105 protein-coding genes, 1 other RNA gene and 1 pseudogene (2 of these 107 only partly in view) are annotated in these 115,343 nt (G+C 34.5%); 59 read left to right on the top strand and 48 right to left on the bottom strand.

What is annotated here, in order from left to right:
- A protein-coding gene (gene lon / locus PBT91_RS11080) for an endopeptidase La (RefSeq protein ID WP_270058531.1) crosses the window boundary here: on the top strand, window positions 1-492 show its 3' end. 1,959 nt of this gene lie to the left of the window's left edge; 492 of the gene's 2,451 nt are visible here — the last part of the coding sequence; the start codon falls outside the window, past its left edge; the stop codon is at window positions 490-492.
- A 117-nt stretch (window positions 493-609) separates the two neighbouring features.
- On the opposite strand, the gene PBT91_RS11075 is transcribed toward lon, so the two are convergent.
- Window positions 610-1,245, bottom strand: coding sequence for a hypothetical protein (locus PBT91_RS11075; protein WP_270058530.1), 636 nt, complete (start codon window positions 1,243-1,245; stop codon window positions 610-612).
- A 256-nt stretch (window positions 1,246-1,501) separates the two neighbouring features.
- On the opposite strand from PBT91_RS11075, the gene cmk reads away from it, so the two are divergent.
- The 3 genes from cmk to rpsA all read left to right on the top strand — a co-directional run bounded on the left by cmk (window position 1,502) and on the right by rpsA (window position 5,383).
- Window positions 1,502-2,194, top strand: a complete 693-nt coding sequence (gene cmk, locus PBT91_RS11070) for a (d)CMP kinase (protein WP_270058529.1) — start codon at window positions 1,502-1,504, stop codon at window positions 2,192-2,194.
- Between the two features lie 3 nt (window positions 2,195-2,197).
- Window positions 2,198-3,382 carry an MFS transporter gene (locus tag PBT91_RS11065; protein ID WP_270058528.1) on the top strand — a complete coding sequence of 395 codons (1,185 nt, stop codon included), beginning with the start codon at window positions 2,198-2,200 and terminating at the stop codon, window positions 3,380-3,382.
- Window positions 3,383-3,553: 171 nt separating this feature from the next.
- A complete protein-coding gene (gene rpsA, locus PBT91_RS11060; protein ID WP_270058527.1) occupies window positions 3,554-5,383 on the top strand; it encodes a 30S ribosomal protein S1 in 1,830 nt (609 codons plus the stop codon).
- Window positions 5,384-5,752: 369 nt separating this feature from the next.
- On the opposite strand, the gene PBT91_RS11055 is transcribed toward rpsA, so the two are convergent.
- The 8 genes from PBT91_RS11055 to PBT91_RS11020 form a co-directional block, all read right to left on the bottom strand.
- Entirely contained in the window at window positions 5,753-6,151 is a 399-nt protein-coding gene (locus PBT91_RS11055; RefSeq protein WP_270058526.1) for a response regulator, read from the bottom strand.
- 311 nt (window positions 6,152-6,462) lie between these two features.
- A complete protein-coding gene (locus tag PBT91_RS11050) occupies window positions 6,463-7,215 on the bottom strand; it encodes an NUDIX hydrolase (RefSeq protein ID WP_270058525.1) in 753 nt (250 codons plus the stop codon).
- 241 nt (window positions 7,216-7,456) lie between these two features.
- Window positions 7,457-8,998: a hypothetical protein gene (locus PBT91_RS11045; protein WP_270058524.1), complete on the bottom strand. Its 1,542-nt coding sequence runs from the start codon at window positions 8,996-8,998 to the stop codon at window positions 7,457-7,459.
- 15 nt (window positions 8,999-9,013) lie between these two features.
- Window positions 9,014-9,655: a hypothetical protein gene (locus PBT91_RS11040; RefSeq protein ID WP_270058523.1), complete on the bottom strand. Its 642-nt coding sequence runs from the start codon at window positions 9,653-9,655 to the stop codon at window positions 9,014-9,016.
- A gap of 293 nt (window positions 9,656-9,948) precedes the next feature.
- Entirely contained in the window at window positions 9,949-11,535 is a 1,587-nt protein-coding gene (locus PBT91_RS11035; RefSeq protein WP_270058522.1) for a hypothetical protein, read from the bottom strand.
- 9 nt (window positions 11,536-11,544) lie between these two features.
- Window positions 11,545-12,219 (bottom strand): hypothetical protein, encoded by a 675-nt coding sequence (locus tag PBT91_RS11030; RefSeq protein ID WP_270058521.1) that lies wholly within the window; start codon window positions 12,217-12,219, stop codon window positions 11,545-11,547.
- A 285-nt stretch (window positions 12,220-12,504) separates the two neighbouring features.
- A complete protein-coding gene (gene eutC / locus PBT91_RS11025; protein ID WP_270058520.1) occupies window positions 12,505-13,257 on the bottom strand; it encodes an ethanolamine ammonia-lyase subunit EutC in 753 nt (250 codons plus the stop codon).
- Complete coding sequence (locus PBT91_RS11020) at window positions 13,250-14,620, bottom strand: ethanolamine ammonia-lyase subunit EutB (RefSeq protein ID WP_270058519.1); 1,371 nt, start codon at window positions 14,618-14,620, stop codon at window positions 13,250-13,252. The genes eutC and PBT91_RS11020 overlap by 8 nt, the downstream gene beginning before the upstream one ends.
- Window positions 14,621-14,832: 212 nt before the next feature.
- Between PBT91_RS11020 and PBT91_RS11015 the strand changes: the two genes are divergently transcribed.
- The 6 genes from PBT91_RS11015 to PBT91_RS10990 all read left to right on the top strand — a co-directional run bounded on the left by PBT91_RS11015 (window position 14,833) and on the right by PBT91_RS10990 (window position 20,849).
- Complete coding sequence (locus tag PBT91_RS11015; protein WP_270058518.1) at window positions 14,833-16,344, top strand: transglycosylase SLT domain-containing protein; 1,512 nt, start codon at window positions 14,833-14,835, stop codon at window positions 16,342-16,344.
- 94 nt (window positions 16,345-16,438) lie between these two features.
- The gene (locus PBT91_RS11010; protein ID WP_270058517.1) at window positions 16,439-17,566 is read left to right on the top strand and encodes an aldo/keto reductase; all 1,128 of its coding nucleotides are present in this window, start codon (window positions 16,439-16,441) and stop codon (window positions 17,564-17,566) included.
- Window positions 17,566-18,672, top strand: coding sequence for an L-dopachrome tautomerase-related protein (locus PBT91_RS11005; RefSeq protein WP_270058516.1), 1,107 nt, complete (start codon window positions 17,566-17,568; stop codon window positions 18,670-18,672). Before PBT91_RS11010 ends, PBT91_RS11005 begins: the two co-directional genes overlap by 1 nt.
- A gap of 201 nt (window positions 18,673-18,873) precedes the next feature.
- A complete protein-coding gene (locus PBT91_RS11000) occupies window positions 18,874-19,290 on the top strand; it encodes an organic hydroperoxide resistance protein (protein WP_270058515.1) in 417 nt (138 codons plus the stop codon).
- Window positions 19,291-19,505: 215 nt separating this feature from the next.
- A complete protein-coding gene (locus tag PBT91_RS10995; protein WP_270058514.1) occupies window positions 19,506-19,946 on the top strand; it encodes a MarR family winged helix-turn-helix transcriptional regulator in 441 nt (146 codons plus the stop codon).
- 87 nt (window positions 19,947-20,033) lie between these two features.
- Window positions 20,034-20,849, top strand: coding sequence for a sugar phosphate isomerase/epimerase family protein (locus PBT91_RS10990; RefSeq protein WP_270058513.1), 816 nt, complete (start codon window positions 20,034-20,036; stop codon window positions 20,847-20,849).
- A 44-nt stretch (window positions 20,850-20,893) separates the two neighbouring features.
- On the opposite strand, the gene PBT91_RS10985 is transcribed toward PBT91_RS10990, so the two are convergent.
- The 3 genes from PBT91_RS10985 to PBT91_RS10975 form a co-directional block, all read right to left on the bottom strand.
- Complete coding sequence (locus PBT91_RS10985; RefSeq protein WP_270058512.1) at window positions 20,894-21,370, bottom strand: nucleoside deaminase; 477 nt, start codon at window positions 21,368-21,370, stop codon at window positions 20,894-20,896.
- Between the two features lie 77 nt (window positions 21,371-21,447).
- Entirely contained in the window at window positions 21,448-22,404 is a 957-nt protein-coding gene (locus tag PBT91_RS10980; RefSeq protein WP_270058511.1) for a bestrophin family protein, read from the bottom strand.
- An 88-nt stretch (window positions 22,405-22,492) separates the two neighbouring features.
- The gene (locus PBT91_RS10975) at window positions 22,493-22,903 is read right to left on the bottom strand and encodes a hypothetical protein (protein ID WP_270058510.1); all 411 of its coding nucleotides are present in this window, start codon (window positions 22,901-22,903) and stop codon (window positions 22,493-22,495) included.
- 308 nt (window positions 22,904-23,211) lie between these two features.
- Between PBT91_RS10975 and pyrR the strand changes: the two genes are divergently transcribed.
- From pyrR to PBT91_RS10935, 8 genes are all read left to right on the top strand, one after another.
- Window positions 23,212-23,751 carry a bifunctional pyr operon transcriptional regulator/uracil phosphoribosyltransferase PyrR gene (pyrR, locus tag PBT91_RS10970; protein WP_270058509.1) on the top strand — a complete coding sequence of 180 codons (540 nt, stop codon included), beginning with the start codon at window positions 23,212-23,214 and terminating at the stop codon, window positions 23,749-23,751.
- Between the two features lie 8 nt (window positions 23,752-23,759).
- Window positions 23,760-24,689 (top strand): aspartate carbamoyltransferase catalytic subunit, encoded by a 930-nt coding sequence (locus PBT91_RS10965; RefSeq protein ID WP_270058508.1) that lies wholly within the window; start codon window positions 23,760-23,762, stop codon window positions 24,687-24,689.
- Between the two features lie 43 nt (window positions 24,690-24,732).
- A complete protein-coding gene (locus PBT91_RS10960) occupies window positions 24,733-25,065 on the top strand; it encodes a ribonuclease Z (RefSeq protein ID WP_270058507.1) in 333 nt (110 codons plus the stop codon).
- A gap of 30 nt (window positions 25,066-25,095) precedes the next feature.
- Window positions 25,096-26,001, top strand: a complete 906-nt coding sequence (locus PBT91_RS10955; protein ID WP_270058506.1) for a ribonuclease Z — start codon at window positions 25,096-25,098, stop codon at window positions 25,999-26,001.
- A 201-nt stretch (window positions 26,002-26,202) separates the two neighbouring features.
- Window positions 26,203-26,847: a pyridoxamine 5'-phosphate oxidase gene (gene pdxH, locus PBT91_RS10950; RefSeq protein WP_270058505.1), complete on the top strand. Its 645-nt coding sequence runs from the start codon at window positions 26,203-26,205 to the stop codon at window positions 26,845-26,847.
- A 2-nt stretch (window positions 26,848-26,849) separates the two neighbouring features.
- On the top strand, window positions 26,850-27,350 hold the full coding sequence (locus PBT91_RS10945) for a SixA phosphatase family protein (protein WP_270058504.1): 501 nt from the start codon (window positions 26,850-26,852) through the stop codon (window positions 27,348-27,350).
- Between the two features lie 2 nt (window positions 27,351-27,352).
- Window positions 27,353-29,455, top strand: a complete 2,103-nt coding sequence (ppk1, locus tag PBT91_RS10940) for a polyphosphate kinase 1 (RefSeq protein ID WP_270058503.1) — start codon at window positions 27,353-27,355, stop codon at window positions 29,453-29,455.
- Window positions 29,452-30,339 carry a Ppx/GppA phosphatase family protein gene (locus tag PBT91_RS10935; RefSeq protein WP_270058502.1) on the top strand — a complete coding sequence of 296 codons (888 nt, stop codon included), beginning with the start codon at window positions 29,452-29,454 and terminating at the stop codon, window positions 30,337-30,339. Before ppk1 ends, PBT91_RS10935 begins: the two co-directional genes overlap by 4 nt.
- A 71-nt stretch (window positions 30,340-30,410) precedes the next feature.
- Here the strand turns inward: PBT91_RS10935 and PBT91_RS10930 are convergent, their stop codons facing one another.
- Together PBT91_RS10930 and PBT91_RS10925 are read right to left on the bottom strand one after the other, a co-directional pair.
- A complete protein-coding gene (locus PBT91_RS10930; protein ID WP_270058501.1) occupies window positions 30,411-30,992 on the bottom strand; it encodes a tRNA-(ms[2]io[6]A)-hydroxylase in 582 nt (193 codons plus the stop codon).
- Between the two features lie 2 nt (window positions 30,993-30,994).
- A complete protein-coding gene (locus PBT91_RS10925; RefSeq protein ID WP_270058500.1) occupies window positions 30,995-32,848 on the bottom strand; it encodes a DNA polymerase III subunit gamma/tau in 1,854 nt (617 codons plus the stop codon).
- 480 nt (window positions 32,849-33,328) lie between these two features.
- On the opposite strand from PBT91_RS10925, the gene rnpB reads away from it, so the two are divergent.
- Window positions 33,329-33,650: RNase P RNA component class A (gene rnpB, locus PBT91_RS10920), an RNA gene on the top strand.
- A gap of 110 nt (window positions 33,651-33,760) precedes the next feature.
- On the opposite strand, the pseudogene PBT91_RS10915 reads toward rnpB, so the two are convergent.
- The 4 genes and pseudogenes from PBT91_RS10915 to PBT91_RS10900 form a co-directional block, all read right to left on the bottom strand.
- Window positions 33,761-34,387 (bottom strand): annotated as a pseudogene (locus tag PBT91_RS10915) (glycoside hydrolase family 16 protein); the annotation flags it as partial.
- A gap of 82 nt (window positions 34,388-34,469) precedes the next feature.
- Window positions 34,470-35,021 carry an RsmD family RNA methyltransferase gene (locus PBT91_RS10910; RefSeq protein ID WP_270058499.1) on the bottom strand — a complete coding sequence of 184 codons (552 nt, stop codon included), beginning with the start codon at window positions 35,019-35,021 and terminating at the stop codon, window positions 34,470-34,472.
- Window positions 35,022-35,804, bottom strand: a complete 783-nt coding sequence (locus PBT91_RS10905; protein ID WP_270058498.1) for a DUF3822 family protein — start codon at window positions 35,802-35,804, stop codon at window positions 35,022-35,024.
- 16 nt (window positions 35,805-35,820) lie between these two features.
- A complete protein-coding gene (locus PBT91_RS10900) occupies window positions 35,821-36,471 on the bottom strand; it encodes a hypothetical protein (protein WP_270058497.1) in 651 nt (216 codons plus the stop codon).
- Window positions 36,472-36,591: 120 nt separating this feature from the next.
- Between PBT91_RS10900 and PBT91_RS10895 the strand changes: the two genes are divergently transcribed.
- Window positions 36,592-38,031 (top strand): ATP-dependent DNA helicase, encoded by a 1,440-nt coding sequence (locus tag PBT91_RS10895; RefSeq protein WP_270058496.1) that lies wholly within the window; start codon window positions 36,592-36,594, stop codon window positions 38,029-38,031.
- A gap of 65 nt (window positions 38,032-38,096) precedes the next feature.
- Complete coding sequence (kdsB, locus tag PBT91_RS10890) at window positions 38,097-38,852, top strand: 3-deoxy-manno-octulosonate cytidylyltransferase (protein WP_270058495.1); 756 nt, start codon at window positions 38,097-38,099, stop codon at window positions 38,850-38,852.
- A gap of 110 nt (window positions 38,853-38,962) precedes the next feature.
- On the opposite strand, the gene PBT91_RS10885 is transcribed toward kdsB, so the two are convergent.
- Genes PBT91_RS10885 through PBT91_RS10875 form a run of 3 tightly spaced genes read right to left on the bottom strand, consistent with a single transcriptional unit; the run spans window position 38,963 to window position 41,482 of the window.
- Window positions 38,963-40,276, bottom strand: a complete 1,314-nt coding sequence (locus PBT91_RS10885; protein WP_270058494.1) for a cryptochrome/photolyase family protein — start codon at window positions 40,274-40,276, stop codon at window positions 38,963-38,965.
- Window positions 40,276-40,974 (bottom strand): SDR family NAD(P)-dependent oxidoreductase, encoded by a 699-nt coding sequence (locus tag PBT91_RS10880; RefSeq protein WP_270058493.1) that lies wholly within the window; start codon window positions 40,972-40,974, stop codon window positions 40,276-40,278. The genes PBT91_RS10885 and PBT91_RS10880 overlap by 1 nt, the downstream gene beginning before the upstream one ends.
- A 1-nt stretch (window position 40,975) precedes the next feature.
- Complete coding sequence (locus PBT91_RS10875; RefSeq protein WP_270058492.1) at window positions 40,976-41,482, bottom strand: SRPBCC family protein; 507 nt, start codon at window positions 41,480-41,482, stop codon at window positions 40,976-40,978.
- Between the two features lie 168 nt (window positions 41,483-41,650).
- Here PBT91_RS10875 and PBT91_RS10870 point away from each other — a divergent pair, with 168 nt between their 5' ends.
- The gene (locus PBT91_RS10870; RefSeq protein WP_270058491.1) at window positions 41,651-42,496 is read left to right on the top strand and encodes a DUF2911 domain-containing protein; all 846 of its coding nucleotides are present in this window, start codon (window positions 41,651-41,653) and stop codon (window positions 42,494-42,496) included.
- A 77-nt stretch (window positions 42,497-42,573) separates the two neighbouring features.
- On the opposite strand, the gene PBT91_RS10865 is transcribed toward PBT91_RS10870, so the two are convergent.
- The 5 genes from PBT91_RS10865 to PBT91_RS10845 form a co-directional block, all read right to left on the bottom strand.
- Window positions 42,574-43,545 carry a Gfo/Idh/MocA family protein gene (locus PBT91_RS10865; RefSeq protein WP_270058490.1) on the bottom strand — a complete coding sequence of 324 codons (972 nt, stop codon included), beginning with the start codon at window positions 43,543-43,545 and terminating at the stop codon, window positions 42,574-42,576.
- Window positions 43,546-43,547: 2 nt separating this feature from the next.
- A complete protein-coding gene (locus PBT91_RS10860) occupies window positions 43,548-45,239 on the bottom strand; it encodes a sodium:solute symporter (RefSeq protein WP_270058489.1) in 1,692 nt (563 codons plus the stop codon).
- Window positions 45,240-45,350: 111 nt separating this feature from the next.
- Complete coding sequence (locus tag PBT91_RS10855) at window positions 45,351-47,843, bottom strand: PIG-L family deacetylase (protein ID WP_270058488.1); 2,493 nt, start codon at window positions 47,841-47,843, stop codon at window positions 45,351-45,353.
- Window positions 47,844-47,942: 99 nt separating this feature from the next.
- Window positions 47,943-48,482 (bottom strand): mechanosensitive ion channel domain-containing protein, encoded by a 540-nt coding sequence (locus PBT91_RS10850; RefSeq protein ID WP_270058487.1) that lies wholly within the window; start codon window positions 48,480-48,482, stop codon window positions 47,943-47,945.
- A 1-nt stretch (window position 48,483) separates the two neighbouring features.
- The gene (locus tag PBT91_RS10845) at window positions 48,484-49,047 is read right to left on the bottom strand and encodes a hypothetical protein (RefSeq protein ID WP_270058486.1); all 564 of its coding nucleotides are present in this window, start codon (window positions 49,045-49,047) and stop codon (window positions 48,484-48,486) included.
- Window positions 49,048-49,063: 16 nt separating this feature from the next.
- Between PBT91_RS10845 and PBT91_RS10840 the strand changes: the two genes are divergently transcribed.
- Entirely contained in the window at window positions 49,064-49,453 is a 390-nt protein-coding gene (locus PBT91_RS10840) for a hypothetical protein (protein ID WP_270058485.1), read from the top strand.
- Here PBT91_RS10840 and PBT91_RS10835 read toward each other — a convergent pair.
- From PBT91_RS10835 to PBT91_RS10820, 4 genes are read right to left on the bottom strand one after another with little or no spacing between them, the layout of a single operon-like run.
- A complete protein-coding gene (locus tag PBT91_RS10835; protein WP_270058484.1) occupies window positions 49,407-49,994 on the bottom strand; it encodes a Maf-like protein in 588 nt (195 codons plus the stop codon). The genes PBT91_RS10840 and PBT91_RS10835 overlap by 47 nt on opposite strands.
- Window positions 49,995-49,998: 4 nt before the next feature.
- Window positions 49,999-50,910, bottom strand: coding sequence for a geranylgeranylglycerol-phosphate geranylgeranyltransferase (locus PBT91_RS10830; RefSeq protein ID WP_270058483.1), 912 nt, complete (start codon window positions 50,908-50,910; stop codon window positions 49,999-50,001).
- Between the two features lie 22 nt (window positions 50,911-50,932).
- Window positions 50,933-51,445 carry a KdsC family phosphatase gene (locus tag PBT91_RS10825; RefSeq protein WP_270058482.1) on the bottom strand — a complete coding sequence of 171 codons (513 nt, stop codon included), beginning with the start codon at window positions 51,443-51,445 and terminating at the stop codon, window positions 50,933-50,935.
- Window positions 51,429-52,190, bottom strand: coding sequence for a Rossmann-like and DUF2520 domain-containing protein (locus PBT91_RS10820; RefSeq protein ID WP_270058481.1), 762 nt, complete (start codon window positions 52,188-52,190; stop codon window positions 51,429-51,431). Before PBT91_RS10820 ends, PBT91_RS10825 begins: the two co-directional genes overlap by 17 nt.
- A 128-nt stretch (window positions 52,191-52,318) precedes the next feature.
- On the opposite strand from PBT91_RS10820, the gene ccsA reads away from it, so the two are divergent.
- Window positions 52,319-55,513, top strand: a complete 3,195-nt coding sequence (ccsA, locus tag PBT91_RS10815) for a cytochrome c biogenesis protein (protein ID WP_270058480.1) — start codon at window positions 52,319-52,321, stop codon at window positions 55,511-55,513.
- A 165-nt stretch (window positions 55,514-55,678) separates the two neighbouring features.
- Here the strand turns inward: ccsA and fumC are convergent, their stop codons facing one another.
- On the bottom strand, window positions 55,679-57,076 hold the full coding sequence (gene fumC / locus PBT91_RS10810) for a class II fumarate hydratase (protein ID WP_270058479.1): 1,398 nt from the start codon (window positions 57,074-57,076) through the stop codon (window positions 55,679-55,681).
- Between the two features lie 187 nt (window positions 57,077-57,263).
- Between fumC and PBT91_RS10805 the strand changes: the two genes are divergently transcribed.
- A complete protein-coding gene (locus tag PBT91_RS10805) occupies window positions 57,264-57,443 on the top strand; it encodes a hypothetical protein (protein ID WP_270061455.1) in 180 nt (59 codons plus the stop codon).
- Window positions 57,444-57,504: 61 nt separating this feature from the next.
- Here PBT91_RS10805 and PBT91_RS10800 read toward each other — a convergent pair whose 3' ends face one another.
- From PBT91_RS10800 to PBT91_RS10770, 7 genes are all read right to left on the bottom strand, one after another.
- Entirely contained in the window at window positions 57,505-60,030 is a 2,526-nt protein-coding gene (locus tag PBT91_RS10800; RefSeq protein ID WP_270058478.1) for an outer membrane beta-barrel protein, read from the bottom strand.
- 121 nt (window positions 60,031-60,151) lie between these two features.
- On the bottom strand, window positions 60,152-60,526 hold the full coding sequence (locus tag PBT91_RS10795) for a hypothetical protein (protein ID WP_270058477.1): 375 nt from the start codon (window positions 60,524-60,526) through the stop codon (window positions 60,152-60,154).
- Window positions 60,527-60,553: 27 nt separating this feature from the next.
- Window positions 60,554-60,895 (bottom strand): arsenate reductase (glutaredoxin), encoded by a 342-nt coding sequence (gene arsC / locus PBT91_RS10790; protein WP_270058476.1) that lies wholly within the window; start codon window positions 60,893-60,895, stop codon window positions 60,554-60,556.
- Window positions 60,896-60,971: 76 nt separating this feature from the next.
- Window positions 60,972-62,069, bottom strand: coding sequence for a peptide chain release factor 2 (prfB, locus tag PBT91_RS10785; protein ID WP_270058475.1), 1,098 nt, complete (start codon window positions 62,067-62,069; stop codon window positions 60,972-60,974).
- A 63-nt stretch (window positions 62,070-62,132) separates the two neighbouring features.
- Window positions 62,133-62,996 (bottom strand): transglutaminase-like domain-containing protein, encoded by an 864-nt coding sequence (locus tag PBT91_RS10780; RefSeq protein ID WP_270058474.1) that lies wholly within the window; start codon window positions 62,994-62,996, stop codon window positions 62,133-62,135.
- Window positions 62,997-63,040: 44 nt separating this feature from the next.
- On the bottom strand, window positions 63,041-63,985 hold the full coding sequence (locus PBT91_RS10775; RefSeq protein ID WP_270058473.1) for an alpha-E domain-containing protein: 945 nt from the start codon (window positions 63,983-63,985) through the stop codon (window positions 63,041-63,043).
- 9 nt (window positions 63,986-63,994) lie between these two features.
- Window positions 63,995-65,461, bottom strand: coding sequence for a circularly permuted type 2 ATP-grasp protein (locus PBT91_RS10770; RefSeq protein WP_270058472.1), 1,467 nt, complete (start codon window positions 65,459-65,461; stop codon window positions 63,995-63,997).
- Window positions 65,462-65,660: 199 nt separating this feature from the next.
- Here PBT91_RS10770 and PBT91_RS10765 point away from each other — a divergent pair, with 199 nt between their 5' ends.
- The 3 genes from PBT91_RS10765 to PBT91_RS10755 all read left to right on the top strand — a co-directional run bounded on the left by PBT91_RS10765 (window position 65,661) and on the right by PBT91_RS10755 (window position 69,725).
- Window positions 65,661-68,060, top strand: a complete 2,400-nt coding sequence (locus PBT91_RS10765) for a zinc-dependent metalloprotease (RefSeq protein WP_270058471.1) — start codon at window positions 65,661-65,663, stop codon at window positions 68,058-68,060.
- A gap of 18 nt (window positions 68,061-68,078) precedes the next feature.
- Window positions 68,079-69,107: a threonine aldolase family protein gene (locus tag PBT91_RS10760; RefSeq protein ID WP_270058470.1), complete on the top strand. Its 1,029-nt coding sequence runs from the start codon at window positions 68,079-68,081 to the stop codon at window positions 69,105-69,107.
- Window positions 69,108-69,209: 102 nt separating this feature from the next.
- Complete coding sequence (locus tag PBT91_RS10755; RefSeq protein ID WP_270058469.1) at window positions 69,210-69,725, top strand: redoxin domain-containing protein; 516 nt, start codon at window positions 69,210-69,212, stop codon at window positions 69,723-69,725.
- 129 nt (window positions 69,726-69,854) lie between these two features.
- On the opposite strand, the gene PBT91_RS10750 is transcribed toward PBT91_RS10755, so the two are convergent.
- Window positions 69,855-70,181, bottom strand: a complete 327-nt coding sequence (locus tag PBT91_RS10750) for a YbaB/EbfC family nucleoid-associated protein (protein WP_228249827.1) — start codon at window positions 70,179-70,181, stop codon at window positions 69,855-69,857.
- 136 nt (window positions 70,182-70,317) lie between these two features.
- Here PBT91_RS10750 and PBT91_RS10745 point away from each other — a divergent pair, with 136 nt between their 5' ends.
- From PBT91_RS10745 to PBT91_RS10735, 3 genes are all read left to right on the top strand, one after another.
- Window positions 70,318-72,378 carry a S9 family peptidase gene (locus tag PBT91_RS10745; protein ID WP_270058468.1) on the top strand — a complete coding sequence of 687 codons (2,061 nt, stop codon included), beginning with the start codon at window positions 70,318-70,320 and terminating at the stop codon, window positions 72,376-72,378.
- Between the two features lie 89 nt (window positions 72,379-72,467).
- On the top strand, window positions 72,468-73,508 hold the full coding sequence (locus tag PBT91_RS10740; protein ID WP_270058467.1) for a PLP-dependent cysteine synthase family protein: 1,041 nt from the start codon (window positions 72,468-72,470) through the stop codon (window positions 73,506-73,508).
- A gap of 141 nt (window positions 73,509-73,649) precedes the next feature.
- Entirely contained in the window at window positions 73,650-74,915 is a 1,266-nt protein-coding gene (locus PBT91_RS10735; RefSeq protein WP_270058466.1) for an aminotransferase class I/II-fold pyridoxal phosphate-dependent enzyme, read from the top strand.
- 84 nt (window positions 74,916-74,999) lie between these two features.
- On the opposite strand, the gene PBT91_RS10730 is transcribed toward PBT91_RS10735, so the two are convergent.
- Complete coding sequence (locus PBT91_RS10730; RefSeq protein ID WP_270058465.1) at window positions 75,000-75,926, bottom strand: transporter; 927 nt, start codon at window positions 75,924-75,926, stop codon at window positions 75,000-75,002.
- Window positions 75,927-76,081: 155 nt separating this feature from the next.
- Here PBT91_RS10730 and PBT91_RS10725 point away from each other — a divergent pair, with 155 nt between their 5' ends.
- Genes PBT91_RS10725 through PBT91_RS10710 form a run of 4 tightly spaced genes read left to right on the top strand, consistent with a single transcriptional unit; the run spans window position 76,082 to window position 81,559 of the window.
- Entirely contained in the window at window positions 76,082-76,330 is a 249-nt protein-coding gene (locus tag PBT91_RS10725; RefSeq protein WP_270058464.1) for a DUF4834 family protein, read from the top strand.
- Window positions 76,331-76,384: 54 nt separating this feature from the next.
- Window positions 76,385-78,799, top strand: coding sequence for a hypothetical protein (locus tag PBT91_RS10720; RefSeq protein WP_270058463.1), 2,415 nt, complete (start codon window positions 76,385-76,387; stop codon window positions 78,797-78,799).
- Window positions 78,800-78,802: 3 nt separating this feature from the next.
- Window positions 78,803-80,095 (top strand): glycosyltransferase family 4 protein, encoded by a 1,293-nt coding sequence (locus tag PBT91_RS10715; RefSeq protein WP_270058462.1) that lies wholly within the window; start codon window positions 78,803-78,805, stop codon window positions 80,093-80,095.
- Window positions 80,096-80,098: 3 nt separating this feature from the next.
- Window positions 80,099-81,559 carry a lipopolysaccharide biosynthesis protein gene (locus PBT91_RS10710; RefSeq protein WP_270058461.1) on the top strand — a complete coding sequence of 487 codons (1,461 nt, stop codon included), beginning with the start codon at window positions 80,099-80,101 and terminating at the stop codon, window positions 81,557-81,559.
- Window positions 81,560-81,660: 101 nt separating this feature from the next.
- Here PBT91_RS10710 and PBT91_RS10705 read toward each other — a convergent pair whose 3' ends face one another.
- Entirely contained in the window at window positions 81,661-82,887 is a 1,227-nt protein-coding gene (locus tag PBT91_RS10705; protein ID WP_270058460.1) for a hypothetical protein, read from the bottom strand.
- Window positions 82,888-83,058: 171 nt separating this feature from the next.
- Window positions 83,059-85,848, bottom strand: coding sequence for an excinuclease ABC subunit UvrA (gene uvrA / locus PBT91_RS10700; protein WP_270058459.1), 2,790 nt, complete (start codon window positions 85,846-85,848; stop codon window positions 83,059-83,061).
- A 227-nt stretch (window positions 85,849-86,075) separates the two neighbouring features.
- Here uvrA and PBT91_RS10695 point away from each other — a divergent pair, with 227 nt between their 5' ends.
- The 3 genes from PBT91_RS10695 (at window position 86,076) to wrbA (ending at window position 87,596) form a co-directional block, all read left to right on the top strand.
- On the top strand, window positions 86,076-86,660 hold the full coding sequence (locus PBT91_RS10695) for an RNA polymerase sigma factor (protein WP_270058458.1): 585 nt from the start codon (window positions 86,076-86,078) through the stop codon (window positions 86,658-86,660).
- A 62-nt stretch (window positions 86,661-86,722) separates the two neighbouring features.
- Complete coding sequence (locus PBT91_RS10690; protein WP_270058457.1) at window positions 86,723-86,875, top strand: hypothetical protein; 153 nt, start codon at window positions 86,723-86,725, stop codon at window positions 86,873-86,875.
- A gap of 121 nt (window positions 86,876-86,996) precedes the next feature.
- The gene (gene wrbA / locus PBT91_RS10685) at window positions 86,997-87,596 is read left to right on the top strand and encodes an NAD(P)H:quinone oxidoreductase (protein ID WP_270058456.1); all 600 of its coding nucleotides are present in this window, start codon (window positions 86,997-86,999) and stop codon (window positions 87,594-87,596) included.
- 48 nt (window positions 87,597-87,644) lie between these two features.
- On the opposite strand, the gene PBT91_RS10680 is transcribed toward wrbA, so the two are convergent.
- Window positions 87,645-88,313, bottom strand: a complete 669-nt coding sequence (locus PBT91_RS10680) for an endonuclease III domain-containing protein (protein WP_270058455.1) — start codon at window positions 88,311-88,313, stop codon at window positions 87,645-87,647.
- Window positions 88,314-88,344: 31 nt separating this feature from the next.
- Between PBT91_RS10680 and bcp the strand changes: the two genes are divergently transcribed.
- Window positions 88,345-88,794: a thioredoxin-dependent thiol peroxidase gene (gene bcp / locus PBT91_RS10675; RefSeq protein WP_270058454.1), complete on the top strand. Its 450-nt coding sequence runs from the start codon at window positions 88,345-88,347 to the stop codon at window positions 88,792-88,794.
- A gap of 177 nt (window positions 88,795-88,971) precedes the next feature.
- Here the strand turns inward: bcp and PBT91_RS10670 are convergent, their stop codons facing one another.
- From PBT91_RS10670 to porX, 5 genes are all read right to left on the bottom strand, one after another.
- On the bottom strand, window positions 88,972-89,352 hold the full coding sequence (locus PBT91_RS10670) for a hypothetical protein (RefSeq protein WP_270058453.1): 381 nt from the start codon (window positions 89,350-89,352) through the stop codon (window positions 88,972-88,974).
- Window positions 89,353-89,380: 28 nt separating this feature from the next.
- Entirely contained in the window at window positions 89,381-90,580 is a 1,200-nt protein-coding gene (locus PBT91_RS10665) for an alanine dehydrogenase (RefSeq protein WP_270058452.1), read from the bottom strand.
- Between the two features lie 68 nt (window positions 90,581-90,648).
- Window positions 90,649-91,224: a hypothetical protein gene (locus PBT91_RS10660; RefSeq protein ID WP_270058451.1), complete on the bottom strand. Its 576-nt coding sequence runs from the start codon at window positions 91,222-91,224 to the stop codon at window positions 90,649-90,651.
- Window positions 91,225-91,599: 375 nt separating this feature from the next.
- Entirely contained in the window at window positions 91,600-92,004 is a 405-nt protein-coding gene (tsaE, locus tag PBT91_RS10655; protein ID WP_270058450.1) for a tRNA (adenosine(37)-N6)-threonylcarbamoyltransferase complex ATPase subunit type 1 TsaE, read from the bottom strand.
- Between the two features lie 97 nt (window positions 92,005-92,101).
- Window positions 92,102-93,652: a T9SS response regulator signal transducer PorX gene (porX, locus tag PBT91_RS10650; protein WP_270058449.1), complete on the bottom strand. Its 1,551-nt coding sequence runs from the start codon at window positions 93,650-93,652 to the stop codon at window positions 92,102-92,104.
- Between the two features lie 124 nt (window positions 93,653-93,776).
- Here porX and PBT91_RS10645 point away from each other — a divergent pair, with 124 nt between their 5' ends.
- The 20 genes from PBT91_RS10645 to hisB all read left to right on the top strand — a co-directional run.
- Window positions 93,777-95,006 (top strand): HD domain-containing protein, encoded by a 1,230-nt coding sequence (locus PBT91_RS10645; protein ID WP_270058448.1) that lies wholly within the window; start codon window positions 93,777-93,779, stop codon window positions 95,004-95,006.
- 24 nt (window positions 95,007-95,030) lie between these two features.
- Window positions 95,031-96,059, top strand: a complete 1,029-nt coding sequence (gene lpxD, locus PBT91_RS10640) for a UDP-3-O-(3-hydroxymyristoyl)glucosamine N-acyltransferase (protein ID WP_270058447.1) — start codon at window positions 95,031-95,033, stop codon at window positions 96,057-96,059.
- Window positions 96,052-97,452: a bifunctional UDP-3-O-[3-hydroxymyristoyl] N-acetylglucosamine deacetylase/3-hydroxyacyl-ACP dehydratase gene (locus PBT91_RS10635; RefSeq protein ID WP_270058446.1), complete on the top strand. Its 1,401-nt coding sequence runs from the start codon at window positions 96,052-96,054 to the stop codon at window positions 97,450-97,452. Before lpxD (PBT91_RS10640) ends, PBT91_RS10635 begins: the two co-directional genes overlap by 8 nt.
- A 6-nt stretch (window positions 97,453-97,458) precedes the next feature.
- Window positions 97,459-98,244, top strand: a complete 786-nt coding sequence (lpxA, locus tag PBT91_RS10630) for an acyl-ACP--UDP-N-acetylglucosamine O-acyltransferase (RefSeq protein ID WP_270058445.1) — start codon at window positions 97,459-97,461, stop codon at window positions 98,242-98,244.
- Between the two features lie 12 nt (window positions 98,245-98,256).
- Entirely contained in the window at window positions 98,257-98,823 is a 567-nt protein-coding gene (gene efp / locus PBT91_RS10625) for an elongation factor P (RefSeq protein WP_270058444.1), read from the top strand.
- A 68-nt stretch (window positions 98,824-98,891) separates the two neighbouring features.
- A complete protein-coding gene (gene lpxD, locus PBT91_RS10620) occupies window positions 98,892-99,827 on the top strand; it encodes a UDP-3-O-(3-hydroxymyristoyl)glucosamine N-acyltransferase (RefSeq protein WP_270058443.1) in 936 nt (311 codons plus the stop codon).
- Between the two features lie 4 nt (window positions 99,828-99,831).
- Window positions 99,832-100,203 (top strand): nuclear transport factor 2 family protein, encoded by a 372-nt coding sequence (locus PBT91_RS10615; RefSeq protein WP_270058442.1) that lies wholly within the window; start codon window positions 99,832-99,834, stop codon window positions 100,201-100,203.
- A 110-nt stretch (window positions 100,204-100,313) separates the two neighbouring features.
- Window positions 100,314-100,679 carry a BlaI/MecI/CopY family transcriptional regulator gene (locus PBT91_RS10610; RefSeq protein WP_270058441.1) on the top strand — a complete coding sequence of 122 codons (366 nt, stop codon included), beginning with the start codon at window positions 100,314-100,316 and terminating at the stop codon, window positions 100,677-100,679.
- A gap of 3 nt (window positions 100,680-100,682) precedes the next feature.
- Window positions 100,683-102,230 carry a M56 family metallopeptidase gene (locus PBT91_RS10605; RefSeq protein ID WP_270058440.1) on the top strand — a complete coding sequence of 516 codons (1,548 nt, stop codon included), beginning with the start codon at window positions 100,683-100,685 and terminating at the stop codon, window positions 102,228-102,230.
- Window positions 102,231-102,239: 9 nt separating this feature from the next.
- On the top strand, window positions 102,240-102,392 hold the full coding sequence (locus tag PBT91_RS10600; RefSeq protein WP_270058439.1) for a hypothetical protein: 153 nt from the start codon (window positions 102,240-102,242) through the stop codon (window positions 102,390-102,392).
- 184 nt (window positions 102,393-102,576) lie between these two features.
- Complete coding sequence (sucD, locus tag PBT91_RS10595; RefSeq protein WP_270058438.1) at window positions 102,577-103,452, top strand: succinate--CoA ligase subunit alpha; 876 nt, start codon at window positions 102,577-102,579, stop codon at window positions 103,450-103,452.
- 99 nt (window positions 103,453-103,551) lie between these two features.
- Window positions 103,552-106,515 carry a M16 family metallopeptidase gene (locus PBT91_RS10590; RefSeq protein ID WP_270058437.1) on the top strand — a complete coding sequence of 988 codons (2,964 nt, stop codon included), beginning with the start codon at window positions 103,552-103,554 and terminating at the stop codon, window positions 106,513-106,515.
- A 110-nt stretch (window positions 106,516-106,625) separates the two neighbouring features.
- Window positions 106,626-107,372: a 3-oxoacyl-[acyl-carrier-protein] reductase gene (gene fabG, locus PBT91_RS10585; protein ID WP_270058436.1), complete on the top strand. Its 747-nt coding sequence runs from the start codon at window positions 106,626-106,628 to the stop codon at window positions 107,370-107,372.
- Between the two features lie 88 nt (window positions 107,373-107,460).
- Window positions 107,461-109,494, top strand: a complete 2,034-nt coding sequence (locus PBT91_RS10580) for a VWA domain-containing protein (protein ID WP_270058435.1) — start codon at window positions 107,461-107,463, stop codon at window positions 109,492-109,494.
- Between the two features lie 10 nt (window positions 109,495-109,504).
- Window positions 109,505-110,320 carry a prohibitin family protein gene (locus tag PBT91_RS10575; protein ID WP_270058434.1) on the top strand — a complete coding sequence of 272 codons (816 nt, stop codon included), beginning with the start codon at window positions 109,505-109,507 and terminating at the stop codon, window positions 110,318-110,320.
- 250 nt (window positions 110,321-110,570) lie between these two features.
- The gene (gene hisG, locus PBT91_RS10570; protein ID WP_270058433.1) at window positions 110,571-111,434 is read left to right on the top strand and encodes an ATP phosphoribosyltransferase; all 864 of its coding nucleotides are present in this window, start codon (window positions 110,571-110,573) and stop codon (window positions 111,432-111,434) included.
- A 467-nt stretch (window positions 111,435-111,901) separates the two neighbouring features.
- Window positions 111,902-113,185: a histidinol dehydrogenase gene (gene hisD, locus PBT91_RS10565; protein ID WP_270058432.1), complete on the top strand. Its 1,284-nt coding sequence runs from the start codon at window positions 111,902-111,904 to the stop codon at window positions 113,183-113,185.
- 263 nt (window positions 113,186-113,448) lie between these two features.
- Window positions 113,449-113,562: a GIY-YIG nuclease family protein gene (locus PBT91_RS17610; protein ID WP_333474260.1), complete on the top strand. Its 114-nt coding sequence runs from the start codon at window positions 113,449-113,451 to the stop codon at window positions 113,560-113,562.
- Between the two features lie 385 nt (window positions 113,563-113,947).
- Entirely contained in the window at window positions 113,948-114,997 is a 1,050-nt protein-coding gene (gene hisC, locus PBT91_RS10555; protein WP_270058431.1) for a histidinol-phosphate transaminase, read from the top strand.
- A 5-nt stretch (window positions 114,998-115,002) separates the two neighbouring features.
- A protein-coding gene (gene hisB / locus PBT91_RS10550) for a bifunctional histidinol-phosphatase/imidazoleglycerol-phosphate dehydratase HisB (protein WP_270058430.1) crosses the window boundary here: on the top strand, window positions 115,003-115,343 show its beginning. It continues 799 nt past the right edge of the window; the window shows 341 of its 1,140 coding nt (coding positions 1-341); the start codon lies at window positions 115,003-115,005; its stop codon lies beyond the right edge, outside the window.

Raw genomic sequence — 115,343 nt, 5'->3', positions numbered from 1 at the left:
GGAAAAGGAAATTTAAATATTACCGGAAATCTTGGTAAAGTAATGAAAGAATCGGCTACCCTAGCTATGGAATACATTAAAGCTAATTCTGACGATTTGGGTATAGACGCTGGGATATTTGAAAAGTACAATGTACACATTCACGTGCCAGAAGGGGCAACGCCTAAAGATGGACCAAGTGCAGGGATTACTATGCTTACTTCTTTAGTTTCTTTATTTACGCAGAAAAAAGTAAAGAACAGTATCGCAATGACAGGAGAAATTACTTTACGAGGTAAAGTGCTTCCCGTTGGAGGAATTAAAGAAAAAATTCTTGCCGCTAAAAGGGCAAAAATTAAAGAACTTATTCTTTGTAAAGAAAATGAACGTGACATAAAGGAAATTAAAGATGAATATTTAAAAGGTCTTACTTTTCATTACGTTAATGATATGAGTGAGGTAATAGACATTGCTATCACGAACGAAAAAGTGAAAAATGCAAAGGAATTATAAGAGTAATTTATTTTAATTAATAAGGTAGATAAAAAAATCCGGCACAGTTTAATCATGCCGGATTTTTTGTAAATATAATAATCCTCAATCCTTGCAAGAAAACTTTAAATACGGTCTTTAGTTATCAGAAAATTCGATTTCAGCTTTCAATTCTTTAAATTGTGTAGATTTTATTCCTACAAGTCCATACACCGTTTTTCCAGCCGGTATCTCTTTATTGAACAATTCATATTTATCAAGTTCAGCTTTAAAACTATTATTAGCATTTTTAGCTTTAAAAAAGTTAAGTAACGAAATACCTGGGCCAATTAAAAGGCCTATTGGAATATTATTAGTTGTTTGCATGTTACCGTATTGATCGCTACGAGAAGTAGTAAATTTCGTGGGAGAAAGTAATAGATAAAGAAAATAGAAGCCAGATTTTTGTTTTAACATATCATAAGTTTGATTGGTAGTTGCAAAAACGACCGGAGATCCATCATTATAAGTAAGTCTTAAATCTTCACCAAAAAAATAACTTTTATCACTATTATTTAAAATTTTTAGAGCAACTAATTTTAATCCCTTATTTTTTTCTTTACTAGCATATTTTTTGGAAAGTAGTCGATACTGAAATTGCATAGCAATGTCTTTATCCTTATTCATAGAACCATACGGTAGACTTTCTGGTTCAATTTCAGAATAACGAGAAGCACAACTTCCTAAAACTAGAATAGATAAAATAGCTAAAATTTTGATGTTGATTGATTTCATTGTTTTATTTAAATTGAAATTTTTGTTAAAAAAATCTAAAAAAATATTTGTACACAAATAAAATTGTTAACATTTTTAAGATATTTTACTCAATTTCAGTCTAGGATAGTTTATTTTTTTTATTAAATATTTGTTTTTCAGTGCGATATGAGTAATAATTTATTCTCCTTATAAAAGATTGGAAAAATATTTTAGCATAGCGTATGAATTCTTTAATCAAATTTCAATTCTCTATTTTTGTAAAAACTTCAACTAAATGAGTAAAAAAATAACTATTGCCATTGATGGTTACTCTTCTACCGGGAAAAGCACTGTAGCAAAGCAATTAGCAAAAAAATTAGGGTATATTTATGTAGATACCGGCGCAATGTATCGCGCAGTGACCCTATATGCGATGCGTAAAATTATGGTAACCGATAATAAAGTTGATGAAGAAGCAATATTAAGACATCTTGCTTTTATCAGCGTGAAGTTTATTTATGACGAAGATCTAGGTTATGGTATAATTCATTTAAATAACGAGAATGTTGAAAAAGAAATTCGTTTAATGGAAGTTTCCAATAACGTGAGTAAAGTAGCGGCAATTCCCGAGGTGCGAAAAATGTTAGTAAAGCAGCAACATGAAATTGGTAAAGATGGTGGTGTGGTAATGGATGGTCGCGATATTGGTACGGTGGTATTCCCGGATGCCGAGTTGAAATTATTTATGACGGCTTCTGCTGAAAAAAGAGCCGAACGTAGATATGCAGAATTAAAAGAAAAAGGAGAAGACGTAAATTACGAGGATGTCCTAAAAAATGTTGAAGAGCGAGATCATCTAGACTCTACTAGGGAAACTTCGCCTTTGGTAAAAGCTGATGATGCAATAATTATTGATAACTCAAATCTTAGCAAAGAAGAACAGTTCGATAAAATACTTTCTCTGGTAAAAGAAAAAACTGAAGCCTAAGTAATGCCAGCAAATAGGGAAGAGGGTTTAAAAACATCAATTTTATATTTAATGTCTGCGGGAGCCGGTTTAGTGGTCGCAAATAATTATTATAATCAGCCATTATTAAGTTTAATGGCTAAAGATTTTCAAGTTTCAGAATCGGCGGTAAGTAATATTCCGCTTTTTACGCAATTAGGTTATGCCTTTGGGTTGTTGTTTATCATTCCGTTAGGAGATAAGTTTCCTAGAAAAAAAATGGTAATGATAGATTTTATATTTATCATCGCTAGTCTATTGGCGATGGCCTTAGCACAAAGTCTTCCTATTTTAATAATCTCAGGTTTTTTTGTTGGATTTTCATGCGTTGTTCCTCAAGTATTTGTCCCTATGGCCGCACAACTTGCAAAACCGGAAAAGCGAGGTAGTGCTATTGGTATAGTGATGAGTGGATTACTTATCGGGATATTGGGTAGCCGATTTATAAGTGGGTTTGTAGGAGAATACTTTGGATGGCGTTTAATGTATTTTATTGCCGCCGGGATTATGTTGGTTTTCTGGTTGTTACTAAAATTAAAATTACCAGAATTGCAGCCAGATTTTAAAGGAACCTATAAGGAGTTAATGCAATCCCTTTGGGGATATTTTAAATCCGAACCATCAGTAAGATTAGCAGCCGTAAGAGGAGGTTTAGGCTTTGCAGGTTTTAGTGCTTTTTGGACGACGCTTGTATTTTTAATGGAAGATAATTTTAACTACGGAAGTGGTATCGCAGGAGCCTTTGGAGTTTTAGGAATAGCCGGAGCTTTAGCGGCAAGTCTTATTGGCAAGTTAAGTGACCGAATGAATAAAAACCTGCTGATAACCATTGCAACTGCAATTATGATTTTTGCATGGGTTGTATTTGAGTTTTCGGGCCATTCTATATTCGGATTGGTTATAGGCGTTATTTTAGTAGATATGGGATTGCAATCGCTACATATTACAAATCAAAATATTATTTTTTCAAGAAATCCAGATGCTCGTAATAGGATTAACACTATCTACATGGTTGGTTACTTTATTGGTGGTGCACTGGGTACTACTACTGGAGCCTATGCTTGGGAACTTTTTCAATGGAGAGGTGTGGCTAGTTTAGGCCTGTTTTATGCTATTTTGATCTTAATATTTCACTTTGCTTTTAAAAAATCTATTTCAGAAGTAAATTGATTTACCTACTATTTGAAAATAGTAAAATTAGTTGTAGTTTTGCACTCCTTTTTGGCAGGAGTACGGAGAATCAGAAAGGCTTGAAAATCAAAATGTAAACATCTTCTGTGTTTTATTTTGCTTAAAATTTTCCGAAAGACGCAGAATACAAATTTAAATCAGCAAATTATTATGGCTGAAGAAATTAAAGATCAGGACGTTCAGGATGTAGCAGGAATGGCTACAGCATCTCAACCAGAGGTGACTGAGCAACAAGCTAATCCAGAAAAATTCCTTAAAGAATTCAACTGGCACAATTACGAAGAAGGAATCGATCCTATCGATGATTCTAAGTTGGAAGAATTCGAAAAATTAGTTGAAGAAAACTTCGTAGACACTCTTGATGATGAGGTTGTAAAAGGAAAAGTAATTAATATTACAGATCGTGATGCAATTATCGACATTAATGCTAAAAGTGAAGGTGTAATTTCTCTTAACGAGTTTCGTTACAACCCAGACCTTAAAGTTGGTGATGAGGTAGAAGTTTTAATCGACGTTAGAGAAGATGCTACAGGACAATTAGTGCTTTCTCACCGTAAAGCTCGTGTGATCATGGCATGGGATCGTGTGAATAAAGCGCACGACGAAAGTCTTATCGTTAACGGTTTTGTGAAGTGTCGTACTAAAGGTGGTATGATCGTAGATGTATTTGGTATTGAAGCTTTCTTACCAGGTTCTCAAATCGATGTGAAGCCAATTAGAGATTACGATGCTTATGTAGGTAAAACAATGGAATTTAAAGTTGTGAAAATCAACCACGAATTCAAAAACGTTGTGGTATCTCATAAAGCACTTATTGAAGCTGATATCGAAGAGCAGAAGAAAGAGATTATCGGTCAATTAGAAAAAGGTCAGGTATTAGAAGGTACTGTTAAGAATATTACTTCTTACGGTGTATTTGTTGATCTTGGAGGAGTTGACGGACTTGTTCACATTACAGATCTTAGCTGGTCTAGAATCAACCATCCAAACGAGATCGTTGAGCTAGATCAAAAACTTAACGTTGTAATCTTAGACTTTGATGAGGCTAAGACTAGAATCCAGTTAGGTCTTAAGCAATTACACAAACACCCATGGGAAGCTCTAGATGAGAATCTTAAAGTTGGTGATAAAGTAAAAGGTAAAGTAGTTGTAATCGCAGATTACGGTGCATTTATCGAAGTTGCTGAAGGTGTAGAAGGATTGATCCACGTTTCTGAAATGTCTTGGAGTACGCATTTGCGCTCAGCTCAGGATTTCGTAAATGTTGGTGACGAGGTTGAAGCACAAATTCTTACTTTAGATCGTGATGATCGCAAAATGTCTCTTGGAATTAAACAATTAACTCCAGACCCATGGACTGATATCACTTCTAAATATCCTGTTGGATCTAAGCATACAGGTGTAGTTCGTAACTTTACTAACTTTGGTGTATTCGTAGAATTAGAAGAAGGAATCGACGGACTTATCTATATCTCTGATCTTTCTTGGACTAAGAAGATTAAGCATCCATCAGAATTCTGTAATGTTGGAGACAAATTAGATGTTGTTGTATTAGAATTAGATGTTGAAGGGCGTAAATTAAGTTTAGGTCACAAACAAATCGAGAGTAACCCTTGGGATAAATACGAAACTGAATTTGCTGTAGGTACTACACATACTGCTGCAATTTCTGAAATCGTAGACAAAGGAGCTACTATCGAATTTAATGAAGATATCACTGCATTTGTTCCACAAAGACACCTAGAAAAAGAAGACGGAAGTAAACTTAAGAAAGGTGAAACTGCAGAATTCCAAATCATTGAATTCAACAAAGAGTTTAAACGTGTTGTAGCATCTCATGCTGCGATTCACAGAGAAGAAGAGCAAAAGATTGTTAAGCAAGCGGCTAAGAAAGCTGCTGCTCAAAACAACGACAAAACCACTATTGGTGATGTAAACGCAGATCTTCAAGCTCTTAAAGATAAAATGGAAGGAAAGTAATTTCCTGATTTTATAAAAACTAAAACCTCCTTGAAAAAGGAGGTTTTTTTATTTTATAACGATATTTATTTTTAGTCTTGATTGCTGGTGTTATATTAAACTTTTAGATCCAATGACATTGCTCCATCGGCTTGAGAAGGAGTAAATTATTATACAATTGAATTAAACTAGAAAGTTATGACTAAAAGCTTCTTTATTTGACTTTTTAATTGAATTTCTGAGGGGATGAATCTTACTTAAAGCAAAATTATTTCAATTTCATAATAGTGCTTTTAAAGTACTAATTTGATATTACCTATCAGTTTCAGAAAAATCTGTAGATTAGGATTTCACTCTTCCGCTTGCAAAAAGATTAAAATGTAATAAAACTTAAGCTTTATGATTTTTTAAAACTTTTTTTAGACTGTCGATAGTAACCGGTTTAACAATATAGTTATTAACGTGATCGTAAGATTTTGCTTTATTGATATCGCTTGGATCTACCGAAGAACTAACGATATAGATCGTGATAGCTTTTTCACTCTTTATTTGTATAAAATTTTCAAGAAATTCCCATCCATCCATTACAGGCATATTTAAATCTAAAAGAATAACGTCTGGTAGTTCTTTATCAGACGATATAAGAGCCCTATGATGGTTTAAGGCCTCCTCACCATTTCCAAAAACCAAAAAACCATTACAAAAATCGGCCAGTTCCATTATTTTTTTCGCGCTAAATACAAATATGGGATCGTCATCGATGATGCAGGCAAGATCAATTTTTTTCATGCTGTAAGTAGTTTTATTCTTTAATTCATTTTTTTATATCCAATCTATAAGTAAAGAAGGCAGAATCTAGAATAATTAATTTGGTATTTAATTAATTACTAGAAATTCAATCTAATTTAATGAATTATTATTTATTTCTAAGCTATCAGACAAAGTACACTCGTTCATGCAAAAAGAGCATACTTTTTAGCAACAATGCTACTCTATATTTGGTAGAATTTTTATATTCTCAATTTGTGAATTTTAATGAATATTTTATTTAAAACTGATATTTCTCAAAAAAGCTTGTTTATAAATATATAATGTTGCTTCTACCATGCCTCTTTAAAGCCATTTTCGAGCGCCTCATTATAAGTTTCAGTATTAAATGTATAAAGGTTAGGTGCTTTATGAGCTCCACCTTTTCTGGTTTCTTTTAGTTTATTTAAGATACCATATTTGGTCATTTTGCGATAAAAATTTCCTCTGTTTAGCGGCTTTTCTAAAATGATTTCGTACAATCTTTGTAGCTCTGGCATTGTAAACTTCTCTGGTAAAAGATTAAGACCAACAGGACGATAGTTTAAGCCTTTTCTAAGCTCCAAAAGTGCTGCATCGAAAATTTCTTGATGATCCATCATTAATTCGGGAAGTTCGCTAATGTTCTTCCATTCACAAGCTTCAGACAGGTAATCTACTCTAGGTTCTACCTTTGCAAAATTGGTTAGCGCATAATAGCCCACGGAAAGAAATCTTCGTTTATGCCATAAATTTTCGTCATATTCAGAAAAGAATTCTTTACTTCGGTTTAACTTACCAAATGTTTTAAATTGGTTAAGGTAAATTTCACTAACGCCTGTTCTTGATTCCAATATTCTATAGGCACCGTCTTCTAGATTTTCAGCTTTATGTAAGTATCCACCGGGCAGTAGCCAACCATCTTTTCCTTTTATTTTTGTTAGTAGTACTTTTAGTGAGGCCGTATCAAACCCAAAAACGACGCAATCGATGGAAATACTTGGTAAACTTTTTTCAATATTTGTTTCTGAATCCTTGTTTAGGATATCTAATAATTCCGATCTCATCTCCTTCTGTTTAGTTTCCAAAACTACATTATGATTTTAATTATTCAAACTATTATTTAGACTTCGGTGAATTATTGTAAATATATTTCATTTATTTCTATATAAAAATCCTATTTAATCATAAAATATTTGTGAAGGTCTATTCAAATTCGTCAGGTTTTATATTATTTTTGTAGGCATCGGATATAATTAAAAAAGGGAATGCAATGAGCATTCCCCTTTTTTATGAGTACGTGTTTGCTTAAAAATTAATCTCACTACATAACTCGCTATCTACATTAAATTGATAATCGTTAGAGTTGATGAATTCTTCGTAAGTATAAATCTGACCGTCAAATTCAATTTGAAATTCGTAAGTATTTCCTGCTTCCATTTCGTAAGATTTTAACACAAGATCTTTGATGATACCATTAATCCAAGTTGTATCTCCCAATTTTCTATACTTAATTGGGTAGCTAGCTATATTCAGAGTCACATCTTCACATGGAATATTAATCGTAATAGTTAGCAATTCGCTATCTGGTGTTGGCATTTCAATAGCAGGAGATTCCCCACAGGATATATTATCTACTGTAATTACATTGCCAGAGGTGTACAGCTTCAAAGAAATATTTTCACCTACTCCATTGTAAGGAATTTGATTTACTCCAGGAGCAAGATTTTGCTCAATAATCTTATAAATTCTTGTTTCGGTACTACCAGCAATTTCTAATTCTATTTTCGCCTGTATATTGGAATCTGTTGGATTATTAATTTCAAAAATATCAGAACAAACAGGTAACTCGGCAACTAATGAATAATCAGTTAAGTGATCTGTTTCGAAATTTGCATATAATTGATTACCTATTCCTGTAATGGTAACTTCTTTTTCATAAACCCACATTCCGTTTTCCAGTTCATAACTATATAATGCTAATTGATCGCCCGCTTTAACTTTAGTTGCTGTTTTAGGGTTATACAAATTTTTATCAATTTCCATTTTTACGTTTATAGATTCGCTAAAGTCTTTTACCTCTTCATCTCCTACGTACATATTAATAGAAGTGTAGCTCATTGGTAAAAATGATGTTCTTTCTGTAGTGCCATTTTTAGAAACAGTTTGATCTGTAAAACCACCAGGAAAAATTTTAACCAAATTTGTGGTATTAGCGTCTACGTCGATAACTTCCATACTAATAGAACTGCCAGATAATACTTTGCCACTTGTATTTAAAAACTTTGTTCCTGCCTTAACTTCAACAGATCCATTGGTTTGTTTGTTACTTTTATTTCCAAAATTCACAACTTTGCTCTCCTTAAGTTCACTTTCAGAAAGATCAGCCTTTTCTGATACGGAACTAACTCCATCTGATTCTTTAGTTTTATTAAGCAAAGAAACCGGAATTTGCACAGTCTTATTGTTTTCAGTAAAACTTACTTTTACTTTCGAAGATTGATAACCGGGAGCCGATGCTATAAAATCAAAAGTTTTAACTTCATTAGCCGATTGAGGTCTATCCATAGGATTAAGTATAAGAGTTATACTTCCTTTAGAGACCTTAAAGTTTCGCTCCCCGGCAGAATTGAGAATCGCTGTACCATAATCCGTCACAGGAGTTAATTTAATATTTTCAGGATAGCTACCGTCTTCCAAATCTTGGATTTCTACTTGCGCAGTATATTCTAAAAAGTTTACATCGAGTCCAAGTTTAAAATTGTCTGCAATTTCATTGGGGTTTTTCTCACAAGCTGTATGAATAATTACTACAGCCATCATCATCATTAATAATATTATTCTTTTCATGTGTAAGGGATTTAATTAGATTCTAATTGATAATCTTAAATTGAGGAATGGATACCATCTATAATCTTTAATATCTTCTTGAAGAGATTCAGCTTGGTTTGCAGTAGGAGCGAGCATTCCGGTAGCAGCAATTCCAACCTTTGGCTCGGGTAAATAAAAACTTCCTACTTCGAAAGCTATTCCAAATTTATTTTTTGGCACGGCTCTACCCATTCCTATACCAAGATATGGAGCAATACCGCTATAATCTAAAGAAAGTCTTAGGTCACCAATATCTTCTGGACCAATTATAATTTCACCATACTCGAAAGAGCCATCATATGTTGCTAGTGCCTTAGTCTCACCATCACTAAAATATGCGGCACCTCCTACGATTTTGAAGCTACTTTGTTTGAAAGGGAGATACTCTAAACTTAAGTCGAACTCTAGAAATCTTGAATCTGCAGTAACATTAAGGTTCGCATCATCTATTTCAATTTCTTGTACAAAATCTTTAATGCTTAAAATATTACCTCTCAGTCTGAGATTAAAATGTGGTGAGATATTCCTTGCTATTTCAAGTCCACCACCTAGTGTGGAACCATTTAGGGCAATAGCATATTTCTTACTATATTTTGAAGTTTCATTTTCTTGGCTTATTACGACACAAGAAATCAAAAGAAAACATAAAATTAGAAGGAAATTGAGGTGTAAACGGGGTAAAAAGTTTTTCATCATCATTTATCTACTTAATTACTATTAGGGGTCGTAATTTAAACTTATGTTAAAGTTACAAAGCAAAGATAGTTTATTATCTAAGAAAATAGCTTTTTATCGATAATATTCTCTTTTTGTGGCAATAAAAATTCTTTTATTGTTATTTAAACATGATTTTTGTAAGAAAAGTATTGTTAAATGAAAAAAAGTCTCCTAATAATTATAGAAGACTTTTAGTAAATTTATTAATTTGCCTATAGTGCAAATTCACAAATTTCATCGCTATTAATAGTAATATAATTTACACCAGAGGATACGGTGAATTCTGTTTCAATACGGTCCCCAAAATACGTCCTAAAATCATAAGTTTTGCCTGGAGTCATGTAGTAGGATTGAAATTTTCCGTTGCTCATATATCCATACCTCCACCAATAAGACCCCTTTTCTTTATAATAAAAGTAGTATGATGGTTTGAATTCAAAATTAGAGTCTGGACAACTCAAAGTGACATCTGCGGAAACGACTTCAGGAAAAGCGGAAGCAGGTAATGTTATGCTTATATCTTTGCTGCATGGATTGAATGGAGCAGTTTCAGCAATTAGTTCTCCTTTATTATACCATGATGATCCAGAATATATTTTAAATTTACAAGTGGCTATAGGGCAGCGATAAAAATTTATTTTTGCATTATTATATAATCGCATATTTTTCCTTGCGTAATAGCTAACTGGCTGGTCGTTGTATTCATATACTAATTCTGTATAAAAATAATCATAAGCATCTGTTCCGGGAGCATTTATTACAATTGAGTTTGATTTGTAACATCTTCTTCCGTAAAAATCTAGATTATACCATGTAAGATGATCGGTTTCAAAACTAACTTCAAGTTTTCCGCTATTATTTACAACGCTTCCTTCCTTTTCAAAAACCCATTGTCCAGACTCGACTTCATAACTCCAAACAGGAATTTTGTCACCTACTTTTATTTCTGAATCTGTTTCTAAGTTATATCCGTTAGGATTTATTTCCATCGTGACTTCTATGGGTTTGCTGAATTTTCTAATGCTAGTGCCATCAATATTCATATCAATGGATGCGAAACCTGCAGTAACGAAGAAAATTTCTTCTTCTTCTCCACTTTCACCAATAACGCTTTCTGGTGTAAAACCACCAGGGAACGAATTTAAGGAAGCGGCACCATTAGCATCAAAATGAGTTAAACTAATCCTTAGTGATCCCCCTGTAATTTTATTGTTATTTGTGTCATAGAATTCAGTCCCGGAATCTATTGTAAGATCTGCGCCAGTAATCTTGTTTCCTTCAGAAGCTACTGCAACGCTAGCACTACTATTAAGAGTACCACCAATTAAAGGGATATTCTTCGTAATATTAGCAACACCCTCTGGGGGGGATGAAGTATTTACCATATTTATTGTCAAGTTTTGATTTTTTTGATCTTCTGTAAAATTTACAGTAAAATTTACAGGAAGAAAACCAGATGCCGTAGCATAAATAGTATATGTTTTAACATCATCCGCTCCATTGGGTTTACTTGTAGGATTCAAAATAAAAGATGCTATACCATTATCAACTGTAAATTCTTTATTACCATTAGAATCCAATAAACCATTATTATCGTTATCTAATACTTTCAACTCTATATTTTCAGGAGGGGTAATAGGATTACCTGCATCTACAAATTGAACAACTAAGGTATATTCCAGAAAGTCTGAATTAATGCCGAGTTTAAAATCATCGACAACTTCATCTGGCATTTTTTCGCAAGAGGATGGAACGAAAATTAAAGCAAGTACGATTATTATTAAAGTATATTTTTTCATGGCTTTTGTTTAAATTTTAACAGAGAGTCTTAAGTTAAGGAATGGATACCATCTGTAATCACGAATGTTTTCTTGAAGTGATTCAGCTTGATCCGCAGTTGGGGAAAGCATTTTTGTAGCGTTAATGCCAACTTGTGGTTCTGGAAGATAAAAGCTCCCTGCTTCGAAGGCAACTCCAATTCTTTTTTTAGGAACAGCCCTACCAAATCCAAGTCCAAAGTATGGTGCAAAACCATTGTAATCTAAAGTTAGTTCTAAATCACCAATTTCATCTGGTCCAATGGTGATCTCCCCATAGGTGAAGGATCCATCGTATTTTGCTAAAGCAGTTGTTTTTCCATCATTAAAATATGCGGCTCCACCAACAAGTTTAAAACTGCTATTTTCAAAGGGTAGGTATTCTAAACTCAAATCAAATTCTAAGAATCTAGAATCGGCGGTAACGTTTAGATTTGCATCATCTACTTCTATTTCCTGAATAAAATCTTTGATTCCAAAAGTATTAGCCCTAAGTCTTAAATTGAAATGGGAGGAAATGTTTTTCGCAACCTCAATTCCTCCACCAAGAGTTGAGCCGTTTAGTGCGATAGCAAATCTGTTTTCGTAATTGTTTTGTTCATTTTGAGCAAATAGTTTATTTGCTGTGACGAAAATGAATAATACAATGAGTAGTTTTTTGATCATTTTAAAAGTTTAATTTAGATGCTTTATTAAGTATCTAAATTAAACCCTTAATTAATTCTAAAAAATACTTGATATCAGGTATTTTGCTTTCAAGTGACGGGTTTTTAAATAGTTATGAGATTTATCTTAATACACTATATCTATTTTAAGATGATATTGATTTAAATTCTACATTTATGATACCTGAAATATTCGATTAAAATAATATGCATTGAAAAATGAATAAAATTAATATTGAAAAGAATATGGAGTCAATAAAAATTTATCTGTTGGATCTTTTCAGATCTAACAGATATCTTTTTGTTCTCTAATATCAGATTTCAACGAAACACCGCTTATTTTTTTAGCAAAAGATTCCTTAATTAAAAATTTGAGTAAGTCTACTGCCGCCCTGGTTTTCATGCCATCGTTATGGATATTAGAAATACAATTTCTTTTCTCGTCGGTAGTGCCGCTTTTTGGATTGTAAGTAGTGTAAATTCCTAAGCTTTCCGGGCTTGATAACCCTGGTCGCTCACCAATAAATGTAGCGGTAAATTTTCCATTCAATTTTTCTGCAATTTCATCTCCAATGGCTACCCGACCATTTTCAATAATACATATTGCAAAAGAATAGGTTGCTTTTAAATCGGGTAATAATTGCGCTATAATAGGAATACTATGTTTAGTAGCCTCGGGAGATAAGCCATCAACAAGATTCAAAATAATGTCATATTCTTTGTTGTTTTGTACATCAGTATCGGCCAATAATTTTCCAAGATCGGGGCGTTTCAAATATTCTTCACGATCTTTTGCCTGAGTCTTAAATTTGAAAATAGGTAGGTTGAATTTTTCGACATCCATTTCGAGTTTTTGAATATCAAATTCAGAATAAATAGCATCTCTTGCTTTAGCGTGATCCATTTGAAATTGTAGTACATCTTGCAAAGATTGGCTTCCCCCTGTGTTTCCTAAGGCAATTCTCGCGCGTGAAAGTTCTCTCAAATTAGTATATGGATCTTTCTGTATTTTATTTTTATATAATTTTGATTTATCCATTGCTGATCAATTTATGAGATTCTGGTAAAGGCTGGCGATTTCCTTTTTCATCAATAATTCCCATTTTTAAGAGCCATTCTTCAAATTCGGGAGCAGGACGTTTATTTAAAACTTTTCGTACATACATGGCATCATGAAAGGAAGTGCTTTGGTAGTTCAGCATAATATCATCTGCTCCCGGAACTCCCATAATGTAATTACATCCGGCAACTCCTAAAAGCGTTAGTAAAGAATCCATGTCGTCTTGATCGGCTTCAGCATGATTGGTATAACAAACATCACATCCCATAGGTAATCCCATTAATTTTCCACAGAAATGATCTTCTAAAGCAGCACGAGTAATTTGTTTACCATCATATAAATACTCAGGACCAATAAAACCAACAACTGTATTTACTAAAAACGGATTGTACTTTCTAGCTATGGCATAGCACCTTACTTCACAGGTTTGTTGGTCGATATCATGATGTGCGTTAGCCGAAAGTTCCGATCCTTGTCCGGTTTCAAAATACATCATTTGTTTTCCAATAGTCCCTCGATCCAAACTTAGTCCGGCTTCGTAAGCTTCCTGAAGCATTGCCAGATTAATTCCAAAAGATTCGTTTGCTTTTTGAGTGCCACCAATAGATTGAAAAATTAGATCTACAGGTGCTTTTTGAATAATCTCCATTGTCGTACTAATATGACTAAGAATGCAAGTTTGGGTAGGAATTTCGTACTGTTGCCTAAAATTATCCAATAATTTCAATAATTCTGAAACAGCGGTTGGGCTATCGGTTGCAGGGTTAATTCCTATCACGGCATCGCCGCAGCCATATAGTAGTCCGTCTATCGTGCTAGCCGCAATCGCTTTAGGATCATCTACGGGATTGTTGGGCTGTAATCGAACTGAAAATCGATCTTTTAGTCCAATCGTATTTCTGAACTTTGTCACGACCTCACATTTTTGCGCAATTTTTATAAGATCTTGATTCCGCATTAATTTTGAAACTGCTGCAACCATTTCTGGAGTAAGTCCGGGAGAAATTTTTTTTAGTATTTCCGGAGTAGCTTCATAACTCAACAGCCAATCTCTAAATTCTCCCACACTAAATTGCGATATTGGGTAAAAAGCCTCGGCATTATGGCTATCTATAATTAAGCGAGTAACTTCATCTTCAGCATAAGGAATAATGGGGTTTTCTAAAAAGTCTTTTAGTGGAACTTCGCTTAAAGCATACTGCGCTGCCACGCGTTCTTTATTGTCCTTGGCAGCGAGACCAGCAAGAACATCACCAGAACGATATGGACTAGCTTTGGCTAGCAATTCCTTAAGATCTCTAAAATTATAAGTAATATGATTTGCACTGAATTTGTAACTCATAAAATCCACTTTTATAGAAAGTTACCAAATTGTTATGGTATTAAATGTTTAAAGAATACTAATTTAATATTCGATAGTTTATAATTGATAATTATAAATTATATCCAAATAATTATGAATATTTGTTTTTATTATGAATTAATAATTGATAAAAAATGAATAAATTTTATATCTGGAGATAAATAGCTATATTTAAGAAAATCAGCTATTTAATGATTAGACCTTTACGCCATTTTTTTACACATAGTAATATTTTCAAGTTTAGCATTTGTATATTCTTATTAGGGACTCTTTTAAATTGTTCTGAGAGTAGAAATACTAACGCTGAAGATTCTCCCGAACTTGCAATTAATCAATATTCCAAATCTTTTTCAGAAATAAAAGAGGATGGGAAACTCACCGTTATTACCATTTATAATTCTACCAGTTACTTTTTATACCGTGGAAAACCGATGGGGTTTGAATATGAATTGGTGAAGAAACTAGCTGAACACTTAAACCTGGAATTAGATATAAAAGTTGCCGAAGATATCGATCATTTATTTGATATGTTAAATGCCGGCGAAGGCGATTTAATTGCCTTTGGGCTGTCGGTAACTGAAGACCGAAAAAAGCTGGTGAATTTTACCGATTATCATTACCTCACCCATCAGGTTTTGGTGCAGCGCCGTCCGGAAGATTGGCGAAGATTACCGATGTACAAAATAAAAAAGCAAACGATCAATGATCCTATCGAGATGATTGGGAAAACAGTGCACGTACGCAAAAATTCGTCTTATTTTGAACGATTGGAGAATTTAGAAGATGAAATTGGCGGGCAGATCGATATTCAGTTAGTGCCGGGCAATAAAACTACCGAAGATATTATTAAAATGGTGGTGAATGAAGAGATTGATTATACCATTGCCGACTATAATATTGCGGCGATCAATCAAACCTACAATCCGATTTTGGATATTGATACCGAGATCAGTTTTTCGCAACGCATTGCTTGGGCAGTTCGAAAAAATTCATCTGAACTATTAGCTGAGATTAATGCGTGGTTAAAAAATATCAAGAAAAAAGACTTTTACTATGTGGTTTATAATAAATATTTCAAAAACAAGAAATCGTACAGACGCCGAATTAAAAGTAAGTTTTACAGTAAAAATGAAGGGAAAATTAGTCAGTACGACGAAATTGTAAAAACCAATGTAGCACGATTAGGTTGGGACTGGCGATTGCTGAGTTCTCAAATTTTTCAAGAATCTCGTTTTAAACCCAATGAAAATTCTTGGGCTGGGGCAGGAGGTTTAATGCAAATTATGCCGGCCACAGCGAAAGATTTAGGAATTTCTGATATTACAAATCCTTCAGAAAATATTAGAGGCGGTACCAAATATTTAGAACAGTTAAAAGAGAAGTTTACAAACGTAACAGATAGTATTCAAAAAATAAAATTTACGCTTGCCGCCTATAACTGTGGTTTGGGTCACGTTCGTGATGCCCAACGATTGGCCAAAGCTTTTGATGAAGATCCATACCAATGGGACGATAATGTAGAAGATTATATGCTGAAGTTAAGCTCGCGTGAATTTTTTAGTCGGCCGGAAGTTAAATACGGTTTTGTAAGAGGTCGAGAGCCTTTTTTATACGTAAAAGAAATCTTTTTGCGTTACAAGCATTATAAGAAATTGATTCCTTTTGAAACTCCGGAAACCAACTCCAAAGTAGCTTCAAATTAACTAGAGTTTAACTTCAAAAATCTTTCTGTTCAGCCCTTACTTAATAATTTAGGGATAAAAACAAATTGTTCTGAATTGAATCAAAAATAAAACTATGGCTAACCGAAGAAATTTTATACAGAAGTCAATTTTAGGTTCTGCCGTAATACTGGCGGCACCTTCAATATTAAGTGCAGCAAGCACAGCTAGCGGCGCAATTCCTTCAGCAAAAATTAAAAATAACCATTTACGAGAAAAATTTAAACCCGAATGGAAATTTGGTATGGGTGGCGTTGCTGCCGGAAATGGGTTTCACGTAAATTCAGATGAAGAAATTCGTGGCGCAATGGATGCTGCTTGGGAAAATGGTGTGCGTTATTTCGATACCTCACCTTGGTATGGCTTAGGCATAAGTGAACGCAGAATGGGAAGTTATCTTTTCAATAAAAATCGTGAAGATTTTGTGCTATCTACCAAGGTGGGAAGATTATTAATACCCGATGCTAATTTTAGTATGCCCGATGGTTTATGGAAAGGAAAGTTAAATATGAATTACACATACGATTATTCTGCGGAAGCAACCAGAAAATCGGTTGAAGATAGTTTACATCGTTTAGGTTTGGCTTATTTAGACATTGTTTTTATTCACGATTTATCACCCGATAATCCTGATTTCTCTAGAAGTGATTATGAAAAATATTTTGAACAAGCCAAAAATGGCGCAATGCCCGAGCTCACCAAAATGCGAGAAGAAGGTTTAATTAAAGCTTGGGGATTGGGCGTAAATACTACTGAACCTATTTTAGAAACTATTCAAGTAGCCGATCCTGATATTTTCTTGTCGGCCAAACAATATTCGTTGATTTATCATGAAGATGATTTAAATAACGTTTTTCCGGTATGTGAGCGAGAAGGAATTAGTATTGTGGTTGGAGCACCGTTTAATTCCGGATTTTTAGCAGGGAAAGATAGGTTTGATTATAGCAAAGATATTCCTGAAAAATACTTAGAAAAAAGAGCTGAATTACAAAAAGTAGCCGATAAATATAAGGTAGATTTAGCTACGGCAGCACTTCAGTTTTGTGCCGCGCCTGTTGTTGTTTCAAGTGTGATTCCCGGAGCAAGTTCTGCGGCGCAGTCGGCTGCGAATGCAAAATCGATGTCGGTGAACATACCATCTGATTTTTGGAAAGAATTAAAAACAAAAGGCTTAATAGCTCAAAATGCACCAGAACCCAAATAATGATGAAAACCAGTTTATATTGTATCGTCTTAATGCTCCTTTTTCAACCTGTTGCAGCACAAGAATATCATAGTGATAATCTAGAAACCGTAGCCGATTTAGGCGAATATATGGCCATTGGTCTAAGCGTTTCCTCTGATAATCGCGTTTTTGTATCGTTTCCTTATAGAGAAGGTAAGCCTTATAAATACGGTTTAACAGAAATTATTGAGGGTAAAACCGTTCCGTATCCTAACAAAGCGTGGAATACACATGCTGGTAACGAGAAAAAACGCTTTGTAAAAGTGCAAGATTTGTATGTAGATGCAAACGATATGCTTTGGATACTCGATTCAAAACCATCATCTGGCGGATCTATTTTTGGTGATGACGGAAAAGCGGAAGCAGGAAAGTTTAAGTTGCTGAAAATCAATTTGAAAACTGATGAGTTTGAACACGTCTATTATTTTGAAGATTTAGACAAAACAGTTTCCGGTTTAAATGATATTAGAATTGATACCGATAAACAGCTTGGGTATCTTTCAGATCCCGGACAAGCAGCAGTAGTAATTCTAGATTTAAAAACCGGAAATACACGGACGGTTTTACAAAATATTGAAGCTACTAAAGCGAATCCGGAGGTAGTTTTGACGTATCACGGAAAAGAAATGCGTAACAAAGATGGAAAGCCGTTTAGCTCGAATGTAAATGGAATTGCGCTGACTTCAGACAACAAGTATTTCTACTTCAAACCCATTAATAAATTGAATTTGTATAGAATTGAAACCAAATTTTTAGCCGATGCTTCGCTTTCTGAACGTGAGCTGGAAGCAAAAGTGGAAGATTTGGGCAAAGTTGGTATTACTCACGGCCTGATAGCCGATCAAAAAGGGAACGTTTATTTAACCAATTCTGTAGACTATTCCGTAAAATATGTCAGTCCGAAAGATGGCAAAGTACATACGTTGGTTCAGGATTCTAGATTGCTTTGGCCCGATTCTTTAGGCATAGGAAGTGATGGATTTTTGTATTTTTCGTGTTCGCAATTACAGCGCCAATCGTTTTGGAATGATGGCGAATCTAATGTTGAATTTCCGTATCAGATATTCCGAGTAAAACTTCCATAGAAAATTTACTCGATCATCGAGATTAAATGTTTAGAGACTTGCTAGGAAGTAAGAATTTTTTCTGTTGAATGCCTTGTAAGATCGCTTTTAGAAAATTTATTGTAAACTTTGAGAGAAGCTTAACACTATTGTTAAGCTTCTTTTGATAGATTTGTATCGTACGCGATTTAATCGTTAATGATTTAAAAAAATAAATTAGTTATGAAAACACAATATCAAACCACAGTAGAAGCCACCGGAGGAAGAAATGGACACGTAAAAAGTGAAGACGGATTTGTAGATTTTGACGTTTTAATGCCGAAAGAATTAGGCGGAAATGGAGGAGCTACCAATCCCGAGCAATTATTTGCAGCAGGTTATGCCGCTTGTTTTGATAGCGCTTTAAATTTAGTGATGAGCAAAGCCAAAGTAAAACCCGAAAATCCAACAGTAGTAAAAGCTACCGTAGGAATTGGCCCAAATGATAAAGGCGGATTTCAATTAGCCGTAAAACTTGCGGTAGAAATTCCTGGAGTTGAGAACGAAAAAGCGCAAGAATTGGTAGAACAAGCACACCAAGTTTGTCCGTACTCTAACGCCACTCGCGGAAATATTGAGGTAGAATTAGAAGTAATTTAAATTCAATAGTTCGTCACCCTGAACTTGATTCAGGGTCTCATCGTGAAAAGTTACTGGTCAAACTAAACAAGTTACCTAATTTTCTTCAACTTAAAAGTGAACAGGAACTAAAACTAATAATAAAAAATCCCTTTTTGCTTTACTGCGGAAAGGGTTTTTTTTTATTAATTTTCCAATTGAAAAATAGGGCTGTAAACCTCAAAAATTGCTGAATAATGAGTGAGAAATATGAAAATTTAAAACTGGAAAATCAACTTTGTTTTCCGTTGTATACGGCTTCACGATTAGTGATTCAGCGATATCAGCCAATGTTGAAAGATTTAGATCTTACCTACCCGCAATATTTGGTGTTAATGGTGCTTTGGGAAAAAGATGAGGTAAATTTAAGTACAGTTGCAGAGAAACTTCAGTTACAATCTAACACTTTAACGCCGCTTTTAAAGCGACTTCAGCAACGTGGATATTTAGAGCGAAAACGCTCTGAAACCGATGAACGTAATATTGTAATAACCCTAACCGAAAAAGGAAAAGCTTTAAAAGATCAGGCTTGCGATGTACCCGCAATGTTAGCCGAACAACTTCCATTATCCTTAGATGAAGCAAAAGAATTATACCGATTGTTATACAAAATGATTGGAAAGATGAGTGAAAAGTAGTTCAGTTAAAAACATTTTCAGAATTAACTAGAAACTAACAAGGATTTTAAGAATTGGATTTATCTTTAGGAAGTAAAACGAATTTAGATGAATAAAATTGGAGTTTGCTCTTGGATTTTGGGGATTGAAGATCCTAATAAATTAATGGAAAAAGTAAAATTATTAAATCTTGACGGGATACAGTTTTCTGGAGATTGGCGTAATTACGATGCTAAAGAAATAAGAGCCGCGGCAGATCATTTTGAAATTGAAATTTTTGCCATAGATCCTTACAACTGCGCCCCACCGATTTTAGAGGAGGCGAATAAATCATCGGCAATCGAGTTTTATAAAAAGATGATAGATTTCGCAGTTGAGACAGATGTACCGGTAGTTACGTTACAAGGCTTAGCACAGTGGACTACTAATTGTCCTAATGCTGAAGAAAGTTGGTCGATGTTAGTGGAGTGCTGCAAAACTTTAGATGCCTATGCACAGCTCAAAAAAGTGAAATTAGCTTATGAGTGTGTTAATAGATACGAATCGACGATGATACACACAGTTTCAAAAGGTTTAGATTTAATAAATGCTGTTGGCCACAACAACTTTAGTTTAATATTGGATAGTTTTCATATGCATATCGAAGAAAGCGATCCTATACAGGCGATAAAAGAAGCTTCTGATTTTATGCTTAGTTATCAGATTTCAGATTCTAATCGATCTGGAATAGGCAGAGGGCAGGTAGATTTTGTAAATCATCATGCTGTTTTAGAGGAATTAAATTTTGAAGGACCAATAATGATTGAAGTCGTTTTACCTGAATTGGTTCCTAATGCAACTCCACAGACATCATCACAACTAGAGCGATTAGATGAAGAAATAAGAAGGAGTGCAAGAGTATGGCGTAATTTAAAAGAGAACTAAAATCACCCATAGTTCGTTTTAATAATAAAAAGAAAAACCGAATCTTAATAATCGATTCGGTTTTCTTTTCTGTCCCATTTTTCAAAAACAGGTAAAGCTTCTTCTCGAATTATATTTTCAAAAGGGACTTTTCTATTTTCTATATCCTTATCTAATTCTTCGTAGATAAACTGGTCGTCGAATCCAATTTTTGCAGCATCATTGTGGTTTAGTGCATAAAAGACTTTTTTGGGTCTGGCCCAGTAAATCGCACCCAAGCACATAGGGCAAGGTTCGCAGCTTGTGTATAAAATGCAATCTTCTAATTGAAAAGTATTTAAGTTTTCGCAAGCTCTTCTTATCGCAGTAATTTCAGCATGAGCAGTGGGGTCGTTACTAGAAGTAACGATATTCCATCCTTCAGCAACAATTTCCCCGTCTTTTACAACTACTGCTCCAAAAGGACCTCCTGCTCCGGTGTCCATTCCTTCTTCTGCCAGAGCTATTGCCCGACGCATAAATTTCTTATCTTCTTCAGTCATAAACATTTTTTCTTTTCTTTCTCAAAATTAAATAAAAAAAGACAGTTTTTGAACTGCCATTTTATGGAATAGTTTTTTTATAAAACCACGCCTTCAATTTCTTGTTGTTTTTCAGGAAAATTTTTATCGCCAATCATTTCCTTAAGATTGGTCTCTATAGTTAGACTAATAGCACTAAGGGGAGTGTCGTCCATTCTATTTTCAAAAGGATCTTCTGTTCTTTCTCCGATAGTATCCAATGCAAGGAAGATGAAATTAATAATTAAGGATAAAGGAATATTTATCCATCCTAAATCTTCAATAAAAGCAAAAGGTACCAATGTGCCATGAAGGTATACAAATACTCTCGAGAAGAAACTGTAGGGGCGAGGCATAGGAGTATTTTTAATTCGCTCGCTCATACCTTGGTGATTATTAAATTCGGTTAGAGTTTCATCTAATCTTACAAATCTATAGTCTGAAATCCATCCTTTTCTATAGGCATATTTTAAGTCTTCACTTTGCAGTTGTATTAGATAATTAGGTGGGTTATTTTTATCAAGAAAATTTTTAAATTCTTCTGCGCTTACAAAATCTTTTATATCATCATACCTGTTGGATCCTTCGTAAATTTCAGTTTTATTTTGATTGTAAGGATGTTTAATTCTAAGAAATACTCGCAGGGAATGTACAAAAGCAATGTGGCGATAAATAACATTTCTTTGCCAGTTTGCAATTTCTTGAGATTCCTCATTCTTTGTAGTAAAACTTAGACTAAGAATTTCTCGACCCCAGGCTCTGCTATAGTTAACCAATAGTCCCCAAATTTTACGAGCTTCCCACCATCTATCGTATGCGCTATTGTTTTTGAATCCCAAATAAATAGCAAGCGCTGTGCTTAATGTTGCAACGGCATTAAAAGGAATACTTAAGCTCTTCATCCCAAACTTAATGTGCAATATGTAAACTGCTAGTGATAAAACAAGAAAATAGAGCATAGGTTTCCACATGTAGAAAAAAACCTGCTTCCATTTTAAATTTCTGGCTACAATCATAGAAAATTTTTGATGAAGGTAGTTAAAATGGAAAAGGCAACTTTACTCTTTAGAAAAGATTATAGCTTTATTATGAAACTATATAAAATCACATAAAATTTCTAGCTATAGATCCAAAATTAGCAGGGAGATCTTTACCATTTTTTAAAGGTATAATTTGCGATAATTGCTTTCTCTGATCCAAAATCATTAAATACTCACCAATTAATTGAGCTAATAGCGTTCGATGCGATTTGCTAAGATGGGCCGTATTTATTTGAATATAGTCATCTTTAATTTCTAGATACTTTTTACCTATTGGATTCCAAAAACCTTTGATAGCAACTTTTTCATCGAAAGATTTTAGCGCTGTCAAAAAAATTAAACATTTTTCTTCTTCATAATTCTCTCGAAGGTATTTCTCAATTTCTAAAAAATAAAAACTACTTAACAATATTTCATTGGCACGATTAACAACTCTGGAAAGCTTTCTATTTCCACCATTGTAAATTAATTTCATTTTTGGTCTTTTGTTAGGGTTATGGTTTTATTTTTTTAATAGTTTAAAATGAAAAAAAATCGTTCAATTCTTAAATCAATTCATATTGGGTAACTATTTAAAATTAGCTTATATAAGCTTGAAAATCAAAAAAATATACCTGTTTCTTTACTTTTGTGATTTTACTAGATTTTTATAAGAAATTTTTATTTTTTATTCTGAATAAGCTCTCAAATATTTGATCTTTCAAAAAATGTAGTAATCTAATTTATATTAGAAATGAAAAATACCTTATTTTTGTTTTCCGAACCATCATTTCAATCCAGTATATGAGTCAAAAAGTGCTACTTACCGCTAAAGAAGTGCAAATTATTCTGCAACGACTGGCTTGCCAGCTTGTAGAAAATCATTCTGACTTTTTTAATACTGTTCTTATTGGAATTCAGCCACGAGGTGTTTTTTTACTGAAAAGGCTTCAGGAAATACTAGAGAAGGAATACGAAATCAAAAATCTTAAAACAGGTCAATTGGATATTACTTTTTATCGTGATGATTTTAGAAGAAGTGATAAACCTTTAGAGGCCAATAAAACGAAAATTGATTTTGTAGTTGAAGAAAAGCGCGTTGTTTTTATTGACGATGTTCTTTATACCGGTAGAAGTATACGAGCAGCATTAACAGCGATTCAATCTTTTGGCAGGCCTAAAGAAATTGAGTTACTAAGCTTTATCGATCGTCGTTTTAGCAGACATTTGCCTATTCAGCCAGATTATAATGGAAGACAGGTTGATGCCATAAACGAAGAAAAAGTTTTAGTAAACTGGAAAGAAAATGAGGGTGAAGATATTGTTTACCTTATTTCAAAATAAAAAGCGTAATGAGCGAACTAAGTGTTAACCACTTATTGGGGATTAAGTACTTGCAAAAATCGGATATTGATTTAATATTTAAAACTGCCGATCATTTTAAAGAAATTATTAACCGTCCTATTAAAAAAGTTCCTTCATTACGTGATATTACGATAGCTAATCTGTTTTTTGAAAATAGTACAAGAACCCGACTTTCTTTTGAACTTGCCGAGAAACGATTAAGTGCAGATACCATCAATTTTTCTGCCGCTTCTTCTTCAGTAAAAAAAGGAGAAACACTTATCGACACCGTTAATAACATTCTTTCTATGAAGGTTGATATGGTTGTGATGAGGCATCCTAACCCTGGTGCAGGGATTTTTCTTTCAAAACATGTTAATGCCAGTATCGTAAATGCAGGAGACGGTGCTCACGAGCACCCAACACAAGCACTGTTAGATTCTTATTCTATACGAGAACGGTTAGGAGATGTTGCCGGTAAAAACGTAGTGATCGTTGGCGATATTCTTCATAGTAGGGTGGCACTTTCTAATATATTTGCTTTAAAACTTCAGGGAGCAAATGTAAAAGTTTGTGGACCTAAGACTTTAATTCCAAAATATATCGAATCTTTAGGAGTAGAAGTAGAAACTAATCTTATAAAAGCTTTAGAATGGTGCGATGTCGCTAATATGTTACGAGTGCAAAACGAGCGCATGGATATTAGTTATTTTCCTTCAACACGAGAGTATACTCAGCAATTCGGTTTAAATAAGAAAATCCTTAACAGCTTAAATAAAGAAATTGTAGTAATGCATCCCGGGCCCATTAATCGCGGAGTAGAGATTACGAGTGATGTAGCCGATAGCGATCAGGCAATTATTTTAGATCAGGTTCAAAATGGGGTTGCAGTAAGAATGGCTGTTATTTATTTATTAGCTTCAAAGATCAAGCAATAGATTTTATTTTTTAAATTAGTAGATCTTACTTAAAAAGAAGCTGATGAAAATTGAAAAGAAATCAAACTATCTATTAATCACCGATGCAAAAGATTCAATAACAGATTTTGCATCGCGTTTAACTACAAATCATCACGAATTTGAGGATGAAAATGTTATTATAGATATTTTAAATCATGAGCAGTTAGAATTAGAGCAATTACTTGGATTCTTAGAACTTTCAACAGTACATCGTGCTCATAAAAAATCTTTCGTGATTGCCAATAATTCTATAGATATAGATAAAATACCAGAAGAATTATTCGTGGCACCAACATTAAAAGAGGCAGAAGATATAATCCAAATGGAAGAGCTTGAACGAGAGCTAGGATTTTAAATAAATTCTAGCCGTTTAAATTTATTCTGAATGAAGATTGACATATTAGGCTGTTATGCAGCCACGCCACGTTCGCTCACCAATCCTACATCGCAGGTTTTAACTTTGCAAAACCAAATGTTCCTTATTGATTGTGGGGAAGGAACCCAGGTACAACTGCGTAAAAATAAGATCAAATTCGGCAAAATCGAGCATATTTTTATTTCACATTTGCATGGTGATCATTTTTATGGTTTGATAGGTCTTATCTCTACATTTATGCTGCTGAACAGAGAGAAGGAACTGCATGTATATGGTCCCAAAGGAATTAAAGAAGTTATTTTGCTTCAACTTAAATTATCGAATGCCTGGACGCCATATCCACTTTATTTTCACGAATTATCTTCAACAAAGCCTGAGAAAATTTACGAAAACGAAAAGCTTACCATAGAAACTATTCCGCTAGTGCATAGAGTGTACACAAATGGATTTTTGTTCAAAGAAAAAGAAGGAGATCGTAAACTGTTAATCGAAGAAGCTCGAAAGCATAAGATCAATGTGGCACTTTTTAAAAGCCTTAAAAAGGGTAAAGATGTAATTTCTGAAGATGGAGAATTGATAAAAAACGAGATGGTAACCAAAGCTGGAGAGGCTCCTAAAAGTTATGCATTTTGTAGCGATACTGCTTTTTCTGAAGAAATTATTCCGCAGATAGCGAATATTGATGTGTTGTATCACGAATCTACCTTTTTGCAGGAACAATTGAAATATGCAAATCCTACTAAACATAGTACAGCAATGCAGGCCGCCACAATTGCGAAGAGAGCCAATGTAAAAAAACTGATTTTGGGACATTATTCTACGCGTTATCCTGATATTGAGATTTTTAAATCTGAAGCAGAACAAGTATTTCCAAATGTTTCTCTAGCAGAAGATGGTAAGAGTTTTGAGTTTTAATTCAGAGTAAAATAATCTACTTTAAATTTTTATAAAATATTGATAAAGCTAGACCTATTTTTTCTGGCTTATTTCTAAAACTCGTAAATTGCAGTACGCTGCACCTACCAAGGTCTGCATGATTTTATAAATATTAAAATGACTTCGATTTCGAGATTTTCAAGTAAAATCTTAAATCAATCAAAACTGAAAAATTAAGCGATGAGCAAAAATCTTCAGGATTATAGACAATCTTACGAAAAAAGCGAATTATTAGAGAGCAGCATTCCAGATAATCCTTTTACTTTATTTGAGCAGTGGTTTAACGAAACCGAAGCCGAAGGCGGTTCAGGAGAAGTTAATGCTATGACGATTTCCACGGTTGGGTTGGATGGTTTTCCAAAATCTCGGGTAGTTCTTTTAAAATCATATAGCAAAGATGGTTTTATATTTTATACCAATTTTAATTCTGAAAAAGGAAAGTCTATTGCTAGTAATCCGCGTGTTTGTATTTCGTTTTTTTGGCCGTCTACAGAGCGACAGGTAATTGTAAAAGGAATGGTGGAAAAAGTAGATGAAGAAACTGCCACTGAATATTACCACTCCCGTCCCAGAGGAAGTCAGCTAGGAGCTTGGGCATCGCCCCAAAGTTCAGAAATTGCATCTAGAGAGGTATTGGAAGAAAATCTCGCTGAGGTGGAGCAAAAATATGAAGGCAAAGAGGTTCCTAAGCCTCAACATTGGGGAGGCTATATTGTGAAACCTTTAAATATAGAATTCTGGCAGGGTAGAAAAAATAGGTTGCATGATCGTATTACTTTCAATTTAGAAGATGCGAAATGGAATTCTAAACGCTTAGCACCGTAATAATGAAACGTCTAATAATAGTAAGACACGGTAAATCGTCTTGGAAACATGATGTTGAAGATTTAGAGCGGCCTTTAAAGAAAAGAGCCTACAAAGATGCTGAAGTTGTTTTGAGCGTTTTTAAACCATATTACGATCAAAATGTCAATAAAGCTAAAGCTACTTTTTGGAGTAGCCATGCCGTAAGAGCTCATGAGACTGCTAAAATTTTTAAGGATAAATTGGCTGTGGATAATAAAGATTTTGAAGTGATAGAAAGTCTATATACTTTTAATTACTCCCGATTAAAGAAAGTGATTCAAAATGCTCCAGATTCCACAGAAACACTTATCATTTTTTCGCATAATCCGGCAGTTACCAGTTTTGTAAATCATGCAGGGCATGCCACATATGATAATATCCCTACTACCGGCCTGTGCGTTATCGAATTTAATAAGGATAGTTGGCAATCCATTTCATCAGGTAAAACATTATTAACTTTATTTCCAAAGAATTTACGCTAAGTATGCAGGAAAATAAATACATCAATCGAGAATTAAGTTGGCTTCAATTTAATAATAGAGTTTTGCAGGAAGCGGAAGACGAATCGGTACCGCTTATAGAACGTCTTCGATTTTTAGGGATTTTCAGTAATAATTTAGATGAATTCTTTAAAGTGCGTTACGCTACAGTAAAACGTATTGATTTAGCAGGGAAAACGGGGAAAAGTGCATTAGGTGGTGTAAAAGCAAGTAAATTACTTGAGGATATTACCAAGGAAGTAATTAAACAACAATCTGAAAGTTTAAAAATATTAGATAAAATTCAGCATAGACTTCGTGATGAGCATGGCATTTGCGTTATCAATGAAAAAGAAGTTTCTGAATCGCAGCAAAAATTTGTAAAAGATTATTTTCTGTCTCATGTAAGTCCGGCGCTTGTGACGATCGTTTTAAATGATTTGGAAGAATTACCCAGCTTAAAAGATAGTGCAGCTTATCTAGCGGTCACTATGGAAATGAAGTCTCCAAAATCGTCAAGAAAACTTACAAATATTGTTAGCAAAAAAGAGCGTAAATATGTTTTAATCGAAATTCCAAGGAGTATCGAGCGCTTTGTAATGTTGCCATCAGATGATGAGAAGCAGTATATAATTATCTTGGACGATCTTATTAGATATAACCTAAATAGTATATTTAATATTTTTGAATATGAAACCATCTCTGCACATATGATAAAAATTACCAGAGATGCCGAGCTGGATATTGATAGTGATCTGAGTAAAAGTTTTATTGAAAAAATTTCTGAAAGCGTAAAAGATAGAATTAAAGGAGATCCTGTTCGTTTCGTTTACGATAAAAATATCGATAAGGATACCTTAAAATATTTAATGAATAAAATGGGAATAGATCATGCCGATAGTATTATTCCCGGTGGTAGATACCATAATAGGCGTGATTATATGGGATTTCCTAGATTAGGTAGCAAAAAGTTGCTTTATGATACTAAAGAAGCCTTACCCATCCCGGGATTAGCATTACAAGCCAGCTTAATAAACGGGGTAGGTAAAAAGGATCATTTGCTTTACGCGCCTTACCAAAGTTTCTCTTATGTCGTTAAATTTTTGCGTGAAGCTGCTTTAGATCCTCGCGTAAAAACAATAAAGATCACAATATACCGCCTCGCCAAAATATCGCACATTGCGAGTTCTTTAATAAATGCAGTTAAAAATGGCAAAAAGGTACTGGTACAAATAGAGCTTAGAGCGCGTTTTGATGAAGCTGCCAATATCAAATATGCCGAGCAGATGCAGCGAGAAGGAGTAAAGCTTATATTCGGCGTTCCCGGCTTAAAAGTACACTGCAAAACCTGTGTAATAGAACGTGAAGAAAGTAATGGTAAATTAAAGAAATATGGCTTTATAAGTACTGGGAACTTTAATGAGTCTACTTCTAAAATGTATACCGATTACACCTTGTTTACCGCTAATCAGGAGATTTTAAAAGAAGTGAACAAAGTTTTCGACTTTTTTGAAACCAATTATAAAGTAAGTAAATACCGCCATTTAATTGTTTCTCCGCACTATACAAGAACAGTGTTGAATAAGCTTATTCAAAATGAAATAGATAATCAATTACAAGGGAAAGCAGCCGGTATAAAGTTAAAGCTCAATAGTCTTTCAGATTATCCAATGATCGATAAATTATACCAGGCAAGTCGAGCCGGTGTGAAGGTAAAACTGATAGTAAGAGGAATTAATTGTTTAATTCCGGGATTGCCAGGTATGAGTGAGAATATCGAATCGATAAGTATAATAGATAAGTTTTTGGAACATCCCCGCGTTTATATCTTTGAAAATGCAGGAAACCCTAAAGTATTTATTTCTTCAGCAGATTTAATGAATAGGAACTTAGATAATCGAGTAGAAATCGCTTGCCCAATTTACGATCACGATATCAAGCAGGAAATCATTGATGGTTTCGAAATTAGTTGGAGTGACAATGTGAAAGCCCGTGTTTTTTCAGAAAAGCAAAATAATGCTTACCGTAAAAAGACAAAACCTATAATTCGTTCTCAGGAAGCTTTATACGATTATTATGTAAATAAGAATGAAAATTTTAAACAGTGATAGTACAAAAGAATTATGCCGCTATAGATATTGGCTCTAACGCCATAAGATTGTTAATATCAACCATTACTGAAAAAGAAGGAATAGAACCCAATTTTAGAAAAACTTCTTTGGTACGTGTTCCTATTCGATTGGGAGCCGATGTATTTTTGAAACAAAACATATCAGAAAATAATCAAAACCGAATGCTGGATGCCATGCATGCCTTTAGTTTATTGATGAAAGCGCATGGTGTAGAGAAATACAAGGCTTGTGCGACTTCGGCAATGCGAGAAGCTAAAAACGGTGATGAGGTTACAGAGATGCTCAAAGAAAAAACTGGTGTAGAGATTGAAATTATAGACGGTACACACGAAGCTGCTATTATTGCTGCTACAGACTTACATGCTTTAATTCAGGATGATCATAATTACCTTTATGTAGATGTTGGTGGGGGAAGCACCGAGTATACGTTTTACAGTAATGGTAAAAGTATCGCTTCGCGTTCTTTTAAAGTGGGTACGGTGAGATTATTAAATGATCTGGTAGAAAATAAAACCTGGCGAGAAATGGAATCTTGGGTAAGGGAAAACTCGAAAGGCCTAGAAGATATTAGCTTAATTGGTTCTGGCGGAAATATCAACAACATTTTTAAGAATAGCGGTAAAAAGGATGGAAAGCCTTTAAGTCTTTCCTATCTAAAGAAATACGATGAATTATTAAATAGCTATACCTACGAGGAAAGAATAACTGAATTAGATTTAAAAAATGACCGTGCAGATGTTATAATTCCTGCTTCCAGGATTTATTTAAATTCTATGAAGTGGGCAAAAGCAGCACAAATATTTGTACCTAAAATAGGTTTGGCAGATGGAATTATTAAATCCCTTTACCATTCTAGTTAGCTAGAATTAATACTTCGGAAATAAAAAATGGCGGTAAATTATTACCGCCATTTTAATATCGTAAATAAGGATTAACCGTGAATAGTTTCTTTACTTCCTAAGCCCTGGATCATTTTCCCTTCAAATTCTAAAAGATCGTTCCATTTTTTATCTACAATTTCTCGATCACCATATTTTCGGGCAAATTTTAGAAACATTGTATAGTGATTGGCTTCACTAATCATTAAATTTTTATAAAATTCGGCTAATTCTTTATCTTCAAGCTTTTCGCTAAGCAATCTAAAACGTTCACAACTTCTGGCTTCAATAAGTCCTGCAATTAATAATCTATGAATAAGCTGAGTTTCCCGACTTCCACCTTTAGGAAAGAATTTTAAAAGCTGCACTACATATTCGTCTTTACGATCCCATCCCATTTCAATATTTCGCTCTAAAATTTTATCATGCACCATTTTAAAATGTCCCATTTCTTCACGCGACAACGCAACCATGGCAGTAACCAACTCTGGATATTCAGGATATGTTACGATAAGTGATATAGCCGTCGAAGCAGCTTTTTGCTCACACCAGGCGTGATCTATTAAAATTTCTTCAATATTTTTATTGGCAATGTCTGCCCATCTGGGATCTGTAGGAAGTTTTAAACCAAGCATAATTATACGTCTAAATCAAAAGTTGTTCGTAATTTATCTAAAAGCGGATTTTTTTCTTTTAGCTTATTGTACTTTTCTATTGGCGTAAATACAAATTTTTTCGCAGTGGTTTCGTTCACATCTATCACCAAAGAAATAGTAGTGTTCTTTAACCTCGCCTTTAAGAAGCCCATCAATTTATGTTGACCTCTTTCTAAATCCATTTTCATCGATTCGGCGGGCAGTTCTAAATGAATTTCGTTATTTCCTTTTAGCGTAGGAAGATCTGTCTCTAAAATCGATGCTAAAATTTTTTCTCCATGTTTCTTTAGTCGGTGCACGTAATCATCCCAAGCCGCTTGTAATTGAGCTTCAGTAAATTTCTCGGTCATTACCGCTTCGCGCTCTGGTGCTTTATCTTTTACCTGTGCTTCAAGCTCTTTTTTCTTTCGAATGCTCGCAAGAGAAAGTCCAGAAACCCGTTCTTTTTTTATTTCAGGATCAGTAACTGGCTTTGTTTTTGGAGCTTCGTTCTGTTCAGGTTCAATTTTAGTGCTTTCAGTCTTTTTAGGTTCTTCTTCAGAAGCTTTTGGAACTTCATTTCTGAAGTATTCCTGATTTTCTGGTTTTGTTTCTGGTAAGCAACTATCGTTTTCTGTACGATTTTCTACAGAAGGTTGTTGTGAGACTTCAGGGGCAGCATTATTTTGTCCATATTCGTTATTTCTGATAATCGATTTTTCTTCTTTTGAGATCGATTTAGCAGGTTGTTCGAACTGGCTAGCCGGAACTATTTTAGGATTGCTGTTTTTTTTTTCTCCGTCGAAGGTGACAGAGGCAATTTGCATTAATGTTAATTCGACCAAGAGTCGTTGATTTCGACTACTTTTATATTTCAAATCACATTCATTAGCCAAATCTATTGCCTGAAGCAAAAATTGCTGAGAGGTCTTTTGAGATTGTTCGAAATATTTTGCTTTAGTCTGCTCACCAACTTCTAAAAGCTGAATGGTTCTTTGATCTTTACAAACTAATAGATCCCTAAAATGGGAAGCTAAGCCGGCGATAAAATGATGACCATCAAATCCATTGGATAAAATATCATTAAATAATACCAGCAATTGCGGAATGTTGTTTTCTAAAAGAAGATCAGTTACCTGCATGTAGGTATCGTAATCTAATACATTCAGGTTTTCTGTAACGGCCTGCCTTGTTAGGTCTTTTCCGCTAAAACTTACTACACGATCGTAAATAGAAAGCGCATCACGCATTGCACCATCTGCTTTTTGAGCAATAATTTGTAGCGCATCTTCTTCAGCATTAACGCCTTCCTGCTCAGCGATATATTTTAAATATTCTTTAGCGTCTGTAACCGTAATTCTTTTGAAATCAAATATCTGGCAACGCGAAAGAATTGTTGGGATTATCTTGTGTTTCTCGGTTGTGGCGAGGATAAAAATCGCATGTTTTGGTGGTTCTTCTAAGGTCTTCAGAAATGCATTAAAAGCCGAAGTAGATAACATGTGAACCTCGTCGATAATATACACTTTATATTTCCCTACCTGAGGCGGTATCCTAACCTGATCGATAAGGTTTCTAATATCATCAACCGAGTTGTTAGAGGCGGCATCCAGCTCGAAAATATTAAAAGCAAAATCTTCATCAGGACTTTGGGTGCCGTCATGATTAATCATTTTTGCCAAGATTCGGGCACAGGTAGTTTTTCCCACTCCACGCGGACCAGTAAATAATAAAGCCTGGGCTAGGTGATTGTGAGCAATAGCATTAGCCAATGTATTGGTTATTGCCTGCTGCCCAACTACATCTTTAAAGGTTTGTGGCCTGTATTTACGTGCCGAAACTACAAAATGCTCCATCTAACAAGTTTGAAAGGCAAATATAAAAATCACCTGCTTAACTTCTAAAATCTGAAGTAGTATTTATAAACAAATCATCAATTTTATAAAAGTTGGTTGAAAAAGAGATAACCGTATAAAAGATGAAAAATAGAAATGAGAAGGCGTAAAATTAAATGATATCTTTTTTAAAGAGGCAAGAGACAAGAGACAAGAGACAAGAGACATGAGCCAAGAATGTTTTAATTTGAAAATCTGTTAATGCGTGGGTTTGAATATATTTAAATAGTCTTTTTAAAGGGATGCAAAGAATTATAAGGTCTTGTCTTCACCTTGAACTTAATTCAGCGCCTCATTATAAGATTCCAGCTCAATTGCGGAATGACGAAAATGCTATGATGTTAGAAATCGCGAATAAAGAATTGTTTTTTCTGCTTACCCCCATCCGTAAACTGTAAACTTTTATCTAAACTTTCAATTTAAATTAAATACATTTGCAGCCAAGCAGGTCGGCCCTATCGCTAAGCTCATATTTGCGGCTTAGAGGAAAGTCCGGACACCGTAGAGCAGCATAGTGGGTAACGCCCACCGGTCGTGAGGCCAGGACAAGTGCAACAGAAAGAATGTACAGGTAATGCTGTAGTGAAACCAGGTAAACTCTATGCGGTGCAATGCCATGTAAACCAACACTATCAAATTGCTCGTTTGTCGTTGGAGGGTAGGCAGCTAAAGATCTTTGGTAACAAGGTTCGTAGATAAATGACTAGGGCATCCTGATGTATTTCAGGGTGAACAGAATCCGGCTTACAGACCTGCTTTTTTATATACTCTTACATAGTCTATTAAAAATTCTTGCGGAAAAATATTATTATCGATTTTTCCTGCCCAATTTCCTCCTAAAGCCAAATTTATAATTAAGAAAAATGGCTTTCTAAAAGGATTATTTTCGGTATCCGCTTCATCAATCTTAAAAGTATAATAGATATGATCGTCAAAAGAAAATTCTATTTTTTCTGAATCCCAGTTTATTCCATAGCGATGAAAATCTTCAGTAGGGGAGGTTTTTAGAGTTAATTGCTCTCCTTCGCTTTTTATTTTAGAACCTTTCCCGTGTGGATAATGCACTGTTGCATGTATGGTATTGGGATCTTTCCCCACAAATTCTAAAATGTCGATTTCGCCACTATAAGGCCATTCGACATCGTAAAAGTTGGATCCAAGCATCCAAATTGCCGGCCAAACGCCTTTTCCCTGCGGAAGTTTAGCACGCACTTCAATTTTACCAAAATTTAGATCGAATTTTTTATGCGTATATAAACTTGCGGATGTGTAAAAAGCCTTTTCTGTATTATAACGGTAGTTTTGAATATCTCGATCGTACTTTTTATTACTATATTCTTCTTTTCTAGCGATGATTTTTAGAACATCGTCCTTAACAATTGCATTCTTTTTTCTTTTCGTGTAGTACTGCTCTTCAAGATTGCGAACAAAGCCGGTTTCATGTGTCCATTTATCCTTATCGGGTTTGCCGCGATAATCAAATTCATCGCTCCAAATCATCTCGTATTCCTGGGCACTCATACTCATAGATAATAAAGCTATGATTGTAAGAAAATAGCATAGAAAATTAGCTTTAGTATTTCTAATCTTCTTCACTAGTTTTATAAAAAAATGAAAAAACAGAACCTCCATAACCTCTCTTTTCTACAAAATTTGGGCCATTAGATAGATCGGTGTGTTTTCCAGACTCTATAATTAGCATTCCGTCTTCAGTAAGCAGGTTATTTTCAAATACGAGAGCAGCGATTTTTAAAAATTCTTCTGTTGAAAAATTATAGGGAGGATCGGCAAATATCACATCTGCTTTAATAGGAGCTTTTTCTAAATATTTAAAAACATCGCTCTTTATCGCGGTAATGGAGTAATCTAACTCGTTAGCTGTTTTTTTAATGAATTTTACACATTCATAATTTCCATCTATCGAAGTGATTTTTTCAGCTCCTCGAGAAGCAAATTCGTAAGAGATATTTCCTGTTCCAGAAAATAGGTCTAAAATAGTTAAAGCACTAAAATGATAATGGTTATTAAGGATATTGAATAATCCTTCCTTAGCCATATCTGTTGTTGGCCGAACCGGTAATTTTTTGGGTGCTATAATTCTTTTTCCTTTATTACTTCCTGAAATGATGCGCATTTAAAGTGTATTTAAAAGTATGTATTCTTCAGATTTATTAATATTCCAACCTTCTTCGATTTCGTATGATATTTCTGAAGATAAAAAGATTATATGCTGAATGTAATCTTGAAGCAATTTGTAAATCTCGTCTTCTTTGTGAATTTCTCCACTTAGATTTAAACTGAATTTTTTAGGATCTAAGTTTAACTGCTCAGCAATAAAAAGAAGGTAATATAAATAATCTTCTCCTGTAGAATAACTAAAACTATTACATACTAATAACTTCCCATCTTCAATAGCAAATAAGTCGAGCTGTTTATTGCGATTATGGGCGTAAATTTTTATGCCTTTGTGATCTTCAAAAGAAAGAAATTTATGCAGCAAAATAGACAGATGATGTGAATATTCGAATTCTCCATACTTTTCAAAAAAGTAATTAAGAATATTGGTATACGGGATATAAATATTTACAATTTGATTATCGTCAATTTCATCTATGGCAACAAAGTCTGTTTTGAGAATTTTAGTATTGAATTTTAGGTAGGAAGCAGCGGCATCTTCCTGAAACCATTTCTTGGGAACTAGCGTAAATAATGTGTTGCAAAAACACAATTTTACCTCGTTAACGGGAGTTTTTAGTTGTGATTGCGTGTTGTATTCTTCTTCGATTTTTTGCAGAAGATTTATAGGATCCAGTTCTTTATCGAAGATTTTTTTGTGATAATAAACAATGGTGTTTGATTCTGTATTTAGGATACAAAAAGAAAGTCCATTCAGGCTAACCTGAATGGACAGTTTCAAAAAAATATTTTCTTGATTATTGGTCACCATATGTTTGTGGCCAGTTTCCAGTAGTACTAACTTCTTCCATAGAACCTACTTTGATATAACGACCATTTACTTCTTCTACAGATTGCGCTTCGTTCTCCTGAAGGATTAATTGTTTATCCTGATCGAAAAGAATTACACTTTTTGCAACTCTTGCTTCAAAAACCGGTATTTTGTTACCTCCTTTTGAAATAGATCCTGCTTCTAGTTCAATTTTACCATCGGCACCTTTAATTGGTATATTGATCATTTTAGTATAACGATCACGATCGCCTTTGTATAAAGAGTCTTTTACAGGTATGAAATCTAATGTATCAATAAGAACTTTTTCAATATACTCATCTACACCATAAGCTTTTTTATACTCTTCATCTAATACGGTAGTATCTCTACGTTGAGTAATAGCAAATTCTGCTGTATCAATAAACTGAACTAATTTATCGAAATCATCTTCAAAACCACCCACAATTTCTTTATGAGCAAGTTCGGCAGATCTAATGTCTTTAAGGTGTTCAATTACTTTGGGGTAACGTTGTTCTTTAACCTTATTGAATTGAATTGGTCGGTATACAGCGTCGAAAGTTAACCAAGCCAGAAAAGCTATAACCGCCCACAATAGTAATTGAATTACAAGTCTCATGCTTTTAAGAAATTAATTTAAGTTATTAGAGTTATACGACAAATCTACAATTTTTTTTTATTCGTAAAAGTTTCTTGCCTAAAAATCCATGATTATCTTTGGTTTTTTGAAGATTCAGCTATGGAAAAACCGAATGTTTCAGCATTCTATAAAATTTTAATTAATGATTTGGGGTTCCAACCGCGTGCAAAACAGGATATTGCATTGCAACAACTCTCTAAATTTGCGGTAGATGGATGTAATGAAGACCTTTTTTTACTTAAGGGGTTTGCAGGTACTGGTAAGACAACAATTATCAGTGCTTTGGTTAAAAATCTATGGAAAATAAAAAAATCTGGTGTGTTAATGGCACCAACGGGACGTGCAGCCAAGGTAATTGCCAATTACTCCAAGCGAGAAGCTTTTACTATTCATAAAAAGATCTATTTTCCTAAGAAAACAGGGGGTAGTGGAGTACAATTTGTGTTACAGCCCAATAAGCACAAGGATACTATTTTTATTGTAGATGAGGCTTCTATGATCGCAGATCACCCAGGTGATTCTAAAAACTTTGATAATGGCTCTTTGCTTGATGATGTTATTGAATATGTGTACAGTGGGCGTAATTGCCAGTTGATATTTATAGGTGATACGGCTCAGCTACCACCGGTGAAAATGGATATGAGTCCTGCACTAGATCAAGATAAATTACGCACCGGTTTTTTTAAAGAAGTAGGACATATCGAGTTAGACGAGGTTGTGCGGCAAAGTGAAGAAAGTGATATTCTGCATAACGCAACACTTATTAGGGAAGCTATTCGAGAAGAATTTTACGATAGTTTTAAATTTGAATTAGGTCCTAAAGCCGATGTTGTTAGGCTTGTTGATGGTTATGAGATTATGGAAGCTATACAGGATGCCTATCATACTTTGGGGAACGAAGATTGTAGTATTATTGTTCGATCTAATAAACGCGCTAATCAATACAATCAGCAAATAAGATCCCGAATTATGTTTCAGGAAGAAGAAATTTCAGCGGGGGATTATTTAATGGTGGTTAAGAATAATTATTTTTGGGTAAAGCCAACTTCAGAAGCAGGATTTATTGCCAATGGCGATATTGTAAAAGTTTTAGAGATTTTTGCCATTAAAGAGCTTTACGGGTTTCGATTTGCTGAAGTTTCTGTACAAATGGTTGATTATCCAAAAATGAGGCCTTTTGAAACTGTGGTTATGTTAGACACCTTAACAAGTAATACTCCTTCACTAACCTTTGAAGAATCCAATCAACTGTATCAGGAGGTAATGAAAGATTATGAAGAGGAAACTGCGAAGTATAAAAAATTCTTAAAGGTAAAGAATAATAAATATTTTAATGCACTACAGGTTAAATTCTCGTATGCCATAACCTGTCATAAAAGTCAGGGTGGGCAATGGAATACTGTCTTTATAGAACAACCATATTTACCTAACGGAGTAGGGAAAGAATATTTGCGATGGCTGTATACGGCGGTTACACGTGCAACTGATAAACTGTATTTAATAGGTTTTAAAGATGATTTTTTTGTTACGCAGGATTAACGAAACTTAAACAGCGGCAGCATAATTAAAACCTTAATTTTGTAAAAAATAATCAAAAATTTTTGATGAAAGAAAAACTTAAGATAATAGCCATGATTCCCGCGCGCTATGATGCTTCTAGATTTCCTGGAAAATTAATGGAAGATCTAAACGGCAAGCCGGTAATCCAAAGAACATACGAAGCCGCAAAAAAAACAGGACTTTTTGACGAGGTGTATATCGTTACCGATAGTGATAAAATCTTCGATACTGCTATAGCATTTGGCGGTAAAGTTATTAAAAGCAAGGAGGAGCACGATTGTGGCAGTGATCGTCTTGCAGAAGCTGTTCACGATATAGATGTAGATATTGTTGTTAATGTTCAGGGAGATGAGCCTTTTATCGATAAAAATAGTTTGATACGATTGCTAAATGTTTTTGCTGAGGACGATGCAGCCAGTATAGACCTGGCATCTTTAAAAGTTGGTTTAGAAGATAGCGATGAAATTACCAATCCTAATAATGTAAAGGTAATTACCGATAATAATGGCTACGCTTTGTATTTTTCGAGATTTCCAATTCCTTATCCAAGAAATACCGAAGCTAAAGTTATGTATTATAAACACATTGGTATTTATGCATTTAGAAAACAAGCTTTATTAGACTTCCGCAATTTGCCCATGCTTCAGTTAGAAAATGCTGAAAAAATTGAATGTATTCGATATTTAGAATATGGTAAAAACATAAAGATGGTAGAAACCGAAATGCAAACAATCGGTATTGATACGCCAGAAGATTTAGATAAAGCAAGGAATTATTTGAAGAATGATAGCGATCAATAGATAGACTCTTCAATAGTAAAGAATTCGATCACAAAAGATGATTAATAGAAAAGGGCAACTTTAATAAAAGTTGCCCTAGTCATTTAGCAATTATTCAATTTAACTAACAACTAACTATTACTAACTGCTTCTTTATAAGTTGAAAGCGCTCGCTCTCTAGCTTCTTTATGGTCTACCATTTTTTCAGGGTAATCTTCGGTATTATATTCTTCCACCCATTCTTTAATGTATTTTTCATCTTTATCAAATTTTTCAATTTGGGTAGTAGGATTAAAAATCCTGAAATAGGGGACAGCATCTACACCACTACCGGCAACCCATTGCCAATTTCCTACGTTAGAAGACATTTCGTAATCCAGTAATTTTTTAGCAAAATAAGCTTCTCCCCATCGCCAATCGATAAGCAAATGTTTGCAGAGAAAACTTCCAACCAACATTCTAACCCTATTATGCATAAAACCAGACTTGTTAAGTTGGCGCATACCGGCATCAACTAAGGGATAGCCGGTTTTACCTGTTTTCCATTTTTCAAATTCATCTTCGTTATTTCTCCAGTTAATTTTATCGTACTTCTTTTTAAAAGCATCGGTAACTGTGGAAGGATTGTGATATAAAACCTGCATAAAAAACTCGCGCCATACCAATTCCTGTAAAAAAGTCTTATTCTTTTCGTTATTAGCTTTCTTCACCATTTTTCTAACGCTTACCGTACCAAATCTTAGATGTGCTCCCAATCGGCTTGTGCCATCCTTAGAAGGTGTATTTCTGGTATTTTCATATTGCTGAATAAGCGTTGGTGTAGTATCAAAATCGGGCACTTTTAAAGATGATTTTTTAAATCCGATATCACTAAGGCTTAAATTAGGTAATCTTGTATTTTGAATAAGATTATCTAAAAACTGGCTAGTATAATGAATCTTTAGATCCATCTCTTTGAATTGCTGCATCCAGGTTTTCATATAAGGAGTGTATACCACATAAGGATCACCGTCACCTTTTACCACTTCATCCTTTTCGAAAATTACCTGATCTTTAAAAGTTTCGAAATCTATGTCATGATCTTCCAATAACTGTTCAATTTCTTCATCACGGTCTTTAGCATATGGCTCGTAATCACGATTGGTAAATACTTTACCAATTTGGTAATCTTTTAGAAGTTGCTTATATATTTCTGATGGTTTGCCATGAAACATCGCAATAGACGAATTGTAATTATCCTGAAGCTCACTTCGCATTTTCTGCAGCGTATCGAAAATAAAAGTGACTCGCGCATCATCTTCATGTAAATTATCTAAAATTTCAGAATCAAAAATAAAGATTGGCAAAACAGGATTATCGCTTTTTAAAGCTGCTAAAAATCCAACATTATCATCCAATCGTAAATCTCTTCTGAACCAAAATATATTTACTTTTTCTTTACCCATTACGAAATGTTTAGCGTTGAAAGTCCGCCGTCAACTCCAATTATTTGTCCAGTCATCCAGCTACTGTCATCGCTCAATAAAAAGGTAGCTATGCTCGCGATATCATTTGTAGTTCCCACTCTTTTAAGCGGGTGTCTATCGCTCATCTTTTCTTTTTTCTTATCGTTATTTAAGAGTTTTTGGGCTAGAGGGGTGTCGGTTAAAGAAGGAGCAATTACGTTTACTCTTAGATTAGGTGCATATTCTGCAGCTAAAGATTTTGCAAAACCTTCAACAGCCCCTTTCGCCGCAGCCACGCTAGTATGGAATGGCATGCCTACTTTTACTGCAACGGTACTAAAGAAAACAAGACTTGCTTTATCAGCTTCTTTCAATTTGGGTATCAATGCATTTACAACATTAATTAAACCAAAGAAATTGAGTTGCATTTCTTCTTCAAAATCTTTGGTTTTTAGCATTTTAAAAGGTTTAAGATTGATGCTTCCGGGACAGTAAACAAGTCCGTCTAACTTCTCAGGTAGATCCAAAGAAGAAATATCATCTTTTAAAACATCAAATTCTAAATGAGTAATCTCTAATTCTTCAGAGTCACCTTTGTTTCTTGAGGCGATAAAAATATGATCATCCTTGTAAAGCTTTTTTGCGATTTCAAATCCTATTCCTGTAGAACCTCCTATAAGCAGAATATTCTTTTTCATATTAGTTTAGTATATCTTGTTTTAGCGTCGCATCATTATCTTTATGTGGAGCTTTATATTCACCAAAAAGCTCTACCAATTTTTTTTTACGATATTCGAATATTTCCTGGAGTTTGGGCTTAACCATAAATGGATGCGCCAAGTCACCCAATTTGCCCATCGGTAATTTATAATCTACGATATCTTCCATTTCTACACCACCTTCTATTTCTTTAATAAAATGTTTGTGATGCCACAATGCGTAGGGACCAAATCGTTGTTCATCTACAAAATACTCACCATCTTTAACATGGGTTATTTCGGTTACCCATTTGGTTTTAATTCCTGCAATAGGTGTAACAACATACTGGATTATCTGTCCTTCGAACATCGGGCGGTCGCCACCAGAAGTGATATCGAACCCCATGTAATCTGGTGTAATTACTTTAAGGTTTTTAGGATCAGATAAAAATTCCCAAGCTTTTTGTTTAGAAATAGGTAATTTTTGAAAGGTATGGATCTGGTGCATTTCGTAGCAATTTTTTTTTTGTTGGAATAAAACTACGATTAGAAATGTTTAATTAAAAATGATTAAAGTTAAACAAATTGTAAATGATCTGAATTTTACTAAAATTTAAAATTCAGAATCATTAAATTTAAATTGTCTTTATCTTTAGCAAAACTAAAAACTATAAGCATGAAAAAAGTACTACAATTATTCATTTTATTTTTAGGAGTGTCGGTTTTTGCACAGATCCAGGCGCCTAAGCCAAGTCCTTCTGCAAAAGTAGAGCAGATGGTAGGTTTAACAACCGTAACTTTAGATTATTCGCGTCCTGCAATGCGAGGTAGGACGATCTTTGGCGATCTTGTACCTTACGGAGAAATCTGGAGAACCGGAGCAAATGAAAATACAGTAATCAGTTTCTCTGATGATATAAAAATTCAGGGTAAAACTTTAAAAGCTGGAAAATATTCTATTTATACCATCCCTAATAAAGAGACTTGGGAAGTAATGTTTTATAAAACAACCAATAACTGGGGAAATCCACAAACTTGGGACGATAACATGGTGGCCTTAAAAGCAAAAGCGGATGTTGTAGAGATGCCAGAGGGAATGCAGATGCAAAGTTTTACTATTTTAATTGATGAGCTGACTAATGATGGTGCAAATCTAAATTTCTTGTGGGAAAATACTATTGCTTTTTTAGAATTTTCAGTTCCTACGGAGGAAAAAACCATGGCCAGTATCGATAAAGTGATGAATGGTCCAGGCGGTGCGGACTACTTTGCTGCCGCATATTATTACCACGATGCAGGAAAGGATTTAAACAAAGCCTGGAATTGGATTACTAAAGCTACTGAAGCTAATCCTAATGCTTACTGGATGCTAAGAAAAAAATCATTGATAGCCGCAGATCTTGGTAAAAAAGACGAAGCCATTGAAGCTGCTAAAAAATCTTTGGCTGCTGCTGAAAAAGCCGGAAACAAAGATTACATTAAAATGAATAAAGATTCCTTGAAAGAATGGGGAGCTAAGTAATTGATTTCTTATTTTTTGTGCACTAAAAAAGCTGATCGAGAGACCAGCTTTTTATTTTTTTTACAAGGATGATATTATTAATATTTTAAACCTATTTTTTCCCGAACGCTATCTAGCATTTCTATAAGTTCTAAACTTTTTGCAAAAGTCATTTCTGTACTTTCTTTCCTGCCTTCCAAAAGCATTTTTCCTACGTGTTCTGCTTCAAAGTTATATCCGTTAGCAGTTACGCCAAACTCTTTGGTAAAGTTTTCGGTAGGTGTGGTAATTACTACTGAACTTGGATTGTGAAATCTGGGTTTTATATAAATTTCAGCTTTTTCTAGCTTTATGGTTGCGGCAACATCAGTTTCTTTATCAACAAAACTATAAAGTTCAGCTTTTACGTTTTCAGGATAAATGAAAGTTGCATGACATCTGGCATCAACACCGGTATCGGCCATTTTAGCTGTTGCTTTTATTTTTTCTGGTTTACCTAAAAAACTTAAGGCAGCAAAAATTGGATAAATACCAATATCCAACAAACTACCACCCCCCAAAGACTTATTATAGATTCTACTTTCAGCATCAAAAGGCGCATCAAAGCCAAAATCGGCTTCCATAGATAGTACTTTACCGTACTTTCCAGATTTTATTATTTCCGCAGTGTATTGAAAATGTGGAAGAAAATGTGTCCACATCGCTTCCATCAAAAAGGTGTCTTGTTTTTGTGCAAAATCGATCATTTCTTTTACCTGATTTTTATTCATAGCAAAAGGTTTTTCACATAAGACTGCCTTTTTATGTTTTAGGCAAAGTAACGTATGCTCGTTATGAAATACATGAGGTGTCGCTACATAAACAGCGTCTACTTCAGTATCGTTTAGCATTTCTTCATAGCTTCCGTAGGCTTTATCGGCACCCATTTCTTTAGAAAAGTCTTTAGCTTTATCCAAGGATCTACTGGCAACAGCATAAAGATTGGCATTAGATACATGTGTAAGGCCAAGAGCAAACTTTTTAGCAATTTTACCCGGACCCAAAATAGCCCAGTTAATTTTTTTACTCATCGTTAAGCAGATTTAGGTTTTAAAAATATGGTTTGGATTATCAGCGCTATTGAAATTACTAATAAACACCCTAATACATTTAGCCATAAGTAAGGAAGGATATCTAAAAAGTAAACGGCGATAACCATTAGTTGAGTAATTATTGCAGAAATAAAAACGGCATTGCTTTTAACGTATTTGATGAAAAAAGCCAATAAAAATATTCCTAGTACATTGCCATAAAAAATGGAACCAATAATATTTACAAGTTGAATTAAATTATCAAAAAGATTAGCAAAACTAGCAAATAAGATGGCTAATACACCCCACATGAACGTGAACCATTTTGAAGCTTTTAGATAATGATTTTCGTCTTTCTCTGTTTTGATATTTCTACGGTAAAGATCTATTGTCGTTGTCGATGCCAGGGCATTAAGCTCTGAAGCTGTAGAGGACATAGCGGCGCATAAAATCACTGCCAATAGCAAGCCAATAACTCCGCGCGGTAAATTATTTAAGATGAAGTGAATAAAAACATAGTCTTTATCATTACTCTCTGCATCACTTTTGGCCGCATCGATAAACATTTTCGCTTTTTCACGATTTTCAAATTCTTTTGTAGTTAAAGCTGAAAGTTGATCTTTGAACTGCTGATTCTGGATATCTGAAATTTGATCTATTTCAGCATAATTAAAAGTAAGTTTTTGCTTTTGCTCTAAGAGTTCTCGGTGATTAACCATTAAATCTTTATACTGTTCTGCATAATCTGAATCTAAAACAGCTTCGGTTGCCGCAGGGTTAAAGTTAAGTGGTGTATCATTAAATTGGTAAAAAACAAAAACCATTACTCCAACTAACAAAATAAAAAATTGTAAGGGTACTTTAAGTAGACCGTTAAACACCATTCCAAGCTGACTCTCCCTTATGCTTTTTCCAGAAAGATAGCGCTGTACCTGGCTTTGATCGGTTCCAAAATACGATAACGATAAAAACGTTCCACCGATAATTCCACTCCAAAATGTATAACGGTTATCAAAATCGAATGAAAAATCTAATACATTCATTTTGCCTTCGCTACCGGCAATTTCTAAGGCTTTGGTGAACGTAATATTTTCTGGTAAATAATGTAGAATAATAAAAAAAGTAGCAATCATCCCCGTTAAGATAACTGCCATTTGTTGTTTTTGAGTTACACTAACGGCTTTTGTTCCGCCAGAGACCGTATAAATAATAACCAATATCCCTATTAAGAAGGTAAGTGTTGTAAGGTCCCAACCTAAGACCGCAGATAAAATTATTGCCGGCGCAAAAATGGTGAGCCCTGCTGCTAAACCTCTTTGGATTAAAAATAATAGGGCAGTTAAGATTCTTGTTTTCTGGTCGAATCTGGATTCTAAATATTCGTATGCAGTATATACTTTTAAGCGATGATAAATCGGGATAAAAACCACGCAAATAATCACGATGGCTATAGGTAATCCAAAATAAATCTGAACAAAGCCCATCCCATCATTAAAAGCCTGACCTGGTGTAGATAAAAAAGTGATAGCACTAGCTTGAGTGGCCATCACCGATAAACCAATCGTCCACCATTGTGCATCACCCCCGCCTTTTATATAATCTTGTACATTCTTGCTGCCGCGCGATTTGTAAACACCATACCAAACAATAGAACTTATGGTAACTATTAAAATTATCCAGTCAATTAATTGCATGTTAGGCGAAAGATTTCATTATAAAATAAAATACAATAATATAAATTGCATTAACGATAAGCACGGCGCTATATCGCATTTTCCATTCGTATTTTTCTGGCTTTTCTTCCATTATTTTCCTAAAGAAAGCAAGTTAGCAAAAAGGCGATACGATCCAGCAACTCCTGCAGGAAATTGTCGAAAGAAACTTAAGCCGGTATATACATAATAACCTTTACCGTATTTGGCAACTAAAAGGCTACCTTCAGTAGTTTGTTCATTTTTATCGTGCATAGCTAAAACAGTACTATAATTGTCGTCCCAACTGTGTGGGAAATATAAACCGCGTTCCTGTACCCAGCCGTCAAAATCGTTTTTGGTAATTTTATTGGGAAAGTTTAAAACTGGCGAATCTTGGTTAACAAAATTTACTTCAGCATCTTCTTCGGTTATGCGATCGTAGGATAACTTGAAAGGGAAAGGTCCAATTTGGTTTACAGTTATTCCGCGATCCTTATTGTATTGAGCAATAAGTGTTCCACCATTTTCAACATACTTTAGTAGCTCATCATTTTTATAGCGAAGTTCTTCAAGAACATTGTAAGCTCTTACTCCGGTAACAACAGCGTCATATTTTGCTAAAGATTCCGCAGTAATTGTTGCAGGGTTAAGAACACTCACTTTATATCCAATTTGGCGTAAACTTTCTGGAACAACATCACCTGCACCGGTGATATATGCAATATTTTCTCCTTTTTTCTGAAGTTTGATTTTGGCTAATTTCAGTTTAGAAGGAATTACTAAAGTTTGCGCAGGGATATGAGGATAGTTAATTGTAATTATATCGTCTTCATAGGTTTTTCCTGTAGTTTCAAACTCAGGATTCACCCAAATCTCACTTTGTTCTGAAGGTGGTGTGATTTTAAAAGTATACGTGCTACTGCTTCCTTTTTGCGGAAGATTTACCGTTTCAGATTTAGGCGATATTTGCCATCCTGAAGGTAAATTTAAGTTTAAAGTGCCATTGATATTATCTTTTTTAGCCGTTACTTTTACCTGGATATTTTTACTTTCCTGATTTGGAAAAAGAACTATATCGTCCAGAAAACTTACGGAAACTGGAGGTATAATTTCAAAATTCTCATAACGTTCTCCCGTTACATTATCATTATATTTATAAACGATATCTTTTACAAATGGAATAGAAGTACCATTTATATCAATTTTAAACGAAACGGTAGCGGTGTGTGGAGTTCCTGGTTTCCCAATTAATTTTTGGTTATCTACACGATACATTCCCACTGTTCCTTTTTTATTTAACCAGTATGGTGAAGTGTAGGGTGCATCCTCTGGAACTTTATCTTCGAAAGATTTTTTCCAATCTTCGTTATCAAGAAGAACAGCATTAATTTCTTCAACTCGATTTTGTGGATTTAAAACGATCGATTTTAATTCAATTTTGGCATCGCTACGATTTATCGCCTCAATATTAATTTTAATCTGATCGTCTGGCGAAGCAAATTCTGAGTTTGTGATGGCTTCCATGTAAAGGCCGGCGCAAGCTTCGATAATTTCTTTAATTTCTTCAGATTTAATCTCTTTCCAATGCTCATCTTCTAAATTCTGAATTAACGTGTAAGCTTCTAAAAGCTGTGGTAAACTCGCAGAAGGATTCGTGAAATTAAAATTTCTCTGAACATTGCTTAAAATTTCTCCGATTTCCGCTCCGCCTTCCACGCGACTCCAAGTAGTATTAATTCCTGAAAAAATATCTTCTCTTGAATTTGGTTGAGATCCTTTTATCAATTCTAAATATTCCATTTGTTTACCACGAGAGCCCGTGCTCCCAAAACCCTGAGATTGGTGCTGGCTACGGCTAAGCGAAGCAATTTCTGGATTAGAAAGCCCTTTCAGCGGAAAATAAACGCCGGTATCAAAAGCTAAATATTTCTCGTCATTTGTTGCCTCTTTAAAAGCTTCCTGACTGTCGAAAAACCAAGAAGACGTATTGAAAAATAATCGTTCAGGCTGCCAGGTATTCGTATACCTTAATTGTTCAGAATAAATAGAGTTATTTTTAGCAATATCAAATGCCTCTACACTAAGTATAGCAGAAGCAGTATGGTGACCGTGTGTGGTTCCTGGGGTACGATGGTCAAAACGATTAATAATCACATCTGGTTTAAAATTTCTAATAATCCAAACCACATCTGCTAAGACTTTATCCTTATTCCAGGTTTCTAAAGTTTCTTCAGGATTTTTAGAATATCCAAAATCATTAGCGCGACTAAAAAATTGTATCCCACCATCGATACGGCGAGCTGCAAGTAATTCCTGAGTTCTAATTAGGCCTAATTGCTCCCTAATTTCGGGGCCTATAAGATTTTGGCCACCATCACCACGAGTTAATGAAAGGTAGGCAGTTCTTGCATGTTTTTCGTTAGAAAAGTAAGAGATAAGCCGTGTATTTTCATCATCGGGATGAGCAGCTAAATATAAAACTGAACCAAGGAAATTCAATTTTTCTATTTTCTCATAAATTTCTGAAGCGCTTAGCTTCTCTGGTGCTTGGGCTGATATTCTTAAATTTAGTAATAGTATAAGAAGTAATAGGAGTCTGCGCATTGTTATGCCTGGTTTAAAACAAAACCAAATATAAAATTTTTACAGGCTTCATTAGACGAAATTGCGGGATTTTAATCTAAAATGTAGTATTTAAGTATCTTAAAGCGCATTTTTGCCTTCATCTAAAAATACATCTTTCTGAATTAGAGAAACCGCTTTTTGAAGAATGAGGTTATTAGGATAGGTAATTAATTCGCCATCGTCGGTCCGCAGATGAAGATGAAATGCTTTTATATCTTCGATTACCGCTTCAATCGGCATGTCTTTATCGTGTATTTTAATTTTATCGCCTATTTTATAGGGGAAGTTAAAAAACATGATGATTCCTGAAGTAATGTTGCTTAAAATAGACCAAATTGCGAATAAAGCAACGCCTAATACAGCAAAGACTGAAGAGAAAACTAAAGCCAGATCCCGAAGATCCATACCCCAAACAAGAGCCATTAAAAAAACGGCCAATATCACTATAAGAATATTGATATAGCGAAACATTAAACGAATTCTTGTGATGTGAATTTCTCCTTTATTCCCTATACGTTGTGCTGTTTTTTTAAGAATAAGATTAATAACCAGCAACAATACGACCATTAAGCCTGTATAGATGAGTTGGGAGGAATAAGCAATTTCAAGAATCTTCATTTTACAATCCTAATTTTTCGCGCAAAGATACATCATTCTTGCTGTTTTTGTTCCAATAGTCAATTTTTAGACGTTTATTTTTTATAGCTTTAGTAGTTAGCATTTTTGCATTTACTCCGCTTCCGGAAGGTGTGATTTCTTCCCATTTTTCAATCTCAAAGGGGAACTCTTCTTTAAAGAAGATTTTTAAAGTGCGATTTAATTTTGGATATTGTAGTGTATAAATTTCTAACGAATCCTGTTTAGATCTTTTTGCATTTACCTTATAGGATTTTGTTTCTCTATGATCTAACTGCAAATACTCAAAAGAGGGAATCATTTCTAATGCTCCAATAGGTAATTCTTCAGGATTTAAACGAATAAGATTCCAGATTTCATTTTCTAAAAATGTCTTCGGAATATTGAAATGTTTATCGGCCGGGTTTTCGAAATAAGAATTTAATTGAATTTCAAAATTTGTGCGATTGTTAAGCTGAATAAATTGCTGTCCACACCATTCCTGGATCGAGGAAGAAATTTTTGTAGCGTGACCTTCTTTGTGCAAAGGATAAAAGCTACTTTCCATAATTGAGTATGGATAAATGCCTGTGATAAATTTTTTAGTACTGTTTAATTTTAAAACCGGGAATGTTCTTTCTGAAGCTTCGTTGGCTTTTACCTGCTCTTCGGGTAAAAAATCTTCTTTTACAAAGATTTTTACAGCAGATCCTTCTCGTAGTTCTCCATATCGCGCCTGTGTTAATTTATACGAAGTAACTTCAGCAGTGCCATCAAACCAATATTCTTTAAATTCAGAAGATAATTTGCGTTCTTGTGGTGGCTCAGGAATTTTATTGCAGTTTGTAAATACAACGCATAGCAGAAAAATACTTGTATATCTAATTTTAGCGATTTTCTTTAATTTTCTTTTAAAATTAAAGAAAATTACGCAGATGCCAATTCGGTTAAAATTTTATAGACTAAATGCGTAGGTAAGCCCACCACGTTAAAATAGCTTCCTTCGATATGTGTGATGCCAATAAATCCAATCCATTCCTGAATCGCATAAGCGCCGGCTTTATCGAAAGGTTTGTAATTGGTAACATAAAAATTTATTTCTTCTTCAGAAAGTTCTTTAAAAGTCACCTTTGTTGAAGAATGTACTATCTTTTGAGTTTTTATGGTAGTAAAACAAACAGAGGTTTCTACACTATGTGTTTTTCCTGAAAGTGATGCGATCATTTGTTTGGCTTCGGCTGTATCTTTAGGTTTGCCCATTGCAATACCTTCATTACTTACAATGGTATCACTGGTGATTAAAATCTGATTTGCCTTTAAATCATTAAAAGCTTCTGCCTTAAGTTTAGCCAAATAATCGGTAATTTCAGTGCCTTCTAGATCTTGAGGATAAACTTCGTTCACCGGGCGAACATCAGCTTTAAAGGGAATATGTAAATCTTTAAAAAACTGTTGTCTTCTAGGAGAACCTGAGGCTAAAATAATCTCTTTATTTTTTAAAATTTCCTTCAGCATAAAATTAAGATATTAAGTATTCTGGAAAGCCCAAGGACAATAATCCAAAAAATAACATACATTTTAAAATAAGGCTAAATTTTGCGTAATCTTTCTTTGTTTTAGCTTTTAAAACTCCTGCGAGAATAGCAAGTAATGGCGCTATTATAAAAACCAAGGCGTAAACAACTGCTTTGGTGTTTTTATATAAATCTTCACTTAAAAAAATGATGCTTGAAACAAAAAGAATAAAACAAAATACAAAAACTACCGCATTGGTTCTTTTTTGGCCAATAAGTAAGGGCAGCGTGTTACTTTGTACTTTATAATCTCCATTTATATCTTGTTGATCTTTAATAATTTCTCGTAGAAAATTTATAAGGATAGCATAGAAAGAATAGTACGCCAGGATGTTAAAAATGAATCGCTGATTTACAATATTATTAGTATTTATTGCTGGATATAAATCAAAAATTACCGGTAGTAATACTACAATCCCTACCAGTAAGCTAATCACTAGATTTCCTGCAATTGCAATATGTTTTAAATAGGTTGCATAAAAATAAAGTAGGGCAGAGGTAAATATAAAAATAGCCGAAAAAGACGGTTTTTCAATCACGTTTGCGATATAAAAACCAACACCAACACCAATTACATTTAAAGTAAAAAATAGGTTATAAGCCGATTTTTCGCTTATTTTCTCGTGTATTACTAGTCTTTTAGGCGCATTAATGCGATCGGCCTCATAATCTAAAATGTTATTAATCACATACCCAGAAGCAGCAATACATACTACTGCAATAGTGAGTAAAATAAAGTCTAGATTGCTAAGTGTTGTGCTAGCGTCAAATTGCTGAAAAAAGCCAAAGCGTATTAATAATAAACACAAGGCGATAAAAAGCAAATTACCACATCTAATAAGTTTTAAATATGGCATCACTTAAAATCTTTGTCCAAAATCAGTTTTTTTCTATCCATTTTCCCTGTACTTTCATTACTTGTTCGATAACATCACGAACACAACCTTTACCACCTTTTTTGTGAGAAATGTATTTAGAAACCTCTTTAACTTCTGGCACCGCATCTTGTGGGCACGTTGGTAGACCTATCAATTTCATGGGATACATATCGGGTATATCGTCGCCCATGTAAAGTACGTTTTCAGGATTTATATCATAAATATCGAAAAACTCATCTAATTGTTCAACTTTATCGGTAATTCCCAGATAAATATCGGTAATTCCTAAATCTCTAAGACGTATACGAACACCTTCATTTTTTCCGCCAGAAATGATGCAAACCGTGTATCCAGATTTGATCGCCTGTTTTAACGCATAACCATCTTTAATATTCATGCTTCTTAGCAACTGGCCATCTGTAGTAACGTGAACTGAAGCATCTGTAAGCACACCGTCAACATCAAATACGAAAGTATCTATATCGTTTAAATATTCTTTATAATTTTTGTCCATAGGTTTTTATTATCGCTTCAGATATGGTTTTGTATAATTTTTTGTGATCTTCATCTAAATATTGCAAATGTGTTTGCATAGTCTTTTCGTCATTCCGAATGGCAGGTCCTGTTTGTGCTTCTTTTGGAGAAACTGTTTTTATTTTCTGAAAAGTTTCCTGAATAAGTGGTTGTAAAATTTCAAAAGGAATATGGTGTTCTTCGCAAATTTCTGCCGCAGTAGTAAACATAAAATTACTGAAGTTATTAGCAAAAACTGCTGCTAAATGTAAAATCTTACGTTGTTCTGAAGAAATTTCATAAACCGAATTTGAAACACTTAAAGCTAGACTTTTTAATTTTTCTAAATTTTCTGAAGAATTTGCTTCAATATTAATGGGGATTTCAGCAAAATTAACAGCCTTATCCTTTGAAAAACTTTGCAGCGGATAAAAAACTCCATAATTATTAAGATTCTCTAAAACATTCATACTTACCGCGCCAGAAGTATGCAAAACAATCCCTTTTTTTCCTTTTAATTGCGAAGCAATTTCAGCAATAGCATCATCTTTAATAGAAATGATGTAAAAATCTGCCTTCTCTAATTTATTAATTATAGTTGTAATAGCAACTTCAGATTTAAAATTAGCCAATTTTTCTTCATGATGATTAAAAACCTGAATGACCTTTATGTTTTTCGTGGCTTCAAAAACCCTAAATAGGTGATAAGCAAGATTTCCTGCGCCTAGAAGTACAACTTTAATCATTCCGCTAAATTATTAAAAAAACTACGCTAACAAAATTAACATTTGTAGGCAGAGATTGATCTAATTTAAGACTTATTAACTAATTCAAAATCCCTAAATTTGCAGCCATTTCAAAAGAGTATATTTTCATGCAGAAAAAAATTGCATCTGTCCTATTTTCCACACGTATCATGGCGGTATTGTTCGTCGTTTTTGCCATCTCCATGGCATTGGGAACATTTATTGAAAACTGGTACAGTATAGAGACTGCACGGTTAATGATTTACAATACCTGGTGGTTTGAAGCTATAATGGTATTTTTTCTTATCAATTTCTTAGGAAATATAAAACGTTACAATCTCCATAAACGCGAAAAATGGTCGTCGCTATTAATTCACCTTTCTTTTATATTAATTTTAATTGGTGCTTTTGTAACACGTTATATTAGTTATGAAGGAATAATGCCCATTCGCGAAGGAGAAACCACTAATAAATTTCTTTCAGAAAAGACCTTTTTTACCTTTTTTATTGACGGAGAGATTGATGGTGAACCAAGACGAAGAGTACTACAGGAACCGGTTCTTTTTGGTCCAGAATACGATAATGATTATGTGCTTAATACAGATTATAACGGGCAGCCGGTAAAATTTGAGCTTACTAATTTTATTCATGGAGCAGAAGAGAAGTTGGTTGAAAATCCAAACGGTGATAATTATCTAAAAATAGTTGAAGCCGGTGGCGGATCTAGACACGATCATTACTTAAAAGAAGGAGAAGTAAGCAGTATTCATAATGTTTTATTTTCCTTAAATAAGGAAACAGAAGGAGCGATTAATATTAGCTTAAATGAGAATGGTGAATATTTTATAAAATCTCCCTTTGAGGCAGATTATATGCGAATGGCCGATCAAAAAAGAGGCAATTTGGTAGCAGACTCTATTCAGCCATTAATGCTTAGATCTCTATACACTATGGGGAATATGCAATTTGTAATTCCAGATCCAGTGGTTATAGGTAATTATGATATTGTAGCAACCCCGCAAAAAAATAAAGAACAGCCAGATGCAGTAAGTCTTAATATTTCCAGTAATGGTGAAACTAAAAAGGTAACCCTAATGGGAGCTAAGGGAATAGCTAGCGAACCAGAAAAAATCTCGGTAGGCGGTCTTGATATTTTTCTTAATTATGGATCTAAAGAAATGGAGCTTCCTTTTTCTTTAAAATTAGAGGACTTTATTGCGAATAAATATCCCGGAACAGAGAATAGTTATTCTTCATTTAAAAGTAAAATTGAAATTATCGAAGATGGAGAAAAGCCTAGACCTTACGAGATTTATATGAATCACGTTTTAGATATACAAGGTTATAGATTTTTCCAATCTGGTTTTGATCCCGATGAACAAGGAACCATACTTTCTGTAAACCACGATTTTTGGGGTACCTGGATTACTTATATAGGATACTTTTTATTGTATTTTGGATTAATGTGGATTCTTTTTGATAAAGGTTCCCGTTTTGGAAATTTAAAAGTAATGCTGGATAAAGTGAAAGCCAAGCAGAAAAAACTGACTTTAATTTTAGCGATTTTTGGAACTACTTTAGGAAGTTTTGCTCAGGAAATGGATGATCATTTGCATGTAGAAACTACAGCGCAACAATTGGATTCTGTGATCATGGCAAACGCGGTGAAAAAAGAGCACGCAGCGAAGTTTGGCCGATTGATTATCCAAGATGCCGGTGGTCGTATGAAGCCTGCCAATACTTTTTCTTCAGAGTTATTGAGAAAGCTTAGTAAAAAAGATGATTATAAAGGACTCAATTCAGATCAGGTTTTTCTTTCCATGAGCGAAAGTCCTTTTTTATGGTACGATATTCCATTAATTTACATAAAAAAGCATAACGACAGTATTCGTCATATTGCCGGTGTGCCAGAAGATAAAGAATATCTGAGTCTGTTAGACTTTATGGATAACGAAGGGAATTATAAGCTATCTCCATTTTTAGGGGAAGCCTATCGTGCTGCAGTTCCCAATCAATTTCAAAAAGATTTTATTGAAGCAGATAAGCGTGTTAATTTACTTTGGCAAACTTTAGACGGAAATATTCTTAGATTATTTCCGATTCCTGGGGACGAGAACAATAAATGGGTTTCGCATAAAGAAGCTCAGGATGCTAATTTAAAAGGAATGGATTCGGTTTATACTCAGCAAATCATTCCTTTATACATGAATGCGTTAAAAATGTCCAGACAAACTGGAGATTATAGCGAAGCTGAAAAGTACCTGGAAAGTATTAAAAATTATCAGCAAAAATATGGTGAAGAAATAATGCCTTCACAAAAGAAAGTTGAAGCTGAAATTTTATATAATAAATACGATATTTTTAGGAATCTGTTCTGGATGTATATGCTGGCAGGTTCTGTAATGCTAATTTTTGTAATTGTTCAGATTTTCAAAAATCAAAAAGCTATTAAATTAATAATCAATGTTTGTACGGTAGCGATAATTATATTGTTTGTATTACACACTGCGGGATTAGGCTTTAGATGGTATATTTCTGGACATGCACCTTGGAGTGATGCCTACGAATCGATGATTTATGTAGGTTGGGCTACGATGTTCTTTGGTTTGGCTTTTGGTAGAAAAAGTAATTTAACAATTGCCTCTACCGCTTTTGTGGCTTCCATGATTTTGATGGTTGCTCACTGGAACTGGATGGATCCCGCTATTGCGAATCTGGTACCAGTATTGGATTCTTATTGGTTAATGATTCATGTATCTGTGATTGTAGGTAGTTACGGTCCATTTACTTTAGGAATGGTTTTAGGAGTAGTCTCATTACTATTAATGATTATGACTACCGAGAATAATAAAAAGAAAATCGAATTAAGTATTCGAGAAATAACGATTATTACTGAAATGGCGCTTACTGTAGGTTTAGTAATGCTAACCATTGGAAACTTTTTAGGAGGACAATGGGCTAATGAAAGTTGGGGACGCTACTGGGGATGGGATCCCAAAGAAACCTGGGCTTTAATAAGCATTATGGTATATGCATTTGTAATCCACATGCGTTTGGTACCTGGATTAAGAGGTAGATGGACATTTAATTTTATGACAGTTGTAGCGTATTCATCAATTATGATGACTTATTTTGGTGTAAATTTTTATTTAACAGGACTTCATTCTTATGCTAGTGGGGATAAAGTTATTACACCTACATTTGTGTATTATGCTTTAATTGTTGTTGCTATTTTAGGTGGAGTTTCCTATTGGAGATATAGTATCCATTATAAGAAAAAAGCTAAGAAAGAAATTAAGGAGCAAAAGGAAGAAAGGATATAGTAGTGTATCCATATTAGAGAAATTAATTGCTCTATTTGATAAGGAATATTTAGTTTTACTTATTGACTAATATTTTCTGAATATATTCAGAATGGATAAATAAAAAAGGCTGTCTCAATTAGAGACAGCCTTTTTTATTTGAAATTATATTTTATGCTGAAGAACCTATTTTAGGCTTCCAACCATATCTTTTGGATTTACCCATTGGTCAAATTCCTCTTCAGTTAAATATCCAAGATTGACCGCCTCTTCTTTAAGCGTAGTTCCATTTTTATGAGCTGTACCCGCAATTTCAGCAGCTTTATAATATCCAATCTTAGTATTTAAAGCCGTTACTAACATTAAAGAATTATTTAAATGCTCCTTAATTCTGGAATGATTTGGTTCGATGCCCTGCGCACAGTTTACATCAAAAGAAACACAAGAATCGCCAATAAGTTCTGCGCTTTGCAATAAGTTTGCTGCCATAACAGGTTTAAAGACATTAAGTTCAAATTGTCCCTGCATACCACCAGCACTAATCGCAACGTCGTTACCAATAACCTGTGCGCAAACCATAGTTAGAGCTTCACACTGCGTTGGATTTACTTTACCAGGCATTATTGAAGAACCAGGCTCGTTAGCAGGAATATTAATTTCACCAATTCCACAACGTGGTCCACTAGCAATCATTCTAATGTCATTTCCTATTTTGTTTAGTGAAACAGCAAGTTGTTTTAATGCAGAGTGTGTTTCAACTAAAGCATCGTGGGCTGCAAGAGCTTCGAATTTATTACTGGCACTTTTAAAAGGTAATCCTGTAAATTCAGCAATTTGATTGGCTACTTTTTCAGCATATCCTTCAGGAGTATTTAATCCTGTTCCAACAGCAGTTCCGCCTAAAGCTAATTCAGCAAGATGAGGAAGGGTATTTTCCAAAGCTTTAATTCCGTAGTCTAATTGCGCAGCATACCCACTAAATTCCTGTCCTAAGGTTAGGGGAGTGGCATCCATAAAATGAGTTCGCCCAATTTTTACTACCTCTTTAAATTCTTCAGATTTTTTCTTTAAAGTATCTCGAAGTTGTTTTACTCCCGGTAGTGTTACTTCGGTAACCTTTTTATATGCAGCAATATGCATTCCGGTAGGAAAAGTATCGTTAGAAGACTGCGATTTATTTACATCGTCATTTGGTTGAAGCGTTTTATCGCCCTCACCTATAGTTTTTCCTGCAATCTGGTGGGCGCGATTGGCTATAACTTCGTTCACATTCATATTTGATTGTGTACCACTACCAGTTTGCCAGATCACTAATGGAAATTGATCATCGTGTTTTCCTTCTAGAATTTCATCACAAACCTTTGCAATAAGATCTCTTTTCTCTTCAGCAAGAACACCTAACTCACAATTAGTATATGCGGCAGCCTTTTTTAAATAAGCAAAACCATAAACAATTTCTAGAGGCATGCTGGATGCCGGTCCTATTTTGAAATTATTGCGAGAACGCTCGGTTTGCGCGCCCCAAAGTTTGTCTGAAGGAACCTGAACTTCCCCCATGGTATCTTTTTCTATTCTATAATCCATAAGTTGAAATATTGATTGTTACACAAATTTAAGGTTTAAAGCACTTTTTAGATATAAAAAAGCTTTAAAATTGGTTGAAAATCGCTGATATTCTGAATTGTTGATAGTATTGTTCAAAAATTCTAAATTAAATTGTGATAAACTTTTTAATGTTTTTATCTTTGTTTTCCAAATACTGATAATTATGATGTTCGAATTCGATCAATTTCTAGGGTTTTTGGCGTTTCTAGGTATCCTTACTATGGGATTTTGGCTAATGATCTTTCTTACTGCGGTGATCGTCCCTTATTGGGTTGGAGGATCTATTATGGATCTGCTAAAAGAAAAGAAAGCTAAAAGAAAAGCTGCCAAAGAACAAAAAGCATAAAAAAAGGGACTTTATAAAGTCCCTTTTTTTATAACCTCTTTTTAAGAAAAGAAGGAGTGTATTAAAACTCCCCTTCCATATCTTCTTCATTTGCATTTTGTCTTCTTTGTTGATTCTTTTGTTGATTGAATCTATAAATCAAAGAAACATTAATTTGTCTTTGTCTCCACTGAAATTCGCTATACTGAGAAAAACTATTGGTAACTGTTGTTCCCTGTCTTTTTCTTGAGTTCAGTAAATCTCTTGCATTAACTGATATTGTAGCATTATCATTAAATATTTCTTTACTAAGCGCAACATCAATAGATAACATACCATCTCTACGACCCTGAATTTCGTCTGTTGGCCCCATATAGAATGCATTTGTTTGCCAATCGATAGACAAGGGGAGATTAACTTTAGAACTAAATCTAGCAAAATAGCTTGTCCCGTCTCTTCCGTAATCTTGACCTTCGTAAACAGCATCTGTAATGTCGAATTTGAAGAAGTTGAAACTTCCGTTTAATCTTAACCAGTCTGCAGGATTGTAAAGTAATCCAAGTTCAGCACCTATTCTATCATTAATACCTAAGTTAATAGGTAAGCTTCGAATAACTTCAACTTCGGTATTATTAGGTCCGGATATCGTGATTTGATCCTGTACTCTTTGAAAAGATTCAGTTTCTCTTTGGAAGTAAACTGAAGAGGTTAGAGTTAATTTTTCCCATCTTTTTAAATATCCTAAGTCGAACGCATTAGAATACGCGGGTTGCAAATTAGGATTCCCCTGAAATATATTCGTTCTACTATCTCTAGATGGAAATGGATTGATAAACCATCCGCGTGGGCGGTTAATCCTTCTATTATATCCTAAAGTAACGTTTTCTTCTTCGCCAAGTTCGTAAATAAAGTTTACCGTTGGGAAAAGTCCTAAATAGGTATTATCAAAATCGGTATTGATTTGGAATCCAAATTCCTCTCTCAATTCTTCTTCAGTTAATTCAGAATCGATTTTTCCTTTTAAATTCGTATTCTCTAAACGAAGTCCTAAAAGAAAGCTGAAGTCACCAAACTTTGACCCATACTGCGAGTAAAGTGCTTGTACATTTTCAGTATAATCAAAAATGTTAGTTTGGTTTTCATTGATGGCAAGAACACCATTTTCGTTTTCCTGGCGAAGTTCGTAATCGGTAACTGTATTTTCAAAATTACCACGGTATCCTGCCTCAAATTGAGAACCTTCACCAATTGGTAGCACGTAATCTGCCTGGATTAAATATTCCTTTTGATCTTCTAAAGTATTGGTTTCTTCTCTAGGAACGTTTACCTCATCTAACTCGGTATTATTATAATTTACGTTTTCAGAAATAAAAGCAGATTTTTCTTCTTTATCGGTTTCAAACTGAAAATCGGCTGTTAATTGGTGTCCTTCATCATTAAACTTATTAATGTAGTTTAACGCAAACTGGTAACTTTCATCTTCTTCAGTTTCAAGTTCAGATCTTGTTGTTCCTAATCGTTCAGCGCCATTCAGGAAATAATCGTTGATGTTTGTGGTAAGATCTTCGTCATCGCCATTTCTATAAAAAATCGAACCTGTTATTGACGATTGATCGTTTATATAATATTCTAATCCAATATTTGTGTTGAATCCTTTATTTTCACGATCCATGTCGCGATCTTCAACGTTACGGTCGTATTTAATATCTTCTAAAAGTGGAATATCTCTTTCCTCAAAATATTCGGTATCAAAAAATCCATTTCCCGGGCTTTCTCTATAACGATAACCAGTAGTATTGAATAAGTTGAATTTATCTGTCCTATAGTTAATATTTGCTGATGCTCCTGCATTTGCAGGATCTCCACCCGTTAAGGTAAGTGAACCGTTGAAACCTAAGGTTTCTTCTTTTCTAAGAATAATATTTAAGATACCTGCGGTACCTTCAGCATCATATCTGGCAGAAGGCGACGTAATTACCTCTACGCGTTCTATAGCATCTGCAGGTAACTGGCTTAATACATCTGTAGATCCAAATCCAGCCATTGCAGACGGCTTACCATTTATTAAGATTTTTACGTTTTCGTTACCTCTTAAGCTAATCCCTCCTTCGATATCAACAGAAACCGAGGGAACATTATTTAAAGCGTCGCTAACTGTACCTCCGGCAGTGGTAAGATCTTTACCAATATTGTATATTTTTTTATCTAATCTTACATCAACCTGAGTAGTTTCGGCTCTAACAACAACTTCATCTAAGTTGGCAGAACTTACTCCTAATGATATAGTTCCCAGATTTAAATCTGCATTAATTGTTCTGTTATTAAATTTTTTGCTTTCGTAGGATATAAATTCAACTATAATATTATAGGTGCCTTGGTTAACATCTATACTAAAATTACCATCTACATCGGTAACCCCTCCCGTAACTTTGCTGGGATCACTAGCGTTTATTACACTTACGGTTGCGTATTCTAAAGGAACTTGTAGTTGATCATCGATAACTTTACCTGTTACCGTATATTCTTTACCCTGTGCAAGGAGGGTAAGATTTAAACTAAGAAAGAATAAAAGCGCTAGGCTTTGTCTAAAATAAAATTTGGCGGTCATTAAAACTTTTTCTTTTAAGACCGCCAATACACAAAAAGGTTTAATTGTCTTTGGTTAAAATTGAGTTAATACAGTTGTTGGTTTATGTTAAATGCAATAGTTAATTATTCATTTTCAGTAATTAAACTTTTTTCTGAATAGATTTATTTATGTTAATATATTTTTTAAATTGTTCGTTAGATAGCATTTTAGCTAGATTGCGATGTTCTACTTTTTGTATTGCTTTAAGCTTTCTAACCTGCGCTATAGGATTCATGCTACTATTAATAATCTCGTTTTTCTTTAAAGTATATTCTATTATTAGATCTTCCATTTTACGTGTTTGTTCTTCGTTTAGGAATAATCTATCTTTCCAAAGTAGAGAAAGCTCTTCAGCAATTTCTTTGATTTCTTCTCTACTTTTCTTGTTCATGTAAATTTGTGAGGCAACAAATCCAGCAACTATTACTGTTGCAAGACTTATTAATGATATTCGTTGGTTTAGTGTAAGTTTCATTGTATTAGGTTTTTGGAGAAATAAAAGTTATAAGACTTTTTTAATGTCCTCGGGTGGTCTTCCCACTACAGCTTCAATCTCATTTTCTACGATTGGACGCTCTATTAACTTAGGGTTTTCTGTCATTATTCGTACCAATTCATTTTCGCTAAGATCTTTATTCTTATAATTTTCTTTCCAGATTTTTTCATTGGTTCTTATTAATTGCAGTGGAGCAATGTTAAGCTTTACAAGCAAATTCTTTAGCTCATCTTCAGATAATGGATCTTTTAAATATTCTCTTATTTTAAAATCTTTTCCTGACTTTTCTACAATGGCTAGACCTTCTCTGGATTTTTTACATCGAGTATTGTGATAAATCGTGATCATTTTCAATAATTCTTTTTATATAAAATAAGCAATTTTTTATTTTTTCTAAAATAGTTTTTATGTTGTTTTATGATTATCAATCATCGTTCCTTTGTCCCATCATCATCAAATAAGCTTTCAAAAATTGATCTAAATCACCATCCATAACACTATCTACATTTCCGGTTTCTTCCGCCGTACGAACATCTTTAACGAGCTTATATGGGTGCATTACATAATTTCTAATCTGCGATCCCCATTCTATTTTTTTCTTACTGGCTTCAATGTCTTCTCGTTGCTCCCGTTGTTTTTCTAATTCTATTTCGTAAAGCTGCGATTTCAGCATTTGCATCGCCCGGTCTCTATTTTCATGTTGTGATCTGGTTTCAGAACAAGAGATTTGTATTCCGGTAGGATGGTGTACCAGCTGCACTTTGGTTTCTACTTTGTTTACGTTTTGCCCTCCTGCACCACTAGATCGTGCCGTAGTTATTTCTATATCTGCAGGATTAATTTCTATTTCAATAGTATCATCTACCAAAGGATAAACATAAACAGAAGCGAATGAAGTATGCCTTTTGGCATTACTGTCAAATGGGGAAATTCTAACCAATCTATGGACGCCATTCTCACCTTTTAACCAGCCAAAAGCAAATTCTCCTTCAATCTCTAGGGTTACCGTTTTTATACCTGCAACATCGCCAGCTTGATAGTTTAATTCTTTAATTTTAAATCCTTTTTTTTCAGCCCACATCAAATACATGCGCATCAACATTTCTGCCCAGTCGCAACTTTCAGTCCCGCCGGCTCCTGCGGTAACTTGTAGTACAGCACTTAGGTCATCACCCTCATCAGAAAGCATATTTTTGAATTCGAGCTCTTCTACAGTTTTTAATATTTTATCGTACTGTTTGTTAACATCACTTTCTTCAGCTTCTCCTTCATTATAAAATTCAAGTAAAACCTGTAATTCTTCTAAACCGCTTTTGGCAGAATTGTAATCACCAACCCACTTTTTTTTGCCTTTTAGCGTTTTCATGAAAACTTCAGCTTCAGAAGGATTGTCCCAAAAACTAGGGTCAAATGTTTTTTCTTCTTCGTTCTGAATTTCAATTAGTTTCTGATCTATATTTAAATGAACTTTTAAGTTATCTATTCTACTAGCTATATCTTTTACCTGATCGGTAGTTATCATATATCGTAATTTATTGCAGTATAATTCTTTTTGGGTGATCTAAATTTGAAGAATTTGTTAATTCTACTGTTGCATATTTTGTTGCGCATGGACATCAACAGAATACTCTGTGCGGTTGGCACCTTCAGCATAGATAACGCCTTTTATAGGAGGACAATCGGAATAATCTTTACCATGTGCTACTTTAATATGATTTTCTGCAGCAATTAGATTATTTGTAGGATCAAATCCTATCCACCCGCAATCTGGTATAAAAGCTTCTGTCCAGGCATGCATTTGTGAATCACCAAAATAACCATTACCCTGGTGCAGGTAGCCCGAGACGTAGCGAGTAGGGATTTTATAAGATCTGGCTACGGCGCAAAAAAGATGTGTGAAATCTTGGCAAACACCTTGTTTTTCTTCTAAAATGATGTCTAAATCTGTATCTACATCTGTAACATTTACCTTAAAACTAAAAGTATCGAAAATCCACTTGTTTAGATTTTTTAAGTTTTCGAAAGCAGAACTTTGCTCTGAAAAAGTAAAGTGAATAGTATGATGCTTGGGTAATTTGGTAAGTGCGGTTTCTTTTAAGAATAAAGAATGATGTACTTTGAATTCTAATGAATCTAAAATTTTGTTTTCCTGCTCTATGCTAAGCTGATTTATATTTTCAAAAGGATTATATTTTTCTTTTAATACATGAAATTTAGCTTCAAATTCTATTTTATTGAATTTCGTTTTAGGATGAACTCTATAAGTAGTAAAGCCATATCCATTAACTGAAGTCTCTGTAGGAATGTTTAAAGAATTTTTAAATTCTGAATAAACCAATTGCTGAGACCCTAAATCTAAAGGAGCAATTAAAAATTGCCACAATGCTTCCTGTACGAAATTATCGTAGAAATTAGTCGCTTTATATTTTATAATATAGTTTAAAGACATTTTTTAAAATAAATGCGAATTTAAAAATAATGAGGTTCATTTAATCATAAAAAATACTCAAATTCTATCTTTTTGGCAATATCATTTAATTGCTTAAGAATTCTTTCTATAAAACTCTGTAAATCTTCCTCTATTTCTTCTATCACTTTAAATTGATATTCAGATTTTACTTTTCCTACTAAAAATTCTGCTGAATGTTTAGAGGGCGATTTTTCACTTGACAAATCGTCTATATGTTTACATACCTCGTTCAAGCAAGTCATTACTGATCTTGGACAAAGTGGATTAAGAATTAAAAACTCTAAAGTTGTTAGACTTCTAGGAGGTTTTTTATAAAACCGCCTCATCATATCGTAGGATTCGGTACATTTTAGTAGCGTTGTCCATTCGTAACTGTTTTTTAAATGATCACCGTAACTTCCTCCCGCTAAATTTGCATCGTTATATTTAGCATTTATAATCCTAATTATTTGGGTTGCTCTTTCTATATTAATTCCCAGCATAATGATACTGTATACATCATCATGTAATAATGTGCCCTGCACTTTAGCTTTTAAGATCGATGTAGATTCGGCTACATTTACTGTAAACTCATAAAGACCATTTTTCACAAATTTATCGATGGGATAATTAAGTGTATAATGATAGAATTTATTTAAAGCTTCATATAATTCTGTCGAAATTAAATCTCTGGCACTATTGGCATTTTCTCTGGCATTTTGAAGATAAGAAATAATAGAGCCTGGATTCTCCTTGTTTAAAGCGATATCGAATAAAACTTTTTCTTCATCTAGCTGAATGTTAGGATCATCAACGGGATCACTGGCCATAAACAGCATCGATCTAAGCACAAATTGTCTTGATTGTGAAAGCTCGTTTGGCGCATCCAACGAGGAAAAATAATTTACATTTAAATATCTAGCTATGTGTTCAGATCTTTCTATATAGCGACCCATCCAGAAGAGGTTATTTGCAACTCTTGATAACATATTATAATTTTATTTTTTTAATACCCAGGTATCTTTAGATCCACCTCCCTGAGAGCTATTTACAATTAGATTTCCTTTTTTTAGTGCAACTCGCGTTAGGCCTCCTTTTAAAACAAAGTTGGTGTCTTTGCCTAGTAAGCAAAATGTTCTAAGATCGACATGCCTGGGTTCAAAACTTTGGTTGTCTTCAATATACGTTGCATGAACAGAAAGAGACATTATTGGTTGTGCGATATACTTTCTTGGATTTTCCTTAATTACAGTTTTTACACGTTCTATTTCTTCTTTGGTAAGTTTATTTCCTATAGAAATACCATATCCTCCAGCTTCATCTACGGGTTTTACAACCAGTTTTTCTATATTCTCTAAAACATATTTTAGTTCATCTGGTCTGCTACAGTGGTAGGTGTGTACATTATTTAGAATTGGTTCTTCATCTAAATAATATTTAATTATTTCTGGCATATAGGTGTATACCGCTTTATCATCTGCAACTCCAGTTCCTGGAGCATTTACTAAACAAACATTTCCTAATTTGTAAGCAGATAATAAACCGGGAACTCCTAAAGTTGAATCTGGTCGAAATTCTAACGGATCCATAAAAATATCATCTATTCTACGATAGATAACATCCACCTTTTTAGGCCCGTTAATTGTACGCATATATACAAAATCATTCTCTACAAAAAGGTCTCTACCTTCTACAAGCTCTACACCCATGGCTTTTGCTAAATAAGAATGCTCATAGTAAGCCGAATTATAAATTCCCGGTGTAATTACTACACAAGTTGGAGTATCCACGCCTTTTGGTTTTACCGATTCCATGATTTCTAAAAGATTTTCTGCATAATCGGTAACGGTATGTGTTTGATAATGATTAAAAACACCAAACAATGCGCGCTTAAGTGCGGTCCTATTACAAATAACATAGCTTACACCAGAAGGGCATCTAATATTGTCTTCTAAAACATAATATTTACCATCTGAGTGTTTAATAAGATCGGTCCCACTTATATGATTGTAAATACCACCAGGTGGATCGATCCCTTGCATTTGATCTAAATAATTTACGGACGAGTTAATTAAATCTAAAGGTACAATGCCTTGTTTCAATATTTTTTTATCATGATAAATGTCCCATAAAAAATGATTAAGCGCTTTGCTACGCTGCAGTACTCCTTTTTCAATAATATTCCATTCTTCATGATCAATAATTCTTGGAAAAAGATCGAAAGGAAAAACTTTTTCCTTGGTTTCATGTTCCCCGTAAACCTGAAAAGTAATTCCTTGGTTAAAGAAAGAAGCTTTGGCTTTCTCATTTAACTTTGCAAAATCCTGAACAGAATGACCGCTATAAATGTCTAAAAGCGTTTTGTATACTTCCTTGACTTTATTGTCCTTGGTGAAAATTTCGTCAAAAAAATTATCGTCTTTTCGGTAAGAAGAAAAGCTTGGTTGGTTAGTGTTTGGACTCATAGAAAATATTTTGACTTAAAATACTCATTTTTTCAGTTCAAAGCGTTAGTTATTTGGTATTAATTAACTTTTGTGTTGAAATGTCCTTAAAATAAAAGCTTGTTTTGTATGAAATTAATATTTAGTGGTATTAATGATTGAAGTGGTTTTCTTAAGTGATTTTAAAAATTAAATTTGAATGTCTTTAAACCATTTTTTTATGAAGAGAATACTATTACTTACTTTATTATTTACACAATCTATCTTTAGTCAATTTCTGAAAGAAAAAGAAGATCTTAATAAATACGAAGGTTTCTTCAATTTTTACTATAATCAAAAAACCGATGAAATCTATCTTGAAGTAGATAAATTAGACAGCCTGTTTTTATACAATCATGCTTTAAGAAGCGGAGTAGGAAGTAACGATATAGGATTAGATCGCGGCCAGTTAGGCGGCGCATCTGTAGTAAAATTTCAGCGCGCCGGCGATAAATTATTGTTGGTAGAACCCAATCAGCGTTATCGCGCGGTGACCGATAATGAACTGGAAAAACAGAGTATAGAAGAAGCTTTTGCAAAATCCGTAATCTATGGTTTCGAAATAAAAGAAGAAAAAGACGATACTTTTATTATCGATCTTACACCTTTTATTATGGAAGATGCGCATGGTGTTGCAGAGCGTTTAAAACGTGGTGACTACGGAAGTTATAAAATAAGTAAAAATAAAAGCGCATTACAGCTAGATCGAACTAAAGCTTTTCCTAAGAATGTTGAATTTGAGAGTTTGCTAACTTTTGAAGGTTCCCCAAAAAGCGGAACAGTAAGAAGTGTAGTGCCAGATGCGGCCAATATTAGCCTTATTCAGCATTATTCTTTTGTAGAATTGCCAGATGATAAGTATGAAAAACGACTTTTTGATCCGCGCAGTGGGGTAAATTCAGTTTCGTATTACGATTATGCAACGCCGGTTTACGAGCCAATTTTAAAAAGATATGCCGTTCGACACCGTTTAGAAAAAAAATATCCAGAGGCTGAAGTTAGTGAAGCAAAACAACCAATTATTTATTATTTAGATCCCGGAACACCAGAACCGGTTAGATCAGCGCTTTTAGAAGGTGCACGTTGGTGGAACCAGGCTTACGAAGCTATAGGATATAAAGAAGCTTTTCAGGTAAAATTGTTGCCAGAAGATGCAGATCCTTTAGATGTTAGATATAATGTAATTCAGTGGGTACATCGTTCAACTAGAGGATGGAGTTATGGTGCTAGCGTTATTGATCCAAGAACGGGAGAGATCATTAAAGGACATGTAAGTTTAGGAAGTTTAAGAATTCGCCAGGATTTTATGATCGCTCAGGCACTGCTAAATAAACCTTTTGCTGAAAGCGATAAAAATCACGATAAAATGATGGGAATGGCCATTGCCAGAATCCGTCAACTTGCGGCTCACGAAGTGGGGCACACTTTAGGTTTTGCACATAATTTTGCAGCTAGTGTTAGTGATAGAGCTTCAGTGATGGATTATCCGCATCCGCAATTCAGGATAGAAAACGGAGAGATAAGCGCTGCAGATGCTTACGACACCAATATTGGAGAATGGGATAAATTGATCGTAAAATATGCATATTCTGATATGCCGAAGGAAACTTCAGAAAGGGCATATTTGAATTCGATTATTCAGGAAGCTTACGATCAGGGAATTCAGTTTATAAGCGATAGTGATGCCAGAGCACAAAGCGGAGCACATGTTAATGCTCATTTATGGGATAACGGAAAAGATGTTACCGCGGAATTAAAAAACGTACTCGAAATTCGTCAAAAAGCGATAGATAATTTTTCTGAAGATAATTTCAGAACAAACGAACCATATTCAGTATTAGAAGATGTTTTTGTACCCTTATATTTTTTCCATAGATATCAAACGGAAGCGGTAAGTAAATTAATTGGTGGTTTGGATTATAATTACGCGGTAAAAGGCGGTGCTGAAAAAATTGTTGAAACTTTATCTCCAAAACGTCAAAAACCGGCTTTAGATGCGCTGTTAAAAACACTAAAAGCAGAAACGCTAGCTGTTCCGCAAGAAAAATTATCGCTTTTCCCGCCAAGAGCTTTTGGTTACGGCAGATCGCGAGAATCTTTCAAAAGTAATACTGGTGTAGCTTTCGATGCTTTGGGAGCACCGGCTACAGCCAGCGATATGACGCTGAGTTTATTGCTGAATCCAGAACGTATGGCCAGGTTAATTCAGCAAAAATCTTTAAATAAAAAGCAATTAGGATTAAGGGATTTGCTTGAAAAATTAATCGCTGAAACTATCCAATATCAACCTAAAGATTCTTATTTGCGTGCAGCACAGGAAACTATAAATTATAATGTCCTGCAGCATTTATTTAACTTAGCAGTAAGTAAAAATACAACTCCTTTGGTGAAAGCTGAGGTGAATTATAAGTTAGCTGAATTAGAAGATTGGTTAGATGATGAAGATGGTGCAATGTACGAGCAAATGCTTGAAGAAATTGAGCGGTTTATGGATAAACCGGGAGAGTTCGAGCCAATGCCAGATGCACCTAAAATTCCCGATGGTTCACCAATAGGAAGTTTTATGTGTACAAGATTATAGAAAACGAGAATAGATTTTATGAGCGAAATAGATTTAAGAAGTGACACGGTAACCAGACCAACCAAAGGAATGCTAAAGGCGATGATGAATGCTGAGGTTGGCGACGATGTTTATAAGGAAGATCCTTCAGTAAATGCTTTAGAAGAAAAATTAGCTAAGCTTTTTGGGAAAGATGAGGCGTTGTTTTTTCCTACCGGGAGTATGGCCAATCAAGCTGCGATAAAATTGCATACGCAACCAGCCGATCAGTTAATTTGTGATAAATGGGCGCATGTTTATAATTACGAAGGTGGCGGGGCTAGTTTTAATAGTGGCGTAAGTTGCAAACTGGTGGATGGTCATCGTGGCATGATCACGGCCGCGCAGGTAGAGGAGAATATAAATCCACCAGATTTTTATCATAGTCCGCTTACAACCTTAGTTTGTTTAGAAAATACAACAAACAAAGGAGGCGGCGCTTGTTACGATATTGAAGAGATCAAAAAGATTAGAAAGGTCTGTAATACACATAATCTTGGTTTGCATTTAGATGGTGCCAGATTGTTTAATGCATTGGTGGCAAAAGGAGAATCTCCTAAAGAATATGGAAAGCTATTCGATACCATTTCAGTATGTCTTTCTAAAGGATTGGGAATTCCTATGGGATCTGTTTTAATTGGTAATAAAGATCTTATGAAAGGTGCAATGCGCGTACGTAAAATTTTAGGAGGCGGTATGCGTCAGGTTGGTTTTATGGCTGCAGCAGGGATTTATGCCTTGGATAATCACGTAGATCGCTTAGCTGAAGATCATAAAAGAGCTAGTGAAATTGCTGAAATATTAAGAGCGCAATCTTACATTGGTGAAGTAGAACCTGTTGAGACAAATATTATTATTTTTAATTTGAAGGATGCTTCAGCTGAAGATAAATTCAATAAAACGCTTCAGAAAAATAATATTAGGATTAGTGCATTAGGTAAAGGAAAATTGAGGATTGTAACGCATTTGGATTATACTGAAGAGATGCACCAAAAGTTCCTTTCAGTATTAAAAAATATAAGTCTGTAATTTTTAGATTTTCAGAAATCTTAACGCAAGCTTACAAAGCTTTTAATACAATTTTCGATCATTAATCTTTAGCTTGAAATAAATAAAAAAAAGCTATTGATAATGAAAAATGTATTGCCAAGAAAGCAAGCGCCACAATTAAGAGTTCAAACCACAAAGGGTGTAGAATGGGATATTACAAATGCAAATCCAGAGAATTTTACAATGATCGTTTTTTATCGAGGGATTCACTGCCCGGTTTGTAAGAAATATCTAAGCGAATTAAATTCAAAGATCGATGAATTTAAAGAGCGTGGAATCGATGTGATTTGCATAAGTGCGAATACTGAAGAATTAGCGAAAAAAACATTAGAATCTTGGGAGGTAGATCAACTAAATATTGGCTACGGTTTATTAACTGAAGATGCGAGAAAATGGGATCTTTATATTTCTGAAGGGATAAATGATAAAGAACCAGATGCCTTTTTTGAACCTGGATTATTTTTAATTAAGCCAGATAATTCGGTTTACGCAGCGAGCATACAATCTATGCCATTTGCTAGACCAGAGTTCGAGGCGATTTTAAAGGCTGTCGATTTTGTACTGGATAAAAATTTTCCCGCTCGCGGTGAAGCTTGAAGCTTAATGATCAGAAAAAAGAAACAAAAAACCTGCAATATCGATATTGCAGGTTTTCTTATATAATTTTTCAAAGAAGTTTAAAATCTAATATCTCACATCTAGTTTCTAAAATCTAACTTCTAAATATTATTTAAACATATCACCAAGACCAGGAATATCTGGCATTCCGTCTTTTGCAGCAGCTCCAAGTTCTTTTTCGTTAATATCTGAAGCTTTTGCGATAGCTTTATTAAGTGTAAGCACTAAATAATCTTCTAATTGTTCTTTATCCTCTAAAAGTTCATCAGCAATATCGATACTTTTCACTTCGCGAGCTGCAGTCACAGTCACTTTTAATAGTCCGTCGCTAGATTGCTCGTCAATAAGTACTGTTTTTAGGCGTTCTTTTGTTTTTTCTACATTGTCTTGGGCTTCTTTGATCTTATTCATCATACCCATCATATCTCCAAACATAGTCGGTTTCTTTTTTAGTTAGAAATACAAAATTAGTAAAATCTAAGTTGAAGTTGATCTAAGAAATTGTGAATCTGTGAATACGAATTTAGATTTGAAGCCTTACCTTTGCCAAGGTTAAAAAATTGAATTGATTTTGAATAAAGAAGTGCAGCCGCCAAAGGCTAGAAAAATACCTGCAGAATTAACGATTCACGGCGATATTAGAGTCGATAATTATTACTGGATGAACGATCGTGAAGATCCAGAAGTAATTGCTTATTTAAATGCCGAAAATGAATATAATGAAAAGCAAACGGCGCATACCAAAGATTTTCAGGCAAGTTTGTTTGAAGAAATGAAGGCAAGGATCAAGGAAGACGATCAATCTGTACCTTATCGCTTAAATGGCTATTGGTATATCACAAGGTTTGAAAAGGGTGGCGATTATCCAATATTTTCAAGAAAAAAAGGTACTCAGGATGCACCGGAAGAAGTGATGTTTAATGTGAACATTATGGCTGAAGGTTTCGAATATTATCGTTTGGGTGGGTTAAATGTGAGCCCTGATAACAAGATGGTCGCTTTTGGAACCGACACGGTTAGTCGAAGAAAATATACCATCCAGATCAAGAATTTGGAAACCGGGGAGTTATACCCAGAAAAAATAGAGAATACAACCGGTGGTTCTACATGGGCTAACGATAATAAGACATTATATTATACCAAGAAAGACGAGCAGACTTTGCGAAGCTTTCAGATCTATAAACATATTTTAGGAACAGATCCTGCAAAAGACGAGCTGGTTTTTCAGGAAGATGATGAGACCTTTAATACTTATGTTTATAAGTCGAAGTCTAAAAAATATATCATCATTGGTTCGCATAGTACTTTAACTACGGAGTACCGAGTTTTAGAAGCCGATAAACCTGAAGGTGAATTTAAAGTGATTCAGCCAAGAGTACGCGGATTAGAATACAGTATTTCACATTTTGGCGAGTATTTTTATATTTTGACCAATAAAGATGAAGCCCAGAATTTTAAGTTGATGAAAACATTAACTTCAGCTACAGAGATGGAAAACTGGGAAGATGTGATCGCGCATCGTGAAGATGTATTGTTAGAAGATATCGATATTTTTAAAGACTTTCTGGTTATTGGGGAACGTAAAAACGGACTCAATGAAATAAGAATTATTCGCTGGGACGAAAGTGATGATTATTATATTCCGTTTGATAATGAAACCTATACCGCATATACTTCTATCAATCCAGATTTTGATACAGAGGTGCTTCGTTATACGTATAACTCGATGACGACACCAACTTCAGTTGTCGATTTTAATATGGTTACCAAACAAAAAACTGTATTAAAAGAGCAGGCCGTATTAGGTGGTAATTTCAATAAAGAGAATTATACTTCAGAACGTATTTGGGCTACTGCCGAGGATGGAACTAAAGTTCCGGTGTCTTTGGTGTATAGAAAAGGAGTTCAAAAGGATGGGAATAATCCTTTACTTCAATATGCTTATGGTTCGTATGGTTCAACCATCGATCCTTATTTTTCAACCGTAAGATTAAGTTTGTTGGATCGAGGATTTATTTATGCGATTGCACATATTCGTGGTGGAGAATACTTAGGAAGAAACTGGTATGAGGATGGTAAACTTTTTACCAAGCGCAATACGTTTACCGATTTTATAGATGTTTCTAAACATCTTATTACAGAAAAGTATACTTCCGAAGAAAAATTATTCGCTATGGGAGGTTCAGCAGGAGGTTTGTTGATGGGCGCGGTGATCAATATGGCGCCACAATTATACAAAGGTGTTATTGCGGCAGTTCCTTTTGTAGATGTTGTAACCACCATGTTAGATGATAGTATTCCATTAACCACGGGAGAATATGATGAGTGGGGAAATCCTAACGAAAAAGATTTTTACGAGTATATGCTATCATATTCACCATACGATAATGTAGTAGCTCAGGATTATCCTAATATGTTAGTAACTACAGGTTTGCACGATTCACAAGTCCAATATTGGGAACCTGCAAAATGGGTTGCCAAATTACGTGAGTTAAAGACTGATAATAATCTTTTGTTATTGCATACAAATATGGACACCGGTCATGGTGGGGCTTCCGGAAGATTTGTGGCGCTTAAAGAAGTTGCCGAAGAATATGCTTTTTTGTTCGATTTAGCCGGAATTAAGGAATAATTAAAAAATTTGCCTTAACTTTGAACGGTTTTGAAACATTATTTCCTGGCTATAAATAAGCCAAGCTTAAAACGTAAAGAACTTCATTTATGAAAGAAGATTTGCAGGTGTACGACAATGTTCTACAACTTATAGGAAAAACACCGCTAGTACAACTTAATAAGATCACTGAAGGTTTCAAAGGAGATTTCTATGCAAAAGTAGAATCATTTAATCCAGGACATTCTTCTAAGGATCGAATTGCTTTATATATTATAGAAGAAGCTGAAAGAAAAGGAATCTTAAAACCTGGTGATACGATTATAGAAACCACTTCTGGTAACACAGGTTTTAGTATTGCGATGGTTAGTCAGGTTAAAGGTTACGACTGTATTTTGGCAGTGAGCTCTAAAGCATCGAAAGATAAAATCGATATGCTAAGAACAATGGGAGCGAAAGTATATGTTTGTCCTGCGCATGTTGCTGCAGACGATCCACGTTCTTATTACGAAGTAGCTAAGAGACTTCATAGTGAAATTAAAGGTTCTGTTTATATTAATCAGTATTTTAACGAATTAAATACTGAAGCACATTATAAATCTACAGGCCCTGAAATTTGGAATCAGACTGAAGGTAAAATCACTCATCTAATCGCTTGTAGTGGTACTGGAGGTACAATTTCTGGAACAGCAAGATATTTAAAAGAGCAAAATCCCAATGTTAATATTATTGGTATTGATGCTTATGGTTCAGTATTAAAAAAATACCATGAAACCAGAGAATTTGATAGCGAAGAGATCTATCCATACCGAATTGAAGGACTGGGTAAAAATTTAATCCCTACTGCTACAGATTTTGATGCTATCGATAGGTTTGTTAAAGTAACAGATGAGGAAAGTGCACATACTGCCAGAGAGCTTGCTAAGGTGGAAGGAATGTTTGTAGGCTATACCAGCGGAGCCGCGATGCAGGGATTAAAACAATTAGCTGAAGCGGGTGAGTTTGATGAAAACAGTAAGGTGGTAATGATATTTCCAGATCATGGTAGTCGCTATATGAGTAAAATTTATAGCGATAAATGGATGGAAGAACAAGGCTTCTTTGATACTAAAAATGAAGCTGAGGTTAAAGCAATAGAGTTTATTAAATAGTTGATTTTGCTTAAAACCAAAAACATATAAAAACAAAGCATCCTTCTATTAGGGATGCTTTGTTTTTTTAAAACCTAGATAAATACTTTGTAGAATTGAACCAAATTTCAGTATTTTTGCGGTTCGCATAAAAAAATTTCAATGAGAGATCTGTTTGATAAAATATATAAGGACAAAGGACCTTTAGGAAAATGGGCAGAACAGGCAGAGGGATACTTTGTGTTCCCAAAGCTGGAGGGGCCTATTTCTAACAGAATGAAGTTTAGAGGTAGAGATGTGATCACGTGGAGTGTGAACGATTATTTAGGTCTTGCTAATCACCCAGAAGTAAGAAAAGTAGACGCCGAGGCAGCAGCCGAGTGGGGTTCTGCTTATCCAATGGGAGCAAGAATGATGAGCGGTCATACTAGTTTGCATGAAAAACTTCAGGACGAGCTGGCTTCTTTTGTGCACAAGCAGGCTGCTTATCTTTTAAACTTTGGATACCAGGGAATGGTTTCTACGATCGATGCGTTAGTATCTAAACAAGATGTAATTGTATATGATGTAGATGCTCATGCTTGTATTATCGACGGTGTTCGCCTTCATTTAGGACAACGCTTTACGTATAAGCATAATGATATGGAAAGTATCGAAAAAAACCTGCAAAGAGCTACCAAAATTGCAGAACAAACCGGAGGAGGAATTCTTTTAATTTCTGAAGGTGTTTTTGGAATGCGTGGTGAGCAGGGAAAACTTAAAGAAATAGTAGAGCTTAAAAAGAAATATAATTTCCGTCTTTTTGTAGATGATGCCCATGGTTTCGGAACTTTAGGAAAAACGGGAGCAGGAGCAGGAGAAGAACAAGGTGTGCAAGATGATATCGATGTATATTTTGCCACTTTTGCGAAATCTATGGCTAGTACTGGTGCATTTATTGCGGGTGACAAAGAAATTATAGATTACCTAAAGTATAATTTAAGATCACAAATGTTTGCGAAATCGCTGCAAATGCAATTAGTGGTTGGAGCTTTAAAGCGTCTAGAAATGTTAAGAACTATCCCTGATCTTAAAAATAAGCTTTGGGAAAATGTAAATGCACTTCAAAACGGCTTAAAAAATAATGGTTTTGATATTGGTACAACGCAAAGTTGTGTAACACCTGTTTATCTAAAAGGTAGTATTCCCGAGGCTATGGCTTTGGTGAAGGATCTTCGTGAAAATCACGGTGTATTTTGTTCTATTGTTGTTTATCCTGTTATTCCAAAAGGATTAATCTTATTAAGAATGATACCTACGGCTTCTCACACTTTACAGGATGTCGAAGAAACTTTAGAAGCTTTTTCAGCAATTAGAGAGCGTTTAGAAAACGGAACTTATAAAAGGCTTTCTGCATCGGTAGAGGCAGCAATGGCCAATAAGTCATAGTACTTCAATTAAAGCAGAAGAATACTAATAATAAAAAAAATCCGCTGAATTTTTCAGCGGATTTTTTTATTTGGAAGCTATAATTTAGTAATTAAATTCATTGCGTTTGCCTTCTCTCGATAGCTCATTATTAGTTCTTATATCCTTATGAAAGTTTAACCGAACCGACAAGCCTGCCTGTATTTGCCATCGAGACGGTGTGTCTTTTACATTTGCCAAACCTGCAAGATCAAATTGTAAATAATCAGTAACTAAATAAGCCGCTCCAGCTCGAAAAAGATCGTCGGCGTATAAATCCCCAAATATAGCCTGATATTCTCCAAAAATCGCAAATTTGGGATTTAGAGCATGAGTTAGCGTTCCAATAAACTGGTAGCTTGGGTAGGTTTCAGTAAATTTCTCGGCAGTAAGATTCATAACCCAAACCCATCTACCCCAATTATGTTGAGTAATTAAAGTAACTTTTGGAGTATACTTGTTTTCACCTTCAAAGCGATAGGGATTGTCATCTTGTATCGTAACATTCGCACCACCGTAAAGTGAAACCGCAGGAATTAATTGTCGCCAATCGAATTTCTGATTTGCTTTCCAGCTTTTTAGATTTACTTCGCGACGATTATCACCATTTTTATAGGGATCGTAAAGTAATACTTTAGCTCCAATGGTATTAAAAGGAAAGTTACTTCTCTCGTAAATACGGTTTTGACCTCCCTGTAAAATGCTCGTTTCTTCAAATTGATATCTTCCCATAATGCTTAGTTCCAAAATATCAGCAAGAAAACCAGCTCTAAGCATATAGTTAGCTCCGTACAAATCGGTGTCTGTACCACGAAGATCATGGTTATTATTACCATAAAAGCCACCAGCTTCTAATTGGTAAACGCCTGTTCCTGCTGCAAAAGCACCTTGGGATTGGCCTGGTCTATTAGAATTAATGGTTTCTGTAAATTGCGCGTTGCATAAGATTGAATTTGCTAAAAAAGCGAATACAATAGCGGTTAGTCTGTGCATATAGTAAAGGTTTTTCATTCAAAGATAAATGAATTTATTTTTTATTTAAGATTGTAGGCTTTCCATTTCTAAGCCTTAATTTTTATTTTTGCTGAAATTAAAATTTTATGTTTCAGGCAGATTTTTCCGGAGTGATAAAAACGATACTAATAATTATGTTAGTATACTTCGGTTTCAAAATATTACTGAAGTATTTTGGGCCAATGTTGTTGAAGTATGCCATGAGAAAAATGGGAAGAAAATTCGAACAGCAATTTAGCCAGCAGTTTGGCGGTGGGCCACAAAGAACTCAGCAACAAAAGAGTGCAAAAGAAGGCAAGGTTAGTATAGATAAAGAGCCGAAAAATCGTAGAAAATCAAACAAAGAGGTTGGTGAATATATCGATTACGAAGAAATTGATTAATTTCGGGATTCTTAATTTGCGTGTCTCTTTTCGAGAGATAAAAAAAATCTTTAAATGGCTAAATTAAAACAGTTTCTTCCGCATCTTCTGGTTTTACTGGGATTTGTAATAATTGCCCTTTTTTATTTTAATCCGGTTTTAAAAGGAAAAGAAATTTTCCAAAGCGATATTGTTCAGTATATCGGCATGGCTAAAGAACAATCTGACTTTAGAGCGGAAACGGGTGAAGAGCCTTATTGGACAGATGCTGCTTTTGGGGGAATGCCAACTTACCAGTTAGGAGCTTACTATCCCCATAATTATATCAAAAAATTAGATTCAGTTCTACGATTTTTACCGAGACCGGCAGATTATTTATTTCTTTATTTTATTAGTTTTTATATCCTGCTGTTATGTCTAAAAATCGACTATAAATTAGCATTTCTTGGCGCTATAGCTTTTGGATTTTCTACTTATTTCATCATTATTCTTGGCGTTGGTCATAACGCCAAAGCTCACGCAATTGCTTATATGCCAATGGTTTTAGCAGGGATAATTCTTAGCTTTAGGCAAAAGTTTATTGGAGGTTTTAGTTTACTGGCTATTGCAATGGCTTTAGAAATACAGGCAAACCATTTCCAGATGACTTATTATCTATTGTTACTTGTTATCGTTCTTGGAATTGTTTATTTAATTGATGCCTTTAAAAAACAAAAACTTCCGCAGTATTTTAAAGCTCTGGGCGTAATGATAGTTGCAGTAATTCTGGCTATTGGAACTAATGCAACCAATCTTATCGCCACACAAGAATATACAAGCCATAGTACTCGTGGCGATACCGGTTTAACCATTAAACCAGATGGTAACGATAAACCTGAAGTTGGTTTAACCTATGATTATATTACCGAATATAGCTACGGAATATCAGAGACTTTAGACCTTTTTATTCCCGGTTTTATGGGAGGAAGTGGTGCTGAAGATATTGGTGAAGATTCTGAGTTATATTCTGAATTGCAAAAAATGGGAGCTTCTCCTGTTCAGGCGAAGAATTTTGTAGAGAATACGCCAACCTATTGGGGACAACAACCTATCGTTGCCGGGCCAGCTTATATTGGTGCGACCGTTGTATTTCTTTTTATTTTTGCACTATTTTTAATCAGAGGGCGATTAAAATGGTGGGTTGTAGGCGGAACTGTGCTTACACTTCTACTTTCTTGGGGTAAGAATTTTGGTTTTTTTACTGAATTTTTTATCGATTACGTGCCGCTTTACAACAAATTTAGAGCAGTTTCTTCTATTCAGGTGATTGTAGAGCTTTGTGTTCCTTTATTGGCGATTGTTGGATTATCCTGCCTTTTTGCTAATAAGCATACAAAAGAGGAAAAAATCGAAGCACTTAAATGGAGTGCTATAGTATCGGCAGGACTGGCTTTGGTTTTAATTCTTTTCAATTCGGTTTTATTTGATTTCAGTGGTCTTCGCGATGGTCAATTACGGCAGCAATTGGGTATGGATTTAATGAATGCACTTAAGGAAGATCGCCAGTCGATGCTCGTTGGTGATGCCATTCGTAGTTTTATTTTTGTTGCTTTAAGCGTTTTTCTTATTTGGTTTTATCTTCAGGAGAAAATCTCTAAAAAACTTATAATAGGTGGTTTTGCGATACTATTTTTAGCCGATTTAGTTCCGGTAGCTAGGCGCTATGTAAATGGTGACGATTTTGTGAATGCTCGGAAAATGGAAGAGCCTTATCAACCAAACGCTGCCGATCAGCAAATTATGCAGGACACTTCTAGATATCGAGTTTTCGATCTTAGCGGTGATCCTTTAACAAGTTCCCGAGCTTCTTATTTTCATAATAGTATTGGTGGGTATCACGGTGCTAAACCTGGTAGATTGCAGGATCTATATGATTTTTATATTTCACAGAATAACATGAAAGTTCTAAACATGTTGAATGTGAAGTATTTTATTATTCCTACTGAAAATGGTGTGCAGGCACAGCAAAACCCGGGAGTTTATGGTAATGCGTGGTTTGTTCGCGATGTGGTATGGGTAGAAGATGCAAATGCTGAAATCTTAGCCATTAAAGAAACAGACTTAAAGGATAGCGCTATTATCGATAATCGTTTTAAGAACGATATTAAAATGGATTTTGTTTATGATGAAGTTGGATCGATAGAATTGGTGAGTGAGCAGCCCAACGAATTGGTTTATAAAACGAAAGCTTCTATAAGGCAATTAGCCGTTTTTTCTGAAATGTATTACCAACCAGGTTGGCAAGCTTATATCGACGGAACAAAAGTAGATCATGTTCGCGCAGATTATGTGCTTAGAGCGATGAATATTCCGCAGGGAGAGCATACGGTGACTTTTAGGTTTGAACCTGAAGTGATTCAAACTGGGGGAACAATCGCTTTAACGAGTACACTTGTTCTGGTGATCCTTATCGTTGGTGGATTCGTTTTTGCCTATCGCAAAAAAGCATAGTTTATGAAAAAAGTGCTGATTATTACCTATTACTGGCCACCGGCTGGTGGTCCTGGTGTTCAGCGCTGGTTGAAATTTGTTAAATATCTTAGGGATTTTGGAATCGAGCCGGTAATTTATATTCCTGAAAATCCTAATTATCCTTTAGTGGATAAATCTTTTTTAAAAGAAGTTCCAGAAGATATCGAGATTATTCGTCGGCCAATTTTTGAACCGTATAAATTTGCTTCTTTTTTATCTAAAAAGGATACAAAAACCATAAGTTCTGGAATTATTAAACGGAAAGAAAAGCAGAGTTTTATGCAGAAACTGATGCTTTACATACGCGGTAATTTTTTTATTCCAGATGCTCGAAAATTTTGGATAAAACCATCGGTAAAATTTCTAAAATCGTATCTAAAAACGAGTGATATTGAGACTGTTATTACCACAGGGCCTCCGCATAGTTTACATCTTATTGGCTTAGAGTTAAAAAAAGAACTTGAATTGCAATGGATTGCCGATTTTAGGGATCCGTGGACGCAAATTGGCTACCAAAAAGAGCTGAAACTCACTAAAAATTCTGCTGAAAAACATCAAAGATTAGAAAGCAAAGTTTTAAATTCGGCTGATAAGATTATTACCACCAGTTTTACCACTAAAAAAGAATTTGCTTCAAAAACATCGAAACCTATCCATGTTATTACCAATGGTTTTGATACGGAGTTGAATGCTGAAACTAACCTTCAATTGAAATTAGACGAAAACTTCAGTATTTCTCATATTGGCTCATTACTTTCAGGTAGAAATCCTGCCTCACTTTGGAAAGTTTTAGCTGAGATTTCCGCAGAAAATAAACATTTCAGAAGCGATCTTGAACTGAAATTATACGGAGCGGTTAGTGATGAAGTGGTGCAAAGTATAAATGAAGCCGACTTGGAGAAAAACCTGCTTTTAGGTGGTTATATTAGTCATTCTGAAGCTTTACATCTTCAAAAAACATCTCAGATATTGTTATTGATCGAAATAAATTCCGAAGAAACTAAAGGTATTATTGCCGGGAAACTATTCGAATATTTAGCAGCAAAACGTCCAATATTAGCTATTGGGCCATCAGATTGGGATGTCGCCAGAATTATTGAAGAAACCTCTTCAGGAAAAAGTTTTCAATATCAAGAAGAAAAGGCTTTAAAAGAATTTATTTTAAGTTCTTATCAAAATTATCGTGAAAACAAACTACTTTCGGATAGCAAAAATATCGAGGATTATCATCGCAAAAACCTCACAAAAAAATTGGCGGAATTGATCAAAAAATAGAGTATGGGCGTAATAATTAACCAGTCGGTCAAAAATATGATGACCACCTATGCAGGTTTTGGCCTTGGTGCGTTAAACACGCTTTTTTTATATACTTATTTTTTAGATCAGCAGTATTATGGATTGGTAAGTTTCCTTCTTTCTGCGGCGAATTTAATGTGGCCGTTTATGGCCTTTGGCGTTCATAGTACCGTTGTGAAATTTTTTTCGAGCTACAAAACAAAAGAAGAGCAGGATAAATTATTAAATCTGGCTTTGATTCTGCCCTTAGCGATTTCACTTATTCTGGGGCTTATTGGTCATTTCACGTATGAGTTTTTATTGGATTATTTTTCTGACGGAAACGAACTGGTAAAACCTTATGTGTGGTTAATTTATCTTTTGGCGATTGCAACGGCGTATTTCGAAATCTTTTTTGCCTGGGCAAAGATTTACTATAAAAGCGTTTTTGGAAATTTTATGAAAGAAGTAGTACATCGATTGGGCACCACGATTCTGCTATTTCTTGTTTATTTTGATTTGCTGGCAGCAGATAATTTTATGTATGGAGTAGGATTGGTGTTTTTACTTCGATTATTGGTGATGGGCGCTTATGCATTTAATTTGCATCGACCTACGCTAAAATTTAGTTTTCCTTCTAATTTAAGTAGAGTTTTAAAGTATACTGCTTTAATACTTATCGCAGCATCGGTAGCTACGGCGTTGCTTGATTTGGATAAAGTGATGATTGAATCTTATTTGCCAATCGAAAATGTAGCAATCTACGGAATAGGAATTTATATTGCTACCGTAATTTCGGTACCGCAAAAAGCAATGCATCAAATTACCAATCCAATTACCGCGGAATATCTAAATACCCGAAACTTTGGGAAACTTGAAGATTTGTATAAAAAAAGCTCGATTAATTTATCGATTGTTAGTGCGCTTATTTTTATTCTAATTATTACCAACGTTCATACATTATACGAACTAATTCCCGAAGAATATTCACTAAGTATCCTGATCGTCCTTTTGATCTCTCTGGTAAAACTTTATGACAATGTTTTAGCGATAAATAATAGTATTCTATTTAATTCAGATTACTATCGATTGGTTTTAGCAATAGGCGTTTTATTGGTGCTATTGGCCTTTTTACTGAATTTATTTTTTATTCCACGATTTGGGATAGAAGGCGCGGCGATGGCTACTTTTATCGCTTTTTTTATTTATAATACTTCAAAGATTATCTTGGTACAGAAAAAATTCAAAATGAATCCTTTTACCAAGCATAGTATTTTATTATTAGGTTTATGCCTTTTATTTACACTTGTATTTTATTTTTGGGAATTCCCTTTTCATCCAATTTTAGGTATCGCGTTGAAGGGCGGGATTACGTCTATTTTATATATTTCTGCCGTATATTTTTTAAATTTTTCCGAAGAGATAAATACAATGCTCAGGTCGATCTTAGCCAAGATTAGGTAATATTTTTCAGTATATATTCAAGAGATATAAAAAAGAAAACCCCCGGGCTTTCGCCGCTGGGGGTTTTCCAACTAACCAACCAAAAAATTAAATTATGAACTCTAATCTCTACTTCTCACATTTTGTGCCGAAGTTCGTGAGCGGGTAGATTTTTTCGTGTTAATATTTGATCTAGAGCTTCTTGCAGATGTATTTCTACTACTTTTTGCTGCTCTTCTTACTTCTTTTTGCTGCGTTGGACGCTGCGCTTTTACCGTTCTCTGCGATCTGGTATTTGCACTTCTGGTGCTTGCGGTACGTTCTCTTTTCACTACGGCTGCTTTTCTTTGATTTGCATTATTATTTGAACTGCGAGGTGCGGTTCTTAATGATCGTGAATTTGTGCTTCTTCTAGAGTTATTAGTAGTTTCTGAAGCTCGCTTATTGGTGATTACCGCGTTATCTCTAGACCTGTTCGAACTATTATTTAAAGTACCTCTGGAAGTTGAACTTCTTCCATTTTTAGATCCAATAATCGCTTTGTTCCGATTTCTGGAAGAAGTGCTTCTAGTTGATCTATTATTATCTTTTCTTGAAACTTGAGACCTAGTTGCTACCCGGTCGCTTCTTCTAGAATTAGATAGATTAGATCGCACATCTCTACGCTCAGCAACTCTTCTTCCCCGGTTATAACTTCTCACTTTTTCTCCCGGTCTATAGAATTTTTTGTAAGATTTTCTGTTATGATGAGTATTATAATAATTTACATGTTTTACATAAGTGATTCGGTTTGGTTGATAGTAGGCTCTGTAAGGTCTATTAAAAACAATACTAAATCTTGATCGTGGTTTTCTATAATATCTATGCCATGGGCGATAAACATAATTACGATTGTAGGAGTTAATATAACCTCTATAGCCCGCGATTCTGTGATATGGGTCGTATTGTACAAATAGATTTCCTACGCTTATCACATAGCCGTAATTATCGTAATTTATAACAATATTACCCGCCTGTGCTATTCTTCCGTAGTAATCATAAAATATAGGCACTTCTTCAATCTGAATTACCGCACCAAAATCATCATACTGAATATATGGGTCGTAGTTATAACCTGAGTTAAAACTTATGTTTACATGAGGTACAGATATATTTACGACACTAGATCTTCTAAATGCGGGGTTATAATAGAAGTCGAATTCACCATTTGGATATACTGAAAATTCAACACCACCTTCCATAAAAATGAAGGAATTATTATAGCCATATCTGCTCGAAGTTTCATCGGCTTTGGCAATAGTTACCAGGCCTAGAAACAAAATCGAAAATATTAAGGAAAATTTTTTCATGGCTTTATTTTTAAATTAATACTGAAGTAGTAGCTATCTACATTTTGATAGAAACAAAGCGCGTGCCAAAAAAGAAAAAGGAGCCTTTTAGAGGCTCCTGTAAGTAATTTTAAAAAATTTGCTAAAACATTTTAATATTTTGAAGTCTAGTTGTTTAAAAACAAAAGTAAATTATTTTAGTTTAGGCTTTAAATAAGTAGCTGTATAGGAATCTTTATGTTTAGAAACTTCTTCTGGTGTACCTTGAGTAACTAGATATCCTCCGTTTTCACCACCTTCAGCGCCCAAATCTATCACGTAATCTGCACATTTAACCAAATCCATATTATGTTCAATCACGATCACGCTATGGCCCTTATCGATTAAAGCATTAAAGGATTTTAATAATTTCTGAATATCGTGAAAGTGTAATCCTGTAGTTGGTTCATCAAAAATAAATAGTGCCTTATCTTTTGTATTTCCTTTTACTAAAAATGAAGCCAATTTAATACGCTGTGCTTCACCGCCAGAGAGTGTTGAGGAACTTTGTCCTAGCTGAACATAGCCCAAACCAACGTCTTGTAATGGTTGAAGCTTATTAGCTATTTTATTTTCATTGTGCTCGTCAAAAAAGTCAATCGCATCATCGATGGTCATATTCAAAATATCATCGATATTTTTTTCATTGAATTTTACTTCAAGGATTTCCTTTTTAAAGCGTTTTCCATCGCAAGCTTCACATTGCAAATGAACATCGGCCATAAACTGCATTTCGATAGTTACTTCACCTTCACCTTTACAAGTTTCGCAGCGACCGCCATCAACATTAAAAGAAAAATGCTTGGGTTTATAACCTCTAATTTTTGAAATTTTTTGGGATGAAAAAATATTTCTTATGTCATCGTAAGCTTTAATATAAGTTACCGGGTTTGATCTTGAAGATCTACCAATCGGGTTTTGATCTACAAATTCGACCGATTTTAGGTTTTTAAAATCACCTTTAATTCCGCTAAACTGACCTACCTTTTCACCGTAACCGCCCAGTTGTTTTTGTACCGCAGGATAAAGTAATTTTTTCACCAGCGTACTTTTACCACTTCCTGAAACACCGGTTATCGCAGTAAATATTCCTAATGGAAAAGTGACATCAATATTCTTAAGATTATTTTCTCTTGCGCCAAGAATATTGATTTCTCGCGTCCATTTTTTTCTTTCTTTAGGAACTTCAATACGTTTTTTATCTGTAAGATATTGAGCGGTAAGTGAATCTGATTTTAGAATTTCTTTTAAGGTTCCTGTTGCTACCACATGACCGCCATGCGTACCAGCTTCAGGACCTATATCGATAATTTCATCAGCTTCCTTCATGATTTCTTCATCATGCTCTACCACAATTACGGTATTCCCTAAATCGCGTAGATTTTTAAGAACACCTATCAAGCGTTCGCTATCCCTGGGATGCAATCCAATAGAAGGTTCATCTAAAATATACATAGATCCCACAAGACTACTTCCTAAGGAAGTTGCGAGGTTAATACGTTGTGATTCTCCGCCAGAAAGGGTATTCGATTTTCTGTTTAGGGTAAGATAATCCAAGCCAACTTCAGATAAAAATTTAAGTCGGTTATTGATTTCAGTAAGCAGGCGTTTGGCAATTACCTCTTCATACTCGTCCAATTTCAGATCGGCAAAAAAAGCTCTTACTTTATCAAGTGGTTTTACTACAAGTTCAGTAATACTGGTTTCGTTGATTTTTACGTATTCGGCTTCCGGTCGAAGTCTTTTTCCATGGCAGGCCGAGCATTTTGTTTTTCCGCGGTAACGCGATAACATTACCCGATTTTGAATCTTGTAAGCTTTTCTTTCTAAAAAATCAAAAAACTGGTTTAAACCTTCAAAATATTGATTACCGTTCCAAACCAGATCTTTTTGCTCCTGGGTTAATTCGAAATAAGGTTTATGGATAGGGAAATCGAACTTATGAGAATTATTAATCAATTGATCGCGATACCAACTCATACTATCGCCACGCCATGGGTAAATTGCATTTTCGTAAATGGATAATCCTGTATTTGGAATCACTAAATCTTCATCTATACCAATAACGTCTCCATATCCTTCACATTTTGGACAAGCACCATAAGGATTATTAAAGCTGAATAAATGAACATTAGGTTCAAGAAAATTCATCCCATCCAACTCAAATTTATTGCTGAAGTGATGTAATTTATTATCTGAAAGTGTTTCTACAAACAATTCGTCTTTTCCTTCAAAAAATGCGGCTTCGATAGCATCGGCCAGACGATTATAGAAGTCTTCATCATCTTTTTTAATTACACGGTCGACAACTAAGGAGGTATTTTCAGGCTTCGCTTTACTTAAATCGGCTTCATCGATTCTAAGAACTTCATCTGCAATTTTAATTCGGCTATATCCCTGCTGTGCAAGAATTTTAATTTTTTCATCTAAATCTCTTCCTTCTTCCACAAAAATAGGAGCAAGTAAAAGGAGCTTTGTGCGCTCTGGAAATTCTTTAATGAACTTCACAACATCTGTTACGGTATCTTTTTTTACTTCTCTACCTGAAACCGGGGAAAATGTTCTACCGATACGTGCGTAAAGCAACTTCAGATAATCGTAGATTTCAGTAGAAGTTCCTACGGTAGATCGCGGGTTGGTTGAATTTACTTTCTGCTCGATCGCTATAGCAGGAGCAATACCCTTTATATAGTCAACTTTAGGTTTGTTTAGTCGCCCCAAAAATTGGCGTGCATACGAAGATAAACTTTCAACATATCGACGCTGTCCTTCAGCATATAAGGTATCGAAGGCTAAACTGGATTTACCCGAGCCAGAAAGGCCAGTAATCACTACCAGTTTGTTACGCGGTATAACGACGTTTATATTTTTAAGATTGTGCAGTTTGGCACCCTTAATAATAATATTTTCTTTGGGGTTTATTTTATCTAAATCAATATTCATGGTCTCTTTCTAGCAATAAGTATGCAAAGGTACTTAATCTATACCAGTGCGAAAAGCCATTAAAATCCTATAGTATTGTTAAAATTTTAAGCTTTCGTTTGCATTTCTTAAATTTTGTTTATTATATTTGAAGCCAATCTAAAAAACAACGTTGCCTATTAAACACAGTTACTTTTTATCTAAATAACCTATTCTAAGACAGGGTATATCCCTTTAAAAGTAACTGTATGGAAAAAACTAAGGTAACAGATGCCATTCTTGTTAAAGACTACATTAACGGAAACGAATTGGCCCTCTCAGAACTTATTCATCGTCATCAACAAAGAATTTACAGTTTCATTTATTCTAAGGTATTTGATAAGGATGTATCTGAAGATATTTTTCAGGATACATTCATCAAAGTCATTAATACTTTAAAAAAAGGAAAGTATAACGAAGAAGGTAAATTTTTACCTTGGGTGATGCGTATTGCACATAATTTAGTGATCGACCACTTTAGAAGAAATAAAAGAATGCCGAAATTTGATAATAGCGGTGATTTTAATATTTTTTCAGTTTTAAGCGATTCTGGATTAAATGCCGAAAAGCAAATTATTAAAGATCAGATCGAAACCGATTTGCGCGAAGTAATTAGAGAACTTCCTGAAGATCAATTAGAAGTGCTAACGATGCGTATTTACAAAGAAATGAGTTTTAAAGAAATCTCTGAAAGAACCGGAGTAAGCATTAATACGGCTTTAGGGAGAATGAGGTATGCTTTGATAAATCTTAGAAAAATTATCGAAAAGCATAATATGGTTTTAACAAATTAAAGTTGCAATAATACGTTATAAGTGCCGTTATCTATTTATATAACCATCTTAATAATGTATTAATGAAGAACATTTACTTTGAAAAACCTTCGAGAGAAGAAAAATCACAACATTTGAAACCTAAAAAAGAGACCATTAAGTTTCTACTAAACTATTCGAAAGCATTAAAAGTTTTACCTGGTAAGACTGAAGATTATGAAATGCTTTTAAATTAAAACCCACAGCCTGCGACTTGCAGGCTTTTTTATTGATCAGATTCTAAGAGAATTATCAAAACTTTAAAACTTGTTTTTTCCTAAGCTAGCATATTCGCTTTAAATTAGAAAAAAATAAATTATGAAAGATATAAAACTTGCTATAATCTATTATAGCGCAACCGGTACCAACTATCAAATGTCTAAAGTAGCTGAAGAAGCTGCTAAAGATTTGGGAGTAAAAGAGATTAAGTTCTTAAGAGTAGAAGAAACGGTTCCTGAAGAAATAATGAAAGGAAACGAAGATTGGGTAAAGCATTATAATGCGACTAAAGATATTCCAGTAGCTTCTGCCGATGATCTAGATTGGGCCGATGCGATTATATTTTCAGCGCCAACAAGATATGGTAACCTGCCTTCACAGTTTAGTAGTTTGATGGATACCACAGGGCCGTTATGGCAAGAAGGGAAATTAGTAGACAAAGTAGTAAGTGGAATGACAAGTGCTGCAAATCCTCATGGAGGACAAGAAGCTACTTTACTTTCTTTATATAAAGCAATGATGCACTGGGGCGCGGTAATTGCAAATCCTGGATATACAGATCCTGTTATTTTTGAAACCGGAGGAAATCCTTATGGTTTTAGTATGGTAGGAGGAAGCGATCTATCAGAAAACGATAAAAAAGCGATTTCAGCTCAGGTAAAAAGAGTTGTAAGTTTAGCCTCCAAAATTAATGCATAATTCTTATTATTAATTATAAAAGAAAACTCCGGAATCTCCGGAGTTTTTTTATTTCTTCTTTTTAGCTATTTTCTTTTCATAATCTGCCAGAACTGTTTTTCTACCGATAGTTTTAGTGATGATATCTTTTTCAAGATCCCAACCTCTTGCCGGTGAATATTGCCGGCCATACCAGATTATTTGCAAATGAAGCTCATTCCAGAGGTCTTTTGGAAATAATCGTTTGGCATCTTTTTCAGTTTGCACAACGCTTTTTCCATTAGATAAATTCCATCGATACATTAATCTTTGAATATGAGTATCTACCGGAAATGCAGGGACATTAAATGCCTGAGCCATCACCACACTGGCCGTTTTGTGACCCACAGCAGGAAGACTTTCTAAAGCTTCAAAATCTGCCGGTACCTGCCCGTTATATTTTTCTAATAATATTTCAGAAAGGGCATGAATACCTTTTGATTTCATTGGAGATAATCCGCAGGGTTTTATAATTTCTCTAATTTCTTCAACACTTAATTTAACCATTTTTTGCGGCGTGTCGGCAACTTCAAATAAAAGTGGAGTTATTTGATTCACTTTAACATCGGTACTTTGGGCAGAAAGTAAAACAGCAATCAAAAGTGTGTAAGGATCTTTATGATCTAAAGGGATAGGAATTTCAGGATAAATATTTTGTAAAGTATCAATTACAAATTGCACTTTTTGCTGTTTATTCATAAAGCTTTAATTTTAGGCAAAAATAAGAATTATGACGACATTAAAAGCAGGAGATAAAGCACCAGATTTTTCAGTAGAAGATCAAGATGGGAATGAAGTAAAGCTTTCAGATTTTAAAGGAAAGAAACTGGTTTTATTTTTCTATCCAAAGGCTAGTACACCAGGATGTACTGCAGAAGCTTGTAATCTTAGAGATAATTGGGAAGTGTTCCAAAAGGAGGGTTATGCGATTTTGGGAGTAAGTGCAGATTCTAAGCGTAGACAAACTAATTTTAAAGCCAAGAACGAGCTTCCTTTTCCGCTATTAGCAGATGAAGATAAAGAAGTGATAAACGCTTATGGTGTCTGGGGACCTAAAAAATTTATGGGTAAAGAATACGAAGGAATTCATCGGACTACTTTTGTAATCGACAAAGAGGGCAAAATTGAAGAAGTAATTAGTAAGGTGAAAACCAAAGATCACGCCGCCCAGATTCTATAATTTCTGAATATTTTTTCTTTGGAAACAACTTCAACTAAACTTATAAAGCTTGTCGAAATTGCATAATTTTGGCAGGCTTTTTTATTAACACCGCCAAGGGGTGTAATTCTCCGAGGTTTGCCAAGAAATCAAAAAGTTATTTCTAACCAATGCCTTTCCGGCTTGCTCCGAAATACTTTACTTTTCAGAATAAAAATTAACCTCCTGAATAGTAGCAATACTATCGCAATTTTCAACTTTAAATTGAATTGGTTTTGTTTTAGTTTCTCCTGAAATAAGATAAATGTTACAAGAATCTCTATCTGTAATACTTTCACTAAAATGAACTTCACCATTTTCTAAAATTGAAGAGATATTGCTGGTATCTATTGCGTTTTCAGTAAAAAACTTCATCGCCTTATCGTCAAACTGGCGTTCTTTTACTCGAATACTTTTTAAAGTTCTGGCATTTGGAAAATACGAACAACTGGTTTTTTTTCCGCTTAAAAAGAAAATGAGAATAATGATTCCCATAAAAAGTCCTACAGAAAAATATCCTAAACGCTGAAATATATTCATATAAAATAGCTAAAATCGGTGCAGGGGATCAGAAAATCAAGAGGTTAATATCTCGATAAGTAAGATCGAACCAATCTGCAATAGATTTGTTGGTTAATACTCCGTGGTAAAAGTACAAACCATTTCGCAATCCGCGGTCAAAACGAAGCGTATTTTCCAGTCCGCCTTCCTCGCCAATATGCAATAAATAAGGAGTGAAAATATTACTTAGAGAAAGCGAACTTGATCTTGCGTAACGTGAAGGAATATTAGGCACACAATAATGAATTACCTCATGTTTGGTGAAAATAGGTTTTTCATGACTGGTAATTTCACTGGTTTCGATACAGCCACCAACATCGATACTTACGTCTATGGCTACAGCGCCACGTTTCATAGAGGCAACCATTTCATCGGTGACTAAAACCGGAGAACGATTATTGCCGCGAACAGCGCCAATTAGCACATCGCAGCGTTTAAGCGCTTTAGATAGATTTTTTGGTTGAATTGTACTTGTGTAAAAAGTGCATCCCAATGACGATTGAAGATTTCTCAATTTGGTAATCGAGCTATCAAACACTTTGATATTGGCTCCAAGGCCAATAGCCGATCTTGCTGCAAATTGTCCCACTGTACCCGCGCCTAAAATCACAACTTCTACGGGAGGAACGCCACTTATATTTCCAAAAAGGAGTCCGTTACCATCGCCATTATTACTCATAATTTCAGAAGCAATAAGAACCGAAGCGGTTCCTGTAATTTCACTTAATGCCCTAACTATGGGATAACTACCATCATCATCTTTAATAAATTCGAAACCTAGAGCCGTAATTCTTTTCGATGCTAGTTTTTGAAAATATTCTTTACTCTGCGTTTTAATTTGAAGTGCTGAAATTAAAATAGTTTGCGGATTCATCATTTCTAATTCCGCAATAGATGGTGGTTCTACTTTTAAAATCGTAGGGCAGGAGAATACCTTTTGGGTGTCTTTAGTTATTTCTGCACTGGCATCTGAATAATCTTTATCGCTAAAATTTGCATAGTTGCCTGCTCCAGATTCAATCATTACACGATGCCCGTGGGCTGTAATAGCTCCAACAGCATCAGGGCTAAGACAAATACGTTTTTCTTGGTAAGAGGTTTCCTTGGGGATTCCTATAAATAGTTCTCCTTTGTTTTTATAAATTTCAAGTTTTTCTTCTTGAGGTATTAGCTCTTCTTTGGTAAAAGGAGAAACTTGTTCATTCATATTTTTCTTTTCAGCTGATTTGGAAAAGTTAAATTACAATTATTTTTGAAATAGTAAGAATAGATTCCCTAAAGTTTAGCGTAGTAATCTTCATCGGTATCTGCAGAATTCTTCATATCATCGATTTCCTTTTGATCTTTTTCCGACATAGATGAAAAAACAGAAATATTAGTTTCTTCTATTTCGCTTAAATCAATACCATAGATCTTATCGAAAATTTTTATTCTAACTAAATAAACTATAGAGACTATAATAATAAAGAACGGAGCAAGATATAAGAGATCGCCGTCGTCTAAAAATTTGTCAGCTGAATCTTGATATACGGCTGTTAATAGTTGATAACTATACATAATAGTAGGGACCAATATAACATGATACCACCAATGTTTACATGTGAAAAACCAGATCAGCAGTAAAAATAGAGGTGTAATTTTACCAAGATAAGTCCACATGGCAGTCATCACGTTTAAATAATATTTACTCTCATATGTAAATAGAGAATTTTCCCAAACGGGACCGTCTGGGAAAATTTCATATAAATAAAATATGTAAGGTGAAAATGCTATAAGTAAAGCAATTATACTACCCGTTAACAGGAATCCTGATCGTTGTTTTGTCGACAGCTTGCTTTTTGATTGGGTCATTTAATTTGTCGTTATCAGTGGTTGAAGTTACAAAAATTGATGCTCCAAAAATAGCTGCTCCGAATAATAATGCTTTTAATTTCATAATAGGTAGTTTTAATAATATTTTTAAATCGTATTTCGTTTTGTTTCTGATACAAACCTACTACGATATAACCTTCTATTAGTAAATACATTAATTGTACTTTTGCGGCTTTTTAGCGGATTTCGATAGATTTTGTAAAATTTTTACAGATTAATATTTTTTTAACTGTTATGCTTAAAATAAAATACTTTTGGCATTTTTATATGACTCATTATTTAGTAAAAACTCAGTAATTGCTAATGCGTTATTGGCTAAAATCATATATCAAAAATAAACATTTTCACATTTTATTAACTCAACTTTAACAATCTTAGTTCTGGATTTATTTTTTGTAGCTCCAATTTCTGGTGTTTCTCTGGTAAAAGATTTGTAATTTTTTGTGGCCACTCAATAAATTTCCATCCCGGTTGTTCTAAATAATCATCAAATCCAATATCATAAGCCTCATTTTCTTCATCTATACGGTAAAAATCGAAATGAAAAACAGTTTCAGTTTCAGATTTATATTCATTAACTAAAGAGAAAGTAGGACTGGATACCCGATCTTCAATACTTAGCTTATTTACGAGCTTTTTGATTAATGTTGTCTTACCAGCGCCCATTTCTCCATAAAAGAGAATTGTCTTACTAGTTGTGTTTTTCAGAATGAATTCAATAGCCTTATCGATCTCCGACAAATGATATTTCAACTCCATTTTACCAATTATTTAATTTTTCAAATATACCAAAAAACCTGATAGAGACTATCAGGTTAGGTTAGGCATGTTTAATTACGGTTATTTATTAAAAATTTTATTTTGGCGAAAGAACGGCAAATGGTATAATCATTTCTTCTAAAGATACTCCGCCATGTTGGTAAGTGTTTCTAAAGTAACTTACGTAATGATTATAATTATTAGGATAGGCAAAGAATAAATCACCTTTGGCAAAAATAAAGGAACTACTCATATTAAGAGTTGGTAGATGCAAGGTTTTAGGTTCCTTAGCAGCCAAAACATCTTTTTTCTCGTAGGTAAGACTTTTACCAGTTTTGTACCTTAAATTTAAACTTGTGTTTTTATCACCTATTACTTTACTTGGATTTTTAACGTTAATTGTTCCATGATCTGTGGTGACGATCAATTTGAATCCTAACTGCTGCGCTTGCTGTATAATTTCTAAAAGTGGCGAATTTTTAAACCAACTTTCTGTTAAAGATCGATACGATTTATCATTAGAGGCTAACTCTTTAATTACTTCCATCTCGGTTTTAGAATGGGAAAGCATATCTACAAAGTTATAAACCACAACAGTTAAATCGTTGTTTTTTTGAGTTTTGAAGTTTTCAACTAATTTTCTACCGGCTTTTAGATTGCTTATTTTGTGATATTCGTGTTTAATATCTTTTCCTAAACGCTTCAATTGTTCGGTTAGAAATTCATTTTCAAAATTATTTTTTCCACCTTCATCGGTATCATTTTTCCAATACTGAGGATAGAGCTTTTCCATTTCACTAGGCATCAAACCAGAAAAAATAGCATTACGGGCGTATTGAGTTGCAGTAGGTAAAATGCTACAAAACGGCTGTTCTTTCTCTTTTTTATAATGATTGGCTATAATTGGCTCAAATGTTTTCCACTGGTCATAACGTAAATTATCGATTACTACCAATAAAGTGGGTTGCTCCTTATTAATTTCAGGAAGTATGTTTCTTTTAAAAAGTGTGTGAGACATCGTAGGTGCCTCTGCGTTATCTTTAAACCATTTAGGATAATTTTTATCGATAAACTTACAAAACTGATTATTGGCTTCTTGTTTTTGAGTTTCAAGAATTTCGAACATACTACTATCTTCTATATTTTCTAATTGAAGTTCCCAGTAGATTAGACGTTGGTACATATCGGTCCAATCTTCATAGGTATTCACATTCATTAAATCCATTGCGATTTTTCTGAATTCCTGCTGGTAATTAGAAGTGGTTTTTTCAGAAATTAGTCGAGAATGATCTAAATTCTTCTTTATAGAAAGCAGGATTTGATTTGGATTTACGGGCTTTATTAGATAATCTGAAATTTTAGAGCCTATTGCCTCTTCCATAATATACTCTTCCTCACTTTTTGTGATCATCACAATGGGAATATTGGCCTGTTTTTCTTTTATTTCAGACAAGGTTTCCAGACCTGTTAAGCCGGGCATATTTTCATCCAAAAAAACAATATCGAAGCGTTCTTCGTCTATCTTCTCAATAGCTTCAGTACCACTTTGGCAAGTGGATACCTCGTAGTTTTTAGATTCTAGAAATAAAATATGTGGTTTTAAAAGGTCGATTTCATCGTCAACCCATAGTATTTTGATATTATTCATGCTAGATTAATTTATAAGCCGGTTAAAAATTTATATTTTTAATTTTTATTGCTCTTTTTGGATATAAATTGATCCAATAGAGCTTCAATGTCTATTTTTGTTCTACCATATAATTAAATAAAGCTTGGCTTCACAAAACAAACTCAAGATTCTAAACGATCCAATTTACGGATTTATTACCATACCAAGTCAGCGGATCTTTAATATTATCGAGCATCCCTACTTCCAAAGATTGCGTAGAATATCTCAAATGGGATTATCTTATTTGGTATATCCGGGCGCACATCATACAAGATTCCATCACGCATTAGGATGTGTCCACTTAATGCAAAAAGCAGTACGAATCCTTCGCTTTAAGGGAGTTGAGATAAGTGATGAAGAAGAGGAAGCTCTGCAAATTGCCATTTTATTGCATGATATTGGTCATGGTCCTTTCTCACATACCATGGAACATACCATTGTTGAAGGCGTCGATCATGAGTCTATTTCGCTGCTTTTTATGAAAGAATTGAATGAGGTTTTTAACCAAAATTTAACGCTGGCGATCGAGATTTTTACTGGAAATTATCCAAAAAAGTTCATGTACCAGTTAATCACAAGTCAGTTAGACATGGATCGACTTGACTATCTAAAGAGAGATAGTTTTTATACGGGTACTACTGAAGGAAATATTAATAGTGATCGATTAATCACGATGCTGAATGTGGTGAATAACGAATTGGTGCTAGAAGAAAAAGCAATTTATTCTGTAGAAAAATTTCTGGTAGCCAGAAGGTTAATGTATTGGCAGGTGTATTTGCATAAAACAAGTTTAGTAGCAGAACAGCTTTTAATTAGAGTGCTAAAGAGAGCAAAAGAATTAACGGCCAGCGGTACTTCGCTGAACGCAAGTAAAGCACTTAGCTATTTTCTAGAAAATAAAGTCACCGCAGAAAGTTTTGATACTGAAACCTTAAAGATTTTTGCTTGCCTTGACGATTATGATATTGTCCTTGCAATGAAAGAATGGATGAATCACGAAGACTTTATTTTGAGCAGTTTATGTAAAATGGTGATTAATCGCGATCTTTTAAAAGTTAAATTGAAGAAGAAAAAACCGTCTTCAGCTAAAATTGAAAAACATACCACACAACTGAAAGAGAAGTATAACTTATCTGATAAAGAAGCTTCTTATTTTGTTTTTACGGGGGAAATCGCAAATCTGGCCTATACAAGAGAAAAGAATAATATCAATATTCTTCATAAAAACGGAAAGATTAATGATGTAATTAAAGTTTCTGACCAGCTTAATTTGAAAGCATTATCAAAAACTGTGACTAAATTTTATATATGTTATCCTAAGTCGAAACATTAACTCATTTTTTTTACTTTTGCCAGAATGAAATTTAAAGCATCACAAATAGCCGAAATTCTCGAAGGGACAATAGAAGGTAATCCCGATGCAGAGGTTTCAGAATTGGCTAAGATTGAAGAAGGAAAAGAAGGATCGCTTACTTTTTTAAGCAATCCTAAGTATACCTCGTATATATATAGCACAAAAGCATCAATTACTATTGTTAATGATAGCTTTGAAGCAGATGAGCCTATTAATACTACACTTATTAAAGTAAAGGATGCCTATAAAGCATTTTCTACTTTATTAGAATACTACAATCAGGTAAAACTTCGCAAAAGCGGTATTGAGAAACCTAGTTATATTTCAGATTCTGCAGAATATGGTGAAGATATTTATTTGGGAGCATTTACCTATTTGGGAGATAATGTGAAAATAGGTAATAATGTGAAGATTTATCCTTACGCCTATGTAGGCGACAATACGGTAATTGGCGATAATTCAACATTATTTGCAGGAGTAAAAGTATATTCGGAAACCGTTATTGGTGAAAATGTAACCTTACACGGTGGATGTATTATAGGCGCTGATGGATTTGGATTTAGTCCGAACGAGAAAGGAGAATATTCTAAAGTACCGCAAATAGGAAATGTTATTATTGAAGATAACGTTGATATAGGTGCCGGGACAACTATAGATAGAGCAACCTTAGGATCTACGATCATAAGAAAAGGAGTGAAACTGGATAATCATATCCAAATAGCGCATAATGTAGAAATTGGCGAGCATACGGTAATTGCCGCACAAACAGGTGTAGCCGGTTCTACTAAAATTGGCAAAAACTGTATTATTGGTGGCCAGGTTGGTATTGTGGGGCATATTACTATAGGAGATAGAGCTAAAATCCAGGCACAAAGTGGTATTGGTCGAAATGTTAAAGATGATGAAGTGTTACAAGGCTCACCGGCTATAGGATATTCAGATTTTAATAAATCCTTTATTCATTTTAAAAACTTACCTAAAACTGTTGATTTATTACATCAGTTGGATAAAAAAGTAAATAAGAATGGCTGAAAAAGTATTTAAGCAGCAAACTATTCAAAATGAAGTTTCACTCGAAGGAGTAGGACTGCATACAGGAAAACAAGTAAAACTTACCTTTAAACCAGCGCCAGAGAATACAGGTTACGTCTTTAAAAGAGTAGATCTTGAAGGAGAACCTACTATAGAAGCCGATGTAACTTACGTTGTTGATACTAGAAGAGGAACAAATCTTGAAAAGAACGGAGTTAAAATTCAAACTTCAGAACATGTGCTTGCCGCATGTGTAGGATTAGAAATCGACAATATTATTATTGAATTGGATGCTTCAGAACCACCAATTATGGATGGTTCATCAAAATACTTTGTAGAAGCTTTAGAGAACGCTGGCATCAAAGAGCAGGATAAAGATAAAGAGGAGTATGTAATCAATCAGGTAATTTGCTATCGTGACGAAGAAACTGGCAGTGAAATTGTAGTGATGCCTGCAGATACTTACAAAGTTACTACAATGGTTGATTTTGGAACTAAAGTTTTGGGAACGCAGAATGCTTCTATAGAACACGTTTCAGAATTTAAAGATAATATATCGAACGCGCGTACCTTCAGCTTTCTTCATGAAATAGAAGAGTTATTAAAACACGGCTTAATTAAGGGTGGTGATTTAAATAATGCTATAGTTTATGTAGATAAAGAAATTGGCGAGGATACTTTAAAGAAATTACGAGTAGCGTTTAATCGTGACGAAATTTCGGTAAAACCTAATGGAATTTTAGATAATCTTACACTACATTATCCTAATGAAGCAGCACGGCATAAATTATTAGATGTCTTAGGAGATTTAGCACTTATTGGTACTAGAATAAGAGGTAAAGTTATCGCTACCAAACCAGGACACTATGTGAATACTGAGTTTGCTAAAAAACTGGCGAAATTTATAAAAGAAGAGAAGCGTAATAAAGTACCAAAAGTCGATTTAAATGCGAAGCCAATAATGGACGTTAACGACATTATGGAAACGCTTCCGCATCGTTCACCGTTTTTACTTGTAGATAAAATTTACGAATTGACAGATTCTACTGTTGTGGGGGTTAAAAACGTTACAATGAATGAGCCCTTCTTTGTGGGGCATTTCCCAGGTAAACCTGTAATGCCAGGTGTTCTGCAAGTAGAAGCTATGGCACAAACGGGTGGTATATTAGCGCTAAAATCTGTACCAGATCCAGAAAACTATCTTACGTATTTTATGAAAATTGATAATGTAAGATTTAAGCAGCAAGTAGTACCTGGGGACACTTTAATATTTAAATTAGAACTTTTAGCGCCAATTAGAAGAGGTATTTGCCAAATGCAGGCGTATGCATATGCAAATGGAAAGCTGGCTACAGAGGCTATTTTAATGGCACAAATTGTAAAATCAAAATAAAAAATAATGAATCAACCTTTAGCATATGTGCATCCGGGAGCGAAAATTGCCAAAAATGTGGTAATTGAGCCATTTGCAACGATTCATAATAATGTGGTTATTGGCGAAGGAAGCTGGATAGGCTCTAATGTAACCATTATGGAGGGAGCACGCATAGGGAAAAATTGTAGTATTTTTCCTGGTGCGGTAATATCTGCAATTCCACAGGATAAAAAATTTGATGACGAGGATACCACTACCATCATCGGAGATAATACAACAATAAGAGAGTGTGTTACCATCAATAGAGGAACATCAGATCGAATGAAAACTGTGATAGGTAATAATTGCTGGATTATGGCGTACTGCCATATTGCTCACGATTGTATTGTGGGTGATAATTGTATCTTTTCCAATAATAGTACCTTAGCAGGACATATAAATGTAGGCGATCATGTTGTGCTTGCAGGAATGGCTGCAATCCAACAGTTTTGTAGCATAGGTAAGCATGCCTTTGTAACTGGTGGATCATTGGTTAGAAAAGACGTACCACCATTTGTAAAAGCCGGTCGTGAGCCACTTTCCTACGTGGGTATCAATTCTATAGGTCTTAGAAGAAGAGGATTTACTACTGAGAAGATTAGAGAAATTCAGGATATTTATAGAATTTTATATCAAAGAAATTATAACAATACGCAGGCTGTAACCATTATTGAAGCTGAAATGCAGGCCACAGCCGAGCGTGACGAAATATTAGAATTTATTAAAAACTCGCAGCGAGGTATCATGAAGGGATATTTCAGCTCGAACTAAAAAATTAAATGAATGGCCAGTACAAGCGATATTAGAAACGGACTTTGCATAAGATATAACCACGATATTTATAAGATTGTTGAATTTCTTCATGTAAAGCCGGGTAAAGGTCCAGCTTTTGTTAGAACTAAATTAAAAAGTGTAACCACAGGAAAGGTTGTTGATAATACATTTTCAGCAGGACACAAAATTGATGATGTTCGTGTAGAAACACATAAATATCAGTTTTTGTATCAGGATGGGGAGTTTTATCATTTTATGCATGTAGAAGATTATACACAAATAAGACTTCTAGAAAGTGCTTTGGATATGCCGCAATTACTTAAAGAAGGCGAAGTGCTAACTGTTATAATCAATACTGAAGATAATATGCCGCTTTCTACAGAGATGCCTGCAAGCGTAGTTCTAGAAGTTGCGCATACCGAGCCTGGTGTTAAAGGAAATACAGCAACAAACGCTACTAAACCTGCAACCGTAGAGACTGGAGCTGAGGTTAACGTTCCTTTGTTTATAAATGAAGGTGATAAGATTAGAATCGAAACAGAAAAAGGAACTTACAAAGAAAGAATTAAAGAATAAGTTTTATAACTAATAATTGAAAAAGGAAAGGTAAATTTATCTTTCCTTTTTTTATATTTAATAATTAGATGAAGTTTCCACAAACACATACCATAGAGCAAATTGCCACGATCATTTCGTGCAAATTTGTTGGCGATAGAAATTTTCCGGTAGAAGGAATAAACGAGATTCATGTTGTTACTGCAGGTGATATTGTCTTTGTAGACCATCCCAAATATTATGATAAAGCACTAAACTCTGCTGCTACCGTTATTCTAATTAATAAGGAAGTTGAATGTCCAGAAGGAAAAGCTTTGCTAATTTCAGATGATCCTTTCAGGGACTTTAATAAGCTTGCTAAATATTTTAAACCTTTTGAAAAAGCGACTGAAAAAATAGCTTCTTCAGCAAAAATAGGGCAGGGGACTCATATTCAACCAACAGCTTTTATAGGGAACAATGTAATTATCGGTAAAAATTGTAGAATTGATGCTAACGTTAGCATAAACGATCATACGATAATAGGCGATAATGTGATTATTCAGGCTGGTACTGTAATTGGCGGAGATGCTTTTTATTATAAAACTCGTCTAGAAGGTTTTGATCGCTTGCTTTCTAGCGGTCGCGTAGTTTTAGAAAATGATGTAGAAATTGGTTGTAACTGCACTATAGATCGCGGGGTAACAGGAGATACTTTAATTAAAAGAGGGACTAAAATAGATAATTTGGTTCAGGTGGGGCATGATACTGTTATTGGTGAGAAATGTCTTATAGCTTCACAAGTTGGTATTGCTGGTTGCGTAATTGTTGAAGACCAGGTTACACTTTGGGGCCAAGTAGGGGTAAGAAGCGATGTTACTATAGCCAAAGGTTCTATAATGATGGGGCAAACCGGTGTTACTAAAAACTCTAAACCGGGAGTTACGTATTGGGGTACTCCACTACAAGAAATGCGTTCGTATTTAGTAGAACAGGCTTATCTAAAAAAATTACCTGAATTTATGAAGAATTCAAATAAAAAATAAGCACATGAGTTTAAAAGGCAAGAAGTTAGTAGAACAATTTTATAAATTATTTTCGAATGATCCCGAGGAGGCGCTAAAATTGATGCACGCTGATATGAGTTTAGATTGGCATAGCAGCACTGGATATCGCCAGCTTAATAAAACTAGAATGCGTGAGCTCTTAACGGAAATGACTACAACTTACGAGGCACTCCGCTTAGAGATTAAAGAAACTATTAAGGAAGACCAGAAGGTGGTGATCTATTATACCTATCACGTTAGAACTATAGAAAATCCTGAAGAAGAACTTCCACTTGCACATTTTATGACCATCTGGCATTTAAAAGATAATTTACTTTACCAAGGCTCACAAATAAGTCAGTTGCCAAACGAATAATAGTGAAGCCATCTGAAAACCAGATGGTTTTTTGTTAAATATTAGCTCTATGTTTGTAGAATTAAAATTATATTCTACATTTGTAGAGTTAATTCTAATAAAGTAAAAAAATGAAACTTTCCAATGCAGAAGAGCAACTAATGCAAATATTATGGAAGCTGAAAAAAGCTTTTATGAAAGATCTGATTGACGAATATCCCGAACCAAAACCGGCAACAACCACAGTAGCTACTTTATTGAAGCGCATGCGAGATAAGAAGTTTATTGATTTTGTACAATATGGCCGATCTAGAGAGTATTTTCCATTAGTGAAAAAGGAAGATTATTTCTCTAAACAGATGAACGGACTCATCAAAAATTTCTTCAATAATTCTGCTGCCCAATTTGCTTCTTTCTTTACGGAAGAAACCGACTTATCTGAATCAGAATTAAAAGAATTACGAAAAATCATCGACGACAGAATTAAAAATCAATAGCTTATGATCATCTATATTCTAAAATTTTCGGGTTGTCTCTTGGTTTTATATGCGTTTTATAGGTTGTTTTTGGAAAGCGAAAAAAATCATAGGTTTAAGCGATTTTACTTATTATTTGCATTAGTAGCTTCAGTAATAATTCCGCTAATTACCATAAGCTATCAGGTTGAAGCACAACCAGTGCAGCAAACGGGATTCTTAATACATGAAGATACAACCAAAGTATCGGAAGTAAAAGCAAGCTTTTGGAAAGATCAGCTTCCGGCAATTTTATGGACTGTTTATAGTTTTGGTGTGGTTATTTTTTTATTTCGATTTTTAGGCAATATTAGTCGTTTAAGACGTCTAATTCAGAAGCACGAAAAAGTAGATGAATATTGGAATATCAAAGTTTTGCTACCATTTCAGCCAACTCCATATTCTTACTTCAAATATATTTTTGTTGAAAAAGATGCTTTTGAACAGAATAATATTCCGAAGGAAATTTTAAAGCATGAAGAAGCTCATGTACATCAAAAACATACGCTAGATTTATTGATATTGGAGATTTTACAGGTCATTTTTTGGTTTAATCCGCTGTTCATCTTTATTAAAAAATCAATACGTTTAAATCACGAGTTTCTTGCCGATGAAGCCGTTCTAAAACAAAATATTAGCGCATTATCGTATTCTAATTTATTACTTAACAGCTCGTTTGCCGGCCATCAAGCTACAATGACGAGTTCATTTAAACATTCATTAATCAAAAAACGAATCGTTATGATTTCAAATTCATTTTCAAAAAAGAGAGTAGGTCTAAAAATTGGATTTTTAGTGCCCGTTTTGTGTTGTTGCATTTATTTTTTTAATAATGCTATTGTTGCTGAAACTATACAGCAGGATGCGTCCATTGTTTCTAGGAATTCTTATTTATTCCCTTCAGTTATACCCACGCCAGCACCAAGGCATTTTAGTGGGTCGAATACTGGAAATCGAAAAGAGCTAGACTCTATAAAAAATTCAGAAAGAATAATAACAATTACCGTTGATGATGCCGTTATTTCTTTTGGAAATGTAGAAACCAATCTGGAAAATTTTGTAAAAGATTTCAATTTATTTACACAAAACTGGGATGAAGCAATGCTTAAGCAAACCGAGCTAAGTTTGATGTACTACAAAAGCAATATTGATATCGAAAAGCTAAAATCGGAAATGGCAAAAACAGCCTATTACAAAAAAACTGGAAAATCATTCCTGCCACCACCACCAGCTCCAACAGCTCCTGAAGTGATCGAGGTGTTAGAGGATGTGCCAACGCCACCAAATTCACCAGAAATAATAGAGGTTGTAGAAGATGTTCCGAATCCGCCAGCTCCACCCAAAAAGCCTGAAGTGATCGAGGTGGTTGAGAATGTTTCAACGGTTTCTAAAGCTGAAGATATTATTGCTGTAGAGGAACAGCAACCAAATGGTAAGACATTCCAAATTTCTCTCTCAGATAAAAAATCAGTTAAAGAATTAATCAAAGAATATAATGTTCAGCTTAAAAAATTGAATTTGCTTTTACCATAAGGCTATCCAATGGCTTATCTTGAATTGGAAAAAGAAAAGCAGGATAAAATAGCTATTAACTTTGCTCATCTTTATAAGTTACATGTAATGCTCTCTAAAAAAGGAGCTCAGGATAAAGTTGACATACTGCCGCCACCTCCGCCAACAACTAGAAAAGAATAAGAGAATCAAAAGGTTATGAAAGTCTTATAAAATTCTAGAATTAAAAAATCCTCATTAAAAATGATAATTATTACAACTATCGCTTTTTCATAATAATCATTTAAAACCCACAATATTCTTTGAAAAAGCTTTATGTTTTATCTTTAAAAACATATTTTTGTGTACGTAATTACAAAAAATACTTATGAGCGTTTTAGTAAATAAAGATTCAAAAATAATCGTGCAGGGATTTACCGGTAGCGAAGGTACTTTCCATGCAGAGCAAATGATAGAATATGGTTCCAACGTAGTTGGAGGTGTTACTCCGGGTAAAGGAGGCCAAACTCATTTGGATAAACCGGTGTTTAATACAGTTTCAGATGCTGTTAAAGAAACAGGAGCAGATGTAACGATCATCTTTGTTCCGCCAGCGTTTGCTGCCGATGCCATTATGGAAGCTGCCGATGCCGGGATTAAAGTAATCATTACTATTACGGAAGGTATTCCTGTTGCAGATATGGTTAAGGCTTCAGATTATATTAAAGACAAAGATTGTCGTTTAATTGGTCCAAACTGTCCTGGTGTTATTACTCCGGGTGAAGCTAAAGTTGGTATTATGCCAGGTTTCGTTTTCAAGAAAGGAACTGTAGGTATCGTTTCTAAATCTGGTACTTTAACTTACGAAGCTGCAGATCAGGTTGTGAAAGAAGGTCTAGGAATCACTACTGCGATTGGTATTGGTGGAGACCCTATTATTGGAACCACCACTAAAGAAGCGGTAGAGCTTTTAATGAACGATGAGGAGACTAAAGCTATCGTGATGATTGGCGAAATTGGTGGACAATTAGAAGCTGATGCGGCTAAATGGATCAAAGAAAATGGTAACAAAAAGCCTGTTATTGGATTTATCGCTGGAGAAACTGCTCCTGCTGGTAGAACGATGGGGCACGCTGGTGCTATTGTAGGTGGAAGTGAAGACACTGCACAGGCTAAGAAAGCAATCTTAAAAGAAAATGGAATACACGTTGTAGATTCTCCTGCTGAGATCGGTAAAAAAGTTGCCGAGGTTATAGGAAAATAGTTAAAATTTAAGATAATTTTAAATAATTTTAGTCCGTAAGCGTTACATGCTTACGGACTTTTTTATTTTTATAAATATTTATCAATCAAAATTTTAACTATGAGGAAATTTTATCTGCCCCTTATGGCAATCCTTTTTCTTGCTTTTTCATCTTGTAAGAAACAAGAAGATTCAAATTCAAATTCGCACACCGATGCCAATGGTTTTTCTTACGAAACTTTTGAAAACGATCCTACCGGTTTACGTCTTTACACTTTAGACAATGGTTTAAAAGTTTACCTGAGTCAGAATAACGAAGAACCTAAAATTCAAACTTTAATTGCCGTTCGTGCCGGTTCTACCTACGATCCAGCCGATAATACAGGGCTTGCTCATTATCTTGAGCATATGGTTTTTAAAGGAACAAGTAAAATAGGCACTCAGGATTGGGAAACAGAAAAAGTGCTTTTAGATTCGATTTCAGATTTATACGAGAAGCATAAAGCTACTACAGATCCTGAAGAGAAAAGAGCGATTTATCGACAGATCGACTCGGTTTCACAGGAAGCTTCAAAATATTCTATAGCAAACGAATATGATAAAATGGTGAGCTCTTTGGGAGCTGAGGGCACCAATGCCTTTACCTCGAATGAGCAAACAGTCTATGTAAATAAAATACCTTCTAACGAATTAGACAAATGGCTTACCATAGAAAGCGAAAGATTTAGCGAATTAGTTTTACGATTGTTTCATACCGAATTAGAAGCGGTTTACGAGGAGTTTAACCGCGGGCAGGATAGTGATTCCAGAAAACAATATTATGCAGTTTTAGAAGGACTTTATCCTACACATCCGTACGGTATACAAACAACCATCGGAAAATCTGAGCATTTAAAGAATCCTTCTATGGAAGCAATTCACAATTACCATGAACAATATTATGTGCCAAATAATATGGCTGTAATTCTTTCAGGAGATTTAGAGTTTGATAGCACGATTCAGAAGGTGAATGATGCGTTTGGCGTCTACGAATCTAAAGAAGTGACGCATCCCACATTTCCTGAAGAACAACCTATCACTGCACCAATAGAAAAAGAGGTATTTGGGCCAACTTCAGAATCTGTTTACGTCGCTTTCCGTACCGATGGTGTGGGCAGTAAAGATCAAAAAATTGTTTACTTAATAGATTATATTCTGGCCAATTCGCAAGCTGGTCTAATCGATTTAGATCTAAATCAAAAACAAAAAGTACAAGCAGCGTCTTCTTATACAAATTTTGATAATGATTATGGATTCCATTTGTTATACGGAATGCCTAAAGCTGATCAATCTTTAGAAGAAGTGAAAAATCTTTTACTTGCTGAAGTCGAAAAAGTCAAAAAAGGAGAATTTGAAGATTGGTTAATCGATGCCGTAATTAACGATTTAAAATTATCTGAAATTCGCCAATTTGAGGATGCATCTTCAGTAGCGTATGCACATATGGATGCTTTTATTCATTTTCAAGACTGGCAGGAAGTAGTAGATTTTACAGACGATTTAAAATCTATTACCAAAGATGAACTTGTTACTTACGCCAACGAGCATTATAAAGACAACTATGTAGCGGTTTATAAAAGAATAGGGGAAGACCCAAATATCGCCAAGGTAGAAAACCCAGGTATCACTCCCGTTCAGCTAAATCGTGATAAGCAATCTGATTTTATAACCGAATTCAACAAATCTGAAGCACCTGCTTTAACTCCGCAGTATGTAGATTATGAAGAGGCAATCAAAAAAGAAGAAACCGAAAATGGATTGCCGGTTTCTTATATTCTGAATGAAAATAATGATCTTTTCAACCTGTATTTTATTTTTGATATGGGGCAGGATAATGATAAAGAGATTTCGCTGGCAACTGGATATTTAGATTATCTGGGCACAGATAAATATACTCCTGAAGAATTAAAGCAAGAGTTTTACAAACTTGGTATAAACTATTTTGTAAGCGCAGGTTCAGATCAAATTTATGTTGGTATTAGTGGATTAAAAGAGAATCTGCCAAAAGGATTAGAATTATTGGAACATCTTTGGCAAAATGCTAAGCCAAATCAAGAAACCTACGAGAAATACGTCGCTTCGATTATGAAAGGTCGTGACGATGCTAAAACTCAAAAAGGAAATATTCTGTTTAATGGTCTAATGAACTTTGGTAAATATGGAGAAGATTCCCGTTTACGTAATATTTATACTGAAGCCGAATTAAAAGCCTTAGATCCAGCTGAATTGGTAGACAAAGTAAAAGACCTTCGTAATTACAAACAACGAGTGCTTTATTATGGGAAAGATCCTGAAGTAGCCGTTGCTACCGTAAGCGCTAAACATGATGTTCCTCAAGAGTTAAAAGATTACCCTGAAGCTAAAAAGTACGCTGAACAAGACATAGGAGGAAATGTTTACTTTGTAGATTATGACATGGTGCAAAGTGAAATGGTTTTTCTTGCAAAAGGGGAAAATTTTGATGTAGAAAAGATGGCGGCTACACAATTATTCAATACATATTTTGGTAGTGGCTTATCATCTATTGTATTTCAGGAAATACGGGAGTCTAAATCTTTAGCATATTCAGCTTACTCAAGTTACCAAATGGCTTCAGAAATGGATAAACCCAATTATACGATGGCATATATTGGTACACAAGCCAATAAAATGCCACAAGCAGTAGATGCTATGATGGACCTTATGACGAATATGCCCAAAGCAGAAGAACAATTTGAAGCTGCTAAAGAAGCCACTTTAAAGAAAATTGCAGCAGATCGAATTACAAAAACAAATATTTTCTGGAGTTACGAGCGATTAAAAGATCGCGGTTTAGATCACGATACGCGCCAGGAAATGTATGATGCTATAAAAGAGATGAGTTTTGATGATTTACAAAACTTTTTTGATAGCAATATCAAAGGTCAGGATTATAATGTTTTGGTAATTGGTAATAAAAAAGATGTAGATATGGAAGCACTTAGCAAGCTAGGTGAAGTAAAAGAATTAGATATAGATTATATTTTCAATTACGAAAAACAAGAAGACAAACAACTGAAATTGTAAAATTTTTGGCTAAAAAAATAGAGACCTCCTTGAAAAAGGAGGTTTTTTTATACCTAAACAATGCTTATTCTTATCTTTGGACCAGAAAATTCTAACTTACTATAATACATATGAAATTATTAGAAGGTAAAAACGCTATCGTAACCGGTGGAAGCCGTGGTATTGGTAGAGGTATAGCAAAAGTATTTGCAGAGCACGGAGCTAATGTAGCATTCACATACAACTCTTCTGAAGAAGCAGCGAAAGAACTGGAAAATGAGCTTTCTGAAACCGGATTAAAAGCTAAAGGTTATAAATCTAATGCAGCCGATTTTGAGCAGGCGCAGGAATTAATTAAAAATGTAGCTGAAGATTTTGGCGCTATCGATATTCTGGTAAACAATGCCGGAATCACCAAGGATAACCTGCTAATGCGAATGAGTGAGGAAGATTTTGATCGTGTGATCGAGGTAAACCTAAAGTCAATTTTTAACATGACCAAAGCAGTACAACGTACGATGCTTAAACAACGCAAAGGAAGCATTATCAATATGAGTTCTGTGGTTGGAGTTAAAGGAAATGCAGGACAGGCTAATTATGCGGCTTCTAAAGCAGGTATCATTGGTTTTAGCAAATCTATGGCATTAGAGCTTGGTTCTCGTAATATTCGTACGAATGTGATTGCTCCTGGCTTTATCGAAACTGAAATGACGGAGAAATTAGACGAAAAAGTAGTACAGGGATGGAGAGATAATATTCCATTAAAACGCGGTGGATCTCCAGAGGATATAGCAAATGCTTGTGTTTTCTTAGGTAGTGACCTTAGTGCCTATATTACCGGGCAGGTAATTAATGTAGATGGCGGAATGCTAACCTAGTTCCCTAATTGAAATTATTGATTTTGTTTTTTGATTTTAGGTTGGTAGAAGCTTAATATTCTCTTAAATTACAACCCAAAATCGATTAATGACTTTACTAAATATTATATATATAACCCTAGCTGTGATATTCGCGCTGGGGTTTTCTTATTTTCAATATTATGTAAAGTCCAAACGTAATAAAAAAGAGCGTTTAATCCTTTTTACGCTACGTACTTTAAGTGTTTTTACACTACTTTTTTTATTGATCAATCCAAAGATCAAGTCGGTTACAATACAAAAAGTGAAACCAGATTTAGTGCTCGCTTTAGATAATTCTGAATCGATTTCTTATCTCAAACAAGAGAATAATTTATCTGAAATTGCCTTATTTTTTAAGAAAGATGAAGAAATAAATAAACGTTTTAATGTTCACAATATAGGTTTCGGAAGTGAAATTTTAGCGATAGATTCCACCAATTTCAATGCAAAACAAACTGATATTTTTAAGGTTTTGGATGATGTAAAATCCAGCTTTAAAAGGAAGCAAAATGCTAGCATTTTAGTTACCGATGGTAATCAAACTTTGGGTAGAGATTTTCAATATTTCAATGCTTCTAAGAATCAAAAAATCTTTCCTATTATCGTTGGGGATACAACAAAATTTCCCGATTTAAGTATTTCAAAATTGAATGTGAATCGATATGCATTTCTTGAAAATAAATTTCCTGTAGAAGTTTTTCTGAATTATTCAGGTTCAAAAAATATCGCTTCAAGGTTTGTTATTTTAAATGATGGCGAGACAGTTTTTTCTGAAGAAGTGAATTTTTCAGAAGAAAATAGATCGGTTAGGCTAGAAGCAAATTTACCAGCTTCACAAGTAGGAACACAAACTTTTTCCGCAGAAATTCTTCCGTTGAAAAATGAAAAGAATACAGTAAATAATCAAAATAATTTTGCAGTCGAGGTGATCGATGAACGTACTTCAGTATTAATTTTAAGTAGTTTTCCGCATCCAGATTTAGGTACTCTAAAAAAATCAATCGAGACCAATAAGCAGCGAAAAGCAACTATAAAATACGCGAGCGAAAATATAGTAAAATTAAATGAATATCAGTTAGTTATATTTTATCAACCAAACAATAGCTTTAATAATTGGTTTGAGGCTATAGGTAAGGCTAATTTAAACTATTTTGTTATAACCGGAACTAAAACAGACTGGAACGTCATTAAAAAATCATTGCCGTTTTTATCGAAAAGCGGTAGTAATACTGAACAGGATTTCTATGCAGAAATAAACCCGAATTTTAACCAGTTTCAGTTTGAGGATATCGGGTTCTTAAATCTACCTCCGCTTCAGGATAAGTTTGGAGATTTAAAAATTGATACCGATTTTGAGACTTTGCTTTATCAAAACTTAGAGGGAGTGACCACCAAACAACCGTTATTAATGATTTCTAGAAATAACGCTAAAAGTTCAGCTTTTTTATTTGGTGAAAATATTTGGAGATGGCGGACTAAGATTTTTTTGGAAAATAAAAGCTTCGAAAAGTTTGATAAATTTATTGGTGGTCTTGTTCAAAATCTATCTTCAAAAAAGAAAAAGGAGCGCTTAAATATTGAATATGAGTCGTTCTATTATTCTAACGAAATTATAAAATTTGACGCTCAATTTTTCGACGAAAATTATCAATTCGATCCCAATGCAAATCTAAAGATCAAGCTTAAGAATGACAGCATAAATATGGTTTCAGATTCAAGATTTTTGTTGCGAAATAATTTTTATCAGGTAAGCTTTAATGATCTTCAACCGGGGGAATATGAATTCACCGTTTCAGAAGAAAATTCAGGAATCAAGAAAACCGGTAAATTTTCCGTAATTTCGTTCAATGGAGAAGAGCAATTTTCTTCAGCGAATTTTTCTAAACTTAAAAATCTGGCTGATAAAAATGAAAGTCAGGTTTACTTCCCCGATCAATTGGAAAATTTAAAATCTGAGCTTTTAAACGATAATCGTTTTTCAATAATAATAAAAGAAAACATCAAGTCTCAAGCTATAATCGAGTGGTATATTTTATTATTTATTTTAGTTGGTTTATTAGCAGGAGAATGGTTTTACAGAAAATATAAAGGTTTAATTTAATAAATTATCTATGAATAGATTACCCAAAATTGCAATACCAATTTTTATAGGATTGGTTATTTTAATCATATTTATTTCCAAATCTACAGTCACCATAGGTTCTGGGGAGGCCGGTGTTTTATATAAAACATTTGGCAATGGTGTAGTAACTGATGAGCCACCGATGAGTGAAGGATTTCATCTTGTTGCTCCATGGAATCGGGTTTTTATTTACGAAGTCCGCCAACAGTCTTTAGACGAAAAAATGACTGTTTTATCTTCAAATGGTTTGGAGATAAAATTAGATGCTTCGGTTTGGTTTCAACCAGCCTATGGCGATCTTGGAAAACTTCATAAAGAAAAAAGTGAAGCTTATATCGAAAGATTGCTAAAACCTGCGTTACGATCTGCAACGCGAGCAGTAGTTGGACGTTATAACCCAGAGCAATTATATTCTAGCAAACGTGAAGCAATTCAGGAAGAAATTTTAGAAGAAACTCAAATTTTATTGCGCGAACAATATGTTCAGGTTAATGAAGTTTTAGTAAGGGACGTTTCTTTACCGTCGACCATTAAAGATGCTATCGAGCGTAAACTAAGACAGGAGCAAGAATCTTTAGAATACGAATATCGTTTAACCAAAGCCGAGCAGGAAGCTGAGCGCCAACGTATCGATGCTGAGGGTAAAGCACGAGCAAACCGAATTTTAAGTGAATCGTTAACCGATAAAATTTTACAGGAAAAAGGAATACAGGCAACTTTAGAACTGGCAAAATCTGGTAATGCTAAAACTGTAATCATTGGCTCTGGTGAAAGCGGATTACCACTGATTTTAGGAAATAACTAAAAATTATCTTAGAAATTTTAAATTCTGATTTTGAATTTTAAAATTAATACTTAGATTTGCTTCCATAATGAGAACGATACAATTACATCACCATCATCATATTTACTACTGCGCTCAGGCGAGGTAAATTTGATATGTGGTAATGTTAAGCATATTTAGAAACCCGTTTGAGCTACTCAAACGGGTTTTTTATTTGTTCAAATTTGACAACTGAAATTAAACTAAGCACTAAAAATAAAATGCTTTTGTGATGAAAAAAGAAAAACTAAGAATTGCAATTCAAAAATCTGGCCGCCTAAACGAAGATTCTCTTAAGATTTTAAAAGACGCAGGGATTTCAATAGATAATGGAAAAGAGCAGTTAAAAGCTTCGGCTCGTAATTTTCCGGTAGATGTTCTATATCTAAGAAATGGGGACATCCCACAGTATTTAAGAGATGGCGTGGTAGATGTAGCTATTCTTGGTGAAAACGTGTTGGTAGAGAAAGGACAAGATATTATTCGAGGTGAAAAATTAGGATTCTCTAAATGCCGCGTTTCTTTGGCCGTTCCAAAATCTGTAAAGTATAACGGAATAGAGGATCTGGAAGGAAAGAAAATAGCCACCAGTTATCCAAATACGGTTAAAGAGTATTTAGCTGAAAAAGGAATTACTGCAGATCTTCATATTATTAATGGTTCTGTTGAAATTGCGCCGAATATTGGCTTGGCCGATGCGATTTGCGATATTGTTTCCAGCGGAAGTACGCTTTTTAAAAACAATCTGAAGGAGGCCGAAGTAATGTTGAAGAGTGAGGCGATTTTGGCCATTTCACCAAAGATTTCTAAAGAACGTCAGCAGATTTTAGATCAGTTACAATTTAGGTTGAAGTCGGTTTTAAACGCACGCACTTCAAAATATATATTACTTAATGCACCGAATGACAAGTTAGATGATATTATTAGACTTTTACCGGGAATGCGTTCTCCTACCGTTCTGCCATTAGCAGAAGAAGGATGGAGCTCCATCCACACCGTAATTAACGAAGAGCGTTTTTGGGAGGTAATAGACGAATTAAAACGACTGGGAGCAGAGGGATTACTTGTAGTGCCGATCGAAAAAATGGTTTTGTAAATTTAGATATTTGACCGCTTTGCTTTAGAAGTTAGAAGTTAGAATATAGAATAAAGAAACAAGAATCTGGATTTATTTTGAATGCTAAATACTAATTAGTTGATTATTGTTATTTGAAATTTGAAAATTGGCCTATCGAAAGTTGATAGTAAAATTCGAAATGAGGAAGTGTTGAAATTTTAGGCTGTTTGAGCGTAGCGAGTTCCTAAAATTTAGCTTCAGAATGAAGAATTTAAATCAAGTTTCGTAAGCCTAGACTTTTTTGTTTCTTTTTTCGGCAATGGAAAAAAGAAAGAGTCAGAAAATGAAATAAAATATTAGATTCTAAATTTGAAATAGAGAATTATTTATGATGAGATTTCTCGACTTCGTTTCACTATTTTCGAAATGACAGCGGAGAAATAGAATCATTAATTAAAAGCTGAAAACTAATTGCTTACAACCATCCAAACTGTAAACTTAAAGAAATGAATAAAATATATAATCCTTCAAAATCAGAATGGGATGCTGTTTTAAAACGGCCAACAAAAACAGTAGACGATATTGAAGATACGGTGAACCAAATTTTTGCTGAAGTAAAAGCTAAAGGAGATACTGCAGTAGCCAAATATACCGATATGTTTGATGGCATCAAGTTGGACAATACTCTGGCAACTTCAGAAGAAATTAAAGCAGCTGAAGCTGAAATTTCAGAAGAATTGAAATCTGCTATTCTTTTAGCAAAAAAGAATATCGAGAAATTCCATGTTGCACAGAAAACCGATAAAGTTGAAGTAGAGACCACTAGCGGTGTAAAATGCTGGCAAGAAAAAAGACCTATTCAAAAGATCGGATTATATATTCCGGGTGGAAGTGCCCCTTTATTTTCTACAATATTAATGTTGGCGGTACCGGCAGCTATTGCAGGCTGTAAAGAAATCGTGCTTTGTACGCCACCAAATAAAGAAGGAAAAGTTCATCCAGCAATTTTATACACGGCAAATTTATGCGGTGTAACAAAAATCAATAAGATTGGTGGGATTCAGGCGATTGCTGCATTGACTTTCGGAACTGAAACCGTGCCTAAAGTATACAAAATTTTTGGTCCCGGAAATCAATTTGTAACTGTCGCAAAGCAGTTAGCTACGCGCCATAATGTTTCGATCGATATGCCGGCAGGTCCATCAGAGTTGCTGGTTGTCGCAGATGATTCGGCAAATCCAGCATACGTAGCTTCCGATTTATTAAGTCAGGCAGAACACGGTGCTGATAGCCAGGTGATCTTAGTTTCGACTTCAAAAACATTTTTGGATGAAGTAGAATTAGCGGTTGAAAATCAACTTAACGAATTACCAAGAAAAGAAATAGCAAAAAAAGCGATCGATAATTCAAAGTTGATTTATGTTGAAAATGATGACATTGCCTTAGATTTAATTAACGAGTACGGCCCGGAGCATTTTATAATTTCAACTGAAAATAACGAATTTTATACTGAAGGAATCATTAACGCCGGTTCTGTTTTTATAGGGAATTACACTCCTGAAAGTGCTGGCGATTATGCTTCAGGAACCAATCATACGTTACCTACAAATGGCTACGCAAAGCAATATAGCGGCGTAAATCTGGATAGTTTTATGAAGAGTATGACGTTTCAGCAAATTTCTGAAGAAGGAATTAAAAGCATTGGTCCTGCGATCGAGTTAATGGCCGAAGCCGAAGGATTACAGGCGCATAAAAACGCAGTGACCTTACGATTGAAAGATTTGAGTTAATATGCTAATTAGATTTTAGATCGCTTCGCTTTTAGAATTTAGAAAATAGATAAGAGAAACAAGAGCTTGGAATCAGGATTTATTTTGAATGCTAAATGTTGAATTTTGATTGGAAAAATGAGATGAGATACCGGATCGAGTCCGAGATGAAGAAAAGTGGTCGTCATGCTGAACTTGATTCAGCATCTCACTCGGCTTGTAAGGTCAAATTAAAGAGATCATTGAGTGAAATTTAAACTAAAATGTAAAGTTCATTTGTTTACATAGTAACTAATAAATACCGCACGGTTTTTTATACTGGTATTACAAATGACTTAAGAAAGAGAATAGCAGAACATCACAATGGAAATGGAAGTAAATTTACTTCTAAATATTAAATTACGGATTTGATCTATTTTGAAGAATTTTTAGAAATTGAACAAGCAATAACAAGAGAAAAGCAACTTAAGAATTGGAAAAAGCAATGGAAGTTAGATTTGATTAAATCTTTAAATCCAAAATTTGAAACTTTAGAATATTAATTTTAAAAACTAGTAGTCATGCTGAACTTGTCTCAGCATTTCATTTAAGTGAGGAAAAATGGCGATGAGATCCCGGATCGAGTCCGGGATGACGAAGAGCACTTGTCATGTTGAAATTGATTCAGCATTTCATCTAGTTGAATTCAAAAATGATGCGATTACAGATCAAGTCCGAAATGATCAATACTTAAATAAAATATCTGAAAGTTAAAAACCAACAGCTGAAAGCAAAAAAATAAAAATGCCAACTACAGTTAACATACAAAACCTAGTTCGTGAGAACGTGAAGAAATTAAAACCCTATTCTTCCGCACGCGATGAATATAAAGCTACAGGAACCGAGATGGTTTTTTTGGATGCCAACGAAAATCCTTATCAAACCGATGTAAATCGTTACCCTGATCCACATCAGCGAAATGTAAAGAATGAATTGGCAAAAATTAAAGGAATCCAACCAGAGCAAATTCTGTTGGGAAATGGTAGTGATGAGGTGTTGGATTTATTGTTTAGGGCGTTTTGTGAACCGGCAAAAGACAATGTGATTACGCTCCCGCCAACCTACGGAATGTACAAAGTGCTTTCAGAAATTAACAATATCGAAAATAGGGAAGTGTTACTTTCGCAAGATTTTGAGCCTCAGGTTTCAGCGATATTAGATAAATCTGATGATAATTCTAAATTGCTTTTCCTTTGTTCGCCTAACAATCCAACGGGGAACACCTTTTCAGAAGAAAAAGTAGAAGAGTTGCTTCAAAAGTTTAACGGACTCGTAATTATTGACGAGGCTTATATTGATTTTTCAGGAAAAGAAAGCTGGTTAAACAGGCTTCAGCAGTATCCGAATTTAGTGATTACACAAACCCTTTCTAAAGCTTACGGGATGGCAGGAATTCGTTTAGGTATTTGCTGCACTTCCGAAGAAATTATCGAGATTTTAAAGAAAATTAAGCCACCATATAACGTAAACCAATTAACGCAACAACGCGCTTTAAACCGCATTCTGGATGTTGATGGTGTGCGCAGCGAAGTTACTGATATTCTGAAGGGTAGAGAAGAGTTATTTAAAGTGTTGCTGGAAGTTTCTTATGTCGAAAAAATATACCCTTCAGATGCGAATTTTATCCTAGTTAAAGTGGATAATGCTTCAGACAGATACGATCAATTGATTGAAAAAGGCATTGTAATTAGAAATAGAACCACACAACCGCTTTGCGAAAATACACTGCGTTTAACCGTAGGAACCACTGAAGAAAATCAAAAATTAATCGCTGCTTTAAAAAGCTTAAATTAACCGAAATGCAAAAAGTTTTATTTATAGATCGTGATGGAACCATTATTCTGGAACCCGAAGATTATCAGGTAGACAAACTGGAGAAATTAGAGTTCTATCCAGAGGCATTGTTCTATTTATCGAAAATTGCCAAAGAGTTAGATTACGAATTGGTAATGGTGACCAATCAAGATGGTTTGGGAACCGAGGTGTATCCGGAAGATCAATTCTGGCCAATACAGAATTTTGTGGTGAAGACTTTCGAGAATGAAGGTGTGAAATTTAGTGATATTCTGATTGATCGGACATTTGCAAAAGATAATCAACCTACCCGAAAGCCAAATACAGGTTTGTTAGAGCGTAAATA

It is taken from the genome of Zunongwangia sp. HGR-M22 (assembly GCF_027594425.1).
GTDB lineage: Bacteria > Bacteroidota > Bacteroidia > Flavobacteriales > Flavobacteriaceae > Zunongwangia.
The sequence above is the reverse complement of the archived record's forward strand: the minus strand, read 5'-3'. Positions and strand labels throughout refer to the sequence as shown.

Excerpts from the sequence above, each read along its gene's own strand:
- PBT91_RS11010 (WP_270058517.1), top strand. The coding sequence starts at position 16,439 with ATGGCTAACCGAAGAAATTTTATACAGAAGTCAATTTTAGGTTCTGCC.
- PBT91_RS10590 (WP_270058437.1), top strand. The coding sequence starts at position 103,552 with ATGAGGAAATTTTATCTGCCCCTTATGGCAATCCTTTTTCTTGCTTTT.
- PBT91_RS10715 (WP_270058462.1), top strand. The coding sequence starts at position 78,803 with ATGAAAAAAGTGCTGATTATTACCTATTACTGGCCACCGGCTGGTGGT.
- lpxD (WP_270058447.1), top strand. The coding sequence starts at position 95,031 with ATGAAATTTAAAGCATCACAAATAGCCGAAATTCTCGAAGGGACAATA.
- PBT91_RS10925 (WP_270058500.1), bottom strand. The coding sequence starts at position 32,848 with ATGGAGCATTTTGTAGTTTCGGCACGTAAATACAGGCCACAAACCTTT.
- PBT91_RS11015 (WP_270058518.1), top strand. The coding sequence starts at position 14,833 with ATGATTAGACCTTTACGCCATTTTTTTACACATAGTAATATTTTCAAG.
- PBT91_RS10635 (WP_270058446.1), top strand. The coding sequence starts at position 96,052 with ATGGCTGAAAAAGTATTTAAGCAGCAAACTATTCAAAATGAAGTTTCA.
- PBT91_RS10760 (WP_270058470.1), top strand. The coding sequence starts at position 68,079 with ATGAGCGAAATAGATTTAAGAAGTGACACGGTAACCAGACCAACCAAA.
- PBT91_RS10680 (WP_270058455.1), bottom strand. The coding sequence starts at position 88,313 with ATGAATAAACAGCAAAAAGTGCAATTTGTAATTGATACTTTACAAAAT.
- PBT91_RS11075 (WP_270058530.1), bottom strand. The coding sequence starts at position 1,245 with ATGAAATCAATCAACATCAAAATTTTAGCTATTTTATCTATTCTAGTT.
- PBT91_RS10605 (WP_270058440.1), top strand. The coding sequence starts at position 100,683 with ATGATCATCTATATTCTAAAATTTTCGGGTTGTCTCTTGGTTTTATAT.
- PBT91_RS10945 (WP_270058504.1), top strand. The coding sequence starts at position 26,850 with ATGAAACGTCTAATAATAGTAAGACACGGTAAATCGTCTTGGAAACAT.
- PBT91_RS10860 (WP_270058489.1), bottom strand. The coding sequence starts at position 45,239 with ATGCAATTAATTGACTGGATAATTTTAATAGTTACCATAAGTTCTATT.
- PBT91_RS10765 (WP_270058471.1), top strand. The coding sequence starts at position 65,661 with ATGAAGAGAATACTATTACTTACTTTATTATTTACACAATCTATCTTT.
- PBT91_RS10720 (WP_270058463.1), top strand. The coding sequence starts at position 76,385 with ATGGCTAAATTAAAACAGTTTCTTCCGCATCTTCTGGTTTTACTGGGA.
- PBT91_RS10705 (WP_270058460.1), bottom strand. The coding sequence starts at position 82,887 with ATGAAAAAATTTTCCTTAATATTTTCGATTTTGTTTCTAGGCCTGGTA.
- PBT91_RS10800 (WP_270058478.1), bottom strand. The coding sequence starts at position 60,030 with ATGACCGCCAAATTTTATTTTAGACAAAGCCTAGCGCTTTTATTCTTT.
- lpxA (WP_270058445.1), top strand. The coding sequence starts at position 97,459 with ATGAATCAACCTTTAGCATATGTGCATCCGGGAGCGAAAATTGCCAAA.
- PBT91_RS10805 (WP_270061455.1), top strand. The coding sequence starts at position 57,264 with ATGTTCGAATTCGATCAATTTCTAGGGTTTTTGGCGTTTCTAGGTATC.
- PBT91_RS10580 (WP_270058435.1), top strand. The coding sequence starts at position 107,461 with ATGACTTTACTAAATATTATATATATAACCCTAGCTGTGATATTCGCG.
- wrbA (WP_270058456.1), top strand. The coding sequence starts at position 86,997 with ATGAAAGATATAAAACTTGCTATAATCTATTATAGCGCAACCGGTACC.
- PBT91_RS11030 (WP_270058521.1), bottom strand. The coding sequence starts at position 12,219 with ATGATCAAAAAACTACTCATTGTATTATTCATTTTCGTCACAGCAAAT.
- PBT91_RS11050 (WP_270058525.1), bottom strand. The coding sequence starts at position 7,215 with ATGAGATCGGAATTATTAGATATCCTAAACAAGGATTCAGAAACAAAT.
- kdsB (WP_270058495.1), top strand. The coding sequence starts at position 38,097 with ATGAAAGAAAAACTTAAGATAATAGCCATGATTCCCGCGCGCTATGAT.
- PBT91_RS10975 (WP_270058510.1), bottom strand. The coding sequence starts at position 22,903 with ATGAAATTAATTTACAATGGTGGAAATAGAAAGCTTTCCAGAGTTGTT.
- PBT91_RS11045 (WP_270058524.1), bottom strand. The coding sequence starts at position 8,998 with ATGAAAAGAATAATATTATTAATGATGATGATGGCTGTAGTAATTATT.
- PBT91_RS10960 (WP_270058507.1), top strand. The coding sequence starts at position 24,733 with ATGAAAATTGAAAAGAAATCAAACTATCTATTAATCACCGATGCAAAA.
- PBT91_RS10870 (WP_270058491.1), top strand. The coding sequence starts at position 41,651 with ATGAAAAAAGTACTACAATTATTCATTTTATTTTTAGGAGTGTCGGTT.
- pdxH (WP_270058505.1), top strand. The coding sequence starts at position 26,203 with ATGAGCAAAAATCTTCAGGATTATAGACAATCTTACGAAAAAAGCGAA.
- PBT91_RS10895 (WP_270058496.1), top strand. The coding sequence starts at position 36,592 with ATGGAAAAACCGAATGTTTCAGCATTCTATAAAATTTTAATTAATGAT.
- fumC (WP_270058479.1), bottom strand. The coding sequence starts at position 57,076 with ATGGATTATAGAATAGAAAAAGATACCATGGGGGAAGTTCAGGTTCCT.
- PBT91_RS10880 (WP_270058493.1), bottom strand. The coding sequence starts at position 40,974 with ATGAAAAAGAATATTCTGCTTATAGGAGGTTCTACAGGAATAGGATTT.
- sucD (WP_270058438.1), top strand. The coding sequence starts at position 102,577 with ATGAGCGTTTTAGTAAATAAAGATTCAAAAATAATCGTGCAGGGATTT.
- porX (WP_270058449.1), bottom strand. The coding sequence starts at position 93,652 with ATGAATAATATCAAAATACTATGGGTTGACGATGAAATCGACCTTTTA.
- PBT91_RS10575 (WP_270058434.1), top strand. The coding sequence starts at position 109,505 with ATGAATAGATTACCCAAAATTGCAATACCAATTTTTATAGGATTGGTT.
- arsC (WP_270058476.1), bottom strand. The coding sequence starts at position 60,895 with ATGATCACGATTTATCACAATACTCGATGTAAAAAATCCAGAGAAGGT.
- fabG (WP_270058436.1), top strand. The coding sequence starts at position 106,626 with ATGAAATTATTAGAAGGTAAAAACGCTATCGTAACCGGTGGAAGCCGT.
- efp (WP_270058444.1), top strand. The coding sequence starts at position 98,257 with ATGGCCAGTACAAGCGATATTAGAAACGGACTTTGCATAAGATATAAC.
- PBT91_RS11065 (WP_270058528.1), top strand. The coding sequence starts at position 2,198 with ATGCCAGCAAATAGGGAAGAGGGTTTAAAAACATCAATTTTATATTTA.
- lpxD (WP_270058443.1), top strand. The coding sequence starts at position 98,892 with ATGAAGTTTCCACAAACACATACCATAGAGCAAATTGCCACGATCATT.
- PBT91_RS10885 (WP_270058494.1), bottom strand. The coding sequence starts at position 40,276 with ATGGGTAAAGAAAAAGTAAATATATTTTGGTTCAGAAGAGATTTACGA.
- PBT91_RS10845 (WP_270058486.1), bottom strand. The coding sequence starts at position 49,047 with ATGGAAAGTAGCTTTTATCCTTTGCACAAAGAAGGTCACGCTACAAAA.
- PBT91_RS10755 (WP_270058469.1), top strand. The coding sequence starts at position 69,210 with ATGAAAAATGTATTGCCAAGAAAGCAAGCGCCACAATTAAGAGTTCAA.
- PBT91_RS10835 (WP_270058484.1), bottom strand. The coding sequence starts at position 49,994 with ATGCTGAAGGAAATTTTAAAAAATAAAGAGATTATTTTAGCCTCAGGT.
- pyrR (WP_270058509.1), top strand. The coding sequence starts at position 23,212 with ATGAGTCAAAAAGTGCTACTTACCGCTAAAGAAGTGCAAATTATTCTG.
- PBT91_RS10930 (WP_270058501.1), bottom strand. The coding sequence starts at position 30,992 with ATGCTTGGTTTAAAACTTCCTACAGATCCCAGATGGGCAGACATTGCC.
- PBT91_RS10855 (WP_270058488.1), bottom strand. The coding sequence starts at position 47,843 with ATGCGCAGACTCCTATTACTTCTTATACTATTACTAAATTTAAGAATA.
- PBT91_RS10615 (WP_270058442.1), top strand. The coding sequence starts at position 99,832 with ATGAGTTTAAAAGGCAAGAAGTTAGTAGAACAATTTTATAAATTATTT.
- PBT91_RS10965 (WP_270058508.1), top strand. The coding sequence starts at position 23,760 with ATGAGCGAACTAAGTGTTAACCACTTATTGGGGATTAAGTACTTGCAA.
- PBT91_RS10670 (WP_270058453.1), bottom strand. The coding sequence starts at position 89,352 with ATGAATATATTTCAGCGTTTAGGATATTTTTCTGTAGGACTTTTTATG.
- rpsA (WP_270058527.1), top strand. The coding sequence starts at position 3,554 with ATGGCTGAAGAAATTAAAGATCAGGACGTTCAGGATGTAGCAGGAATG.
- uvrA (WP_270058459.1), bottom strand. The coding sequence starts at position 85,848 with ATGAATATTGATTTAGATAAAATAAACCCCAAAGAAAATATTATTATT.
- PBT91_RS10600 (WP_270058439.1), top strand. The coding sequence starts at position 102,240 with ATGGCTTATCTTGAATTGGAAAAAGAAAAGCAGGATAAAATAGCTATT.
- PBT91_RS10900 (WP_270058497.1), bottom strand. The coding sequence starts at position 36,471 with ATGAGACTTGTAATTCAATTACTATTGTGGGCGGTTATAGCTTTTCTG.
- prfB (WP_270058475.1), bottom strand. The coding sequence starts at position 62,069 with ATGATAACTACCGATCAGGTAAAAGATATAGCTAGTAGAATAGATAAC.
- PBT91_RS10795 (WP_270058477.1), bottom strand. The coding sequence starts at position 60,526 with ATGAAACTTACACTAAACCAACGAATATCATTAATAAGTCTTGCAACA.
- PBT91_RS10665 (WP_270058452.1), bottom strand. The coding sequence starts at position 90,580 with ATGAATGAACAAGTTTCTCCTTTTACCAAAGAAGAGCTAATACCTCAA.
- eutC (WP_270058520.1), bottom strand. The coding sequence starts at position 13,257 with ATGGATAAATCAAAATTATATAAAAATAAAATACAGAAAGATCCATAT.
- PBT91_RS10995 (WP_270058514.1), top strand. The coding sequence starts at position 19,506 with ATGAGTGAGAAATATGAAAATTTAAAACTGGAAAATCAACTTTGTTTT.
- PBT91_RS10730 (WP_270058465.1), bottom strand. The coding sequence starts at position 75,926 with ATGCACAGACTAACCGCTATTGTATTCGCTTTTTTAGCAAATTCAATC.
- PBT91_RS10750 (WP_228249827.1), bottom strand. The coding sequence starts at position 70,181 with ATGTTTGGAGATATGATGGGTATGATGAATAAGATCAAAGAAGCCCAA.
- PBT91_RS10725 (WP_270058464.1), top strand. The coding sequence starts at position 76,082 with ATGTTAGTATACTTCGGTTTCAAAATATTACTGAAGTATTTTGGGCCA.
- PBT91_RS10735 (WP_270058466.1), top strand. The coding sequence starts at position 73,650 with ATGAGAGATCTGTTTGATAAAATATATAAGGACAAAGGACCTTTAGGA.
- PBT91_RS10610 (WP_270058441.1), top strand. The coding sequence starts at position 100,314 with ATGAAACTTTCCAATGCAGAAGAGCAACTAATGCAAATATTATGGAAG.
- PBT91_RS11055 (WP_270058526.1), bottom strand. The coding sequence starts at position 6,151 with ATGAAAAAAATTGATCTTGCCTGCATCATCGATGACGATCCCATATTT.
- PBT91_RS10910 (WP_270058499.1), bottom strand. The coding sequence starts at position 35,021 with ATGCGCATCATTTCAGGAAGTAATAAAGGAAAAAGAATTATAGCACCC.
- PBT91_RS10780 (WP_270058474.1), bottom strand. The coding sequence starts at position 62,996 with ATGTCTTTAAACTATATTATAAAATATAAAGCGACTAATTTCTACGAT.
- PBT91_RS11005 (WP_270058516.1), top strand. The coding sequence starts at position 17,566 with ATGATGAAAACCAGTTTATATTGTATCGTCTTAATGCTCCTTTTTCAA.
- PBT91_RS10850 (WP_270058487.1), bottom strand. The coding sequence starts at position 48,482 with ATGAAGATTCTTGAAATTGCTTATTCCTCCCAACTCATCTATACAGGC.
- PBT91_RS10825 (WP_270058482.1), bottom strand. The coding sequence starts at position 51,445 with ATGGACAAAAATTATAAAGAATATTTAAACGATATAGATACTTTCGTA.
- PBT91_RS10770 (WP_270058472.1), bottom strand. The coding sequence starts at position 65,461 with ATGAGTCCAAACACTAACCAACCAAGCTTTTCTTCTTACCGAAAAGAC.
- cmk (WP_270058529.1), top strand. The coding sequence starts at position 1,502 with ATGAGTAAAAAAATAACTATTGCCATTGATGGTTACTCTTCTACCGGG.
- PBT91_RS10980 (WP_270058511.1), bottom strand. The coding sequence starts at position 22,404 with ATGATTGTAGCCAGAAATTTAAAATGGAAGCAGGTTTTTTTCTACATG.
- PBT91_RS10695 (WP_270058458.1), top strand. The coding sequence starts at position 86,076 with ATGGAAAAAACTAAGGTAACAGATGCCATTCTTGTTAAAGACTACATT.
- PBT91_RS10840 (WP_270058485.1), top strand. The coding sequence starts at position 49,064 with ATGCCTGTGATAAATTTTTTAGTACTGTTTAATTTTAAAACCGGGAAT.
- bcp (WP_270058454.1), top strand. The coding sequence starts at position 88,345 with ATGACGACATTAAAAGCAGGAGATAAAGCACCAGATTTTTCAGTAGAA.
- PBT91_RS10865 (WP_270058490.1), bottom strand. The coding sequence starts at position 43,545 with ATGAGTAAAAAAATTAACTGGGCTATTTTGGGTCCGGGTAAAATTGCT.
- tsaE (WP_270058450.1), bottom strand. The coding sequence starts at position 92,004 with ATGGAGTTGAAATATCATTTGTCGGAGATCGATAAGGCTATTGAATTC.
- PBT91_RS10955 (WP_270058506.1), top strand. The coding sequence starts at position 25,096 with ATGAAGATTGACATATTAGGCTGTTATGCAGCCACGCCACGTTCGCTC.
- PBT91_RS11020 (WP_270058519.1), bottom strand. The coding sequence starts at position 14,620 with ATGAGTTACAAATTCAGTGCAAATCATATTACTTATAATTTTAGAGAT.
- hisC (WP_270058431.1), top strand. The coding sequence starts at position 113,948 with ATGCCAACTACAGTTAACATACAAAACCTAGTTCGTGAGAACGTGAAG.
- hisG (WP_270058433.1), top strand. The coding sequence starts at position 110,571 with ATGAAAAAAGAAAAACTAAGAATTGCAATTCAAAAATCTGGCCGCCTA.
- PBT91_RS10660 (WP_270058451.1), bottom strand. The coding sequence starts at position 91,224 with ATGACCCAATCAAAAAGCAAGCTGTCGACAAAACAACGATCAGGATTC.
- PBT91_RS10740 (WP_270058467.1), top strand. The coding sequence starts at position 72,468 with ATGAAAGAAGATTTGCAGGTGTACGACAATGTTCTACAACTTATAGGA.
- PBT91_RS10990 (WP_270058513.1), top strand. The coding sequence starts at position 20,034 with ATGAATAAAATTGGAGTTTGCTCTTGGATTTTGGGGATTGAAGATCCT.
- PBT91_RS10710 (WP_270058461.1), top strand. The coding sequence starts at position 80,099 with ATGGGCGTAATAATTAACCAGTCGGTCAAAAATATGATGACCACCTAT.
- PBT91_RS10775 (WP_270058473.1), bottom strand. The coding sequence starts at position 63,985 with ATGTTATCAAGAGTTGCAAATAACCTCTTCTGGATGGGTCGCTATATA.
- PBT91_RS10820 (WP_270058481.1), bottom strand. The coding sequence starts at position 52,190 with ATGATTAAAGTTGTACTTCTAGGCGCAGGAAATCTTGCTTATCACCTA.
- PBT91_RS10875 (WP_270058492.1), bottom strand. The coding sequence starts at position 41,482 with ATGCACCAGATCCATACCTTTCAAAAATTACCTATTTCTAAACAAAAA.
- hisD (WP_270058432.1), top strand. The coding sequence starts at position 111,902 with ATGAATAAAATATATAATCCTTCAAAATCAGAATGGGATGCTGTTTTA.
- ppk1 (WP_270058503.1), top strand. The coding sequence starts at position 27,353 with ATGCAGGAAAATAAATACATCAATCGAGAATTAAGTTGGCTTCAATTT.
- PBT91_RS11035 (WP_270058522.1), bottom strand. The coding sequence starts at position 11,535 with ATGAAAAAATATACTTTAATAATAATCGTACTTGCTTTAATTTTCGTT.
- PBT91_RS11000 (WP_270058515.1), top strand. The coding sequence starts at position 18,874 with ATGAAAACACAATATCAAACCACAGTAGAAGCCACCGGAGGAAGAAAT.
- PBT91_RS10830 (WP_270058483.1), bottom strand. The coding sequence starts at position 50,910 with ATGCCATATTTAAAACTTATTAGATGTGGTAATTTGCTTTTTATCGCC.
- PBT91_RS10985 (WP_270058512.1), bottom strand. The coding sequence starts at position 21,370 with ATGACTGAAGAAGATAAGAAATTTATGCGTCGGGCAATAGCTCTGGCA.
- PBT91_RS10690 (WP_270058457.1), top strand. The coding sequence starts at position 86,723 with ATGAAGAACATTTACTTTGAAAAACCTTCGAGAGAAGAAAAATCACAA.
- ccsA (WP_270058480.1), top strand. The coding sequence starts at position 52,319 with ATGCAGAAAAAAATTGCATCTGTCCTATTTTCCACACGTATCATGGCG.